This is a genomic window from Rhizobium sp. 268, assembly GCF_036571585.1.
Lineage (GTDB): Bacteria > Pseudomonadota > Alphaproteobacteria > Rhizobiales > Rhizobiaceae > Rhizobium > Rhizobium redzepovicii.
The window spans coordinates 1-110504 of sequence record NZ_JAPPSO010000001.1; the positions used below are offsets into that span (position 1 = coordinate 1).

123 protein-coding genes and 3 pseudogenes are annotated in these 110504 nt (G+C 62.0%); 55 read left to right on the forward strand and 71 right to left on the reverse strand.

The genetic code is table 11. The features are described 5' to 3' along the window. The 5 genes from ccmI to OS035_RS00025 all read right to left on the reverse strand — a co-directional run. Positions 1-969, reverse strand: a 969-nt coding sequence (gene ccmI, locus OS035_RS00005; RefSeq protein WP_331813207.1) for a c-type cytochrome biogenesis protein CcmI, incomplete at its 3' end; no start/stop codon positions are given. Positions 970-1059: 90 nt separating this feature from the next. Continuing rightward, on the reverse strand, positions 1060-1485 hold the full coding sequence (locus OS035_RS00010; protein ID WP_097627748.1) for a hypothetical protein: 426 nt from the start codon (positions 1483-1485) through the stop codon (positions 1060-1062). A gap of 118 nt (positions 1486-1603) precedes the next feature. After that, positions 1604-3007, reverse strand: coding sequence for a sensor histidine kinase (locus tag OS035_RS00015; protein WP_097627747.1), 1404 nt, complete (start codon positions 3005-3007; stop codon positions 1604-1606). Next, positions 2997-3668, reverse strand: coding sequence for a response regulator transcription factor (locus OS035_RS00020; protein ID WP_003569356.1), 672 nt, complete (start codon positions 3666-3668; stop codon positions 2997-2999). Before OS035_RS00020 ends, OS035_RS00015 begins: the two co-directional genes overlap by 11 nt. A 53-nt stretch (positions 3669-3721) precedes the next feature. Further along, positions 3722-3970, reverse strand: a complete 249-nt coding sequence (locus OS035_RS00025) for a hypothetical protein (protein ID WP_003587696.1) — start codon at positions 3968-3970, stop codon at positions 3722-3724. Positions 3971-4288: 318 nt separating this feature from the next. On the opposite strand from OS035_RS00025, the gene OS035_RS00030 reads away from it, so the two are divergent. Further along, positions 4289-5512 (forward strand): MFS transporter, encoded by a 1224-nt coding sequence (locus OS035_RS00030; protein WP_097627745.1) that lies wholly within the window; start codon positions 4289-4291, stop codon positions 5510-5512. Positions 5513-5799: 287 nt separating this feature from the next. Here OS035_RS00030 and OS035_RS00035 read toward each other — a convergent pair whose 3' ends face one another. Both OS035_RS00035 and OS035_RS00040 read right to left on the reverse strand, forming a co-directional pair. Beyond that, a complete protein-coding gene (locus tag OS035_RS00035) occupies positions 5800-6105 on the reverse strand; it encodes a Dabb family protein (RefSeq protein ID WP_097627741.1) in 306 nt (101 codons plus the stop codon). Between the two features lie 19 nt (positions 6106-6124). After that, positions 6125-6811, reverse strand: a complete 687-nt coding sequence (locus OS035_RS00040; RefSeq protein ID WP_097627739.1) for a hypothetical protein — start codon at positions 6809-6811, stop codon at positions 6125-6127. A gap of 157 nt (positions 6812-6968) precedes the next feature. On the opposite strand from OS035_RS00040, the gene OS035_RS00045 reads away from it, so the two are divergent. Then, a complete protein-coding gene (locus tag OS035_RS00045; protein ID WP_003587702.1) occupies positions 6969-7100 on the forward strand; it encodes a hypothetical protein in 132 nt (43 codons plus the stop codon). 38 nt (positions 7101-7138) lie between these two features. Here OS035_RS00045 and OS035_RS00050 read toward each other — a convergent pair whose 3' ends face one another. From OS035_RS00050 to OS035_RS00065, 4 genes are all read right to left on the reverse strand, one after another. Then, positions 7139-7699: a TetR/AcrR family transcriptional regulator gene (locus OS035_RS00050; RefSeq protein ID WP_097627774.1), complete on the reverse strand. Its 561-nt coding sequence runs from the start codon at positions 7697-7699 to the stop codon at positions 7139-7141. Positions 7700-7727: 28 nt separating this feature from the next. Beyond that, the gene (locus OS035_RS00055) at positions 7728-8189 is read right to left on the reverse strand and encodes a nuclear transport factor 2 family protein (protein ID WP_003587706.1); all 462 of its coding nucleotides are present in this window, start codon (positions 8187-8189) and stop codon (positions 7728-7730) included. A gap of 83 nt (positions 8190-8272) precedes the next feature. After that, positions 8273-9226, reverse strand: a complete 954-nt coding sequence (locus tag OS035_RS00060) for a pyridoxamine 5'-phosphate oxidase family protein (protein ID WP_097627737.1) — start codon at positions 9224-9226, stop codon at positions 8273-8275. A 60-nt stretch (positions 9227-9286) separates the two neighbouring features. Next, on the reverse strand, positions 9287-9898 hold the full coding sequence (locus OS035_RS00065) for a glutathione S-transferase family protein (protein WP_097627735.1): 612 nt from the start codon (positions 9896-9898) through the stop codon (positions 9287-9289). Positions 9899-10039: 141 nt separating this feature from the next. Between OS035_RS00065 and OS035_RS00070 the strand changes: the two genes are divergently transcribed. Then, positions 10040-10966 carry a LysR family transcriptional regulator gene (locus OS035_RS00070; protein WP_097627733.1) on the forward strand — a complete coding sequence of 309 codons (927 nt, stop codon included), beginning with the start codon at positions 10040-10042 and terminating at the stop codon, positions 10964-10966. Here OS035_RS00070 and OS035_RS00075 read toward each other — a convergent pair. Both OS035_RS00075 and OS035_RS00080 read right to left on the reverse strand, forming a co-directional pair. Further along, positions 10936-11304, reverse strand: a complete 369-nt coding sequence (locus OS035_RS00075; RefSeq protein WP_097627773.1) for a DUF983 domain-containing protein — start codon at positions 11302-11304, stop codon at positions 10936-10938. The genes OS035_RS00070 and OS035_RS00075 overlap by 31 nt on opposite strands. 173 nt (positions 11305-11477) lie before the next feature. Beyond that, positions 11478-12881: an aminotransferase-like domain-containing protein gene (locus tag OS035_RS00080; protein WP_183777470.1), complete on the reverse strand. Its 1404-nt coding sequence runs from the start codon at positions 12879-12881 to the stop codon at positions 11478-11480. A gap of 241 nt (positions 12882-13122) precedes the next feature. Here OS035_RS00080 and OS035_RS00085 point away from each other — a divergent pair, with 241 nt between their 5' ends. Next, the gene (locus OS035_RS00085; RefSeq protein WP_097627729.1) at positions 13123-14028 is read left to right on the forward strand and encodes a S1C family serine protease; all 906 of its coding nucleotides are present in this window, start codon (positions 13123-13125) and stop codon (positions 14026-14028) included. Between the two features lie 42 nt (positions 14029-14070). Here OS035_RS00085 and OS035_RS00090 read toward each other — a convergent pair whose 3' ends face one another. Continuing rightward, entirely contained in the window at positions 14071-14958 is an 888-nt protein-coding gene (locus tag OS035_RS00090; RefSeq protein WP_097627727.1) for a LysR family transcriptional regulator, read from the reverse strand. Positions 14959-15060: 102 nt separating this feature from the next. Here OS035_RS00090 and OS035_RS00095 point away from each other — a divergent pair, with 102 nt between their 5' ends. After that, a complete protein-coding gene (locus tag OS035_RS00095) occupies positions 15061-15678 on the forward strand; it encodes an NADPH-dependent F420 reductase (RefSeq protein WP_097627772.1) in 618 nt (205 codons plus the stop codon). A gap of 276 nt (positions 15679-15954) precedes the next feature. Here OS035_RS00095 and OS035_RS00100 read toward each other — a convergent pair whose 3' ends face one another. The 4 genes from OS035_RS00100 to OS035_RS00115 all read right to left on the reverse strand — a co-directional run bounded on the left by OS035_RS00100 (position 15955) and on the right by OS035_RS00115 (position 18659). Beyond that, a complete protein-coding gene (locus OS035_RS00100) occupies positions 15955-16140 on the reverse strand; it encodes a hypothetical protein (protein ID WP_239620401.1) in 186 nt (61 codons plus the stop codon). A 58-nt stretch (positions 16141-16198) separates the two neighbouring features. Beyond that, positions 16199-16591 (reverse strand): hypothetical protein, encoded by a 393-nt coding sequence (locus tag OS035_RS00105; protein WP_097627723.1) that lies wholly within the window; start codon positions 16589-16591, stop codon positions 16199-16201. Between the two features lie 66 nt (positions 16592-16657). Next, on the reverse strand, positions 16658-18292 hold the full coding sequence (groL, locus tag OS035_RS00110) for a chaperonin GroEL (protein WP_331813208.1): 1635 nt from the start codon (positions 18290-18292) through the stop codon (positions 16658-16660). Positions 18293-18341: 49 nt separating this feature from the next. Continuing rightward, positions 18342-18659 carry a co-chaperone GroES gene (locus OS035_RS00115; protein ID WP_097627719.1) on the reverse strand — a complete coding sequence of 106 codons (318 nt, stop codon included), beginning with the start codon at positions 18657-18659 and terminating at the stop codon, positions 18342-18344. Positions 18660-19170: 511 nt separating this feature from the next. Here OS035_RS00115 and OS035_RS00120 point away from each other — a divergent pair. The 6 genes from OS035_RS00120 (at position 19171) to OS035_RS00145 (ending at position 21806) form a co-directional block, all read left to right on the forward strand. Then, positions 19171-19434: a hypothetical protein gene (locus OS035_RS00120; RefSeq protein ID WP_097627771.1), complete on the forward strand. Its 264-nt coding sequence runs from the start codon at positions 19171-19173 to the stop codon at positions 19432-19434. Next, positions 19431-19766: a hypothetical protein gene (locus OS035_RS00125; RefSeq protein ID WP_097627717.1), complete on the forward strand. Its 336-nt coding sequence runs from the start codon at positions 19431-19433 to the stop codon at positions 19764-19766. Before OS035_RS00120 ends, OS035_RS00125 begins: the two co-directional genes overlap by 4 nt. Further along, positions 19763-20059 carry a hypothetical protein gene (locus OS035_RS00130; RefSeq protein ID WP_097627716.1) on the forward strand — a complete coding sequence of 99 codons (297 nt, stop codon included), beginning with the start codon at positions 19763-19765 and terminating at the stop codon, positions 20057-20059. Before OS035_RS00125 ends, OS035_RS00130 begins: the two co-directional genes overlap by 4 nt. Next, positions 20050-20325, forward strand: a complete 276-nt coding sequence (locus OS035_RS00135) for a DUF1488 domain-containing protein (protein WP_331813209.1) — start codon at positions 20050-20052, stop codon at positions 20323-20325. Before OS035_RS00130 ends, OS035_RS00135 begins: the two co-directional genes overlap by 10 nt. 27 nt (positions 20326-20352) lie before the next feature. After that, positions 20353-21195, forward strand: a complete 843-nt coding sequence (locus OS035_RS00140) for a transglutaminase-like domain-containing protein (RefSeq protein WP_097627712.1) — start codon at positions 20353-20355, stop codon at positions 21193-21195. Between the two features lie 230 nt (positions 21196-21425). Beyond that, complete coding sequence (locus OS035_RS00145) at positions 21426-21806, forward strand: VOC family protein (protein ID WP_097627710.1); 381 nt, start codon at positions 21426-21428, stop codon at positions 21804-21806. A gap of 62 nt (positions 21807-21868) precedes the next feature. On the opposite strand, the gene OS035_RS00150 is transcribed toward OS035_RS00145, so the two are convergent. Continuing rightward, entirely contained in the window at positions 21869-22831 is a 963-nt protein-coding gene (locus OS035_RS00150; protein ID WP_097627770.1) for a LysR family transcriptional regulator, read from the reverse strand. Positions 22832-22954: 123 nt separating this feature from the next. Here OS035_RS00150 and OS035_RS00155 point away from each other — a divergent pair. The 5 genes and pseudogenes from OS035_RS00155 to OS035_RS00175 all read left to right on the forward strand — a co-directional run bounded on the left by OS035_RS00155 (position 22955) and on the right by OS035_RS00175 (position 27115). Continuing rightward, positions 22955-24355 (forward strand): annotated as a pseudogene (locus OS035_RS00155) (MFS transporter). A 174-nt stretch (positions 24356-24529) separates the two neighbouring features. Then, positions 24530-24826, forward strand: a complete 297-nt coding sequence (locus OS035_RS00160) for a hypothetical protein (protein ID WP_097627706.1) — start codon at positions 24530-24532, stop codon at positions 24824-24826. Positions 24827-24874: 48 nt separating this feature from the next. Continuing rightward, a complete protein-coding gene (locus OS035_RS00165; protein ID WP_097627769.1) occupies positions 24875-25210 on the forward strand; it encodes a hypothetical protein in 336 nt (111 codons plus the stop codon). A gap of 371 nt (positions 25211-25581) precedes the next feature. Further along, on the forward strand, positions 25582-25725 hold the full coding sequence (locus OS035_RS00170; RefSeq protein WP_003587729.1) for a hypothetical protein: 144 nt from the start codon (positions 25582-25584) through the stop codon (positions 25723-25725). Between the two features lie 328 nt (positions 25726-26053). Further along, positions 26054-27115 (forward strand): fatty acid desaturase, encoded by a 1062-nt coding sequence (locus OS035_RS00175; RefSeq protein ID WP_183777468.1) that lies wholly within the window; start codon positions 26054-26056, stop codon positions 27113-27115. 93 nt (positions 27116-27208) lie between these two features. On the opposite strand, the gene OS035_RS00180 is transcribed toward OS035_RS00175, so the two are convergent. Then, positions 27209-28123 (reverse strand): SDR family oxidoreductase, encoded by a 915-nt coding sequence (locus OS035_RS00180; protein ID WP_331813210.1) that lies wholly within the window; start codon positions 28121-28123, stop codon positions 27209-27211. 90 nt (positions 28124-28213) lie between these two features. Between OS035_RS00180 and OS035_RS00185 the strand changes: the two genes are divergently transcribed. Continuing rightward, positions 28214-28774, forward strand: coding sequence for a TetR family transcriptional regulator (locus OS035_RS00185; RefSeq protein WP_097627700.1), 561 nt, complete (start codon positions 28214-28216; stop codon positions 28772-28774). A 5-nt stretch (positions 28775-28779) separates the two neighbouring features. On the opposite strand, the gene OS035_RS00190 is transcribed toward OS035_RS00185, so the two are convergent. After that, positions 28780-29262, reverse strand: coding sequence for a YcgN family cysteine cluster protein (locus tag OS035_RS00190; protein ID WP_012557045.1), 483 nt, complete (start codon positions 29260-29262; stop codon positions 28780-28782). 195 nt (positions 29263-29457) lie between these two features. Between OS035_RS00190 and OS035_RS00195 the strand changes: the two genes are divergently transcribed. The 3 genes from OS035_RS00195 to OS035_RS00205 all read left to right on the forward strand — a co-directional run bounded on the left by OS035_RS00195 (position 29458) and on the right by OS035_RS00205 (position 32967). After that, complete coding sequence (locus OS035_RS00195) at positions 29458-31644, forward strand: transglycosylase domain-containing protein (RefSeq protein ID WP_331813211.1); 2187 nt, start codon at positions 29458-29460, stop codon at positions 31642-31644. A gap of 194 nt (positions 31645-31838) precedes the next feature. Beyond that, positions 31839-32426 (forward strand): DUF1214 domain-containing protein, encoded by a 588-nt coding sequence (locus OS035_RS00200; protein ID WP_097627696.1) that lies wholly within the window; start codon positions 31839-31841, stop codon positions 32424-32426. Further along, entirely contained in the window at positions 32419-32967 is a 549-nt protein-coding gene (locus tag OS035_RS00205; protein WP_003587740.1) for a DUF1254 domain-containing protein, read from the forward strand. The genes OS035_RS00200 and OS035_RS00205 overlap by 8 nt, the downstream gene beginning before the upstream one ends. Before the next feature lie 13 nt (positions 32968-32980). Here OS035_RS00205 and OS035_RS00210 read toward each other — a convergent pair whose 3' ends face one another. Next, on the reverse strand, positions 32981-33148 hold the full coding sequence (locus OS035_RS00210; protein ID WP_165503950.1) for a hypothetical protein: 168 nt from the start codon (positions 33146-33148) through the stop codon (positions 32981-32983). Between the two features lie 539 nt (positions 33149-33687). On the opposite strand from OS035_RS00210, the gene OS035_RS00215 reads away from it, so the two are divergent. Both OS035_RS00215 and OS035_RS00220 read left to right on the forward strand, forming a co-directional pair. Then, a complete protein-coding gene (locus tag OS035_RS00215) occupies positions 33688-33894 on the forward strand; it encodes a hypothetical protein (protein WP_331813212.1) in 207 nt (68 codons plus the stop codon). A 247-nt stretch (positions 33895-34141) separates the two neighbouring features. Next, complete coding sequence (locus tag OS035_RS00220) at positions 34142-35191, forward strand: DUF2336 domain-containing protein (protein WP_097627692.1); 1050 nt, start codon at positions 34142-34144, stop codon at positions 35189-35191. Positions 35192-35212: 21 nt separating this feature from the next. On the opposite strand, the gene OS035_RS00225 is transcribed toward OS035_RS00220, so the two are convergent. The 3 genes from OS035_RS00225 to OS035_RS00235 form a co-directional block, all read right to left on the reverse strand. Beyond that, a complete protein-coding gene (locus OS035_RS00225) occupies positions 35213-35557 on the reverse strand; it encodes a DUF1491 family protein (RefSeq protein WP_097627690.1) in 345 nt (114 codons plus the stop codon). A gap of 176 nt (positions 35558-35733) precedes the next feature. Continuing rightward, positions 35734-36657: a peptidoglycan-binding domain-containing protein gene (locus OS035_RS00230; protein ID WP_331813213.1), complete on the reverse strand. Its 924-nt coding sequence runs from the start codon at positions 36655-36657 to the stop codon at positions 35734-35736. Then, the gene (locus tag OS035_RS00235; RefSeq protein WP_097627685.1) at positions 36629-38170 is read right to left on the reverse strand and encodes a sensor histidine kinase; all 1542 of its coding nucleotides are present in this window, start codon (positions 38168-38170) and stop codon (positions 36629-36631) included. The genes OS035_RS00230 and OS035_RS00235 overlap by 29 nt, the downstream gene beginning before the upstream one ends. A gap of 452 nt (positions 38171-38622) precedes the next feature. Between OS035_RS00235 and OS035_RS00240 the strand changes: the two genes are divergently transcribed. Together OS035_RS00240 and OS035_RS00245 are read left to right on the forward strand one after the other, a co-directional pair. After that, positions 38623-39117, forward strand: a complete 495-nt coding sequence (locus OS035_RS00240) for a DUF5330 domain-containing protein (protein WP_097627683.1) — start codon at positions 38623-38625, stop codon at positions 39115-39117. Positions 39118-39406: 289 nt separating this feature from the next. Further along, the gene (locus OS035_RS00245) at positions 39407-39829 is read left to right on the forward strand and encodes a SufE family protein (RefSeq protein ID WP_003587751.1); all 423 of its coding nucleotides are present in this window, start codon (positions 39407-39409) and stop codon (positions 39827-39829) included. 213 nt (positions 39830-40042) lie between these two features. Here OS035_RS00245 and OS035_RS00250 read toward each other — a convergent pair whose 3' ends face one another. From OS035_RS00250 to OS035_RS00290, 9 genes are all read right to left on the reverse strand, one after another. Then, positions 40043-40474 carry a MucR family transcriptional regulator gene (locus OS035_RS00250; RefSeq protein WP_003569414.1) on the reverse strand — a complete coding sequence of 144 codons (432 nt, stop codon included), beginning with the start codon at positions 40472-40474 and terminating at the stop codon, positions 40043-40045. A 440-nt stretch (positions 40475-40914) separates the two neighbouring features. Further along, a complete protein-coding gene (mnhG, locus tag OS035_RS00255) occupies positions 40915-41247 on the reverse strand; it encodes a monovalent cation/H(+) antiporter subunit G (protein WP_097627681.1) in 333 nt (110 codons plus the stop codon). Next, the gene (locus tag OS035_RS00260) at positions 41244-41594 is read right to left on the reverse strand and encodes a cation:proton antiporter (protein ID WP_097627679.1); all 351 of its coding nucleotides are present in this window, start codon (positions 41592-41594) and stop codon (positions 41244-41246) included. The genes mnhG and OS035_RS00260 overlap by 4 nt, the downstream gene beginning before the upstream one ends. Further along, entirely contained in the window at positions 41591-42064 is a 474-nt protein-coding gene (locus tag OS035_RS00265; RefSeq protein WP_131711496.1) for a Na+/H+ antiporter subunit E, read from the reverse strand. Before OS035_RS00265 ends, OS035_RS00260 begins: the two co-directional genes overlap by 4 nt. Beyond that, the gene (locus tag OS035_RS00270) at positions 42061-43614 is read right to left on the reverse strand and encodes a Na+/H+ antiporter subunit D (RefSeq protein WP_097627675.1); all 1554 of its coding nucleotides are present in this window, start codon (positions 43612-43614) and stop codon (positions 42061-42063) included. The genes OS035_RS00265 and OS035_RS00270 overlap by 4 nt, the downstream gene beginning before the upstream one ends. Before the next feature lie 250 nt (positions 43615-43864). Next, positions 43865-44242, reverse strand: coding sequence for a Na+/H+ antiporter subunit C (locus OS035_RS00275; RefSeq protein WP_097627671.1), 378 nt, complete (start codon positions 44240-44242; stop codon positions 43865-43867). After that, positions 44242-44661, reverse strand: a complete 420-nt coding sequence (locus OS035_RS00280) for a Na(+)/H(+) antiporter subunit B (protein ID WP_097627669.1) — start codon at positions 44659-44661, stop codon at positions 44242-44244. The genes OS035_RS00275 and OS035_RS00280 overlap by 1 nt, the downstream gene beginning before the upstream one ends. After that, the gene (locus tag OS035_RS00285) at positions 44661-47021 is read right to left on the reverse strand and encodes a putative monovalent cation/H+ antiporter subunit A (protein ID WP_331813214.1); all 2361 of its coding nucleotides are present in this window, start codon (positions 47019-47021) and stop codon (positions 44661-44663) included. Before OS035_RS00285 ends, OS035_RS00280 begins: the two co-directional genes overlap by 1 nt. A gap of 115 nt (positions 47022-47136) precedes the next feature. Next, positions 47137-47352 (reverse strand): hypothetical protein, encoded by a 216-nt coding sequence (locus OS035_RS00290; protein ID WP_097627665.1) that lies wholly within the window; start codon positions 47350-47352, stop codon positions 47137-47139. A gap of 189 nt (positions 47353-47541) precedes the next feature. Between OS035_RS00290 and msrB the strand changes: the two genes are divergently transcribed. After that, positions 47542-47955: a peptide-methionine (R)-S-oxide reductase MsrB gene (gene msrB, locus OS035_RS00295; protein ID WP_097627663.1), complete on the forward strand. Its 414-nt coding sequence runs from the start codon at positions 47542-47544 to the stop codon at positions 47953-47955. A gap of 184 nt (positions 47956-48139) precedes the next feature. On the opposite strand, the gene OS035_RS00300 is transcribed toward msrB, so the two are convergent. The 4 genes from OS035_RS00300 to OS035_RS00315 form a co-directional block, all read right to left on the reverse strand. Then, positions 48140-48841: a pentapeptide repeat-containing protein gene (locus tag OS035_RS00300; RefSeq protein ID WP_097627661.1), complete on the reverse strand. Its 702-nt coding sequence runs from the start codon at positions 48839-48841 to the stop codon at positions 48140-48142. A gap of 139 nt (positions 48842-48980) precedes the next feature. After that, positions 48981-49490 (reverse strand): GNAT family N-acetyltransferase, encoded by a 510-nt coding sequence (locus OS035_RS00305; RefSeq protein ID WP_097627659.1) that lies wholly within the window; start codon positions 49488-49490, stop codon positions 48981-48983. A gap of 99 nt (positions 49491-49589) precedes the next feature. Further along, a complete protein-coding gene (gene trhA / locus OS035_RS00310; RefSeq protein ID WP_097627657.1) occupies positions 49590-50258 on the reverse strand; it encodes a PAQR family membrane homeostasis protein TrhA in 669 nt (222 codons plus the stop codon). A gap of 126 nt (positions 50259-50384) precedes the next feature. Beyond that, positions 50385-50804, reverse strand: a complete 420-nt coding sequence (locus OS035_RS00315; RefSeq protein WP_097627655.1) for a universal stress protein — start codon at positions 50802-50804, stop codon at positions 50385-50387. 189 nt (positions 50805-50993) lie between these two features. Here OS035_RS00315 and OS035_RS00320 point away from each other — a divergent pair, with 189 nt between their 5' ends. The 3 genes from OS035_RS00320 to OS035_RS00330 all read left to right on the forward strand — a co-directional run bounded on the left by OS035_RS00320 (position 50994) and on the right by OS035_RS00330 (position 54612). After that, on the forward strand, positions 50994-51959 hold the full coding sequence (locus OS035_RS00320) for a VOC family protein (RefSeq protein ID WP_179867139.1): 966 nt from the start codon (positions 50994-50996) through the stop codon (positions 51957-51959). 175 nt (positions 51960-52134) lie between these two features. Beyond that, a complete protein-coding gene (locus OS035_RS00325; RefSeq protein ID WP_097627653.1) occupies positions 52135-53301 on the forward strand; it encodes an AI-2E family transporter in 1167 nt (388 codons plus the stop codon). 18 nt (positions 53302-53319) lie between these two features. Next, the gene (locus OS035_RS00330) at positions 53320-54612 is read left to right on the forward strand and encodes an NAD(P)/FAD-dependent oxidoreductase (protein WP_097627651.1); all 1293 of its coding nucleotides are present in this window, start codon (positions 53320-53322) and stop codon (positions 54610-54612) included. A gap of 27 nt (positions 54613-54639) precedes the next feature. Here the strand turns inward: OS035_RS00330 and OS035_RS00335 are convergent, their stop codons facing one another. Beyond that, complete coding sequence (locus OS035_RS00335) at positions 54640-55428, reverse strand: polysaccharide deacetylase family protein (RefSeq protein WP_097627649.1); 789 nt, start codon at positions 55426-55428, stop codon at positions 54640-54642. A 91-nt stretch (positions 55429-55519) separates the two neighbouring features. Further along, entirely contained in the window at positions 55520-55909 is a 390-nt protein-coding gene (locus OS035_RS00340) for a DUF930 domain-containing protein (protein ID WP_003587774.1), read from the reverse strand. 253 nt (positions 55910-56162) lie between these two features. Between OS035_RS00340 and OS035_RS00345 the strand changes: the two genes are divergently transcribed. Together OS035_RS00345 and OS035_RS00350 are read left to right on the forward strand one after the other, a co-directional pair. Further along, positions 56163-58271: a S9 family peptidase gene (locus tag OS035_RS00345; RefSeq protein WP_097627647.1), complete on the forward strand. Its 2109-nt coding sequence runs from the start codon at positions 56163-56165 to the stop codon at positions 58269-58271. Between the two features lie 31 nt (positions 58272-58302). Next, a complete protein-coding gene (locus tag OS035_RS00350) occupies positions 58303-58821 on the forward strand; it encodes a DUF1697 domain-containing protein (RefSeq protein ID WP_097627645.1) in 519 nt (172 codons plus the stop codon). Positions 58822-58879: 58 nt separating this feature from the next. Here OS035_RS00350 and OS035_RS00355 read toward each other — a convergent pair whose 3' ends face one another. Continuing rightward, positions 58880-60322, reverse strand: coding sequence for an MFS transporter (locus OS035_RS00355; protein ID WP_183777465.1), 1443 nt, complete (start codon positions 60320-60322; stop codon positions 58880-58882). Positions 60323-60582: 260 nt separating this feature from the next. Between OS035_RS00355 and OS035_RS00360 the strand changes: the two genes are divergently transcribed. Next, on the forward strand, positions 60583-62085 hold the full coding sequence (locus OS035_RS00360) for a protein adenylyltransferase SelO (protein WP_097627641.1): 1503 nt from the start codon (positions 60583-60585) through the stop codon (positions 62083-62085). Between the two features lie 142 nt (positions 62086-62227). Beyond that, on the forward strand, positions 62228-64567 hold the full coding sequence (locus tag OS035_RS00365; protein WP_097627639.1) for a glucose/quinate/shikimate family membrane-bound PQQ-dependent dehydrogenase: 2340 nt from the start codon (positions 62228-62230) through the stop codon (positions 64565-64567). A gap of 222 nt (positions 64568-64789) precedes the next feature. Here OS035_RS00365 and bla read toward each other — a convergent pair whose 3' ends face one another. From bla to dmeR, 3 genes are all read right to left on the reverse strand, one after another. Next, positions 64790-65680 carry a class A beta-lactamase gene (gene bla / locus OS035_RS00370; RefSeq protein WP_097627637.1) on the reverse strand — a complete coding sequence of 297 codons (891 nt, stop codon included), beginning with the start codon at positions 65678-65680 and terminating at the stop codon, positions 64790-64792. Positions 65681-65808: 128 nt separating this feature from the next. Further along, the gene (gene dmeF, locus OS035_RS00375; protein WP_097627635.1) at positions 65809-66828 is read right to left on the reverse strand and encodes a CDF family Co(II)/Ni(II) efflux transporter DmeF; all 1020 of its coding nucleotides are present in this window, start codon (positions 66826-66828) and stop codon (positions 65809-65811) included. 23 nt (positions 66829-66851) lie between these two features. Then, the gene (gene dmeR / locus OS035_RS00380; protein WP_331813215.1) at positions 66852-67124 is read right to left on the reverse strand and encodes a Ni(II)/Co(II)-sensing transcriptional repressor DmeR; all 273 of its coding nucleotides are present in this window, start codon (positions 67122-67124) and stop codon (positions 66852-66854) included. A gap of 260 nt (positions 67125-67384) precedes the next feature. Between dmeR and OS035_RS00385 the strand changes: the two genes are divergently transcribed. After that, entirely contained in the window at positions 67385-67879 is a 495-nt protein-coding gene (locus OS035_RS00385) for a GNAT family N-acetyltransferase (protein WP_097627633.1), read from the forward strand. Positions 67880-67891: 12 nt separating this feature from the next. Here OS035_RS00385 and OS035_RS00390 read toward each other — a convergent pair whose 3' ends face one another. From OS035_RS00390 to OS035_RS00400, 3 genes are all read right to left on the reverse strand, one after another. Next, a complete protein-coding gene (locus OS035_RS00390; protein WP_097627631.1) occupies positions 67892-68806 on the reverse strand; it encodes a cytochrome c in 915 nt (304 codons plus the stop codon). Positions 68807-68941: 135 nt separating this feature from the next. Then, positions 68942-69382: a c-type cytochrome gene (locus tag OS035_RS00395; protein ID WP_097627767.1), complete on the reverse strand. Its 441-nt coding sequence runs from the start codon at positions 69380-69382 to the stop codon at positions 68942-68944. Positions 69383-69526: 144 nt separating this feature from the next. After that, a complete protein-coding gene (locus tag OS035_RS00400) occupies positions 69527-70162 on the reverse strand; it encodes a LysE family translocator (RefSeq protein ID WP_097627629.1) in 636 nt (211 codons plus the stop codon). Between the two features lie 130 nt (positions 70163-70292). On the opposite strand from OS035_RS00400, the gene OS035_RS00405 reads away from it, so the two are divergent. Then, the gene (locus tag OS035_RS00405; RefSeq protein WP_097627627.1) at positions 70293-70985 is read left to right on the forward strand and encodes a helix-turn-helix transcriptional regulator; all 693 of its coding nucleotides are present in this window, start codon (positions 70293-70295) and stop codon (positions 70983-70985) included. A gap of 196 nt (positions 70986-71181) precedes the next feature. Here OS035_RS00405 and OS035_RS00410 read toward each other — a convergent pair whose 3' ends face one another. The 3 genes from OS035_RS00410 to OS035_RS00420 all read right to left on the reverse strand — a co-directional run bounded on the left by OS035_RS00410 (position 71182) and on the right by OS035_RS00420 (position 73522). After that, the gene (locus OS035_RS00410; protein WP_097627624.1) at positions 71182-72027 is read right to left on the reverse strand and encodes a metallophosphoesterase; all 846 of its coding nucleotides are present in this window, start codon (positions 72025-72027) and stop codon (positions 71182-71184) included. Between the two features lie 65 nt (positions 72028-72092). Then, the gene (locus tag OS035_RS00415; RefSeq protein ID WP_097627766.1) at positions 72093-72785 is read right to left on the reverse strand and encodes an HAD family hydrolase; all 693 of its coding nucleotides are present in this window, start codon (positions 72783-72785) and stop codon (positions 72093-72095) included. A gap of 134 nt (positions 72786-72919) precedes the next feature. Beyond that, on the reverse strand, positions 72920-73522 hold the full coding sequence (locus tag OS035_RS00420) for a superoxide dismutase (RefSeq protein WP_003569477.1): 603 nt from the start codon (positions 73520-73522) through the stop codon (positions 72920-72922). Between the two features lie 213 nt (positions 73523-73735). On the opposite strand from OS035_RS00420, the gene OS035_RS00425 reads away from it, so the two are divergent. From OS035_RS00425 to OS035_RS00435, 3 genes are all read left to right on the forward strand, one after another. Next, the gene (locus tag OS035_RS00425) at positions 73736-74062 is read left to right on the forward strand and encodes a hypothetical protein (RefSeq protein WP_097627765.1); all 327 of its coding nucleotides are present in this window, start codon (positions 73736-73738) and stop codon (positions 74060-74062) included. 109 nt (positions 74063-74171) lie between these two features. Then, positions 74172-74825 carry a class I SAM-dependent methyltransferase gene (locus OS035_RS00430; RefSeq protein ID WP_097627622.1) on the forward strand — a complete coding sequence of 218 codons (654 nt, stop codon included), beginning with the start codon at positions 74172-74174 and terminating at the stop codon, positions 74823-74825. Positions 74826-74882: 57 nt separating this feature from the next. Further along, positions 74883-75614: a sulfite exporter TauE/SafE family protein gene (locus tag OS035_RS00435; RefSeq protein WP_012557008.1), complete on the forward strand. Its 732-nt coding sequence runs from the start codon at positions 74883-74885 to the stop codon at positions 75612-75614. 97 nt (positions 75615-75711) lie between these two features. Here the strand turns inward: OS035_RS00435 and OS035_RS00440 are convergent, their stop codons facing one another. Then, positions 75712-76053: a nuclear transport factor 2 family protein gene (locus tag OS035_RS00440; RefSeq protein ID WP_097627620.1), complete on the reverse strand. Its 342-nt coding sequence runs from the start codon at positions 76051-76053 to the stop codon at positions 75712-75714. Between the two features lie 115 nt (positions 76054-76168). Between OS035_RS00440 and OS035_RS00445 the strand changes: the two genes are divergently transcribed. Further along, complete coding sequence (locus OS035_RS00445) at positions 76169-77443, forward strand: multidrug efflux MFS transporter (protein ID WP_097627618.1); 1275 nt, start codon at positions 76169-76171, stop codon at positions 77441-77443. Positions 77444-77519: 76 nt separating this feature from the next. Here the strand turns inward: OS035_RS00445 and OS035_RS00450 are convergent, their stop codons facing one another. Further along, positions 77520-78131 (reverse strand): TetR/AcrR family transcriptional regulator, encoded by a 612-nt coding sequence (locus OS035_RS00450; RefSeq protein WP_097627616.1) that lies wholly within the window; start codon positions 78129-78131, stop codon positions 77520-77522. A gap of 114 nt (positions 78132-78245) precedes the next feature. On the opposite strand from OS035_RS00450, the gene OS035_RS00455 reads away from it, so the two are divergent. Beyond that, complete coding sequence (locus OS035_RS00455) at positions 78246-78929, forward strand: glutathione S-transferase N-terminal domain-containing protein (RefSeq protein WP_097627614.1); 684 nt, start codon at positions 78246-78248, stop codon at positions 78927-78929. Positions 78930-78940: 11 nt separating this feature from the next. Here the strand turns inward: OS035_RS00455 and nadE are convergent, their stop codons facing one another. From nadE to OS035_RS00475, 4 genes are all read right to left on the reverse strand, one after another. Further along, positions 78941-79774, reverse strand: coding sequence for an ammonia-dependent NAD(+) synthetase (gene nadE / locus OS035_RS00460; protein ID WP_097627612.1), 834 nt, complete (start codon positions 79772-79774; stop codon positions 78941-78943). A 136-nt stretch (positions 79775-79910) separates the two neighbouring features. Next, positions 79911-81116 (reverse strand): adenylate/guanylate cyclase domain-containing protein, encoded by a 1206-nt coding sequence (locus OS035_RS00465; RefSeq protein WP_097627610.1) that lies wholly within the window; start codon positions 81114-81116, stop codon positions 79911-79913. A gap of 20 nt (positions 81117-81136) precedes the next feature. Then, the gene (locus OS035_RS00470) at positions 81137-82747 is read right to left on the reverse strand and encodes an MDR family MFS transporter (protein WP_183777464.1); all 1611 of its coding nucleotides are present in this window, start codon (positions 82745-82747) and stop codon (positions 81137-81139) included. A 76-nt stretch (positions 82748-82823) separates the two neighbouring features. Further along, entirely contained in the window at positions 82824-84014 is a 1191-nt protein-coding gene (locus tag OS035_RS00475) for an HlyD family secretion protein (RefSeq protein ID WP_183777463.1), read from the reverse strand. 135 nt (positions 84015-84149) lie between these two features. Between OS035_RS00475 and OS035_RS00480 the strand changes: the two genes are divergently transcribed. After that, positions 84150-85052: a LysR family transcriptional regulator gene (locus tag OS035_RS00480; protein ID WP_097627604.1), complete on the forward strand. Its 903-nt coding sequence runs from the start codon at positions 84150-84152 to the stop codon at positions 85050-85052. A 283-nt stretch (positions 85053-85335) separates the two neighbouring features. Here the strand turns inward: OS035_RS00480 and OS035_RS00485 are convergent, their stop codons facing one another. Then, complete coding sequence (locus OS035_RS00485) at positions 85336-86223, reverse strand: branched-chain amino acid aminotransferase (RefSeq protein WP_331813217.1); 888 nt, start codon at positions 86221-86223, stop codon at positions 85336-85338. A 249-nt stretch (positions 86224-86472) separates the two neighbouring features. Between OS035_RS00485 and OS035_RS00490 the strand changes: the two genes are divergently transcribed. After that, positions 86473-87516, forward strand: a complete 1044-nt coding sequence (locus OS035_RS00490; protein WP_097627600.1) for a zinc-dependent alcohol dehydrogenase family protein — start codon at positions 86473-86475, stop codon at positions 87514-87516. A 23-nt stretch (positions 87517-87539) separates the two neighbouring features. Here OS035_RS00490 and OS035_RS00495 read toward each other — a convergent pair. Further along, positions 87540-87707, reverse strand: a pseudogene (locus tag OS035_RS00495) (sugar phosphate isomerase/epimerase family protein); the annotation flags it as partial. A 192-nt stretch (positions 87708-87899) separates the two neighbouring features. Here OS035_RS00495 and OS035_RS00500 point away from each other — a divergent pair. The 4 genes from OS035_RS00500 to zwf all read left to right on the forward strand — a co-directional run bounded on the left by OS035_RS00500 (position 87900) and on the right by zwf (position 92868). Further along, positions 87900-88379, forward strand: coding sequence for a cupin domain-containing protein (locus tag OS035_RS00500; RefSeq protein WP_097627598.1), 480 nt, complete (start codon positions 87900-87902; stop codon positions 88377-88379). A gap of 463 nt (positions 88380-88842) precedes the next feature. Further along, positions 88843-90117 carry a hemolysin family protein gene (locus OS035_RS00505; RefSeq protein WP_097627596.1) on the forward strand — a complete coding sequence of 425 codons (1275 nt, stop codon included), beginning with the start codon at positions 88843-88845 and terminating at the stop codon, positions 90115-90117. Positions 90118-90227: 110 nt separating this feature from the next. After that, positions 90228-90998, forward strand: a complete 771-nt coding sequence (gene tam / locus OS035_RS00510; protein ID WP_097627594.1) for a trans-aconitate 2-methyltransferase — start codon at positions 90228-90230, stop codon at positions 90996-90998. Between the two features lie 352 nt (positions 90999-91350). Beyond that, positions 91351-92868 (forward strand): glucose-6-phosphate dehydrogenase, encoded by a 1518-nt coding sequence (gene zwf / locus OS035_RS00515; RefSeq protein ID WP_097627592.1) that lies wholly within the window; start codon positions 91351-91353, stop codon positions 92866-92868. Positions 92869-92883: 15 nt separating this feature from the next. On the opposite strand, the gene OS035_RS00520 is transcribed toward zwf, so the two are convergent. From OS035_RS00520 to OS035_RS00530, 3 genes are all read right to left on the reverse strand, one after another. Next, positions 92884-93207, reverse strand: a complete 324-nt coding sequence (locus OS035_RS00520; RefSeq protein WP_018241198.1) for a hypothetical protein — start codon at positions 93205-93207, stop codon at positions 92884-92886. Positions 93208-93397: 190 nt separating this feature from the next. After that, positions 93398-93853, reverse strand: coding sequence for an NUDIX hydrolase (locus OS035_RS00525; RefSeq protein WP_131711495.1), 456 nt, complete (start codon positions 93851-93853; stop codon positions 93398-93400). 102 nt (positions 93854-93955) lie between these two features. Continuing rightward, complete coding sequence (locus tag OS035_RS00530; RefSeq protein ID WP_003546502.1) at positions 93956-94348, reverse strand: hypothetical protein; 393 nt, start codon at positions 94346-94348, stop codon at positions 93956-93958. Between the two features lie 222 nt (positions 94349-94570). On the opposite strand from OS035_RS00530, the gene OS035_RS00535 reads away from it, so the two are divergent. The 8 genes and pseudogenes from OS035_RS00535 to OS035_RS00570 all read left to right on the forward strand — a co-directional run. Next, positions 94571-96136 (forward strand): helicase HerA-like C-terminal domain-containing protein, encoded by a 1566-nt coding sequence (locus OS035_RS00535; protein WP_097627588.1) that lies wholly within the window; start codon positions 94571-94573, stop codon positions 96134-96136. A gap of 139 nt (positions 96137-96275) precedes the next feature. After that, positions 96276-96623, forward strand: a complete 348-nt coding sequence (locus OS035_RS00540) for a type II toxin-antitoxin system RelE/ParE family toxin (RefSeq protein ID WP_097627586.1) — start codon at positions 96276-96278, stop codon at positions 96621-96623. A 1-nt stretch (position 96624) separates the two neighbouring features. Beyond that, on the forward strand, positions 96625-96954 hold the full coding sequence (locus OS035_RS00545; protein WP_097627584.1) for a helix-turn-helix domain-containing protein: 330 nt from the start codon (positions 96625-96627) through the stop codon (positions 96952-96954). A gap of 314 nt (positions 96955-97268) precedes the next feature. After that, positions 97269-98861, forward strand: coding sequence for an ABC-F family ATP-binding cassette domain-containing protein (locus tag OS035_RS00550; protein ID WP_331813218.1), 1593 nt, complete (start codon positions 97269-97271; stop codon positions 98859-98861). 377 nt (positions 98862-99238) lie between these two features. Continuing rightward, positions 99239-99841, forward strand: coding sequence for a hypothetical protein (locus OS035_RS00555; RefSeq protein WP_097627580.1), 603 nt, complete (start codon positions 99239-99241; stop codon positions 99839-99841). Next, positions 99838-99999, forward strand: coding sequence for a hypothetical protein (locus OS035_RS00560; RefSeq protein ID WP_165503949.1), 162 nt, complete (start codon positions 99838-99840; stop codon positions 99997-99999). The genes OS035_RS00555 and OS035_RS00560 overlap by 4 nt, the downstream gene beginning before the upstream one ends. 415 nt (positions 100000-100414) lie before the next feature. Then, positions 100415-101941, forward strand: coding sequence for an ABC-F family ATP-binding cassette domain-containing protein (locus tag OS035_RS00565; protein ID WP_097627576.1), 1527 nt, complete (start codon positions 100415-100417; stop codon positions 101939-101941). 87 nt (positions 101942-102028) lie between these two features. Next, a pseudogene (locus OS035_RS00570) lies at positions 102029-102532 on the forward strand (outer membrane protein); the annotation flags it as partial. 332 nt (positions 102533-102864) lie between these two features. Here the strand turns inward: OS035_RS00570 and OS035_RS00575 are convergent. The 3 genes from OS035_RS00575 to OS035_RS00585 all read right to left on the reverse strand — a co-directional run bounded on the left by OS035_RS00575 (position 102865) and on the right by OS035_RS00585 (position 105037). Further along, positions 102865-103644: a VOC family protein gene (locus OS035_RS00575; RefSeq protein ID WP_097627572.1), complete on the reverse strand. Its 780-nt coding sequence runs from the start codon at positions 103642-103644 to the stop codon at positions 102865-102867. A 53-nt stretch (positions 103645-103697) separates the two neighbouring features. Continuing rightward, the gene (locus OS035_RS00580) at positions 103698-104165 is read right to left on the reverse strand and encodes a DUF1579 domain-containing protein (RefSeq protein ID WP_331813219.1); all 468 of its coding nucleotides are present in this window, start codon (positions 104163-104165) and stop codon (positions 103698-103700) included. Positions 104166-104308: 143 nt separating this feature from the next. Next, the gene (locus OS035_RS00585; protein ID WP_310803861.1) at positions 104309-105037 is read right to left on the reverse strand and encodes a DUF899 domain-containing protein; all 729 of its coding nucleotides are present in this window, start codon (positions 105035-105037) and stop codon (positions 104309-104311) included. A gap of 86 nt (positions 105038-105123) precedes the next feature. Between OS035_RS00585 and OS035_RS00590 the strand changes: the two genes are divergently transcribed. Continuing rightward, positions 105124-105615 (forward strand): MarR family winged helix-turn-helix transcriptional regulator, encoded by a 492-nt coding sequence (locus tag OS035_RS00590; RefSeq protein ID WP_097627764.1) that lies wholly within the window; start codon positions 105124-105126, stop codon positions 105613-105615. 298 nt (positions 105616-105913) lie between these two features. Here OS035_RS00590 and OS035_RS00595 read toward each other — a convergent pair whose 3' ends face one another. Then, positions 105914-106336, reverse strand: a complete 423-nt coding sequence (locus tag OS035_RS00595) for an organic hydroperoxide resistance protein (protein ID WP_003580247.1) — start codon at positions 106334-106336, stop codon at positions 105914-105916. Positions 106337-106461: 125 nt separating this feature from the next. Here OS035_RS00595 and OS035_RS00600 point away from each other — a divergent pair, with 125 nt between their 5' ends. Further along, positions 106462-106950 carry a MarR family winged helix-turn-helix transcriptional regulator gene (locus OS035_RS00600; protein ID WP_097627566.1) on the forward strand — a complete coding sequence of 163 codons (489 nt, stop codon included), beginning with the start codon at positions 106462-106464 and terminating at the stop codon, positions 106948-106950. Positions 106951-106992: 42 nt separating this feature from the next. Here OS035_RS00600 and OS035_RS00605 read toward each other — a convergent pair whose 3' ends face one another. From OS035_RS00605 to OS035_RS00630, 6 genes are all read right to left on the reverse strand, one after another. Then, positions 106993-107226 carry a hypothetical protein gene (locus OS035_RS00605; RefSeq protein WP_003580252.1) on the reverse strand — a complete coding sequence of 78 codons (234 nt, stop codon included), beginning with the start codon at positions 107224-107226 and terminating at the stop codon, positions 106993-106995. Positions 107227-107333: 107 nt separating this feature from the next. Beyond that, entirely contained in the window at positions 107334-107570 is a 237-nt protein-coding gene (gene rpsU / locus OS035_RS00610) for a 30S ribosomal protein S21 (RefSeq protein ID WP_003569533.1), read from the reverse strand. A gap of 56 nt (positions 107571-107626) precedes the next feature. Beyond that, positions 107627-107911 (reverse strand): cold-shock protein, encoded by a 285-nt coding sequence (locus OS035_RS00615; protein WP_097627564.1) that lies wholly within the window; start codon positions 107909-107911, stop codon positions 107627-107629. 211 nt (positions 107912-108122) lie between these two features. Further along, positions 108123-108332: a cold-shock protein gene (locus OS035_RS00620; RefSeq protein ID WP_003546468.1), complete on the reverse strand. Its 210-nt coding sequence runs from the start codon at positions 108330-108332 to the stop codon at positions 108123-108125. 274 nt (positions 108333-108606) lie between these two features. Next, positions 108607-109341, reverse strand: a complete 735-nt coding sequence (locus OS035_RS00625; protein ID WP_097627562.1) for a L,D-transpeptidase family protein — start codon at positions 109339-109341, stop codon at positions 108607-108609. Positions 109342-109515: 174 nt separating this feature from the next. Further along, positions 109516-110322: a L,D-transpeptidase gene (locus tag OS035_RS00630; protein WP_331813222.1), complete on the reverse strand. Its 807-nt coding sequence runs from the start codon at positions 110320-110322 to the stop codon at positions 109516-109518. Positions 110323-110504: the final 182 nt, after the last annotated feature.

Below are 110504 nucleotides of genomic sequence, written 5' to 3' on the forward strand. Positions count from 1 at the left end.
GCTGAGCTTGGCGTCGAGGCTCGCGACCATGCCGCGGATCATCTGCTGACGGTCGCCGGCATTCATGTTTTCGGCCGCCGCCACATCCTGCTGCGTGGGATTGCCGGGGGCAGCCTGATTGGCGCCCGGGGGAGCCTGATCGGCGCCTCCCGGCGCACTGCCATTCATGGCGATATGCTGGTTGACCAGCGGCAGCCAGGGCGCATCGGCCGGAGATTGTTTCGCCAGCGCTTCGAAGGCCTGGCGCGCCTCGTCGCGTCGTCCTGCCTGCTCCATGCTGAGGGCGACGTAGAAGCGAGCGCGCGGATTGTCGGGTTCCAGCGTCAGCGACTGTTCCAGCACCTGCCGCGTCTCCTCCGTCACCACGCCGTCGGAGACCGCCATCAGCGTTTCGGCAAGGCCGTCGAGCCGAGCCGGGCTTGGGCCGAGCAGCCGGATGGCATTGCGGTAGGCCAGTTGCGCGTCGTTCACCCGCATGGTGCGCAGATAGATCGGCGCCAGCACGTCCCAGCCCTTGCCGTCATCGGGGCTCTCGGCCAGGTGCCGTTCCGCCTTGACGATCAGCACCGCCATGTCGTTGCCGGGATTTTCCAGCCGCGCTTCCAGCGGCTGCGAGGGCAGGTCCGGCCTGCCCGTCGTCAAGTAAAGACAGAGGCCGAGAAGCGGCAGCACCAGCAGCACGAAGGCCTCAGTGAAACGGTGATGCCGTGCAGGTTTCGGCGCCTCTTCCGGCCCGCCGGCGGAAACGGCGATCAGCCGACGGCCGATTTCGGCCCTGGCATAATCGGCTTCCTCAGGCGTGATCAGCCCGCCGTTGAGATCGCGGTCGAGTTCGCGCAGCTGGTCGCGATAGACCGCCGCCTCACCCGCACGGATATTCTCCGCCGCCTTCGCACCGCGCAGAAGGGGGTAGAGCAGGACGGCAGCGACGACTGCCGTCAGAACGGCAACGAGAATCCAGAACAGCATATCGGCCCAAATACGTGAAGCCGGCCGCCATTCCAACTGCCAAAGCCGGAATGACGAAGATTTGAGGCTATAAGCCGCAATTCACCTGATTTAGCCGAGCGGGGACCAGCTGCCATCCTCGTTGCGGCAGGCGGCACCCCGCACCACGGTGTCCTTGCCGTCGACGGTCAGTGTATGGGTATATTGCCGGCAGTTTTGCGAACCGACCTGATAGGGTGCGGCGGCGACCACCTTGCCGGTGACGTCCTTGCCGGTCCACAGCATCGGCTGCCCGACGGCAGCACCCTCCAGCGCCCGATATTCGGCCTCGAGTGCCCGCTGCTTGTCGCTATCACCAAGCGTCACGCCGCTGCGGCCGACAAGGCCGCCCTGCAGCGCGGTGAGGAAGGCGGCCGAGGCCGAGGGCTTGCTCGAAAAAATGCCGCGTGAAGCAGCACCCTTCGTCGTCGTGCAGCCGGTGAGGGCGACGGCGACGAGAAGAGCAGAAGCGATCATGCCTTGCGAGCGTAAAATCATTGCGTCGAACCACGATCAGGGGTCAATTTCAGCCGATCGAAGTGCAGCGTCCCCGTGTCAGCATTAAGGCAAAGCATGCTATACATTTGCCAGTATCTTTGTGACATCAAGCAGTTGCTCATGCAACATCCTTTGTGATGCCGGGCAGGATAAGCTTTGCCTTGAGCCCGCCCCATTCGCCGCGGGAAAGCTCGAGCCGTCCTTGATACTCACTTGATATCTCGGTGACGATCGACAGGCCAAGCCCGGTTCCGGGCTTGCTCTCATCGAGCCTGCGGCCGCGCTTCAGTGCCTCGCGGATCTGATCGGGCTCCAGGCCCGGCCCGTCATCCTCGACGGCGAGTTCCACCCAGTGGCGGCGGGCGCTTGCCTCGGCGCCCCTGACGTCCTCGCCGGCCTCGACGGCGGAAAGCCGGACCTTGCTCTTGGCAAAACGGGCCGCATTCTCCAGGAGGTTGCCGACGGTCTCCTCGAGATCCTGCTGCTCCATGGCGACGGCCAGATGCGGTGGCGAGACGACGAGATCGAATTCGGTATCGACGTTCAGCCGGCGCATGACGCGCACCAGCCGCTCCAGCGCCGGCTCGGCATCGGTGCGGGCGAGCACGGATTCGCGCTGCGCGGCGATGCGGGCCCGGTTGAGATAGGACTGCACCTGGCCCTGCATCGATTCCGCCTGGCTGCGCACCAGTTCGCCGTGGGATTTTTCGAGCACGCGCGCCTCATTGAGGAGAACGGCGATCGGCGTCTTCAGCGAATGGGCGAGATTGCCGACCTGCATGCGGGCCCGCTCGACGATGCGGCGGTTGCTGTCGATCAGCGCGTTGACCTCATTGGCAAGCGGCAGAATCTCGCGCGGGAAGTCGCCCTTCAGCTGCTCGCTCTCGCCGGCGCGGATGCGCTCCAAGGCGGCACGCGCCTTGTCGAGCGGCTTCAGGCCATAGAGAATCGCCAGCGCATTGACGATCAGGCTGCCGACGCCGAAGCCGGCAAGCGCCAGATAGAGACTGTGGGAAAAGGTACGCACGTCGTCCTCGACGACATCGACATTGCCGGTGACGCGGACGCGCGCCGCGCGCCCGTCGGTGTCGAGCACGACTTCGGTTTCGGCCACCTGCACGCGGTTCCCGGAGGCATCCGTCACCTGGTAGTAGCGTTCGTAATTCTTGTCGAAGGGCGCCTCGACGACCGAGGGCACCGGAATGAGCGCCGAGCCGAGCGAGGGCGACACCAGCGGCGCTGTCGTATAGGTGCCGAGCGGCTCCACCACCCAATACCAACCGGTCTTCGGCTGGGCAAAACGCAGGTCGCCGAGCTGCGGGCTGCCGCTGAGCGCGCCCTGATCGCCTATCGTCACCGAGTTGATGACGTTATAGAGCTGCGCCCGCAAGAGATCCTGGAAACCGCGCTCGGCGCTCTTGCGGTAAAGCGTGGAGATCAACAGGCCGATCACGACAAGCGCCACCGTCGACCAGACCGTGGTCAGCAGCAAGACACGTGCAGTGAGCGACTTAATTCGCATGTTTCGGCGCTTGAATGCGGTAACCGAGACCGCGCACCGTTTCGATCAGATCGACGCCCATCTTCTTGCGCAAACGGCCGACAAAGACCTCGATCGTGTTGGAATCGCGGTCGAAATCCTGGTCGTACATGTGCTCGACCAGTTCGGTGCGCGAGACGACCTCGCCCATGTGGTGCATGAGATAGGCAAGCAGGCGGTATTCGTGCGAGGTCAGCTTCAGCGTGGTACCGTTGACCGTCGCCTTCGAGGATTTTGTATCGAGCCGCACCGGGCCGCAGATGATCTCGGAAGAGGAATGCCCGGCCGCACGCCGGATCAGCGCCCGAATGCGCGCCAGCACTTCCTCGACATGGAAGGGTTTGGTGACGTAGTCGTCGGCGCCTGCGTCGATGCCGGCGACCTTGTCGCTCCAGCGGTCGCGCGCCGTCAGAATCAGCACCGGCACGCCGCGGCCGGCGCCGCGCCATTTTTCAAGAACGGTCACTCCATCCAACTCCGGCAGGCCGATATCGAGAATGATGGCGTCATAAGGTTCGGTATCGCCGAGGAAATGGCCTTCCTCGCCGTCGAACGCCTGGTCGACGACATAGCCCGCCTCCTTCAGCGTGTCGGCCAGCTGCCGGTTCAGATTGACGTCGTCTTCGACTACCAGAATACGCATCGGTCCGCCTTCGTCCGCTTCAAATCGATCTGTCCTGAATAGACCGATTCCGCCTACATCGGAACCTTTACCGTCACCTTGCGTGGACGCTGTCCGTTGCCCGATACCAGAACGGTGATGATGCAGGTATCGCCCACCGGCTGCACGGAGAGAAGCTGGCCGCCCGTCTGCTCGACGACCTGGGCTGCCGCGGCGCTGCAATCGCCTGCTACGCTATGAACGAGGGTGCCCGCGCCATCCGGTGAAGGCGCCGATACCACCAATCCGGCGGCCAATGCTGCGACGCTCAGAGGAAAGGCCATGTGCTATGCTTTCAAGGTAATGCCAACGTGGCCCGAATATGTACTCACGCGACCTGAATGGCAAATGAATGCGCTGTAATGCAGGGCGTTTAGAACCATTCTCGACTGCTGGCGGCAGCGGCTGAAACCCGCCGCCGCGCCTGCGTTCGGCGGCCATCTTCGCGTGGGAAAAGTCTGCAGCGCTAGGCACGCACGGAGTGCCGAGCGCGGACGAATAGCTGGGCGCCGCGGACCGCCGGGATTGCGATCGCAGCTTTTGCCGACCGGTCGAAGCTGTTATGTCCTTGCTGTTTCCGCATTCAGGTCATTTCAGCACCAATGCCAAATTATTTCCGCTTCCGCTCGGCGCAGACGGTCACCGTGCTTGCCATCACCCAGGTGATCGGCTGGGGCACGACGTTCGATATGCTCGGGGTGATGGGCCGCATCGTGGCGCCCGCTCTCGGCCTGCCGAACGAGGTGGTGTTTGCCGGCCTGACGATCATGATGATGATCAGCGCTTTCGTTGGTCCCGCGACCGGACGCTGGCTCGCCCGCTATGGCGCCGCCCGTGTGCTTTCGGCCTCATCGCTCATCTTTGCGCTCGGCTTGCTTCTGCTTTCAGCCGCAAACGGCATCATGCTTTATGCCGCCGCCTGGGTCGTCATCGGCATCGGCGGCGCCTGCGGCCTTTCGGCACCGGCCTATACGGCCGTCGTCGAGCGCGAAGGGGCGAACGGCAAACGCGTCATTGCCATCCTCATGCTGTTCACCGGGCTGTCGAGCACCGTCTTCTGGCCGATCCTCAGCCTGCTGAACGAAACCGTGGGATGGCGCATCACCTTCCTCCTCTGTGCCGGCCTGCAATTCTTCGTCTGCCTGCCGCTGCATCTTTTCGCCCTGCCGAAACCGATCGTAACGCATATCGAAAGCGGCGCGGCAGACATTGGCCCGGTTGCGCTGTCGAAGGCGGCACGGCGCAAAGCCTTCCTGCTGATTGCGGCGGCGACGACGATCTCGACCTTCATCACCTTCGGCATCTCGCCATCGCTGCTCGAAATCTTCCGCCAGTCCGGCGTTTCGCCGGCCTTCGCGCTGCAGCTCGGCGCGGCACGCGGCGTGCTCGGCATCTCGGCGCGTTTCCTCGACATGCTGCTCGGCCGGCGCGGCAACCCCATGCTGAGCGCGGTCATGGGCATCGGCTTGATGATGGTCAGTTTCCCGATCATGCTGGTCGCCGGTTCGTCGACACCGCTGCTCGTCACCTTCGTTCTGCTCTACGGCTTCGGCGCCGGCGTCATGACCGTCGCCCGCGCGCTTCTGCCGCTGGCCTTGTTTTCACCTGCCGAATACGGCCTGCAATCGGCCCGGCTGTCGCTGCCGCAAAACCTCGCCAACGCCATCGCTCCAGTCATCTTCACCGCCATCCTCGACCGCGCCGGCGCCGGGCCGGCCCTCATCGCCTGCGCCGTTCTCGCGGCCTTGTCGCTGACCTTCGTGCTGATATTGATGGCGATGGTGCGCGGCGCCCACGCATCGCAGCCGAGCCCTGTCGTTTCATAAGAGCCCGGCCAGCCTGCGGCGTTCTCTGTCAGCCATTCTTAAGGTGCCTTGATTATCATCTATCCTTAGAAGGGCACGCGTTCGCTACGCGCGCCGCCACCAAGGCCGGAAGACGATCAATGAGCAGCCGTTTTTGGCGAATCTTTTAAATCGCTTGCAGCTTCTTTTTCGAAGGTTGAGTCCGGCGGCTCAGAAGTTGAGTCAGCTTTCGCGCGATATCACCGCGGCAGATCACTTGTCCATTTGAAACTATGAAGAATGTGCTCGGCATCCCCAAGGCTTTAAGCTCACAGGGGCCGTTTCACTGCCGTGCGGCTGTCGTAGTCGGCGGCGATGCGCTTTTCACGAAGCGGCCGCACCCGCTCGATCGAGAGCTGATAATCCGGATGGGCCTTGTAAGCGGCAAGTGCTGCCTCGTCGTCAAATTCGCCGTAGACCACGAGGTCGATCTCGGTGCCCAGCTGATCGGTCTTCACATTGGTGCCGATTTCCAGGAGCCGCGCATGCGGAATGGCGGTCAGGATCGAAAGCCCGGCCCTCACCTCCTGCAAATGCTCCTCCTGCACTGTGAAGAAGACGATATGGCGGATCACGCGAAGCTCCTGTCAAGTTTCAGAGGGTCAGCCGCGCGATAACACGCGAGCCCCAGGCCTTCAACCGCGCGATCACGCCATGCGCAGCATTGGGACGCATCGCCGCATGGAAGGCCATGGCGTAACCCGCGAGCTTTTCCGCCCGGTCGGTGCCATTGACGATGCGCCGCGCGTTCACCCAGTCCTCGGTCGCCCCGTTCAGGTGATCGGCAAGCTTGTGGCCGGTAAAGCTGCCCTGCAGCATACCGTCGATCAGGATGGTCACCGCCGCATCCATCTCCATCGCCCGGTCGGGATCGGCAACGAGGTCGATACCCGTCAGCACGCTCATCGCCTCATAGTTCCGCTTGTGGGTGAGCTGCACCAGGCCGCGCCCGAGCCAGCTGCGGCCATCTTCATCGGGCCGCCAGTAGGGCGTCTTTACCCAGGAAAGCCGGCCTGCGGCAAAGGCCGTTTCCAGGATCTCGACGGCGCGGGCATCGCTTTGCGCCAGCGTCTCGCGAACCGGCTGCATCGTATAGGCGGTCTCATGATAGGCGGTGGCGAGGATATAGGCGAGCCACCGCCGGTCGGCATGCGGAAACCGCTCTTCCCAGGCGTCGAGAATCGCCGTGATGCCCACTACCTGAGGATGCGTCAGCTCTCCCTTGAAGAGTTCGCTCTTCACCGCATCGAAAAATAAACTTCGGTCCATGTGGACGACCATTCCGCGCTTCCCAGAAAACATCGTGGTTAAAACCGCCTTAATCGATTAAAATCCATTTAATCGTTTAAAGTCTTTAAGCCACTGATTTACACACCTTTTATCTTGTGCAATGCATCTTCTTGCCCTGAAGCCTTGCCGCGAATAGAGGAGACTTCCGATGCAGACGCCTGCCACTCCGCAAACCACCATTCCCCAGCACCTCGTAGACCAGATGGAAAACGAATGGCGCCAGATTCGCCTTGAACGGGAAAATCCGCGCCCGGCCCAGCAGCCTCAACAGCAACGCTGAGAGATACAGGCAAAGCGGCGCGGATGTAAGGCCAGCCCTCATCGCGTCGCAGCCTCAAACCGCTTCGCCAGCGTTTCCAGCGAGCGGATAAAGATCCTTTCGTCTCCCAGCGCCCGCGCCAACACCAGCGCGCCTTGAATGCCGGCGACGCCCTCCTCGGCGAGCGCTTGCGCCTCGTCGTCAGAATAGCCTGCCCGGCTCAACGCCGAACGCACGGCGCCGATCCAGCGGATGAAATAGTCGCCGATCGCCGCCGAAAACCGTTCCCTCGTGTCGTCAAGGGCGAAGGCGCCGACGAGGCAGATGCGGCGGCCGGATCTGAAGTAATCATTCACATTGACCCACATCGCCGCGATCGCCTGACGGGCGTCATCCTGTCTCAGCGGCCGATAGATCGCCTGCTCGAACCAGGCGTCGATTTCGGCAAGCACGGCGTTAGCCATCTCCTCCTTGCCGCCGGGAAAGAAGTGGTAAAGGCTCCCCTTGCCGAGGCCGGTGCGTTCGGTGATGCGGCTGAGAGACGTCCCCTCATAGCCGAGTTCGCGGAAGATTTCCGCCAGCAGCGGCACGATGTCGGCGCGTTCGTAGACGGTCTTCACCGGCGGAGTTTCCTTGGCCTCGCTTGCGTCAAAGGCCAAGCTCGGTCAGGCCGGGATGATCGTCCGGCCGCCGGCCGAGTGGCCAGTGGTACTTGCGCTCCGATTCTCGGATCGGCAGGTCGTTGATGCAGGCGAAGCGGCGCTGCATCAGGCCGGCGGCATCGAATTCCCAGTTCTCATTGCCATAGGAGCGGAACCAGTTGCCGCTGTCATCGTGCCATTCATAGGCGAAGCGCACGGCGATGCGATCGTCGGTGAAGGCCCAGATCTCCTTGATCAGCCGGTAATCCAACTCCTTCGCCCATTTGCGGGTGAGAAAGGCAACGATCTCGGCGCGGCCGTTGACGAATTCGGCGCGGTTCCGCCAGCGGCTGTCCGGCGTGTAAACGAGCGAGACGCGCTCGGGATCGCGGCTGTTCCAGCCGTCCTCAGCAAGGCGGACTTTCCGGGTGGCGGTCTCAAGGGTGAAAGGCGGGACGAGGCTGGACATAGGCGCTCCTGTACTGAACGGCAATGATTGTACCGATTGGTACAATGATATGCAAGACGGCCGGGGCAGCGTTTTGCAGCTCCTCACCCGCGGGCGCGCCGTAGCAGATCGGCGCTCTCCTTCTTCCATCGTAGCGGCAAGGCATCCGGGCGCAGCACGATCTGTTCCGGCGTGAACCGCCACAGCCGTTCCGCCCGTTCAATGCTGGCGACTTCGGGCGAATCCAGCAGCACCTCGACCTTTCCCGCCAGTTGCAGCATGTCGCCGGTTTCAAAATCGACGAAGACCAGCCCGGCCTTCGGGTTGACCAGAAAATTGCCGAGGGTGTTGAAGAACCGATTGCCGGAAAAATCGGGAACGGTCAGCACCCCATCGGCACCGACATGTACGAAGCCGACGTCGCCGCCGCGATGGGAAACGTCAACCTGCCGCTCGCCATTGTCGCGATCGACATAGGAGGCGACGAAGAAGGTATCGGCGCCCTCGATCATCCCGCGCATGCGATGGTCGAGTTGACCGGGATGCAGCGGCACCACCTCTGTCGGCCTATCGGGATCGCGGACAAAGACGGAAGAGCGAGGCTGGATATATTGCGGGCAATTGCCGAAGCTCTGGCCGACGCGCAGGCGGAAGGCTTCGGCATCCGTTCGGCGAATGACGCCGTTCAGCCGGTTGCGCCGCCGGGTCTCGAGCTGGATGCCGAGCATGGCGATCGCGTCGCCATCCTCCATGCCGGCATCGACCGGATCGGCCGGATCGCGCGGCAGGTCGACATCGAGGCTCTCCGGATCCGGAGAGGACATGAAACCCGGTCGCGCAGCCCGCACCGTTGCCCAGACATCGCCTTTGGCATCGACAGCGCCGAGCACTATGAAGGGCAGCATCGGAAAAAATGCGCGGTGCTGTTCGGGCATCGCCTTGCGGACGAAATTCCGGCCGGGTCCATCCATGCGTTCGACGACCCCGACGCTGCGCTGCATGGCGAGTTCGCCCCGATGCCAGGGTGACGTCGCGTCGTCTCTTGTCTGCTCCAGCATGACGGCCTCCTTGCGGGCATAATTTGGGAAACCGGGACGGTGATCCGTCCCGGCGCAGTCTCACGCGGCAAGGCCGATCTTCGTCTTGCGAAAGCCGACGAAACCGGGCAGCGCCTCGATGCGGGCAAGCCAAGCGCGAACGCTTGGATAGGCCGAGATGTCGACATTGCCTTCTGGCGCATTGGCGATGTAGCTGTAGAGCGCGACGTCGGCGATGACAGGATTGTCGCCAAGCAGGAAAGTGCGGGCGGCGAGCTCTGCCTCGATCAGCGCCAGAATGCGATGCGCCCGGGCGATCACTTCATCGGTGCGGAAATCGGCGCCGAAAACGGTCACCAGGCGGGCGGCGCACGGTCCATAGGCGATCTCACCCGCAGCAACCGAGAGCCATTTCTGTATTCGCGCCGCGGCCAATGCCTGTTCCGGCAACCAGTCGGTGCGGCCATATTTGCGCGCGAGATAGACGAGGATGGCAGAGGAGTCGGCAATGACCGCTCCATCGTCGTCGAGGACCGGCACCTGGCCAAAGGGATTGAGCTTCAGAAATTCGGGCGCCTTGTGGGCGCCCGCCGCCAAGTCGACCTCGACCAACTCATAGGGCACGCCAAGCAGCGACAGAAAAAGGTGAACCCGGTGCGAATGGCCGGAAAGCGGGTGGTGGTAGAGTTTCATGATGGTTTCCTTTGGTCTTCCCCATCGACGGGGATTGAGGATGGCCGCCTGCGAACCATCTGCGGGGAATGTATTGCCTTCCATTTGATTGCAGTAGAATGCTAATCTGGAAGGCATATTCCCATTTTTCGGAAGGATAAAATGGACCGCCTCGACGCCATGACCGTGCTTCTCGCCGTTGTTGAACAGGGCAGCCTATCCGCCGCCGCCCGGCATTTGCGGTCGCCGCTCGCCACCGTCAGCCGCAAAATTTCCGAGCTGGAAGCCCATCTGAACGCCCAGTTGCTGCAGAGAAGCAACCGGAAGATCACGCTAACGGAGGCCGGCCGCTCCTATGTGGAGGCGGCGCGGGAAATTCTCGATCGGGTGGAAGAGGCGGAACGGACGGCGGCGGGCGAATACAGCGTGCCGAAGGGCGAGTTGACGATGACCGCACCGATCGTCTTCGGGCGGCTGCATGTCCTGCCCGTGGTGGTGGACTTCCTCAAAGCCTATCCCGATATCAATCTGCGGCTGATGCTTGGCGACCGGCTGTCGAACCTCGTCGAGGATCACATCGATGTGGCGCTCCGGATCGGCAACCTGCCAGACAGCAACCTGATCGCCACTAGGCTCGGCGCGATGCGCCGGACGGTCTATGCCAGCCCGGATTATCTCGCACGGCAGGTCACACCTCGGCATCCGGGCGATCTCGCCGCGCATCACTGCATCACCTTCGACGGCATGGCCTCGACGCTGAACTGGACATTCACGGAGGGAAAACGCGATCTTACCGTGCCGATCCGCTCACGGCTTGCCGTCAACACCGCCGAGGCTGCGGTCGATGCGGCGGTCGCCGGCCTCGGGATCACCCGGGTCCTGTCCTATCAAGCCGCACGCGCTGAGACGGCCGGCCTGCTTACGCCACTGCTTGCCGATTTCGAACCGCCGCCGGCACCGGTGCATCTCGTCTATCCCGCGCAGGGATTGGTGCCCCTGAAATTGCGGGCGCTCATCGATTTCGCCACGCCGCGCCTGCGCGCCACGCTCAACAGATCTCAGGCTAGTTTACCCTCTTCCGCCTTGTAGAAATACTGGCTGGCGACCAGCCAGCCCTTCAGCGGCCGCAATGGCGGAATGCAGGTGGCGAGCATGAAGGGGCCGGTGACCAGAAGCTGCACCCAGATCGGCGCGGCAAACGCCACCTCCAGCCAGACGCCGAGCAGCACGCTCGGGATGCAGGCAAAGCAGATGACGAAAAAAGCCGGACCATCGGCCGGATCAGCAAAGGAATAATCGAGGCCGCAAGCCTCGCATTCCGGCTGCAGCGTCAGGAAGCCGTTGAACATATGGCCCTGGCCGCAGCGCGGGCAGCGCCCCCTGATGCCGGTCTGCAGCGGAGGAAGCGGGGGATATTCGGTTTCCATGACGATCACACCTTGTTCTGCGCCGGCATCAAGCCAATCAATGCCGATAAATGTATGCATTCAATATAAATACATTTTTCGGACATTGCCAGTCAACTCGTCAGAATGTCGCAGAGTTCCGCAGGCCGGGCCGACCGCGTTTGTCTGAAGGGCTTAGCTGCGGCGTTTGCGGCTCAGAAGAACGAAGCCGCCATTTCCGGCGGCCCCTCCAACGCATGGGCCATGAAATCCAGTGCGCCTTGCAGCTTCTCCCGGCTGATCGGGCCGCCGAGGCAGACACGCACGGCCTCGGGCGCGGCGCCCTCGACCGTAAAGGCGTCGCTTGCCACGACGCCGATGCCGGCGGAGCGCATGTGGCTGCCGAAGGTGGAGCGGGTCCAGCCGTTGGAGAGCGGCAGCCAGATGTTGAAACTGAGCGGATCGGCGCGGTAGCTGCCTTCAGGCAGGAGGGCGGCGACCATCTGCTGACGGGCGGCGGCTTCCGTGCGGATGAAGCGCAGGATCGCATCGGCCGTGCCGTCTTCGATCCAGCGGGTGGCGAGCGCCAAGGTCAGCGGCGAGGCCATGACATTGTTGGCGCGCATGGCGCTGACGAAGGGCCACACGGCCTTGCTATCAGGCGCCACGACATAGGCAAGACGCAGGCCGGCACCGATGCATTTCGCCAGCCCGCCGATATGCCAGGTGAGATCTGGCGCCGTTGCCGCAAGCGGCGACGGACCTTCCAGCGGAATGAAGCCGTAGGCATCGTCTTCGACGATCGGCACGTGATATTTGCGGGCAACCGTAGCGATTTCTTCGCGGCGCCTAGCGGGGATGGTCAGCGTCGTCGGGTTTTGCAGCGTCGGATTGAGATAAAGCGCCTTCGGCTGCGACCGCTCGCAGGCTCTCGCAAAGGCGTCCGGCAGGATGCCGTCCTCGTCCATCGGCAGGCCGGTCAGATTGAGCCGCAGCTGGGCGGCGATCGAGCGCATGCCGGGATAGGTGATGATTTCCGAGAGCACGGTCTCGCCCGGTTTTGCCAGCAGGCCGAAGATCGCCAACAGGGCCGGATGGGCGCCAGGCGTGACGAAGATGCGCTCCTGCGAGGGCACCAGCCCGCGACGGCTGAGCCAGGAGGCAGCAGCCTCCTTGTCCATGCCGGAGCCGCCGAAACCCTGGTAGCGCAGGAGCGGAATGAGGTTCGCCGTCACCGCCGACATGCCCTCGCGCATGCGGGCGATCAGCTCGGGATCATCCGGTTCCGGCGGCATGTTCATCGAGAAATCGACGATGGAGGCGCGGCGAGGATCGGGCGCGGCGTCGGGCGCGAATCCCTGGCGCTCCTTGTCCGCGCCACCGGTGACGAAGGTGCCTCGGCCGACATGCGAATCGACAAGCCCGCGCTTCTGCGCCTCGACATACCCTCTCGCCACCGTGGTGAAATCGACATTCAGCCGCTTGGCGAGTTCGCGTTGCGGCGGCAGCCGGTCGCCGGCCACAAGGTGGCCGCTGCGCAGATCCATTTCGATCACATCGGCGATCGCCATATAACGCGGGCTGCTGCTTCGCCCGAGATCGGGATGCCAGTCTTTCATGTCGTCATCCGTGCAGCTTGAGTCTTGATGGGATTGACTGTATATTGTTGCACGATGACGCTGTCACGAAAAATGTCGTATGCAAGACTTCGGTACGGCGATGAATGGCGTGGCGCAGTCCCCAGGGGTTGGAAATTCCATCGGCCATAGCCTTGCCTCCGCCCGCCCATCTTCTTACCTATTCAAGACAGAGTGCGCGAGATTTCGGCCTTTCGCGCCGGCGCTCTGTCAGGATGAAAGCATGAATATCGATCCAATTTTGCGGTCACTCGTGGCCGTTCGTTCTTCCATCCCGGAAGATGCCTTCACAGCAGAGACGCTGGGCACTGTCCGGGAGGGCAGTGGCGTGGTCATTCGCGACAATGGGCTGGTGCTGACCATCGGTTATCTCATCACCGAGGCCGAAGAGGTCTGGCTGACCACCAATGACGGGCGTGTCGTTCCCGCTCATGCACTTGCTTACGATCAGGAAACCGGCTTCGGCCTGGTGCAGGCTCTCGGGGCTCTCAATGCGCCGGCGGTGGATCTCGGCGACGCGGCAAACGCCAAGGCCGGCGATGCCGTCGTGCTTGCCGACGGCATCGGAGAATTCGTCGAGGCAAACATCGTCGCCCGGCAGGAATTCGCCGGCTACTGGGAATATCTGCTTGATGAGGCGATTTTCACGGCGCCGGCACATCCCTCATGGGGCGGTGCGGCGCTGATCGGTTCGGACGGCAAGCTTCTAGGCATCGGTTCGCTTCGCCTGCAAATGAGCCAGGGCGACGAGGTCGCCGATATCAACATGATCGTGCCGATCGACCTTTTGACTCCGATCCTCGACGATCTGTTGAACCGCGGAAGCGTCAACAAACCGCCGCGGCCCTGGCTCGGCGCATTCTCCGCCGAGAGCAATGGCGGCGTGGTGGTGATGAGCGTTGCCGAAGGCGGCCCGGCCGCCCAGGCGGGCCTGCGGCAAGGCGATATCATCTCGGAGATCCGCGACGAAGAGGTCGATGGCCTGGCCGATTTCTACCGCAAGGTCTGGAGCAGCGGCCCGGCCGGCGCCGAGATTCCGATGCGGATTCTCAGGAACGGCCGGGAAGCCTGGCTGCGCATCAAGTCCGCCGACCGCAACAATTTCCTCAAGAAGCCGCAGCTGCAGTAGGTCGCCGACCGCCGCCAAATGCGCTTTCCGCTTGCGCGAATTCTACCGGCGGAGATCTCCGGTGATCCAGCCGATCGCGGCCTTCACCCGTCGCGGCACGAATTGCCGCGACGGGTGAACCGCATGGATCGGCAGGCTGTATTTTTCCCAATCGGCAAGCACTTCGGTCAGCCGCCCGGCGGCGATGTCTTCCTCTACCAGGACCAGCGGCGCATAGACGAGGCCGGCGTCTTCCACCGCGGCAACGCGCATGGCTTCGCCATTGTCGATACCGATATTGCTGTTGATCTTTGCCGCCAGTACCCGTCCATTTTGATCTTCGAAATGCCATTGATCGCGCGGGACGAGGTTGAGGCTTAGGATGCAGCGGTGCTCTTGCAACTGCTCGGGATGGGTCGGGGTGCCGTTCTTGCCGAGATAACCTGGAGAGGCGCAGCAGACGAAGCGATAGGTGCCGATCCTTCTTGCGATCAACGAAGATGGCCGCAGATGCGCCACTCGAATGGCAAGGTCATAGCCTTCGGCGATCAGATCGACGTTCCGGTCGGTCAGATTAAGCTCCAGACTGACCGCGGCATGCTGATTGGCAAAGCGAGCAATGGACGATGCCAAGCGCTTCACGCCGAGCGTCGTCGGTCCGCTGATGCGGAGGTGGCCGGATATTTCATGGTTGTCGGGGCCGGCAATATCGTTCAGCTGCTCCAACTCATCGATGACCCTGCTTGCTCTCTCCAGAAATCTCAGGCCGATCTCGGTGAGCCTCTGGGTTCGCGTGGTGCGCTCGATCAGCTTGACACCATAATCTGTTTCCAAAGCCTGAATGCGCCGGCCCACCATGGCGGGCGAAAGGTTGAGCCTGGCGGCAGCTTTGGCGAAACTGCCAGCCGTCGCCACGGCTACAAAGGTCTTCAAATTGGTGAGATCTGTCATTCGATACTTTTATGCAATTATATTCCGCCATTCAATGCCATTTATGATGTGATCGCGGTCGGATATATCGACGTCATTCAACTCGATGAAGGAACCGACCATATGAAAACCGCTATTATCGGAACTGGAAACATGGGTGCCGGCTTGGCGCGTCGCCTGGCAGGCAAGCGCGAGCTCATCCTCGCATCGCGCAATGAGGCCGCGGCAAAGTCGCTTTCCGAGGAGATCGGCGCGACGAGCGCATCGATCTCTTCCGCCGTGGCCGAAGCCGATGTTCTGGTCGTCGCGCTGCCTTATGCCGCGGCGCTCGAATTTGCCGAAACCGCAGCATTGCAGGGCAAGATCGTCATCGACATTACCAATCCGCTCAAGCCTGATTTCTCCGGCCTGCTGTTCGGTCACGACACATCTGCAGCCGAAGAAATCCAGCACAGGGCCAAAGGCGCCAAGGTCGTGAAGGCCTTCAATACCATCTTTGCCGAGCTGTTTGCGGCTTCCCCAAAGCACAGCTCCACGATACCGGTCTTCCTGGCCGGGGACGACAATGCTGTCGAAACCGCCGCAGCGCTGGTGAAGGATGCCGACTTTGCTGTCGAGAAAACCGGCTCGCTCGATGCCGCTCGCCTGCTCGAACCCTTGGGGATGCTGAATATCCGCCTTGGTTACGGCCTGGGCCGCGGTACCGGGATCGCCCCGAAATGGGTCGCCATCGACGGCTGAGATCACGGCTGGTCTCCGCCCATGCGGGGCCAGTCATTCCTGCTTCCTGATTGAACGGCTGACCGAGTCGCTGAAAGGATCGCCTAAATCATTGAGCTGCCAAACCATATCGGCTAGACCCGTTCCTGACGTGAGACGGCGGTTGAAAGATGGTGGCGTCGTTCGAAGCCTGGGCAAACCTCTGTCGTCTGATTGGCTTCGCCATCGACAAACAGCGCGGCCTCGCCGCGGAAGATCGCGCCCTCTCCAGGCTGCGCCGGCGGCCTCTTTAGATCGTCAATGCACTGAGATAAGCGGATCGCCATCTGCCGCCTCCCGCGACGCGCGAGGACGCGTGCTGTCGTTGGCGACCTTCCTGTGCCCGTCGGCTGCAGCCTCGCGGATTTTCTGGAAGCGGTTGTCGCCAGCGTCTTCTGCGGCTGGCTGCGGGTCGCTCTTTTTTTGAAACGGATCATCGATCATTCCTGCGTCAACAGAGGGAGCGCCCCGCACAGGTGGCGGAGCGCTCTCGAAAACAGTGTCAGGCGGCAAGCGTGGTGGCGCAGGCTTGAACACTCCGACTGTCGGGTGAGGTCTGCCCAGGCATGGTGGCCCAGCCGCCGGCCTCAACGAACTGACGCTGCTTGTAGCCGTCGGTGATCGCCTTGAACTCGGTAAGCTTGGCGGCCGCATCCGGCGCTGCTTTGAACCGCTCGACGCAAATGGCCGACGCTAGATCTCCGCGTGCAACGTCGCCGGCGGCGGCTGCCGCTTTGCTTGACGTGCCGCCTGTTACCCAACCGCCCCAGCTGAAGCCGATAATCATCGTGGCGATCGCCGTGACGACGCAGGCCCAGACGAGAAGCGTCTTGGATGGCTGGTAACTGTCGAAACGCTGGGTGATCGATGTTTTACTGCTGCTCTGCACGGACATTGGAATTCTCCCTGTCTATTGTTCAAGTTGCGCCGTCCGACGACGCCGGACCGGTTCAGGCTGTTCTCAGTATCCCATATCGCCCATGCCGCCATTTCCGGCTGCAGGGGCGGAGTCTCTTGCGGGAATGTCGGCGATCATCACCTCGGCGGTGATCAGCAGCGCCGCAATCGAACCGGCGTCCTGCAGAGCAGTGCGCACGACCTTGGCAGGATCGACGATGCCGGCCTCGATCATATCGACATAGGTCTCCGTTTGGGCGTCGAAGCCCTGATTGTCATTATTACTGCCCGCGAGTTTGCCGACGACGATTGAGTCCTCGAACCCGGCATTGTCGGCGATCTGTCGGATCGGGGCTTCGAGCGCCCTGAGCACGATCGAGATGCCCGCCGTCACGTCGGCGTTCTCCCCGGTCAGGCCCGTCAGGGCCGACTTGGCGCGCAACAATGCCACGCCACCGCCGGGCACGATGCCCTCTTCGACCGCCGCACGGGTGGCGTTCAGCGCATCGTCGATGCGGTCCTTCTTTTCCTTGACCTCCGTCTCGGTCGCGCCGCCGACGCGGATGACCGCGACGCCGCCGGCGAGTTTCGCCAGGCGCTCCTGCAGCTTTTCCCTGTCGTAATCGGAAGTGGTCTCCTCGATCTGCGCCTTGATCTGCTGGATACGCGCATGGATGGCCGCTTTCTCGCCGGAGCCGTCGATGATCGTGGTGCTGTCTTTCTCGATCAGCACGCGCTTGGCGTGGCCGAGCATATCGAGCGTGACGTTGTCGAGCTTGATGCCGAGATCCTCGGAAATCATCTGGCCCGCCGTGAGCACGGCAATGTCTTCCAGCATTGCCTTACGGCGATCACCGAAACCCGGCGCCTTGACGGCTGCGACCTTCAGGCCGCCGCGCAGCTTGTTGACGACAAGCGTCGCCAGCGCTTCACCCTCGACGTCCTCCGAGATGAGGAGCAGCGGTTTGCCGGTCTGTACGACCGCTTCCAGGATCGGCAACATCGCCTGCAGGCTGCCGAGTTTCTTCTCGTGAATGAGGATATAGGGATCCTCCAGTTCCACGCGCATCTTCTCGGCATTGGTGACGAAATATGGCGAGAGATAGCCGCGGTCGAACTGCATACCCTCGACGACATCGATTTCGGTCTCGGCGGTTCGTGCCTCTTCGACCGTTATGACGCCCTCATTGCCGACCTTGTCCATCGCCTTGGCGATCATCTCGCCGATGGCGGCGTCGCCATTGGCGGCAATGGTGCCGACCTGGGCGATCTCGCCTGACGACTTGACCTTCATCGCCCGCGCCTTGATTTCCTTGACGACGGCGATAACGCCGAGATCGATGCCGCGCCTCAGATCCATCGGGTTCATCCCGGCAGCGACGAGCTTTGCGCCTTCGCGGAAAATGGAGGCGGCGAGAACAGTTGCCGTCGTCGTGCCGTCGCCGGCAAGATCATTGGTCTTCGAAGCCACCTCGCGCACCATTTGCGCGCCCATGTTCTCGAACTTGTCGGCGAGCTCGATCTCCTTGGCGACGCTAACGCCGTCTTTGGTGATGCGCGGTGCGCCATAGGCCTTGTCGATGACGACGTTGCGGCCCTTCGGGCCAAGCGTCACCTTGACGGCGTTGTTGAGCAATTCGACGCCGCGCAGCAGGCGGTCGCGCGCGTCGGTGGAGAACCTGATTTCCTTGGCAGACATGATATTTCTTCCCAGTTCGGTCTTGAGATGCTGGTCACAAATTCGACGCTCAGGCGGCTTTGTCGGCAGCCGCTTCGGTCTTTTCGACGATGCCCATGATGTCGGTCTCCTTCATGATCAGAAGGGTTTCGCCATCGATCGTGACCTCTGTCCCCGACCATTTTCCAAACAGGATGAGATCACCGACCTTGACATCAAGCGGGACCAGATTGCCGCTTTTGTCGCGGAGACCCGGGCCGACTGCGACCACTTCGCCTTGCTGGGGCTTCTCCTTGGCGGTGTCTGGAATGATGATCCCGCCCTTGGATTTGACATCGCCTTCCGCACGTCGGATGACGACGCGGTCGTGAAGTGAACGGAATTTCATAGAGGTCTTTCTGCTGCCGGCGCGTAGGGCGGCTGCAACTCATAAATAGCACTCGTGGCACTCGATTGATAGGAGTGCCAAGAAATATTATTCACGCAGGAATTTTTTTGAGATATTCAGGAAATCAATCCGACCGAGTATTTTGTAATAATCGGGAAGTGAATAGAATTTTTTGCGCCATCGCGTCCGATTTTATTTGAATGAACAAAGAGTTAATTTGGCGTTTTTCATAGATAAATCAGATTTTATCTTGATTTAAACGCAATCGAGGCGCAATGATAGGTCTCGTCGATTTAGCCGACCTGGCTTCGCGGTGTCAGAGACCTACGACCCGCCATCACCACTGAATTCTCGACAGCGATCCATAACGTCGTTCCGGCGTTGAGTTCGCCTGTTCCGATCCGGAATGAGCTTGGCGCTGACCGCGGATGTACCGGCAGCCTCGAGTTCGTCCGGTTCGGATCTCAATGATACAGGAAACATATCGGTGTATCCTGCGGAGGCCCGAGCCGTGACAAGTCGCACCACACAAACCGTCGTCCGCTTTTCATCCCCATTCCGCCTGCCCGGTTTCGACAGAGCGCAGCCAGCCGGAGAATACCGCGTCGATTATGACGAGGAATTGATCGATGGCGTCTCCAGGCTTGCCTGGCGACGGGTCGGCGCCTTCATCCACCTGCCGGCGATAGCCGCCCAGAGTTCGACGCAGCAAATGATGCCTATCCACTTGTCAGATCTCGAAACCGTGCTCGAAAAGGACCAAAAACCGTCATGACCGCTACGCGCATCCCGCAACGCAATGGACGCTCCATCCGGCGCGAGGCAGCAACACATATCTTCACGGTGGGGCAGACCGTCCGGGTGAAGGACGGGTTCTTCGTCGTTCCCTCCAAGCTCCCCGAAACATACCGTGTTACCGCCACGCTGCCTCTCAGAGGAAATGTGCTGCAATACCGCATCCGCAGTGACGATGAACGTCATGAGCGGGTCGTGACGGAAGATAGCCTGGAATCGGTAAACCTATCGCCCGCCGGCAGCGGCGCAACACTGATCGAGAGGACGTTTGGCCAAGGCCGCGGCCCGAATGACGAAAGGTTGACATCGTGAACAGCCATGGAGACGAAGCCGAACGAAGACGGAATGCCTTTGCCGTCCACACATGGGAAGCGCCCGGCCGCTACTCCATGGAGACCAAACACGACGGCCGGATCGAATCCGCCCGTTCGTGGACCGTCTATCGTGTTTCTGCAAGCGTTCCCGTGCACGCCGGCCATACGGAAGCCGGGGAAGACATGATGTCCTTCAATCTCCTCAACATAGGATATCGGAAGGAATGGCTCAGGCTGTCGGGCACCGCTCGGAGTGCTCGGAAGAGCCCGCCGGTCCAACCATGGCGCTAGCTTTTCTGAACCTAAGCCGTAGCTTCGATCCGGCGAGAAATGCTGTGCGCTTCGTGGGCCATGACGGCATGTTCCAGGTGTTGTTCTTCATCGAGGTTGGCGCGCTGGCGAAATCCGACGCCGCATTGCAAAGAACCGAGCCTTCGGTAACGAGGTGGCTATCCTCCTTCGACGCCCTGCGCAACTCCATTCAGGAGGTGGCGCACAAAGCCTACTCCTACCGCCGCCGCGCCTTGTATACTCTAACTGCGGCGGATTTCCGCTAGACGGATCCGGACGCGCGAGAACGCTCCATGTTGATCCGTTACGGCTATGAAATGACGCTGACCTGCCCGCAGCCGACCGCATTGGTATGTCTGTTGTCGGTGCATGAGGATCGTGCGGCCGACATCAGAGTTCCGGAAACGGTATTCACCACGCCCAATGTTCCCACTTCGACTTATCGCGACCTCTTCGGCAACCGCTGCCTTCGGCTGGTCGCCCCGACGGGCGACCTGACCATATGGGGCGATGCGACGATCGAAGACGACGGCAAACCGGACAGGTCGCTGCCAGGCGCCAGGGAACTCCCGGTTTCGGAGTTGCCAGACGATTGCCTCGTCTACCTGATGGGCAGCCGCTATTGCGAAACGGATCGTCTCAGTCAGATTGCGTGGGATATATTCGGCACCGTCGCACCCGGCTGGAGCCGCGTTCAGGCGATCTGCGACTTCGTTCACGGCCATATCCAATTCGACTACATGCAGGCGCGATCGACGCGGACAGCCTTCGAGGCGTTCCACGAACGCGTCGGCGTCTGTCGCGACTTTGCGCATCTGGCGGTGGCGTTGTGCCGTTGCCTCAACATTCCTGCCCGATATATCAATGGTCATCTCGGCGACATCGGCATTCCCGTCGTTGATCCAATGGACTTCAGCGCCTGGATCGAGGTCTTCCTTGACGGTGCATGGCATGCATTCGATCCGCGCAACAACACACCGCGGATCGGTCGCATCGTCGTCGCCCGCGGGCGCGACGCTGCCGACATACCGCTCATCAATTCCTTCGGACCGCATGTGCTGAAGGCGTTTCGAGTCTGGACCTATGAGATGACGGACCTGCAGCAGATGCAAAGCGTCTCCGAGGGCGCTGTTTAGAACGGATGCGGCAGCAGCCTCACCGCCCCCGAGCCGGACTCTGCCCTCCCCAAAACCACGTGACAGCGGCTGGGCTGAATCACCGGCCATGAATGAGCAGGCAAGCTGCGATGACGATGCAAGCCCATTCGTTGACTCGGGACGGCGGTTGAAAGATGTTGGCATCGTGCCATCTTGGGGATGAGCAATCCTTCGGGGATTGGCGAAAAAGGGAGGGAGTTTTGCGGCCCATGTTCGATCATGTCTCCATCGGCGTCAAAGACCTCGAAAGAGCCCGCCATTTCTATGATGCGGCGCTGGCGCCGCTCGGATATGAGCGCCTGTCCAATTCCGACACCATGATCGGCTATGGCCCGGAACGGGTCGGGCTCTGGGTGATGCAGGTCGAGCAGCCGGTTCTTGCCGATCTGCGATCCGGGCTGCATTTCTGCTTCGTCGCGCCTGATGAAGCCGCCGTCGATGCCTTTCACGCGGCAGCGGTCGCCTCCGGCGGCACTGATAATGGCGAACCCGGCATTCGGCCGGATTACGGGCAGTTCTATTATGCAGCCTTTATCATCGACCCGGACGGCTACCGTCTCGAAGCCTATTTCCATAAAGGCGAACTGTAATAGGCGCTAGCTCTGACGCAATTCCGGGCGGAAAATCGCTTCATACTTTTCCTGGAATTGCTCTACGCCGCAGCTCTCGATATCGAGACGCGGCAGCCGGAGGCGACGAGCGCCTCGCCGGCGACGTCGAGGAACAGGCGGCGGAACCAGCGCGCCCGGCCATCGGCCTGGTCGACGCGGCGATAGAGCATGGTTACCGGATCGGCCGGCAGCGAAAGCGGCGGCGCTGAGATCGTCAGTCCGTGCAATTGCGCCATGCAGCGTCCGATCGATTCCGGCACGATTGATATGGCCGGCATCGCCCGCAACGCCGTTGGCAGGGCGGAAAAGCGCGGCACCGTTGCCACCACACGCCTGACATGGCCGGTGCGGCTCAGCGCGGTGTCGATGCTGGTCGAGGCGTTGCCCTCGAACGAGACAGTGACATGGGCGACATCGGCGAAATCCTCAAGGCTCAGTGGCGCCTTCAGCTTGAGTTGAGCCTCATCGTAAATGCAGATCGATGCCTGATTGAACAGCGGCGCTCGGATGTGCCAGGAGGCTGGTTCGTCATGCACGGATACGCTGAAATCGAAGCCCCCCTCGTCCAGCCGGCGGGCGGCATCGCGCTTTTCGGAAGCGATGCCGATCAGCCGGGCGCCGGGTGAAAGCTGCAGCAGTCGGGCGGCAAGCGGGCCAAAAAAGGCCGATTCGAGATTGTCGCACATGCCGATGCGGAACTCGCCCTGCCAGCTTCCCGGATCGAAGTCGGCCTGCGGGCGAATAGCGCGCTCGATGCCCGAGAGCGCATCCTCGATTGCCGGAGCAATGGAAAGGGCGCGGGGCGTCGGCTGCAGGCCGCGACCGACACGCACGAACAGTTCGTCATCAAGTGTCTCGCGCAGCCGTCGCAAAGCGGCCGACAGGCCCGGCTGGCCGAGCAGCAACCGTTCGGCGGCGCGGCTGACATTGCGCTCCTGCATCAGCACCGAAAAGGCCAGCAGAAGGTTCAGGTCGATTTTGCGAAGCGTGGCATCATTCATCATCATGAGTAATACCTGGCATGGCTACTATCAATTTGCAATGAGGTAGGAAGATGTACATTTTTCCGTTCCCTGCCGTCCGCGCAACCTCCCTCGACGAGGCGGCAGCAAAAAAGGAACGTATCGATGACACTTTCCAAATCGAAAAGCGGAGCGGGGCTGGCATTGCTGCTGCTCTGCGCCGCCAATTTTCTCGACGCCATGGACGTCTCCACCATCGGTGTCGCGCTGCCCGCCATCCAGGCTGAACTGGGCATGGAAGCGACGTCGCTGCAATGGGCCGTCAGCGCTTATGTGCTCGGCTATGGCGGCTTTCTGCTGCTCGGCGGCCGGGTCGCCGACGTCTTCGGCCACCGCCGCGTCTTCCTCTGGTCGCTGGCGATTTTTGCTGCCGCCAGCATCGCCGGCGGCTTCGTCGACAGCGGCCCGACTCTGATCGCCGCCCGATTGATCAAGGGCATTGCGGCGGCCTTCACCGCGCCGGCAGCGCTTGCGCTGCTGCTCTCCGTCTTTGGCGAAGGAACTGCACGGGCAAAGGCGCTCGGCGTCTTCGCCTCGACCGGCGCGACAGGGTTCGTGCTCGGCATGGTGCTCGGCGGTGCTGCGACCATCCTCAGCTGGCGGGCAACGCTGGTCATGGGTGCGCCGGTCGCCATCCTGACGCTCTTTCTTGCGCCGCTGGCGCTGCCGGCAGACCCGAAAAGGACGGGGCCGCGGCCCGCTTTCGACTGGACCGGCGCGCTGACGATCACCCCCGGGCTGCTGCTCTTCGTCTTCGGCATCACCAATGCCGCGGCCGCCGGCTGGCAGGCTTTTGCGACCTGGGGCTCGCTGCTGGCATCGCTGGCGCTGATCCTGCTCTTCCTCGCAGTCGAAGCGCGCCACCCCGATCCAATGGTGCCGCTCGGCATGTTCCGCCGGGCGAAACTTCGGCACGCCAATGCGATTGCCGCCCTCTTCCAGGGCGCCTATGTCGGCTTCCAGTTCCTGGCGACGCTCTATTACCAAAACGTCCTCGGCTGGTCGGCCTTCACCACCGGCTTCTGCTTTGCGCTTGGCGGCGTCTTCGTGATGTTCCTGGCGCCCCGTTTTGCAAGCCTTGCACAAAATCGCGGCGCTACCAGGCTGATGGCGGCAGGTGTCGGCCTGCAGGCCTTCAGCTACGTCTTCTGGGTGACCGCACTCGGGCATGTCGACGCGATCCTGCTCGTGCTGTTTTCGCAGATCCCGCTCGGCCTCGGTTATGCACTGACCTACCCTTCGGTGCAGGTCGCAGCCCTTTCTGACGTCGAGGATGACAAATCGGGGCTCGCTTCCGGACTGCTCTTCGCCTCCTTCCAGATCGGCGGCGGCATTGTGCTCGCAGCCGCTTCGGCAGTATTCGGCGCCGCACCGCATTTCGGCTGAGATCCTTATGTCGCCGGTATCGCCTTCGTGGCGCTGCTTGCGGTCGCGATCACCCTGCTTGCCGCCGCCGGTCCGCGGACATCGGCCGCCCGGACTTCGGCCTATCAGGCCGCGGAATGACCGTTGCGCCCGCACCCTGACCGGTGCGGGCGCTTCATAAGATAAAGCGAATATTAGCAACAGAATCCCATTGCCTTGCCTCGGCGAAAGGCGCATGGTCTCGCCTTCGGCAGCCATTGTACGGGCGCTGCCGACTGAGGGTTTCATCCCCTCGCCCCGACGAAAGGAGGGCCTATGTCTTCCACTTCCGAAAAGCCGCATCTGACCTCGTCCGATCTCGACATGCTTCAAGGCGTGCTCGACGACGCCGGCTACGACGCCAGAATCCTGATCGATGACCAACGCGTGTTCAACGTCGCGGCCGTGTTGCTGATCAGGCTGTTCCAGGAGGGCGTCACCTCGCCTGCCATGCTCTCAAAGGCTCTCGAATACCATTTCGGCAAGCCGAAGGAACCGCCAAAACCGATCACCCCCATCTTCAACCGATATGCGATACAGGGATTGCCGCGCGAAAGACGGGCCGCTGGCTGATGCGCTGCGCATCTTTCAGATTCGCCAAAGGAGCCAATCACTTTGAAGCTGCGGAAAACCCTGTGTCTCTGTATCGGCGTCGCAGTGGCGGGTTATCTTGGATGGGTGCAGTTCGGCGCTTATCAGCAACGGCAGCATGCCAAGGATCTTGCTGCGATTGACAGGGAGCGCCGGGTGGCGCTCCTCGAAGCGGACGGCTGCCAGGCAAGGGTGGACCTGCTTCTCACGATGACCGACCGCCTGCTCAAGGCCGGAGGGATGCGGGTCCCGTTCGACATCGGGCGGGATATAGATCTTTGCCTGGCGCGCGGCATCATGTCGGCATCCGGGCGAGCGGAAATGGAAAGAACCAAACTGATCCGCCTGTTTCCCATCAATGATTAAGCCCCTCTGAAAATATGGCTTTGTTGCGGCAACGGCCTTAATGGCACCGCAATTTCATTGTAAGAGAAGGGCTCGCTGATTTGGCCGATGCGGCATCTGCGGTGACCGGAATCCGGCCCGCCATTTTCCCGATCGCGAAAACATGGTGACGTCCCGCCTCAACGTCGGGTTTGGCTTTTGGTGACCTCTGAGGTCATCCGCCTCCAGACTTCGATGCGGTTTCAGCAGGCATCATTTCATTCAATTCCTGCGGCCCGGCGTTGTCGGGTCGTCCTCACGACGATCCCGCGATCTCCGGTCGCGGTCGACAAGCGGGCGAACACCGCGCAGGCTACGGCTTTTCAGTTTTCGATCAAACGGGAGATTTATTCATGGCAAAAGGACAGGTTAGAAGCAATCGTGAGGTCCGGAAGCCGAAGAAGGACAAGCAGGCGGCGAAGGTGGAAAGCACGTTCGCCAATCAGATGAAGACGGCGACCACGACCGCCCCGCATGGCAGTGCTCCAAAGAAATAAAAGATCTTATCGAGCCCCCGCCTCTTCGCAGAGATAGCGCAATTCACGATCGATTTGCGCATAAGTATCATGTGTCAACTGAAGTGATTGCGCGTCCGGTCGGCCGCGCTACGCTCCTGCGTGACATTATCACCCATTGACATGTTTCCACAAAAACAGGAAGTGCTGCAGCCATGGTCTCTCTTCACACAATGTACCGTTTCGACTATCCGCTCTTTCTCATTCGCTCGGCTGTAGTGATCGCACTCGGCCTTTCGAGTATCGCGGCCTTTCATGGCGCTATTCTGTGATCGAATCCGCGCGCCGCAACGAGATTAAGGAAATCCAAGTGGTCCCTTTGGGCGAACCCGCCGCAAACTCGGAGTCTTCCGGGGGGCACAACGCGCTTTTCGCTGAGAAGCGCTGGTTGAAGATTCTTGCCGGATACCGTCAGCCGAGAGCGGGCCGAAGCGCTTTTGAGCTTGCCGTCACGGTCGTCCCGTTCGCTCTGTTCTGGGCTGCCGCATGGGCCGCGGTTCATTACAGCTTCTGGCCCGGCCTCATCCTCGTCGTTCCCGCCGCCGCTTTCCTGTTACGGCTGTTCATGATCCAACACGATTGCGGCCATGGCTCGTTTTTCGCACGCCGCGGCGTCGACGACTGGGTTGGGCGAACGATCGGCATCCTGACGCTGACGCCATACGACTATTGGCGCCGGGCACACGCGGAGCACCACGCCTCGGCAGGGAACCTGGACGAACGCGGCGTCGGCGACATCGAAACGCTGACGATCGCCGAATACAATGCGCTGTCGCGCTGGGGCCGGCTTGGTTACCGGCTCTACCGGCACCCGGCCGTGATGTTCGGGATCGGGCCGGCATGGCTGTTCATCTTCAAGCAGCGCCTGCCCTTCGGCATGATGCGCTCCGGCGCCTTGCCCTGGATCTCCACAATGGCGACCAATCTTGCCATCGCGGCGGTCGCGGCACTGCTGATCTGGGCAGTCGGGATCGTCCCCTTCCTGCTGGTGCATCTGCCGACCGTGCTTCTGGCCGGTGCTGCCGGTGTCTGGCTGTTTTACGTCCAGCACCAGTTTGAGGAAACGCATTGGTCGAAGGAGCCGGACTGGCAGTTCCAGCATGCAGCCCTTCACGGCGCTTCGCATTACGACCTGCCGCCGGTGCTGCGCTGGATCACCGGCAATATCGGCATCCACCATGTCCATCATCTGTCGAGCCGGGTGCCCTATTACCGGCTGCCGGAGGTGCTGCGAGACCATCCTGAGCTTGCCGACCTCGGCCGCATCACGCTCATGGAAAGCCTGCGCTGCGTCAAGCTGGTGCTGTGGGACGAACAGACGAAACGGCTGGTGTCGTTTCGCGATGCGGCGCGGCTCGCAGCCGCGCAGTAAGCAGAGGCCTCAAAGCGCGTCGCCCCGATCTGATTGATGCGGCGCGCTTCGCCCTTTGTTTGGGCTGTGCCACCCCGCCCCCAGCGACGCGCTTTAGCGGTATCCCGTCACATCCGCCGGTTTGCCCGGCTCCTGCACTTCCACCATGTAGCGCCAGCAATCCGGCCGCGAACCGTCGATGTCATCGAACCCGTAGACCTTGGCAAGCCCACCGCTCGACAGCGACTGGCCGTTCCAGCGGGCGCGGTCGGGATCGGCGGCAATCGCAGCGACGGCGCGGCCGACGAAGTGCGGGGTTTCGGAAATGGCGAAGTGCGGCTGCACCTTGGTTGCCTCGCGCCAATTGTCTTCGTTGACACCATAGGCATCCAGCATCATTTCGGAGCGCAGCCAGCCGGGCGTGATCGAAACGGCCGTGGCGCCATGTTTTACCAGATCCTGCGCATGCGCCCAGGCCATGCGGGTGACGCCGGTTTTGACGAGGTCGTAGAAGGGCGACAGCCGATAATGGGTGGCATTGTAGTCGGCCGTGCCGTCGGTCACCTCGACAAGCAGCCCGCCCGGTCGCTCGATCAACAGCGGCAGCGCATAATGGGCGGTGATCAGATGCGTCTCGATGCCGAGCCGCAGCAGGCGCAGGCCCTTGTCCAGCGAATGCTCCCAGACGGCCTTATCCCATTCGAACAGCTTTTCGCCGCCCCAGATGTCGTTGACGAGAATATCGAGCCGGCCAGCCTCTGCCCGGATGCGGGCGACCAGCGCCTCGACCTCAGCCTCGACGAGATGGTCTACCCTCACGGCAATACCCCTCCCGCCCGCAGCCGTGACACGTTCGGCCGTTTCCTCGATCGTTTCCGGCCTGGCATATTCGGATTGCTGTGCGCGCGTCGAGCGCCCCGTCACATAGACGGTGGCGCCGGCAGAGCCGAGTTCCACTGCAATGCCGCGGCCGGCGCCCCGCGTTGCACCCGCCACCAAAGCCACTTTCTTCCGCAGGTCCGTTGTCACTTCTCCATCCTCCACGTTAGAAAAGAAAAAACTGACATTGCATATAAACGAATGTTCGTTCATAAATAAGGCGGATACGCGAGGAAATTCATGCCGCGCCGCCGTACGCTTTCCGATGAACAGCTTCTCGCCATGGTTTTGGCGCTGATCCATGCCGAGGGGCCGGATGCGGCGACCTTTGCGGCGGTGGCCAAAGTCAGCGGCCTTTCCGGTTCGACGCTGGTGCAGCGTTTTACCACGAAGGCGGCGATGCTGCGCGCAGCGCTGCTATACGCCTGGGACAGGCTGGATGCGGAAACGGCAAGGCTTGCAGGCAGCGTGGCGATCACACCGGACGGCGCCGTCGCGCTGCTTGTCGGACTGTCGCAGGATTACGGCGACAATGCCGCCGCCTATGGCGAGGGACTGCGGGTGCTGCGCGAGGACTTCCGCGATCCGGTGTTGCGCGCCCGGGGGGCTGCCTGGGGAACGGCGCTGACCGCGGCGATCGCACGCTGTTTCGCATCGGCAGGCGCGCCGGAGACCATCGCCCGGCTGATGCTGTCGCAATGGCAGGGCTCGCTCACCTGGTGGGGCTTTGGCGCGGAAGGGCCGGTGGACAAATATGTGGAGGTGGAATTGCGCCGCTTCCTCGCTGCGGTAAAAAGCTGAGCCGATTACGCCTCTTCCTCTTCCTCGTCCTTCTCTTCACCCACAGTCAGCGGCCAGTCGACGACGTAGTCTTCGAGGTCGTCGATATCGATCTCGTTTTCGTTGATCGTGCGGCCGCGCGCGGAAATGCCGGCGGCATGAACGGTTTCCGGATCGCCGGAGATTAGCGGATGCCACCAGTAGAGATCACGGCCTTCATTGACCAGCCGGTAGCCGCAGGTCGGCGGCAGCCAGGCGATATCGGGCACATTCTCCTTGGTCAGCTGCACGCAATCCGGAACGAAATCCCAGCGGTTCTCATAGCTAGAGCAGCGACAGCTTTCGCCGTCGAGCAGCTTGCAGCTGACCGAGGTGAAATAGATATCGCCGCTATCCCATTCCTCGATTTTGTTGAGGCAACAGAGACCGCAGCCGTCGCAGAGGCTTTCCCATTCGGCGACGGTCATTTCGGCAAGCGTCTTGCGCTTCCAGAAGGGCAGATCGTTCATCGTCATTTCTTGCAACAGCGGCCCGCAAATTGACGTGACAGCCATCTATCTCTCTTGTTATCAGCCGCAAAATCAATCAATTCTTCAGCATGCTCCTGGTATCGGAGGGCTTTGCGGCCATATGGCGGCCTCGCGCTTTCGTCGCTTTCCGACGGCCGGAGATAAGCGAAGCGCGATCAGGCGGGAATACAGGACGTGCAGGATCCGGACAACCCCGAAAGAGGTCCCGAAGCGGGACCCAAAGAAACGGCGAATAACGCGGCGGACAAGCGGCCGGCGAAGAGCCGCCACATCCTGCTGCGCATCGATTCGTGGATCGACTCAACCGTCTGGAACGCCGGCTTCCGCGCCGCCGAGATCTGGGAAGACATCACCATCTTTTTTCGCCGCTTCCGCGTGCGCGGCTGGAAGCGCATGGTCTTCGAATTGGCCGGCGAAGGGCTGACGCTCGGGGCGGCCGGCTCGGTGCTGATGCTGCTGCTTGCCCAGCCGGCCTTCGAGGCGACCAAGGAGGACTGGCGCAACCGCGGCGATTTCGCCGTCACCTTTACTGATCGTTACGGCAACGTCATCGGCCATCGCGGCGTCATTCACCAGAACTCCGTGCCGATCGACGAGCTGCCGGATTCCCTGATCAAGTCGGTGCTCGCTACCGAAGACCGGCGCTTCTTCGACCATTTCGGCATCGACGTGATCGGCCTCTTCCGCGCCGTGGTGACTAACGCCCAGGCCGGCGAAGTCGTGCAGGGCGGCTCGACGCTGACCCAGCAGCTCGCCAAGAACCTGTTTCTCTCCAACGAGCGTTCGATCGACCGCAAGATCACCGAAGCGTTCCTCGCCTTGTGGCTCGAGTCGAACCTTTCCAAGAAGGAAATCCTCTCTACCTACCTCGACCGCGCCTATATGGGCGGCGGCACGTTTGGCGCAGCCGCGGCGGCGCAGTTCTATTTCGGCAAGAATATCACCGATGTGAACCTTGCCGAATCCGCCATGCTGGCCGGCCTGTTCAAGGCGCCGGCTAAATATGCGCCGCATGTGAATCTGCCGGCGGCACGTGCGCGCGCAAATGAGGTGCTGACCAATCTCGTGCAGAGCGGGCTGATGACCGAGGGACAGGTGATCGCCGCCCGGCGCAATCCGGCAACCGTCGTCGACCGCAACGAGGTAGAATCGCCCGACTTTTTCCTCGATTGGGCTTTCGACGAGGTGCAGCGGCTGTCGCCGCGATTCCACCAGCATTCGCTGATCGTGCGCACGACAATCGACATGGGTATCCAGCAGGCGGCTGAGGAATCGGTCGAAACGTCGCTGCGCGAATATGGCGAGGCCTATCACGCCAAGCAGGGTGCCATGGTGATGATCGAGAACGGCGGCGCGGTACGCGCCATGGTCGGCGGGCGGGACTACGGCGAAAGCCAGTTCAACCGCGCCACCAGGGCGCTGCGCCAGCCGGGATCCTCCTTCAAGGTCTATACCTATTCGGTGGCCATGGAGAGCGGGATGACGCCGCAGACGACGATCGTCGACGCACCGATCTCTTGGGGCAATTGGAGCCCGCACAATTATGCGAACCACTATGCTGGCCGCATAACCCTTGAGACGGCGATCGCCCAATCGATCAACACGGTGCCGGTGCGGCTTGCCAAGGAGAAGCTCGGCATTCAGCCGATCCGGGCCATGGCGAAGAACCTCGGCGTCGAAACGCCGATCCGCGACGACGTCACCATCCCGATCGGCACGTCCGAGGTGACGGTGCTCGATCAGGCGACGGCCTATGCCACCTTCCCGGCCGGCGGCTATCAGTCGCGCCGCCACGGCATCACCCAGGTTCTCGATTACGACGGCGACGTGCTCTATGATTTCGACCGCGACGAGCCGGCGCCTAAACGCGTACTCTCGGAACAGGCCGATGCCTATATGAACCAGATGTTGTCGCGCGTTCCCTATGTCGGCACGGCGCGCAAGGCAGCCCTTGACAACGGCATCGTGACAGCTGGCAAGACCGGCACGACCCAGGCCTACCGCGACGCCTGGTTCGTGGGTTTCACCGGCAACTACACCTGCGCCGTCTGGTTCGGCAATGACGACTATACCTCGACCAACAACATGACCGGCGGCTCGCTGCCGGCGATGACCTTCAAGCGCGCCATGGACTACGCCCATCAGGGTGTGACGCTGCGCGCCATTCCCGGCATCGAAAATCCCTTGCCCTCGGAAAAGGATCTCGCCAAGACCGTCGCCGCCAAGCCGCAGGACGGATTGCCGCAGCTCATCCGGCCGCGCATGCTCTCGGTGCCATCGACGAATATTCTCAAAGCCCTCGGCGCAAAGCTGAAAAATGCCGCCCCGCTCGCGCCGGCGAAGGTGGCGAGCGCCGAATAGACGCCGCGTGGATGCGACGAACGATTTCCGGGAGATCTGCGAGAGCGTGGCCCCTCATCCGGCTAGGTGAGGGCAAATCATAGGCGCGCACGCCCGCACCTCTGGATAGATCGCGTACATGTCGTCGCATGGCATTCCACCCCACCAGAATCAGTGGTAACCCTTTAACTCGATATGGTTTCCAAGGTCTTGACGTGTTTCGATTCCCCCTCTTCATCCTGGTCACGCTGATCGTCGCCTTCGGCGGCGGGATCATGATTTCGCTGTATGCGCTGGATGCGACACAGGGTTTCGGGGCGATCAAGCTCGGGGCGTGGGAGGCCTTTCCGGCGCTTCAGACGGTCGATGCCGATCCTTATGCCAAGTCGCATCGGGCTCGCGCCGGCAAGCTGCTCTACGGCAGCGCCGAGGGGCTGACCTTCACGGCGAGCGTCGACGACGACGGTGCGCGGCTGAATGCCGGCTGCCGCTACCGCATCAGCGGGCAAACGCCGCCTGCCCGGATCTGGACACTCTTTACCGCCGACAATGGCGGCAACCCGGCGGCAGTCAAGACCGGGCATCCCTCAGCGCTCAATTCCTGGACGGTGCTGCGCCAGCCGGACAGCAGCTTCTCGATCGACATCTCAGCCGCGGCGCAGCCCGGCAACTGGCTGGCCTTGCCGGAGGCCGGCACCTTCCGGCTGGTGCTGACGCTGTTCGACACGCCGACCGCCGGCAGCTCCGGCGTGATCGACCTCGCCATGCCGAAGCTCACCAAGACCGGATGCGGCAATGCTTAGGATCTTCTTCGCCATTCTGACCGGCCTTTTCGGCGCAGCCCTGCTGCACCTCGTCATCATCCTGTCGCTGCCGCATTTCACCGGCAAGGATGCGGCGACCCGCGTGGAGGCGGAGGGCGACCTCAACAATTTCACGTTGCTCGGCGGCCAGTATGACGAAGCAGGCCTTGCCAATGGCGACCCCTTCGTGCGCACCGCCGTCTGCTCCTTCGACGTCGAGGATGCGCCGGTGCATTTCACCGCCAAGGGCAATGTGCCCTTCTGGTCGATCGCCATCTACGACAGCGCCTCCAACGAGGTCTTCAGCATGAACGACAGAACCTCGGTCGGCGGTGCGCTCGATGTGCTGGCCGGCGGCCCGATCCAGCTGACCGACCTGCGCAAGAACCTGCCGCAGGAATTGCAGCAGGCGATCCTGGTGGAAATGGCGCGGCCGGACGGCTATGCCGTGCTGCGGACGCTGGCGCCGCAGGCAAGTTTTAATGAGGCGGCGCGGAACTTCCTGACGGAAGCCGGCTGTGAGCAATTTAGCGCCCGCTAAAGTTGACCGGACGTTACTTCTTGTTGACGCGCGGCGCGGGCGCCGGACCATGTCTAGGGCTCTCGGTCAGCCGCTCGTAGCGGACGCCCGTGAACCAGAGGATCTTAGCTTCGCGGGGCTCTTTGTCCGGGCGGCGGGGCGCCCGCGGCTGCCGATCCGCCAATGCGACTACTATTGCCATTCTCGTCTCCATGCACTGCCCGAGACGGATGAACTTACGATGGATTTCACCCTGCCCGCCAATGTGCGAGCCGGCGCGTCCTGCGGTGGCGGAGTGACCGAACCGAGGGCATTCGCGCCTTTCCCACGGCACCTGGTTGAAATACCGTGATCAGGAGTCTCAACGATCCAAACACTCAAATCGCGTCGTTCCCATCCGAATTGAGACATATGACAGTTAACAGTTTACTAATATTCGGCGGAAGCCAAACACAGTTCACGTTACCTGCTCTGTAACGCGCGAAGAGTTGATTTGGTTTCACGCCGCCCGCCCAAGGCTCCGGCCCGAACTCGAAGTATAAAACAAGAAGTAAATCATATAGTTGAGAAGAGCGGAGCACGCCTACCCCGGCAGCAAAAGAGCAATGTTGCAGAAATGCTTCATGAAAATATTTAATTGCAGACGAATCCGATACGCGTATGTTTGCTCCAGTCGATCAGCATTTCCGGCCCCGATCGATCGCGGATATTCACGCTCTTGCCGGAATGCGGAGGCTAGCGATGTCTTTGCTGGTGAATTCACATTTCTCGCCTGACGATCTCGACATTCTGCGCGGTGCGCTCGATGCCTGGTGCGCGGAACGGCGCGTCGACATCAAAAGCGTCGAGGCGCAGTATGCGGCATCGGCGGCACTCGACCTTTATCAGGCCGGCCACAACAGCCGCGAAAAATTGCTGGACGCGCTGCGCGATCGCAAAGCCGCCTGACCTTTTCCCTTGTGATGCCAGCGGTGCAGTCGTTGCAGCGGCCTCTTCCAACAGACTTTTATGTTGCCGGCCAATCACGCCGCGACACGCGCCGCGTGTATATTTCTGGCGCATTTTCACAAAATCTTCAGCATGCATTAACCCTACCGGTGTAGGATTTGTTCATAACCCATGTGGCCCGGCATGCGTTCCGCCAGCGCATATCGGCCCGTGGTTCCCCTTGGTTCGGCGTTTTCGGGGTGTTCTTGTGCGTGACCGGTTTCGAGACCTAGAGGGCCCATTGGCCGTCAGGAAAAAGGACGTGGTATTGATGGCGACCGTCAGCAGTTTCGAGAACCTGTCTCATCCGACACGTTCCGAACTGCGCCAATTTGCCGAGCTTTTCATGCCGCTGTTCCAGGCCTCCTCCGACGAGGCCAAACGCCAGGCCGTCGCGGCACTCTCTCAATGCGAAAACATGCCGGCGGCCGTGGCGCTGTTCATCGGCAACCAGCCGATCGAGATCGCCGCCCCTTTTCTTGCCGCCTCCAAGGCAATTGCCGACGATACCCTGATTACCATCGCGCGCATGCAGGGTGCAGCGCATGTAAAGGCGATCGTCAGTCGCGATTCCCTCTCGCCGAAGGTCATCGATGCGCTGGTGGCGCTACGCCAGAGCCAGCCGCGGTCGGCCGCCGCATCGGCGCCCATCACAGAATCCCAGACGGTGCCGCTGTCGCCGGCGCCTGGAGAAACCTACGAGGCGGATGCGCTGCAGGAACAGCGGGTTGCCAATGAAGAGGCGCTGCGCGAGCGTATTCTCGGTCTTGCTGGCCATCTCGGCCGGGCCGACGAGGACAGGCTTGGCCTGCGCACGCTTACCGATATTCAGGAGGCGCTGCTGGTACGTTTTGCCCGCTCACGCGAGGCAATGCATTTCGCAACCGCGCTGGCCGATGCGCTGTCGGCCAGCCGCTGGCTTGCAGAACGCATCATGCTCGATCTTTCCGGCCAGCAGCTCGCGACGACGCTGACGAGCCTTGGCATGGGCTTTCTCGACGCCGTCTTCGTGCTGGAAAAGCTTTATCCGCATCTTGCCGAACAGCAGCACAATGTCACGCGCGGCTGGATGGTGCTCGATGCGCTCGATCCGGAAGAATGCCACGAACGGGTGGAAGCTTGGCGCCGCGCCGATCGCTACACCTACAAACCCGAAGCGGCCAATGCGCCTGCACCTCAGGAAACGCCGAGCCACCGCTTCCTCAATCAGGCGCCGGCGCAGCGCGACATGCGTGTCCTGGGGCGGCGATCCCGCTGAGATCGGCAGACCCGCCAGCCCTCAGCCATCCCGTGCAAGCGGGATCATGTCGCCCAATTCCTCCGCCTCGAGCTCTACGATCCACAGATCGGGGTCGAACCGGCGTTCCCGCTCCAGCATGGCGCGCACCGCCTCCGGCTCGCTGCGCGACAGGCGGATCTCGAACAGACGGGCGCCCGCCTCATCTTCGCCGAAGGCGGTCTGCGGCGCAGGCGCATAGAGCGTTTCCAGGCCGTCGCGAAAATGCTGGCGGATGAAGATCGCACCCGCCTCCTCCGCACCCTTCTTTTCGACGGCGGCAAAATCGCCGCTGGCGAAGACGCGGCGCAGGAGGGCGGAAACGAAGATGTCGGCGCGTAATCTCATCGGCGCGGTATAGACCGGGCGGCCAGCGGCGGCAATGCGGCGATTGGCGGTGTTCCAGACGACATGGCCAGGCCGCTTGGGCTGCGAGGGTTTCCGGTTATGGTAGGGGTGTTTCTAAGGCGTTTCGCGCTGTGCGCGGGAAAAGCGCTACGCACTTTTGCGCGACAGGCTTCGGGCTAAATTGCGCCGATCTCCTTGAGTTTTTTCAGCACCGCCTGGGTCGGCTCGCCGTTTTCGGGCAGGTTGTAGTGCTTCTGGAAATGGCGGATGGCCGCGCGGGTCTGCTCGCCGGCAACACCGTCGACGCCGACATTGGCATAGGCCATGTTGGAAAGGCCCTTCTGGATCTTCAGCACCAGATCGACATTGGTGATTTCGCTTGAGGGAACCTGCTTTGCGGATGACGGAGCGGTTTTGACCGTCTTTTCGGCGCTGCGGATCGCCGCTGCGACCGGGTCTTCCGCCGCTGCCTTCGAGCTGACATCCTCGGGCGGCTTTTCCATGGGAACGGTCGAGGGGCCGGCTGAATCAGTCTTCAGCGCCGCCAGCACCTGCGGCGTCGGATCGCCGGTCTGGGCCATGCCGACGGTTTCCTCGAAGAAGAGGATGGCCGCGCTGGTACGTGGGCCGATGACGCCGTCGGGTATGCCGTTATAGAGGCCACGGCGCACCAGTTGTTGCTGGATGTCCATGACGAGCTGGCTCGGCTGCTGGCCGGGCGCGGCCGGCGCCGGCGTTGCGTTGGTGGTGGTCGCGGCATCCTCCGGCCGCTCGATGCGGAAGGTGGTGACGTCGCCCTGCTGCTCCTCGGCCGGGCGGCGGGCGCCGAGCACGTTGGAAGACTGCGGATCGCGGGTGCGGAAAATCGGGTGGGGATGCAGGCCCGGCTGATACCAGAGCGCATTGGCGGCGACGAAGGAGAAGATGACGACAAAGGTGATCGTGCCGCCGGCAACCGAGGGATTGCGGCCGATGACGCCGCCGAGCACCGAGGCGCCCTGCAGGCTGAGGCCGCCCAGGGCGGCTGCACCCGACATCAAGAGGCCCGGCTGCTGCCGTCCCCTTTTTCCCTTAGGCGATTTTCGCTTGTGCGCGGCCATCCAAACGCCCCTCCCCCAATTCTACACCTGCATTGAGCGCGCCCTTCAGCCGCGGCGGGAACTCGACAGTCGCGCCATGACCGGCGTCTTCGGCGCATATGGCGCCCGAGCCGTCCACCGCGATCTCTATGGTGATGATCGTGCCTTCGCCGGGCTGGCTGGCGATGGCGAAATGCCCGCCATGCAGCGCCACCAGCCCCTTGACCAGGGAAAGACCAAGGCCGGTGCCTTCGAAGCGACGGGTATAGTCGTTCTGGATCTGGACGAAGGGCTGACCGAGCAAGGCCAGCTTGTCGGCCGCAATACCGATGCCGGTGTCGCTGACCGTCAGCTTGAGGATGCCGTCGCGTGCCGCCGCGTCGACCGAGACGACGCCGCCGGCCTCGGTGAACTTTATGGCATTGCCGACGAGATTGATGAGGATCTGCTGGATGGCGCGCTGATCGGCGACGATCTCGCCGAGGCCGCGCTGGATCCGGCTCGTCAGCGTCAGGCCTTTGGTCTTGGCCTGCAATGCCAGCATCGATTCGCAGGATTTGACCGAACTCGCTATATCGAAAGGTTCAAGGATAAGCTCGTAGCGGCCGGCTTCGATCTTGCTCATGTCGAGCATGGTGTTGACGACGGACAGGAGATGGGCGCCGGATTCGCGCACGAGGCCGACATATTCGCGCTGACGGTCGTTTTCGAACTTGCCGAAATATTCGCCGATCAGGATATCGGAAAAACCGAGAATGGCGTTCAGCGGCGTGCGCAGTTCGTGGCTGACGGCGGCGAGGAAGCGCGACTTGGCGTCGTTTGCCGATTCGGCATCGGCAACACGGTTCTGGGCTTCGGCCCGCAGCTGCTGCTCGACGGAGACATCGCGCAGCTGAGCGATGACGGCGGCAAGTTCGCCGTCGGCGTCGCGCCGGGCCGTCATGTCCATTCTAAGATAGGCGAACTGGCGTTGATCGCGCGCGACCGAGGGGCGGTCGATGCGCAGATCGACGCACTCGGCATCCTCGCCCCGGCGCAGGCTATCGAGCGCCTGCAGGAAAAGGATGCGGTCGGAGACGTGCACCTGCTCCAGGAAGCCCCTGCCCTTGGGATCGCGCATCCAGGCGAGGAAATCGCGCCGGTCGCGGCCGCCGATCGTGGCCACACTGCCGTGCGGATCGAGGAAGAAGACGAGCCCGGGGGTGGCGTCAAGGAAGAAGTCCTCGGCCGACTGTGTCGCGATCCCGGCGGACGAGCCCTGACGGGCAAGCGCGATGCTGCCGACGGCGGAGAACAGAAAGGCGGCGCAAACCATGGCGACCCCTGCCGGCAAGGCGACGGCCGGACTGGTGACCGCCGAGAGGCCGATCGGAGCGGCAATAAGCGCAGCCGACGAGAACAGCACGAGGCGGCGCAGGATCGCAAGCTCGCGCTGGCGCACGGCTTCACCGCCGCCCGTCCGGGAGAGCCAGCTTGTCGCCGCCCGGTCTACGAGCGCCGTCACCCAGCCGCCAATGTTACTCAATACTCGCACGCAATACCCGCCCAAAAAGGCTGTCTATCGATCCGGACAATAGGCCCCGGCGGCTTAAAGAAAGGATAAGGCAAAAGCGCTGTTCACAGCCCAAAAGGCCCGAAAATCCCGTTTTGAAGCATCTGAAAGGCTCTTTGCCTTTTGTGGTTAATGGCAGGTAAGCGACGGATTTTCCTCATATTTCAGCATTGCGTTAACTCCTGTGGCAAGGCGAGCCGGCAAAAGCCCTGCAATTGCAGCGAGGTGCTGCCCTGATGCTTAACGGCGATCGCTCGCATTCGACTAAAATGTCCGTCAAATACCGTTCGCTAAAATTTGAACTAAATTTGCCGCAAATGCGCGTGAGTTTCGAAAAGCGGCATTCGCAACTTGGCGGTAGGGTGAAATCACACCGGACAACCGGCCTGATTCGGCGACAAGAACCGGACGGGAAAACAGGATGGGCAACGACAATGTGGTTTCTAATCAAAGGATCCTTCTGGTTTGGCCTTGTGCTCGTGCTCCTTTCCGTCTTTAGCACGGAGGGTTCCGACAAGTTCGCCAGCGGCCCGCAATTGCAGCTTTCCGACGCCTTTACGGCGGCAAGCGGCGCCTATGACTATCTCACCGGCATGTGCTCAGAAAAACCCGAGGTCTGCGCCAAGGGCGCCGAAACGCTCACCGCACTCGGCTACCGGGCGCGTGAAGGCGCCCACGTCGCCTATGAACTGCTCGACAGCCAGTTCAAGGACGAGACGCCGGCGACAGCAAAACATGCCGAAACGCAAATGCCGGTGGCTCTCACCATGCCTTCGCTTACGGCACCCGCCATCCAGGAAAAGGTACGCGAGGCAAAGGCCGCGCTGAACCAGCCGATGCCCTACCGCCCGCCGGTCGAAGATGACGCCTCCGCCGAGACGGTTGTCACCGGCGCGATCCCGCTGCCGACGCCGAAGCCGGCGATCTAGATTTTCCAAGCTTGCATCGGTGGCCCGCACGACGCGGAAATGCCCCATGCCTGACGTGCCTGCCCTGTTTAATTCAGCATGTTGCTGCGCCGTGAGGATGCCCATCCCTCACGGCGTTTCTTTTTCATGCATGTCACCAGGACGCGTGCCGCGGTTTAGAGATCACGACACGCATGAAAACGAGGAATTGAAGCGTGTCGCATGAATCCTGTTCGACGCGGCGCGCTTTAACGGTTCAAATCCGCCGGTCTTTCACCTATATGCAGTTTTAAGATTGAAAGGCTTTCCCATGGCATCCCTCGACCAGATCATCGACGACTTCGCCTTCCTGGACGATTGGGAAGACCGCTACCGCTATGTCATCGAACTCGGCAAGGCGCTGCCGGACCTCGCCGAGGAGAAGCGTACCTCCGAAAATAAGGTAATGGGCTGTGCCAGCCAGGTCTGGCTGGTGACGCATACAACAGGTGATCCCGACAACCCGGTCATGAGTTTCGAAGGGGATTCCGACGCCCATATCGTCCGCGGCCTCGTCGCCATCGTGCTTGCCACCTATTCCGGCAAGACGGCGTCGGAGATCGCCGGCCTTGATGCCTTCGAGATCTTCTCGAAGATCGGTCTGGTGGAGAACCTGTCATCGCAGCGTTCGAATGGACTGCGATCGATGGTCAACAGGATCCGTGAGGAAGCAAAGCTTCGCGCCGCGGCCTGAACGCGCTTGCGATAAGGGGTTCTGAGAGACGCCGCGCCCCAAGCGATTCAGGAAGCGCTACGATCAACGAATCAGTACATTAACACTTGCTGATAGTATAGGAATACATTCTACGGCTGCTCGCAAAGCATAGGTCAGAGGCGCCGCCGCAAGCACAGACAGAAAAGCCGGGCACAAGACCCGGCTTTTGTCGTTGATGGCTTTCGAAAAAGCTCAGCCGCGGCCGCGCTTGCGGCGCTGACCCAGGCCCATTTCCTTTGCCAGGCGCGAACGCGCTTCGGCATAGGCGGGCGCTACCATCGGGTAGTCGGTCGGCAGGTCCCACTTCTCGCGGTATTCTTCCGGCGAGAGGCTGTGATGCGTCATCAGGTGACGCTTGAGGGACTTGAAGTTGCCGCCGCATTCCAGACACGTGATCTGCTCGTCCTGTACGGACTTGCGGACAGAGACTGCAGGCTTCTGTTTTTCGACGATGGCCGCAGCAGGCTGCGGTACGGACGTGTTGCTCAGTGCCGAATGCACGTCGGAAATCAGATTTGCCAGGTCGCTGACCGGGACAACATGGTTGCTGACATAAGCCGCGACGATGTCGGCTGTCAGTTCCACAAGCAGCTCCGGCGCATTGCCGGTCGCCATTTCCGTCATATTTTTTCTCCTGTTAGCATGCTCAAACGGCCTTTGACTGTTACGTCAAAGACCCGCCTCGTAGAAGCGAACAGCAAAAGCACGGGAAGCGACCTTCTGTTTCGAAAAACGCGAAATCCACCCCTAGATTCCGAAGAGCGAGACCTGTTCTAATACTGCCTGGCTGCAAATCACTACGTCATGCCCCAGGCGATGGCCCCAGTTTAGACATAAAAAATCAAAACTGAGAGACTTGGAAGCAGTACGATTGCGATTCACAATCAGAACTCTACTTGCATTTTCAAATACCATCGTTTGGTCGAAAGGCCAATTATTATTTGTCGTTTTTCTTGAGAAAAAATGACAGATGAAGAATTAAGGCGCGTTCTGGCAAGCTTTACTCACAGCTTCCTGTGCATAAGTTTTGCATAAATCTGGTAAAGCGGCGAAACAGCACAGGCTCAGCGCTTTCGCATATCGTCGCGGACCGAGACGGCGCCGAGCGCATATCCCGAAAGGTGGGCGGCTCTGGCCAGCAGATGGGCGGAGACCGGCGCCGTCAGCAGCAGGAAGACGAAGCCGGCAATGGCGCGGGCGAGAATCGACAGTTCCTGCGAATAGAGGCCGGCGGCAAGAAGCAGCAGACCGGAACCGACCGTCCCGACCTTCGAGGCCGCGTGCATACGCGTATAGAGGTCCGGCAGCCGGACCAGTCCGATCGCTGCCGAAAGAGCAAAGAGCGCACCCGATATCAGCAGCAAGGCAGTGGTGCCGGCCAGGATATAATCCATCATCGTTTCTTCCCTCCCGCACGCCGTTTGGCGCCGGCCTTTGCCGGAGATGCGGACGCCGGCGATTTGATGTTGCCGCGCGACAGCACGAATCGGGCGAAGGCAACCGTTGCCAGGAAACCGACGAGGCCGAGCGAAATGGCGATATCGATATAGAGCGAAAAGCCGGTTTTGACCGCGATGACGGCGATCAAACCGATGGCGATGCCGGTCAGCATATCGAGGGCGAGGATGCGATCCGGCAATGTCGGGCCGGCAACGACGCGCCAGACCGTCAGAATCAGTGCCAGGCCGAGGATGATGAGTGCAGCCGAGGATGCGGCCGCGACGATGGCGGCAGGTGTGATCACCGGAAAGCCTCCATGATCTTGCGCTCGAAACCATTGGCGATATCGCGCTTGGCTGTCTCGGGATCGGAACAATCGAGCGCATGGACATAGAGCGTGCGGCGATCTGTGGAGACATCGACCGAAAGCGTGCCGGGTGTCAGGGTGATGAGGTTTGCCAGCAGAGTGATCTCGAAATCGCTCGTCACCGTCAGGGGGAAGGCGAAGATGCCGGGCTTCAGCTTCATATCGGGCGAAAGAATGGTGAGTGTGACCCTCCAGGCCGACAGCGACAATTCCTTCAGGAACAAGAGGGCGAGCGAGAACACCAGGCTGGCGCGGCGCAGATATCCCTTGCCGCCGAAGGGTTCGCGGATGATGGCGAGCGAAAGGGCGGCAAGCAGGAAGCCAAGAACGAGATTGTGCAGCGAGGCGCTGCCGGTGACGGCGACCCAGGCAATGGCGAGCAGAAGATTGAAGAGAAAGGCGATCACCTGATGCCTCCGGGAAAGACCGAATGAACATAGGCTTCCGGATCGGCAAGACCGGCGGCGGCCGATTGCGACAGCGCCAGCAGCTGGTCCGGCAGGATGCCGAAGCCGACGACCAGCGCCGTCAGCGCGGCAAGCGGCAGGCCGGTGCCCCAGAGGGCTGCGGCCGGTTTCGCGGCCATCGGCGCCGGGCGCCAATAGGCGAGCAGAAAGAGGCGGCCAAAGGCGATCGTCGTCAGAAAACCGCCGGCGAGGATCACGGCCGCCAGCCACCAGGCGCCACTATCGAGCGCGGCCTTGACGAGAATGACCTTCGGCCAGAAGCCGGAAAAGGGCGGCAGGCCGCAGGCGGCAAGGAAGAGCACCAGGGAGAGCGCGGTGAAGCCGCCGCTTTGGCGGTAGAGGCCGCCGAGCGTCGACAATAGAAAGCCGCCGCCGCGCCGGGCGATTTCACCAGCGGCAAGATAAAGCGCCGTCATCAGCACCATGGAATGAAGCGCGTAAAAGACTGCGCCGCTGATGCCGCCGCCCGTACCGCCAAGTGCGACGCCGGCAAGCATATTGCCGATGCCCGATATGACGACATAGCCGAACAGCCTGCGGATATCGTTTTCGGCAAGCGCGCCGAGCGCGCCGACGAGGATGGTCGCCGCGGCGATAAGCGCAATCAGCAGGCTCAATTCCTGGCGCTCCACCGGCAGCAGCATGACGACCACCCGGATCAATGCGTAAATGCCGACCTTGGTGAGCAGGCCGGCAAACAGCGCCGAGACCACGATGCGCGGTGTATGATAGGCTGCTGGGAGCCAGAAATTGACCGGAAAGGCGGCCGCCTTCATGGCGAAGGCGAGCAGGAAGAGACTTGCCAGCGTCATCAGCGGCGCCGTGGCGCGCAAATCCCTCGCCTTTACTGCGATATCGGCCATGTTGAGGGTGCCGAAGACGGCATAAAGGATGCCGACGCCGATCAGGAACAGCGTCGTGGCGATGAGGTTCAGCACCGCATATTTCAGCGCACCGTCGATCTGCCGACGTTCGGAGCCGAGAATGATCAGCCCGAAGGAGGAGATCAGCAGCACCTCGAACCAGACATAGAGATTGAAGATATCGCCGGTGAGAAAGGCGCCGCTGACACCGGCCATCAGCAGCATGAGCAGCGGGAAAAACCCGTATCGCCGGCCGCTGTCACCGATATCGGTCAGCGCATAGATGCCGGCGGCGAGCGCAGCAAGGGCTGAAGTGAAGGCCATCAGCGCCCCGAAGAGGTCGACCGTGAAGGCGATGCCGAAGGGCGGCAGCCAGCGGCCCATCACCATGGTGAGCGGCCCTTCGGCCACGACCTTGGCCAGCAGCGCCGCATCGATCAGCGCCAGCAACACAAGGCCCAAAATGGCCAGCCAGGCCTGCAGGCGGGGGTAGGCGCGCAGCATCAGCAGGACGGCGCCGAGCGTGATGCAATGGGCGACCGGCAGAATGGCAAGCCAATGGCCGATCGGCACCGGGGCGGTGATCAGGGCGGCGGAGAGATCGACGGCGGAGGTGGGAGCGGCCATCAGGCGTGGCCTTTGGGAACGCGAGGGGCGTGCCGTGGGATGCCCCCCTCTGCCCTGCCGGGTATCTCCCCCACAGGGGGGGAGATCGGCAAGACGCGCGCCCTTGCCGATATATCAATTGCACCCCCAGCCGCTTCGTCTATCTCAGGCATCTGACGAGGGTGAGACTTCGCCCCCAGCCGATCTCCCCCCTTGTGGGGGAGATGCCCGGCAGGGCAGAGGGGTGTAACCGCCAGCACCAACATCTGCATCAATACCCCAATGGCGGCAGCGGCCGGTCGTCGGGCTCGGCGGCGCGCATTTCGCTGGTGTCGTCGGTGCCGAGATCCTGGTAGGCGCGGTAGGTCAGCACCAGCAGAAAGGCGAGGAAGGAGAAGGAGATGACGATCGCCGTCAGGATCAGTGCCTGCGGCAGCGGATTGGCGGTGCCGGCGGGCAAGGCGTCGAGACCCGCCGGGATGATTGGCGGCACCTCGCGCGTCAGCCGGCCTGAAGTAAAGAGCAGGAGGTTGACGGCATTGCCGAGGATGGCGATGCCGAGCATGATGTGGATCGTGAATTTCGACAGCATCAGATAGATGGCGGCAGCGAAAAACAGGCCGACGAGGATCGCCAGAAGCGGCTCCATCATTCCACCTCCTTTTCTTCCAATGTCAGCGCGATCGAGGTGATAGCGCCGAAGACGACGAGATAGACGCCGACGTCGAAGAGCATGACGCTCGACAGTGGCACTTCGAGACCGAAAAGGTTCGGATAGACCCAGAGGCCGGTCATGAAGGGAACGGCAAAAAGGATGGAGAGAAGGCCTGATAGCGTCGACAGCAGCAGGCCGAAGCCGGCGATCGACAGCGGATGGAAGAAAAGCGCGCGGCGAACGGCGGCAACACCAAGAGCAATGCCATAGATCGCCAGTCCCGAAGCGGCAATCAACCCGCCGATGAAGCCACCGCCCGGCTCGTTATGGCCGCGCAGCAGCACGAAGACGGAGAAAAGCAGCATCAGCGCGGTGAGGAACGGGGCAATGGTGCGGAAGATCAGGGTATGCATCAGCCCTCGGCCTCCACTGGATCATTGGCGGCAAGCTTGCGCTCCGTGCCGGCGCGGATGCGGATCAGCGCCAGGATGGCAAGGCCGGTGACCGCGACGACGGCGATTTCGCCGAGCGTATCAGTGCCGCGGAAGTCGACGATGATGACGTTGACGACATTGGCGCCATGGGCAATCGTTTTCGAATAGGCGTTGAAGAACACCGTCAGCGCATCGTTGAACGGCACCTGTGTTGCCCGCATCAGCATAAGCGTGAAGCCGAGGCCGCAGACGAGCGCAAGCGCGCCGTCGAAGAGCCTTCGGCCAAGCGGGCGCCGATCGTCCGGGGAGAGGCGGAGCCTGGTCATGACCAGGGCGAGGATGACCACCGACAGGGTTTCGACCATGAACTGGGTGAAGGAGAGATCCGGCGCCCCGAACAGCAGGAAGATGATAGCGACGGCAAGACCCTGAATGCCAAGCGAGACGATTGCCGTCAGCCGGTCGCGGGCGACGAGCACGGCGGCAAGGCCGACCGCAGCGATCAGCAAAACCGCCCATTCATAGAGCCGGACATCCGCCGGCCAGGCTGGAAGCTGCGGCAATTCACCAAAGACGACGGGGGGGATGATGAGGATGGCGGCGACCGAGAGGAAGGTGCAGGCGATATAGATTTGCAGCCGCCCCGGCTGCAGAATACGCATGGTGCGGGCGGCGAAGCGGACAAGGCCCGATATGGCAAGATCGAATCCGTGATCCGGCCCGCGCCCGGCGGCGCGCAGGAAGATCGCCATCGCCACGCGGGCGCGGGCGAGCTGCCAATAGACGCCGATGCCGAGAAGCACTGTCAAAGCGGAGACCGCCAAGGGCACGCCTGGATGCAGCGCCAGCGAAATGTCGATCTCAGCAGGGGTCTGGCGGATCGCGGCTGATATCGGCGACGACAGGGCAGCGTGCGTGAAGCTCGAAAAGATCGCGGCAAGCAGGCCGAGGGCAGCGAGAACGGCCGGGCCGAGCCAGAGCAGGACGGGCGCTTCGTGCGGATGTTTCTCCGTCTCCACCGGCCGGCCGAGAAAGGGTTTCAGCGCCACGGCGAAGGCGACGGCAAACATCAGCGCATTGCCGAAGACGGTGATGGTAGTGAAGGTAAGCGCGCGGACATCGCCGCCGGTGAGTGCCGTATAGATCTCCTCCTTGGCGAGGAAGCCGAAGAAGGGCGGCAGGCCGGCCATGGAGAGGGCCGCCGCAAGTGCGATGACCCACGTCAGCGGCATCGCCCGCCCGAGGCCGCCGAGCCTGGTGACATCGCGCGTGCCGGTCTCGTGATCGATGATCCCGGCGACCATGAACAGCGCACCCTTGAAAAGGCAATGCGCCACCAGATAGAGCGCTGCCGCCTCCACCGCATGCTCGGAGCCGAAGCCGATCAGCATGACGAGCAGGCCGAGCGAGGAGACGGTGGTATAGGCGAGCTTGAGCTTCAGGTCGGCCTCGCCGATGGCGAGCGTGGCGCCGACCACCAGCGTCAACCCGCCGAAGAAGGGCAGAAGGATTTCCCAGGCGGGGGTCGCCCCCATGACGGGATTGAGCCGCATCAGCAGATAGACACCCGCCTTCACCATCGTGGCCGAATGCAGGTAGGCCGACACCGGCGTCGGCGCCTCCATGGCGTTCGGTAGCCAGAAATGAAAGGGAAACTGCGCCGACTTGGTGAAGGCGCCGGCAAGAACCAGGATAAGGGCAGCGAGATAGAACGGGCTTTCGCGCACGGCATCGCCAAATGCCATGAGCTGCGACAGCTGCGTGACGCCCGATATGTTCCAGAGCAGCAGCAGGCCGGCCAGCAGGCAGAGCCCTCCCCCGCCGGTGACGACAAGCGCCTGCAGGGCGGCGCGGCGCGCCGCCTCGCGCTCGTGATCGAAGCCGATCAGCAGGAAGGAGGTGATCGACGTCAGCTCCCAGAAGATGAAGAGCATCAGGAAACTGTCGGAAACGACGAGGCCGAGCATCGCCCCCATGAAGAGGAAGATAAACGAGAAGAAGCGGCCCTGATCCTTGTGTCCCTTGAGATAGCCGCCGGCATACAGCACGATCAGGGTGCCGATGCCGGTGATCAGCAGTGCAAAAGCCAGCGACAAGCCATCGAGAAACCAGGAGAAGGACAGATTGTAGCTCGGTACCCAGGCATAACCGCCGGCGACGACCTCACCGCGCGCGATCGCGGGCACGAAACGCAGGAAATGCAGAAAGGCGAGCAAGGGCGCGAGCGCCAGAAACCAGGCACCGTTGGCGCCGAAGATGCGGATGACGAGAGGAGCGGCAAGAGCGCCGACAAGCGGCAGACACAGGGCCAGAAATGTCAAAGCCGTGACATCGGCCATATCTCCTCCCCAACAGCGATAAACGACGCACCAGCGAAAACCGGCCTGTCTTCTGACTTAGGCGAAACGGGAGGGCGTCTCAAGCGATTTCGGCCGCAGGAGCTATTCGACGTAATCAGGCGGCCGATCGGGAAAGACGGGTCAGCAACCGGACAACGCAGCCGTGCAGGATAAAGACCAGAAGCGTCAGCGGCCACAGCAGGCAGGCGAAAAGCCCCGCCAGACGATGGAGCGTCAAGCCGTCATGGTTGGCCCAGCCCTCCAGGAGCGTGACCGCCATGGCGGCTGCGGCTACGAAGCCGTAGAGCAGGACGATTGCTGCTTCAAACACCAGTGATTCCCCTATACACGTAACATTAACCCTAACAGAAAACCCCTAACGGATGTAAGAGCAGGCGCCCTCCCCAAAAAGCGGTACATGGTCAATGGGGCGGGATGGTGCCCAAGTCTTGATGAACTGTCGACGGCGCACCACATTTTCTGGCAAAACGGAACCGCCCCTCGGCGAAAGGAGCATGGCATGTCCGAAACCGCAACCACCGCCAAGATCCACAAGACCGATGCGGAATGGAAGGAGCAGCTCACCCCCGAGCAATACCGCATCACCCGCCAGCACGGCACCGAGCGCGCCTTCACCGGCCCCTATTGGGATTCCTTCGAGACAGGGCTTTACCGCTGTGTCGGCTGCAACGCCCCGCTGTTCCGCTCCGACACGAAGTTCGACGCCGGCTGCGGCTGGCCGAGCTATTTCGAAGCCGTCTCGCCCGATGCGGTGACCGAGCATCGCGACACCGCCTTTGGCATGGTGCGCACCGAAATCCGCTGCGGCAGCTGCGAAGCCCATCTCGGCCACGTCTTCCCCGACGGCCCGCCGCCGACCGGCCTGCGCTACTGCATCAACGGCCATTCCATGGTGTTTGAGCCGGGGCAATAGACGTTCGGCGCAGGAGGCAACCTGCCCTTCATTCGCCTGTCGGCAACTTCTCCGTTCCACGATACGTCTCGTATCGCACGTCCCCTCGCCCCGTTTCTACGGGGAGAGGGAGAGGGTGAGGGGCAAGCTTTCGGCGCAAAACCGGGCCTACAGCGCGACGGTCCGGCTGGCGAGTCTTGACCGATCACTCATGCTCGGCAGGGCATGGCCAGGTCGTCGGCGCAGAGAGGCCGGCGGGGAGCTTGGTCGAGGTGTCGCCGCAAGCAAGGTCGATCTGGGCTTGTTCGAGGCCGGATGCCGCCGAGAGGTCGAGGCCTTCGATGCGGGTGAGGAACATGAAGGCGCGCTCGAAGATCGCCGGGCCTTCCAAACTTGCGCCGGAGAGATCGGCACGGGAGAGATTGGCGAAAGAGAATTTCGTGCCGGTCAGCACCGCCTTGTCGAAATCGGCGCGACCGAGTTCGGCTTTTTCGAAGCTCGCGCCGGCAAGCCTGGCGCCGGCGAAATTGGCTCGCTGCAGCTCGGCGCCGGCGAAGGAAGCGCCTTCGGCGATGATATTGGCGAAGCTGGCGCGATAGGCTTCGATTTTGGCGAAGCTGGCGCCTTCGGCGTGTGCGCCCTCGAGCGAGGCGCGCACCAAAGTCGCCTTTTCGAGATTGGCGGATTTGACGTTGGCGCCGGCGAGATCAGTCAGCGAGAAATCCGTGCCGACGAGGTTGGCACCTTCGAGATCACTGCCCTGCAGCATCAGGTTCTTCTTGGTGCATTCCTGCCAGTCGAGCTTCGGCGAGGCCAGGCTGCCGCAATCGGCGGCCCGGGCGGCGACCGGCGGAAATGCCAGAAGAGCGAGGGCAAGGAGACCGAGCGACGATCCGTGCTTTGCCATTGAACTGTTCACCTCCATACCATTCTAAGGCCACCCTCGAAGCCGGTCGCCTCTACTTTCTTACACAGCTCTGACTACAATAAAAAGATGGAGAGCGCCGTTGACAATGGCAATGCCCGGGGGCCCGAGGGATGCCGGATTAGGCCGAAGGCAGGCGAAGCTCCATGCAGGTGAGGTCCAGCCAGCGGCCGAATTTGGTGCCGACCTCGGAAAATCTACCGGCGATGCGAAAACCGAGCTTTTCGTGCAGCCGGATCGAGGCGGTGTTCTCGGCCTCGATGCCGGCGATCATCACATGAATATTGCCCGCCGCGGCGCGGACGATCAATTCGCGCATCAGCCGCTCGCCGATGCCGGCGCCGCGGCAATCCTTGTCGACATAGACGGAATGCTCGACGGTGTGGCGGTAACCGTCGAAGGCGCGCCAGTCGCCATAGGAGGCATAGCCGGCGACCTTGCCCGACAGCTCGGCGACAATGACGGGAAAGCCGCGGGCCTTGCGCGCCTTCATCCATTCCCGCCGGTTTTCGAGATCGACTAGCGTCTCGTTCCAGATCGCCGTCGTGTGTTCGACGGCGTGATTGTAGATATCACGGATGGCGGGAAGATCGGTTTCGGTGGCGTCGCGGAGGAGGACGGTGTCTTTCATAATTGCCTGTTCGTTTTGTCTGCGACAGGCGGCATACGCCCTGCCCCAAAAGATGTAAACGGCGGATCCACCTGCGAGAGACGCCGGGCGCGATCTTTATCAGACGCCCGGCGCCGACAGGCTGAAACAGGTGAAGACGGCCGAATAGTGCACGGCCGCGGCGGTGACGACGAAACCGTGCCAGATGGCATTCTGGAAGCGCAGCTTCTCCCAGACATGAAAGATGACGCCGAGCGAATAAATGACCCCGCCGATGACGATCAGCAGCATCGAGGCGGAGGGAATGCGCGAGGCGACAGGTTCGGCCACCAGCACGCCGCTCCAGCCCATGGCGAGATAGAGCAGGATGGCGACACGGTCGTAACGGCCGGGAAAGACGCATTTCAGAATAATGCCGGCAGCAGCAAACAGCCAGATCGCCACCAGCATGAACAGAAGCAGCGGGTCGTCTGCGCCGCGTTCGAGGAAGGGCGTGTAGGTGGCGGCGATCAACAGGAAGATCGCCGAATGATCGAAGCGGCGCAGATACCATTTGGTGCGCGAGACCGGCCACGCATTATAGGAAAAGGAAATGGCTAGCGTCAGCACCAGCCCGACGCCATAGATCCAGGCGGCGGCGAGCGCGCCGTAGGAACTCCAGAGCGTGGCGTAGAAGATCAACACCGTGGCGCCGATCAGCGCCAGCACGAGACCGACGCCATGGACGATGCCATCGGCGATCAGTTCGTATCTGTCGTAAGCCCAGCGAATGCCGTTGAACTCGGCCATGCACGCCAATCCGTTTCAGACCCAATGGCAATCGTCGCATCGAACGAACGGGTGCGCAACTGCGGCGAAGTGCACAAGCGGTCAATCTTCGTAACAGGCTGTCTGGCGCCGAGACGGCTCGCGCAATCAGACCTTTTGCCGGTCGACGAGCACAGAGCATTTCGCGTGGCGCACGACCCGGTCGGCGGTAGCGCCGATGAAGTAGTTGGAAAAATCCGGAACATGCGAGGCGACAATTATGAGGTCGGCGCCGTAGCTTTCGGCGGTCGAGATGATGGCTTTGGCGGGCGGACCGTTACGGATCTCGACGGTTGCCGCGATGCCGGTTTCTGTTATTAGCGCCTTCAGCTGGTCGCGGCTGTCCTGCATGGCATCCTCGACCATATTGGCCGGCAGTTCGATCGCGACATAGGTCGGGACATCCTCGATGACGTTGAGTGCGACGATCTCGCCGCCGTCGTCGAGCAGCGATGCGGCCTTGCGAAGGATTTTTTCTCCCTTTTCGATGCCCCCGAGCGCGATCGCTACGATGATCTTCCTGTACATGGCTCCCTCCATGACTGAGATGTATAAGTATCCTCTAAAGAAGATATGGATGCATTCACCGCGATCAAGTGGGCGCAAGTCATCGTCAACACCCGCTCAACACTTCATCATCAAAAACGGGTCTTCTGTGAACAATCGCGATCCGCCATATAGAGATCAGGTACGGCGGCTGAGAGGAGACAGAGGCGAATGAACCGGCGAAACTTCCTCGGCCTTGCTGCAGGCGGCACATTTGCCGCCACCGCCGGCACGCCTTCCTTTCAACAGGACAGATCACAGGCAGGAGACCAATCCATGACGACCGAAACTTCCTACGCGCTGACGCGGCCCGCCTATATCGACCAGTCGCATCTCGTCGTGAAGGACCTTGCTCTCGTGTCCGGCTTCTATCAATCGATGCTCGGCCTGAAGGTCATCGAGGAGACGGCGAGCGGCCAAGTGCTGGGTGTCGGCGATCTGCCGCTGCTGACGCTAACGACGGCCAAGGATGCCGCGATCGCGCCGCGCAACGCGGCCGGCCTTTTCCACACCGCCTTCCTAATGCCGGATCGCGCCGAACTGGCGCGCTGGCTGCGCCATGCGGCCCAGAACAATGTCGTGCTCGACGGCGCCTCGGACCATCTCGTCAGCGAGGCGATCTATCTGTCCGACCCGGAAGGCAACGGCATCGAAATCTATGCCGACCGGCCGCACGAGCAATGGAAATTCCAGCAGGACGGCATGGTGGAGATGGCGACGCTGCGCCTCGACCTGCAGGCGCTCTACGACAGCGCACCGGACGAACGCTGGGGCGGCATGGCGGCGGGAACGGCGATCGGCCACCTGCATCTGCAGGTCGGCGACATCCCGCAGGCCGACGCCTTTTATCGCGACGTGCTCGGCCTCAAGCTGATGGCGAGCCGTCCCGGTGCCAGTTTCTTTGCGACCGGCGGCTACCATCACCATCTCGCCGCCAATATCTGGAACAGCCGGGGTGCCGCCGCCCGCGCCGACAATATGACCGGACTTTCGGACTACAAGGTCCGGTTCAACGACAATGCGACGCTGGATGCGGCGATCTCCAAGCTCGATGCGCTGGAGATCAAGAGCGAGAAGCGCGATGGCGGCACCTTCCTCAAGGATCCCTGGGGTATCGGCCTGACGCTTTCGGCGTAATTTCCCAAGCGCGAATCAGCCCGAAACGGCCGAAAACATTCGCGCCATGCGGGCAAAACAATGCGTATGAAGAGGTGCCGCGTGCGGTTTGCCGGCTAGCCCTTTGCCTCAGGGAACCGGAACCGCGTCGGCGCGTTTCGGTCACGAAGCAATGAGCTTCGGGGGACCTCACCGCATGGGCATCGCCAATGGCATCCGCAAACAAGCCAAGAAGATTGCGATCGGCGAACGCCGCACCAGCGCCTGGGCGCAGACACTGAAGGAGGCAGCCGAAGAGCTGCCGCCGGCACCGCTGCACCGGCTTGAGAAAGACGGCCTGGATATAAGCATGGCCTGGGCGATCATCGGCATCTTCGGAATTCTCTTCCTTGCCGCGGTCTATCTGATGTCGCTGATCCTCATCCCGATCACACTTGCCGTCGTCGTCGGCATGATCCTCGGCATGGCGGCAGAAAAGCTCAGCAAGATGGGAGTGCCGCGGCTTGCCAACGCCTTTATCCTGTCAAGCAGCGTGGCGCTGGTGATCTTCCTGCTCATCAACTCGCTCGCCGATCCGCTGATGACGTTTGCCAATGAGGGCCCGGCCTTCGCCGAGCGAATGATAAACCGCGTCATGCCTTATCTGGAGCGAATCCGATGGCTGCATATCACGCCGGCGACATTTGAAAGCGGGTCGATGTCGATCGGTGCGCTGCTCGAAAACACCGGCAACGTCCTGCACGTGGTGACGAGCAGCCTGACGCCGGCACTGGTGCAGGGGATGATCTTCTTTGCGGCGCTGCTGTTCTTCCTCGCGGGTCGGGTCAACCTCCGCAAGACGATCATCATGACCTTCCGCACTCGCACGCAGCGCCTGGCCGCCATCCGTGTCATCAACGCCGTCGAGCAAGTGCTCGGCTTTTATTTCGCGACGGCCTCGCTGATCTATGTCGGACTCGGCGTTGTCATGACTGTCATCGCCTATGCCGGCGGGTTGTCGGCGCCGGTGCTCTGGGGCTTCTTCGCCTTCCTGTCGAGCTTCATCCCCTATCTCGGCATCACGCTGATGACGCTGGCCGTCGCCGTCGCCGGCATCCTGACCCATGATGGCCTCCTCGTCGGCCTGATGCCGGCCGCAGCCTTCTTCACCGTGCATCTCCTGATGGAAAACCTGATCTTCCCGGCGGTGATGGGACGGCGGTTGGAAATCAATCCTTTCGTCGTCTTCCTCGCCATCCTGTTCTGGACATGGATGTGGGGTGCCGTCGGTGCCATGCTGGCGCTTCCGCTTTCGCTAATCGTCATGACTGTCATCGACGAAATACTGATCGAGGAAAAGCCGCAGCCGCAATTGCCGAAATGATCAACCGGGGAGATAGTGGTGGCGTCTGATCTCACTCTCAACGAATCCGATCACGACCAGATGGTCAGCGGTCGATCGCTCTGGGGGAAAAGCGGCATTCGGCCGGAATGGCGGCCGATCGAGCAGAGCTTTTCCACCGACATCGCCGTGATCGGCGGCGGCATCACCGGCGCCCTGGTTGGCGAACATCTGACGGCGCGCGGTTTTTCCGTTGTTATCATCGACCGGGAGGAGCCCGGTTTCGGCAGCACTGCGGCGAGCACCGCGATGTTGCAATGGGAAATCGACAGCACGCTCACCGAACTTGAGGATTATTACGGCTTCGAACGCGCCGCCGGCATTTACCGCCGCAGCGGAGCAGCGGTCGCCGGCCTTTCCAAACTGATCGCCGCACACGGGATTGCCTGCGGTTTCCGGCCGCGCAACACGCTCTATCTCGCCGCCAACCAGGAAGGCGCGCGCGAGTTGCTGGAGGAGCGCCAACTTCGCCGCCGGGCCGGCCTGCCCGGCGTCTATCTCGAACATCCCGACCTCTTCACCCAGTTCGAACTCGATCGGGATGGGGCAATCTATTCGCCGGGTTCGGCCGAGGCCGATCCGCTGCTTCTGACCTGGGCATTGATCGAAATGTCCGTCCGGCGCAGCGCGCGGCTGGTCAATGCTTCCGTCACCGCGCTTCACAGTGAAGGCGATCACGTCACGGCCGAGACGGACGGAGGCCACGTCATCGAGGCGCGGCATGCCGTGCTTGCCACCGGCTATTCGATGCCGGGCCTCTACATGCCGAAGCTGCACCGCACCAGTTCGAGCTGGGCGCTCGCCACCGTACCCCAGGACCCGGCAAATTTCTGGCGCGAGAGGGCGCTGATATGGGAGGACAGCCACCCCTATCTCTACATGCGCACGACAGAGGACAATCGCATCGTCGCCGGCGGCGAGGATGACGGCACGGCCGATCCCGAAGCCCGCGACCTCAAGCTGCCGGCCAAGATCATGGCGATTCGCGAGAAGATAAATCGGCTATGGCCGAAAGCGGATACGCGGGTGGAGCACGCCTGGTGCGGAACCTTCGGCGAAACCGCCGACGGCCTGCCGCTGATCGGCCCGGTGCCCCATATGCCGCATGTGTTCGCAGCCTACGGCTACGGCGGCAACGGCATCACCTTTTCCTATCTCGCCGCCCAGATGATCGGCGCGATGCTGGCCGGCATGCATCGCGACTGGTTCGAGGATTTCGCGCTCGACAGGGATGGGCCGGGGCTGCGACGGTTTGGAGAGGATAGGCTGGGGGCTGGGCATGAGTTGCGGTAGAGGCCACGGCCACCGTTAGCCACAAAACTACTCCGTCGTCTTGTCGTCACCCATATCCTCGACATCCTCCAGACGAACGAACTCCGTCCCCTTCATCTTGAGATCGACCAGAGCCTTCGCCACCCCCTCGCCCGCCGCATGGGTCGGCTGGTTGATGTGCGAGATGACGACGTCGCCGTCCTTGGCCGAGGCGATGCGTTTTTCGGTGATGACGGCCCCGAGCAGCGAGCCGCCGTCGCCGTTTACCGAATAACCGGCGATGCGATAGCCCATGGCGCGGATCTCGCCGATGGCGGACAAGTCATATTTGGCGGTCGAGCCGCGGAACCAATGTGGCGCGGGAATGCCCGCCGCGGTCATTGCCGCGGCGCCGCCCTCGACCTCCTGCTTCACCGCCTGCGGCGAGCCGGCCGAGGCGATGCCATAGACTAGCGTCGGCGTGTCGATGGCCGGGATATGGTTCTCTCCGTGATTTTCGAGTTCGAAGAGATCAGGGTTCTGCAGGAACACGGCAAGGGCTGCGGGGTTGTGCTTCAGCCAGCGGGCGGTGACGAAGATCGTCGCCGGGATGCGCGCACGCACCAGCGTCGACAGGATGCGCTCGTCCGCCTGGCCCATGCAGGCATCGAAGGTCAGCGCAATGCGGGCATGGCCTGATATGTTGGAGCGGGCAATATGCAGATGCGGCTCGACGAGCTTTACCGCTGGGCTCTTCATGAGCGGAGCGGCGGCGGCCGGCAGCGGCGGCGCTTCGGCCGCGCACAGCGTAGACAGGCCGGCCAGAAGAAACGCCGAAGCAAGCAAGATGCGGTTCATGAAAGGACTTCTACGATTCGATCGGCCAAGTTTAGCGACTGCATTCGTCCAAAACCATGTGGCCTGTTAGCGCAGTCAATGGGACAGGCGATCAATCGTAGAGATAATACTTGTCCCACTTCTCGCGCGGCACCTTGTCGCCGATCTGGTAATTCAGTTCGCGCACGTTGATATGCTGCGGGCCGGTGATGCAATTGTAGGAGAGATGGTACCAGTCGCCCTTGCTGCGGAAAACGGCGCCCGGCGCCTGCAGCGAATTGTCGCCGGGGATCGGGTCCTTGAAGGTATAGGCAATCACCTTGTCGGGCTTGAAGCCGGCGCTGTCCTGGTTGATGCGGCTCATTGCCTCAGTGTCGCAGCTCTGTTCCAGGCGGGTGGAGGGATCGAGTTTTTCAAGCTGCTTCTTGATGGCGGGATCGACGGCAAAGGCAGGGGCAGCAAGGCTGACGAGGGATACAAACAGGAGCAGATGTTTCGGCATTGCGGAGAAATCCCTTGCTGTTGTCCATTCTTCACCCTGCCACAGGCAGCTTGCCGGGGGCTTGGCACGTGTAAATTTCGCTCTGCGATAGCGGACATTCTTAAATATTGTGGTGACATCAAGGCAAGGCCGGCAGGGTGACCTCCAAGCCTGTGGAAGCCTATCCACCGCCTTGACGCAGCCTTGCCGCTTGATCCGGGACCAGTGCGCCTCTATCTCTTGCCAACCCGATATCCCGATCCGGAGCCATTCCTTGTCCGTTTTCAACAGCCTGCCGACACCGCCTGCCGCACCGAAGAAGCCCGTCTCCGATACGCGCCACGGCATTACCCGCACGGACAATTATGCCTGGCTGCGTGCCGACAACTGGCAGGCGATGTTCAAGGATCCATCGATCCTCGACCCGGAGATCCGCCGGCATCTCGAAGCCGAAAACGCCTATATGAACGCCGCGATGGAAGACACCAAACCGCTGCAGAAGCTGCTGTTTTCGGAAATGCGCGCCCGCATCAAGGAAGACGACAGCTCGGTGCCGGTGAAGGACGGCGCCTATGCCTATGGCACCTCCTACGTGACCGGCGGCGAACAGCCGCGCTATTTCCGCATCGCCCGCGACGGCGACGTCACTGATGAGACGATCCGCACGGTGCTGCTCGACGGCGACAAGGAGGCATCGGGCAAGGCCTATTTCCGCCTCGCCGGCCTCGACCATACAACCGATCACAGCCACGGCATCTGGGGCTATGACGACAAGGGCTCGGAATTCTACACGCTGAAGGTCCGCGATCTCGCAACCGGCGAGGACCTTGCCGACCGGATCGAGAACACCGGCGGCGGCGGCGTCTGGGCGCCCGACGGCAAGAGCTTCTTCTATTCGGCTCTCGACGAGAACCACCGGCCTTCCAAGGTGTTCCACCATATTGTCGGCCGGCCGCAATCGGAAGACCGGCTGGTCTATGAGGAGGCCGATGCCGGCTTCTTCATGGGCGTCGGCGGGTCGCTGCTCGACGATGTCATCTATATCGACATTCACGATCACGAAACCAGCGAATACCGGCTGCTGTCGACCAAGGACCTCACCGCTGAGCCGAAGCTGGTGGCGGCGCGCGAGGAAGGCATCGAATATTCCCTGACCGAGGGCGGCGATATCTTCTACATCCTAACCAATGACGACGGCGCCAAGGATTTCAAGATCATGGAAGCGCCTGTCGACAATCCAGGCAAGGAGAGCTGGCGCGAAGTCGTTGCCCACAAGCCCGGCACATTGATCATCAGCCACATGGCCTATGCCCGCCATCTTCTCTGGCTGGAGCGCAAGGACGGGCTGCCGCAGATCATGATCCGCGATCGGGCGACCGGCGGGGAACATGCGATCGCCTTCGCCGAGGAAGCCTATTCGCTGGGGCTTTCGGGTGCGGCGGAATACGACACGGATGTCATCCGCTTCTCCTATTCCTCGATGACGACGCCGTCGCAGCTCTACGACTACAACATGGTGACGCGCGAGCGCACTCTGTTGAAGACGCAGGAAGTGCCGTCCGGCCACAATCCCGACGACTACGTCACGCGCCGCGTCTTTGCCCCGGCGTGGGATGGCGAGAAGGTGCCGGTCACCCTGCTCTATCGCAAGGACACGCCGCTCGACGGCACCGCGCCTTGCCTGCTCTACGGATACGGCGCCTACGGCATCACCATTCCGGCCGGCTTCAACACCAATTGCCTGTCGCTTGCCGATCGCGGCTTCGTCTATGCCATCGCCCATATCCGCGGCGGGAAGGACAAGGGATTTTCCTGGTACGAAGACGGCAAGATGGACAAGAAGACGAATACCTTCAAGGACTTCGTCGCTGCTGCCGATTATCTGAATCAACAGAAGTTCACCTCTTACGCGAGGATCATCGCCGAGGGCGGCTCGGCCGGCGGCATGCTGATGGGCGCCGTCGCCAACATGGCGCCGGAGAAATTCGCCGGCATCATCGCAGCCGTCCCCTTCGTCGACGTGCTGAACACCATGCTCGACGACACGTTGCCGCTCACCCCGCCGGAATGGCCGGAATGGGGCAACCCGATCGACAGCCAGGAAGAATACGAGCAGATCGCCGCCTACTCGCCCTATGACAATGTCGGCGCCAAAGCCTACCCGCCGATCCTGGCGCTCGGCGGCCTGACCGACCCGCGCGTCACCTATTGGGAACCGGCCAAATGGGTGGCGAAGCTGCGCGACCAGACGACCGGCGCAGCACCCATCCTGCTCAAGACCAACATGGACGCCGGCCATGGCGGCGCCTCCGGGCGCTTCCAGCGGCTGGAGGAGATTGCGTTCGAGTATGCGTTTGCGATCAAGGTGGCGGGGAAGATGTGAAATCTTTAGAGGTGTGCCGAGGAAGAAGCAAATGCCGGTCTATATCGCCCTCCTCCGCGCCGTGAACGTCGGCGGCACCGGCGCCTTGCCGATGGCTGAACTCAAGACCATCTGCGAAGGCCTCGGCTTCTCAGACGTGAAAACATACATCCAGAGCGGCAATGTGCTCTTCCGCTCGGATGCATCCGAAACGGCCGTGGAGGAAAAGCTCGACGCGGCGCTCGGGCAGAAGTTGGGCAAGCGGCCGGGCGTCATGGTGCGGACCAGCAAGGCGCTCGAGGCGATTGCCGCCGACGCGCCCTTCCCTGATGCCAAGCCGAACTTCCTGCTCGTCTATTTCCTGCCGGAAAAGCCGCCCGGAAATGCGCTCGATAAAATGGTGGCGCCCGATGGCGAGGAAGCGAAGCTCGCCGCCCGCGAAATCTATGTGCATTATCCCAAGGGGTCCGGCCGCTCGAAGCTGAAGTTCCCCGCGCTGAAGTCCGGCACCTCGCGTAATCTCAACACCGTGCGCAAGCTTGCGGACATGGCGGCCGCGATGGAAGGCTGAGTGTCCAACGCAGAATTTGATTCAAGCGAGGCACCTCAAGCCTTTGTTTTATACATGGTCAATCCCTTGTCGTCCGTTTCGCCTTGTAGCCGCTGATCTCCTCGCCGGCGGTCTTGGAGAAGCGCAGGTTCCAGATGGTGGCGGTGATCGAGATGAGCGTGACGACGATGAAGGCTATGGAGAAATCGCCAAGCGACGGCGTTTCGACATTGTTGAAAGCCATCGAGCCGTGCAGCGCCAAGGCGCCGATGCAGATGCCGAGCGACAGCATGAGCTGCTGGAAGGTGGTGTAGAAGCTCGTGGCCGAGCTCATCCGTTCTTTCTCGATCTCGTCATAGGCGATGGTGTTATAGGCGGTGAACTGGAAGGACAGGAAGAAGGCGCTGAGCACCAGGACGATGAAGATCAGCGGCATCGGCCAGTCCGGCCGGAAGGCGGCGCAGAGACCATAACCGACGGTGCCGAAGATGCCGTTGAGGACGAGGCTGCGGCGGAAGCCCAGCCGGCTGAAGACGAACTTCGCCATCGGCTTCATGGCGAGCGCGCCAAGGGCGGTGGCGATGACGATCTGGCCGGCGGCGGCTGCCGACAGGCCAAAGCCGATCTGGAAAAGCAGCGGCAGCAGGAAGGGCTGGGCACCCTGGGTGATGCGCGTCAGCGAACCGGCGATCACCGAAGTGCCGAAGCTCGGCACCTTCATCAGCGAAAAATCCATGATCGGCGAGGGATGCCTGCGGGCATGCCTGAGATAGCCGATGCCGAAGATGAGGCCGACGGCGATCAGGAAGATCGAGAAGGCGCCCTCGCCCTCGTGGCTCGACATTTCGAAGCCGAAAAGCAGTGAGCCGAGCGAGAGGCCGGAGAGCACGAAGCCGATCGTATCGAAGGGACCGCTCGCCTTGCCCTTCACCTCGTCGATATAGATCGAGACGAAGATCATGCCGATGATGCCGACCGGCACGTTGATATAAAAAATCCAGCGCCAGTCGAGATAGGTGACGAAGAAGCCCCCGAGCGGCGGGCCGACGATCGGGCCGATCAGCGCCGGCACCAGCAACCAGGACATAGCGCTGACCATATCCTTGCGGGCAACGCTGCGCATCAGCACCAAGCGCCCGACCGGCATCATCATCGCCCCGCCTATACCCTGTAGCAGCCGCGCCAAGACCAGGAAGGACAGGGTCGGCGCCAGCGCACAGAGGATCGAGCCAATCACGAAGACGGCGATCGCCGCGCGGAACACGGTGCGGGAGCCGAAACTGTCGGCCATCCGGCCGCTCGCCGGAATGAAGATCGCCAGACTGAGCAGATAGGAGGTCAGCGCGATCGACATGGCCGGGGCGCTGACGGCGAAATCGCGCGCCATGGTGGGCAACGCGGTCGCCAGCACGGTCGCATCGATGTTTTCCATCAGCATAGCACTCGCGACGATCATCGCGATCACCCGGAAATTGGGCGCGGCGCGCCGAACCATCGGCGCCTGGTAAATCTGATCCGACATCTTCCGGGATCACTCACGGTGGCGCGGCGGAGCACACGAGGCTGCAGGGCCGCGGGGGATGACATGGCGTAACGCCAAGGGGAGACGATTTTCTATACGCCCGCGATCATGGCGGCGCTATGTCCTTTATGGCAAAGCTGCTTTGCCGAGAGGTAAAGGCAGATCACGATTCCTTGCATCGGCCCGCTCTTCGTGAAGGGCTGCGGGGTACTCATCCGAACCGGCTTGCGCCGCAGCCACCCCGGCCCTACCTATGAAGCATGACCTCCACGCTGCAGAAAAACCGGGCCGGCGCGCCCTTTCCATTCGACAACAGCTATGCCGGCTTGCCCGCCCGCTTCTTTGCGGCGCAGACGCCGACAGCGGTGGCCCAACCCTGGCTGATCAAGCTCAACGAGCCGCTGGCCGTCGAACTCGGCCTCGATGTCGAGGCGCTGCGCCGCGATGGGGCGGCGATCTTCTCCGGCAACCTCGTTCCCGAAGGCGCCGAACCGCTGGCGATGGCCTATGCCGGCCATCAGTTCGGCGGCTTCTCGCCGCAGCTCGGCGACGGGCGGGCGATCCTGCTGGGCGAGGTGATCGACCTGAGCGGCAGGCGCTACGACATCCAGCTGAAGGGAGCAGGCCCTACGCCTTTTTCGCGCCGCGGCGACGGGCGGGCGGCAATCGGGCCGGTGTTGCGGGAATATATCATCAGCGAAGCAATGTTTGCGCTCGGCATTCCGGCTACCCGGGCGCTAGCGGCAGTGACGACGGGCGAGCCGGTCTATCGCGAAGAAGTGCTGCCGGGCGCCGTTTTTACCCGGGTGGCGGCCAGCCACATCAGGGTCGGCACCTTCCAGTTTTTCGCCGCCAGAGGCGATACCGAGGGCGTGCGGGCGCTCGCCGATTATGTCATCGACCGGCACTATCCCGACCTGAAAGACGCCGACAATCCATATCTTTCACTGTTTTCGGCTGTCTCCGAGCGCCAGGCGGCGCTGATTGCCCGCTGGCTGCATGTCGGCTTCATCCATGGGGTGATGAACACCGACAATATGACCGTCTCCGGCGAGACGATCGATTTCGGCCCCTGCGCCTTCATGGACAACTACGATCCGGCAACGGTGTTCTCGTCGATCGACCAGCACGGCCGCTATGCCTATGCCAACCAGCCCGGCATCGGCCAATGGAACCTTGCAAGGCTCGGCGAAACGCTGCTGCCGCTGATCGACGAAGAGCCGGACGGGGCCGTCGACAAGGCAAATGCGGTGATCCGGGCATATGGCGAACGCTTCCAGGCGCATTGGCTGGCCGGCATGCGGGGAAAGATCGGCCTTGCCGGCGAAGAGGACGGCGATCTCGAACTGGTGCAGGCGCTGCTGTCGCTGATGCAGACGCAAAGTGCCGATTTCACCCTGACCTTCCGGCGGCTGTCGGATCTTGCCGGCGATATCGCCGGAGAGCCTGCTTTTGCCGCAAGTTTCCGGGAGCCGGAGGCCTGCGGATCCTGGCTTGCGCAATGGCGCGAGAGATTGTCGCGCGATCCGCAGACGGCCGCTGAGCGCGCCACGGCCATGCGCAGCGTCAATCCGGCCTTTATCCCGCGCAATCATCGAGTTGAACAGGCGATCGAGGCGGCGGTCGAGAACAGCGATTTCTCGCTATTCGAGGCGCTGCTGACAGTGCTGGCGAAACCCTATGACGACCAGCCCGGCTTTGCCGCTTATATGGAGCCGCCGAAGCCGAGCGAACGGGTGCTTGCGACCTTCTGCGGGACGTGAGCGGGTTTCCTACAACCATACCGTGACGTCTGCCTGCGGCAAATGCGGCCGTTGAAAGGCATCTCCTTCGCGCTATCTGGCTGATCGGCGGAGCTTTTCCGCCGCATCTTCACCCGGCTAACCTCAGCGGGAGACAGCCCTTATGGCGATCGTCATCACCTCCATCCTCTTCATCATCATCGGGCTTACGCTCGGCGGCGGCGGGCTGTGGCTCGTCACGCTCGGCGGCAGCGTCTTCTATCTCTTCGCCGGGCTTATGTTCCTGATCACCGCCGGTCTGCTTCTGATGCGCAAGGCGGTGGCGCTCTGGGTCTATGCTGTGCTCGTCGTCGCAGCACTCGCCTGGGCGATCTGGGAGGTGGGTTTCGACTGGTGGCAGCTTGGGCCCCGTGGCGGCATGATCATCCTACTCGGGCTCTGGCTGCTGACGCCGTGGATCCGCCGGCCGCTCGGCTTTCGCAGCCCGACGGGCATCATCTACGGCGCCAATCCCTGGCCGCTCGCCTTGCCGGTCATTCTCGCCATCGTCGTCGCGTTCTATTCGATGACGACGGATCCGCACGATCTTGCCGGCGAACTGCCGAAGGATGCGGTCGCCGCCAACCCCGCCTTCGGCGGCAACGTGCCGGATGGGGAATGGCACCAATATGGCCGCACGCCGTTCGGCCAGCGCTATTCGCCGCTCGACCAGATCACAACGGCGAATGTCTCCACCCTCAAGGAGGCCTGGCGATACCAGACCGGCGACGTCAAGCGACCGGACGATGTCGGCGAGACGACCTATCAGGTGACGCCGCTCAAGGTGAAGGACACGCTCTATCTCTGCACGCCCCACAACTGGGCGATCGCTCTCGACGCCAAAACCGGCAAGGAGAAATGGAAATATGACGCCAACTCCGGCATGAACCCCGACCGGCAGCATCAGACCTGCCGTGGCGTCACCTATTATGCCGATCCTGCCGTTGCCGCCGGCGAGCCCTGCGCCGAGCGCGTCTACCTGCCGACCTCCGATGCGCGGCTGATCGCGCTCGATGCCGCGGACGGCAAGGTCTGCACCGGTTTTGCCGACCAAGGCGTACTGCATCTGGAAACCGGCATGCGCTACAATCCGGCCGGCTATTATTATTCCACCTCGCCGCCGGTCGCGGTGGCGGGCAAGATCATCGTCGGCGGGGCGGTGAACGACAATTATTCGACCGAGGAGCAATCCGGTGTCATCCGCGCCTTCGACATCAAGACCGGTGCGCTGATCTGGAACTGGGATTCCGGCAATCCCGACGTGACAACGCCGCTGGCGGCAGGCCAGACCTATACGACCAACTCGCCGAACAGCTGGTCGGTCTTCAGCGTCGACGAGGCGCTCGGCATGGTCTACATCCCGCTCGGTAACCAGGTGCCCGACCAGCTCGGCATCAACCGCAGCGACAATGTCGAGAAATTCTCCTCCTCGATCGTCGCGCTCGACATCGCCAGCGGCCAGCTGCGCTGGGTGCGCCAGACCGTGCATCACGATCTTTGGGATATGGATGTACCGGCCCAGCCGGCGCTGATCGATCTGACCAAGCCGGACGGTACGGTGGTTCCCGCCCTCGTCGGCCCGACCAAGCAGGGCGATCTCTATGTGCTCGACCGGCGCAGCGGCGAGCCGATCATCCCGGTCAAGGAAATCGCAGCGCCCGGCGGCGCGGTCTCCGGCGATCACACCTCGCCGACGCAGCCGATCTCCGACCTCACCTTCTCGCCTGAGCCGCTGAAGGAAAAGGACATGTGGGGCGTGTCGCTGTTCGACCAGCTTGCCTGCCGCATCGATTTCCACCGATACCGCTACGAGGGCCGCTACACGCCGCCATCGCTTGTCGGCACGATCGTCTACCCCGGCAATTTCGGCACCTTCAACTGGGGTAGCGTGGCTGTCGATCCCGAGCGGCAGATCATGTTCGGCATGCCGACCTATCTCGCCTTCACCTCGCGCCTGGTGCCGGCCGCCGACATTCCGCCGAGAGGCCAGGACGAGAAGGGCAGCGAACAGGGGCTCAACCGCAATGACGGCGCGCCCTACGGCGTCTTCATGGGGCCGTTCCTCGGGCTTTTGAAAATCCCCTGCCAGGCGCCGCCATGGGGCTATGTCGCCGGCGTCGACCTGCGCACCGGCAAGATCGCCTATATGCACAAGAACGGCACCGTGCACGACATGACGCCGCTGCCCCTGCCTTTCAAAGTCGGCGTGCCCGGCATCGGCGGACCGATGCTGACCAAGGGCGGGGTCGCCTTCCTCGGTGCTGCGGTCGACAACTATCTCAGGGCCTATGACGTGACGAACGGGCAAGAACTCTGGCAGGCCCGGCTTCCGGCCGGCGGCCAGGCGACGCCGATGACTTATACGACAAGCGACAATAAACAATATGTCGTCATGGTCGCCGGCGGCCACGGCTCGGTCGGGACGAAGCCCGGTGATTATGTGATTGCTTATACGCTGCCGTGATGGAGGAGCGCGGGCTCCTTGCGGAAGCAAGACCCCTCCCCAACCCCTCGCCATAGGGAGGGACTAACCCGCGGTGGGGTCCTTGCGACCAGAATACGGTGTCACAAGCTGCATCGGCAGAAATGAAAATGCGACGGGCATCCCAGGGGTAGCCCCTCCCCTTGTGGGGAGGGGTTTTCCCGCGAACCTGACAGCTGTCGATCATGCCCTTTGCATTTGCACTCAAACCATCTCCACAATCATCCGCCCAACCTCGGCAAAGACCGGATTGAGCTCCTTCACCGGTACGGACGCTTCGGCGATATAGACGGTGGCGACGATCGGGCCGCGGTCGGGGGGCCAGATGACGGCGATGTCGCCGAGGGAGCCGTTCGGGCCGGTGCCGGTCTTGTCGCCGACTTTCCACTCCGCCGGCAGGCCGGCCCGCAGCCGCTCGCCGCCGGTCGTGCTGGCCACCAGCCAGGCGATCAGCCTATCTGCGGAGGATTCGCTCAAGACCGAGCCAAGTGTCAGGTTGCCGAGCGTGTCGAGCATCGCATCCGGTGTCGTCGTGTCGCGCGGATCGTCCTTCCTTCCCTCGTTCAGTGTCGGTTCGGTGCGGTCGAGACGGGTGGTGCCGTCGCCGATCGAACGCAGCCAGTCGGTCAGCCCAGCCGGGCCACCAAAACTTTCGAGCAGCAGGTTGCCGGCCGTATTGTCGCTGACCGTCACCGCCGCCTCGCAGAGCTCGGCGACGGTCATGCCGTCGGCACCGGCATGTTTTTCGCTGAGCGGCGAATAGTCGACCAGCTTATCCTTGCCGTAAGTCACCCGCCGGTCGAGGCTCTCCTCGCCCTTGTCAGCGCGGGCAAGCACGAAGCCGGCGGCCAGCGCCTTGAAGGTGCTGCACATCGGAAAGGCCTCGCTGCCGCGATAGTTGAAGGAAATGCTCGTGTCAGTGTCGAGCACCGAGACGCCGAGACGGCCGCCAGTGCGTTTTTCCAGGGCCGCAAGACGCTTCTGGATGTTGTCGTCGTCCTCCCCGGCCTTGTCCTCGGCAATGGCGGGCAGGCCCAAAACAGGCAGGCAGAGCGCCGAGCCGATCAGCATGCGGCGGGTAAGACTGAGATCCATGACATCCTCCGGCGGTGAGGAGGACAGAGCTAAGGCGCGATTGCGGCGGCATCTCGTCCCCGCGGCAACCTTGTTGCCGCCGAGCGAGTAATTCGGCCGCCGAGCAACCTTGTCGTCCGCCGCGGCGATTACGCCGCGCGCGTGACCTCGACGGTCACATGCGACAATTCCGTCAGCGCCGTAAGCCTGCCCTTGTAGAAGGCCGGCTCTCTCGGCGCCGGGGTGACAACGGCGACGATGGCGGCGTGATGGCCGGGGCCGACCTGCCAGACATGCAGATCGGTGATCCGGTCTTCCTCCGTCTCGATCGCATGGCGGATTTCTGCCGGCAACGTCTCGCCGTGCGGCACGACGTCGAGAAGAACGCCGCCCGAGGATCTCATCAGGCTCCAGGACCAGTTGGCGATGACAAGGCCGCCGACGATGCCCATGATCGGGTCCAGCCAGAGCCAGCTATAGAGGCTGCCGAGCGTCAGCGCCGCGATTGCAAACACGGAGGTCATGGCATCGGCAATGACATGCAGATAGGCGGCGCGGATATTGTTGTCGCCTGGCTTTGCGTGATGATCGTGGGCGTGATGATCGTGGACGTGATCACCATGACCGTGATGGGCATGATCGCCGTGATGGCGCGCATGGTGACCATGCGCGTGATGACCGTGGTGATGCCCATGCGCGTGGCCGCCGCCAAGCAGCCAGGCACTGACGAGATTGACAGCAAGGCCGATCACCGCGACGGCGATCGCCTGGGCAAAACCGATCGGCACCGGATTTGCAAGGCGCAGCCAGCTTTCCCAGGCCATCAGCAAGGCGATCAGCGCAAGGATGATGGCGCTGGCGAAGCCGGCGAGATCCCCGAGCTTGCCGGTGCCAAAGGTGAAACGCGGATTGCGTGCCTGCTTGCGGGCAAAGAGATAGGCGAGCGCCGAAATCAAAAGCGCACTGGCATGGGTCGACATGTGCCAGCCATCGGCGACCAGCGCCATCGAGCCATAGGCGGTGCCGGCGGCAATTTCCGCCACCATCATCACCGCCGTCAGCGCGATTACCAGCCAGATGCGCCGCTCGTTCACCGCATGGTCGGCGCCGAGGAAGATATGATCATGTTCCAGCGCGTTCACTCCGGCATTCTCGATCCCGGTACTCATTACAGGCTCCTTCGTCACGGCACTCAGCGGATATAGGTTCGCAAGACTTCCGATATTTCCTCGACCGCTTCGGCCCTTGCGGCGTCGTCCTCGGCATTCAGCACATGTTCGCGCAGATGATCGTCCAACACCTCACCGGTCAGCCCGGTCAGGGCGCCACGGACGGAAGCGAGCAGCTGCAGGATTTCGCCGCAGGGGCGCTCGGCCTCCAGCGCCCGCTCGACGGCCTCCATCTGCCCCTTCAGACGGCTGACGCGGGCGATGAGTTTCTTTTTATGCAGCGTGGTGTGAGACATGGGCGCCTATATAGCATAGGGGGGTATACTATCAAAGACAAAAACGGGATCATTGCCGACGCGTGGCGATCGGCCTTGACAAACACGGCATTTCCGACGATTGATGCGCCATGATCAAAAACTCGCACCAGAGCCGCTCGTATTTTTGGCTGTACCTGTAAAGGGCGGCTGGACAGATCATATTGTCAACAAGCCGCCGTCAGGCGGCTTTGTTGTATCGGCAGCGTCCTGACGGCAGACTATCAAAGGACGCGAAGACCATGACCGAAATCGAAGACAGCGAAATTTCACTGATGCGCCCGTCTGTGGTGACGATCCGCGCCGCCAAGCCCCGCGACCTGCCCGAACTCAATTCGATGATCGCCCTCTTGGCAGCCCATCACGGCGATGCCGCGGCAACGACGCCGGAGCAGTTGGAGCGCGACCTCTTCGGCCCACTGCCGTGGATCCATGCACTGGTCGCCGAAACCGGCGACGGGCTGATCGGCTACGCCATTCTCGTGCCGCTCTATAGGGCGCAAGAGGGAAAACGCGGCATGGACCTGCACCATCTCTTCGTGCGCGACGGCCATCGCGGCCACGGCACCGGCCAGTTGCTCGTCGACCGAGCCCGTGAGACCGCGCGCAAGGCCGGCTGCGGCTACCTTTCCGTCAGCGCCGCCACCGGAAACGTGCTGGCGCACCGCTTCTACGAACAGCTGGATTTCACCCCGCGGCCGGTCACCGGCATGCGCTACATGCAGTCGATCGCTTGAGGCAGGTCTGTCCTACCGTCCCGGCACCGCCTTCAGATAGCCGGCGATCGCTTCGCGGTCGGCGGCCGGAAGATGAGCGATGTTCTGCTGCACATCGACCATCGAGCCGCCGACGCTATCGAAATCAGGCGTGAAGCCGGTTTCGAGATAGCTGGCGATATCGGCCTCGCTCCAGCCGCCGATGCTTTTGGAGGCCGGCGTGATATCGGGTATGCGGCCCTTGCCTTCCGGATTGGGGGCGCCGGCGAGCCACTGGCCTGCCTGGAAGCCGCCGAGCGCGTCCCTCGGTGTGTGGCATTCGCCGCAATGGCCGGGGCCTTCGACCAGATATTGGCCGCGCTTGATCTTGTCATCGCTCTTGGCGAGCGCAACACGCGGCTGATCGTTGAAATAGAGAAATTTCCAGCCGCCGAGCGCCAGCCGGATATTGTAAGGGAACGGCAGCTCGTGCGGGGGCGCGACATTTGCGCTCTTCGGCAGCGTCTTCAGGAAAGCGAAGAGATCGTTGACGTCCTTGTCGCTCATGCGGGAATAGGAAGCATAGGGAAAGGATGGGTAGAGGTGCTCGCCGCCTGGACCGACGCCGCGCTTCATCGCATTGCCGAACTCCGCCAGCGACCAGCCGCCGATACCGGCCTTTTCATCGGGCGAAATGTTCGGCACGTGGAAGGTGCCGAAAGGGCTCTTCAGCGCCAGGCCGCCTGATAGCGTCAGCTTGGCATCGCCTTCGGAACCGGGGGCGGAATGACAGCTGACACAGCCGCCCGCCCAGAACACCATCTGGCCGTTTGCCGGATCCGGCGCGCCGAGACCGGCCCAATGGCTTTCCGGCAGCGGATCGGGCGCGGTAACGAGATAGAAGGCGCCTCCGCCCAGCACGGCGACGCCGATCAGACAGAGCAGTAACCGGATGAACCTGCGGATCATGCCCCGCCTCCCCTTTTTCCGAGATTTTCCTATAGGGACCGATTCTGCGACTAGCCCCGCACGGGCGGAGAATAAGGCGATCCGCGCCGGCGGCAAGGCGGCGCAGATCGGTGTCGGATGGGAATGGCCTATCGCTCACTCCTTGATGCGATAGGCCTTATGACAGCCGCCGCAGCTGGCGCCGAGCGTGTTGACCGTGGCGCCGACAGCCGCGGCATCGGCCGGAAGCTGGGCAAGCGCGGTTTCGGCATCGGCGGAGAGCTTCGCGGCGCGCGCCTTGAAGTCGTCCATGTTTTCCCAGATTTTCGGGCTCGCTTCTTGGTCGCCCGTTTCCGTGCCCGGCTTGAACTGATCGGGGAACACCTTGGCCGTTGCGGCGATCGTCGTCAGCGCCGTTTTTACCGCTTCGGCATCATAGGGCTTGGTGCCCTTGGCGATGGCTCCCAAGGCGCCGGCCGCACCGCCGATCTGCTTCATCAGGGCAATGCGCGAATCATGCGTGCCGTCGGCGGCGGTCACCGAACCGAAGGCTATTCCTGCCATCGCTGCGGCGGCAGCTACTGCTTTCCAATTCATATTCCTCTCCATTTCTTTTCTGCATTTTCCCGAGCCAAGGCGGCCGATGGCCAATCTGCACCGGGAGCATGACAAAATCCATGCCTGCCGGGCAGTCACGTTTTGCCGGATCATCATAAAAACAATGTGATAAGCCTTCGCAATTCAGGCGCTTTTCCAACCCTGCCAGAGGCTGAAAGCGGAGACCGCAACCAGGAGCAGCCCGGCGAAACGGCCGACGAATGCCGTGACGTCAGGATTGGCGACGAGCAGATCGCGGCTGCGGCCGGCCGTCATCGCCAGCGTACCGTAGATGGCGAACTGGGTGACTACCGTCATGGCGCCCATGATCAGGCCCTGCATCCAGACCGGGCCGTATTCCGGCTTGAGGAACTGCGGATAGACGGCGAACATGAATATATAGGCCTTCGGATTGACGAGACAGGTGACGGCGCCCTGGCGGAAGGCGCGCCAGCCGGAGCGCGCCGTTCCCGGCCCGACCGCCTCGACGGTGATCGAACTGCGGATCAGCGAAATGCCGATCCAGACCATGTAGGCGACGCCGGCAAAGAGCAGAACGTTGAAAAGCTGCGGCAGCATGGTGACGAGCAGACCGACGCCGGCCGCGCCATAGGCCGAATGTACGGCGCCGCCGGCCATGATGCCGCCTGTCGCCGCGAGCCCTCGCCTGACGCCGCCGGTCAGCGAATTGGCGAGCACGAAGAGCATGTCCATGCCCGGCACGATGATGATGCCGAAGAGAAGGGTGAAGAAGAGCCAGAGGTTTTCGTGGTAGTTCATGTCAGTTACCGCCTTGTCTGTGCATGGGCCGTTTTGAAAGACCATGATTGATTTCAATCTGATAGGCGGCTCTATACGCAAACCCAACTGACAGTGTATTGTCAGGAGCCTAAGGGATGGGAGAGGCAAAATGCGCAAGGCCTCGCGGCTTTTCGAGATCATTCAGATCCTGAGGCTCGCCAGAAAGCCGATGACGGCGGCTGTCATGGCCGAGACGCTCGAGGTGACGGTGCGCTCGATCTATCGCGATATCGCCGCCCTTCAGGCGATGCGGGTGCCGATCGAGGGCGGGCGCGGCATCGGCTACATCATGCGGCCGGGCTTCGACCTGCCGCCGCTGATGTTCTCGATCGAGGAGATGGAGGCGATCGTGCTGTCGCTGGCGCTGCTCGAACGCACCGCCGATGAGGAGCTGAAGCAGGCGGCGCGCCGGGTCAACCGGAAGATATCAGGCGCCGTGCCGGCGCCGCTCCGCCAGGCGATGGACACGAAGGCGCTTTACGCCTGGGGCTCGACCGCGCAGCCGGCAGGCTTCGATCTCGCGATCGTGCGCCGGGCGATCCGCGACGAATGCAAGCTCATGCTCGGCTACCGCGACGAACTTGGCCGCGCCACCGAGCGGACGATCCAACCGATCGCGCTGATCTATTATTCGCAGACCGCCAATATCGTCGCCTGGTGCGAACTGCGCCAGGCCATCCGCAATTTCCGCAGCGACCGGGTGGAGCGCTGTGCGGCAAGCAACGATTTCTTCAAAGGCGACGGCGACAGGCTGCGGGAATTGTGGACGAGCGGGTGGACGGAGAAGGCTAGGCCGGTGTGAAAATGTGAGACTTGAGATTGCTGCTTTCCCCTCCCCAAGGGGGAGGGACTACCGTGCCGCGCCCGTCACGCTTCAATTCTGACGATACCGCATGTGGCATCGCGTTTTGGTGGCGGGAGCGTGGCGCAGATTAGTCCCTCCCCTTGTGGGGAGGGGTTGGGGAGTGGTCTTGGATTTGCAAGAAGTCCCTTGCAGCCTAATAAACCAGCGTCCGGCTCTCCTCGCGGCCGAAACCGCGGATTTCGATGCGGTCGGGGTGGAGTTCGACAATGGCGAAGGCATTTTCGCTCTCGGTATCGACCACGCCCTTGAAATTGACGAAGTGGCAGGCGCCGGCCTTGCCGTAACTGCCGGCATGGTTATGGCCGTTCAAATAGGCGATGACATTGTCGTGCGCGGCGAGCAACGCGACAATGTGGTCGCAGTCCCACATGTCGTGCTCGCCGGCGGGATAGACCGGATAGTGGTTCATGACGATCACCTTCTCGCCGGCCGCGGCAGCGCTTGCGATCTCATCGCCGAGCCAGGCGAACTGCTCGTCGCTCAGCGCGCCGTTCCACGGATGGGCGTTTCTTTCGCCCCTCGCCTGCAGGTCCGCCAGCATCTTTGTCGCCAAAGCCCGATGCGGATGGCCTTCGGGCGGCGCGAAGGTGCTGATCTCGTTGCCGTCAAGCACGACGAAGCGCCAGCCGTGGCGGCGGAAGCTGTAATAGGGCGACGGCATGCCGAGGCGTGCGGGGATTTCGGAGAGATGGCCCGAGGAGACCGAGAAGTCGTGATTGCCGAGCAGGAAGAGCGCTTCGTGCCTCAGTTTCTCATAGACCGGCAGGATGTCGTCGAAGCTTTTGAAGCTGCGGTCGATGACATCGCCGAGTGTCATGACGAAGCTCAATTCCTCGCCGTTGAAGAGCTCGATCGCCTCGGCGAGTTTGGCGAGGCTGTTGGCGTAATAGCGGTCCATGGCCGCATGCGGCGGGATTGCCGCATATTGCGGGTCGGCGATGATGCCGAAGCGGAACAGGGGAAGAGCGGAGGAAGACATGGAACGTGATTAGGAGCGGCGGGTGACAGGGATGTGACGATGTCCTAAACCATGATCGAACTGCGTCAACTGTCGAAATCTCCGAGTGTGCGGAGCCTATGGATCAAAACAGCAAGAACGTCGTGTAGATCTGGTGCGATATAGGCACATAGATTTTGAGTATCCGGCGTTGGCTGCACGAGGTCAGGCACCATTATGGTCATCAGACCGGCACGAGATGCCGAAAGCACACCATTGTGAGAATCCTCGAGTGCAACACAACGGCTCGGGTTCACCCCTAACCGGCTTGTGGCTTTCAGATACGGCTCTGGATGAGGTTTCGCCGCGGCATAATCTTCACGGGCAATGATGTGCGCAAAGCGATCCTTCAGATTCGCCGCGATCAGATGGCTAAGCACTGTGGCGTGGTCCGAGGAGGTGACGATGGCCCACGGAAGTTGGATTTCCTCCAGCCAGTCCAGTATTTCAATGACCCCCGGTTTGAGGCGCAGCGCTGTTGCAACCATCGTCTGGAACCGGTCCGAGGCTTGTTTCCACAAGTCCTCGATCGGAAATTCGCTGCCAAGATGCATCCCCAGAAGCGCTCTGGCCGACATGCTGGGTAATCCAACCGTTTCCAGATAGACGGAGACCGGGATATTAAACCCGTTTTCCTCAGCGGCCTTGATAACGGCGTCCCGATACAAAGCCTCGGTATCGAAAATTAGGCCGTCCATGTCGAACAGGACGGCTTCGGGCTTGAAGGGAAGCTGCTTCATCATCGATCTCTAGGCGCTCAAAACTTCAAGGTTTCGCGACGGGCGCATAAAACAAAACACCCGACGTTTGTGGCGCCGGGTGCTGAATTAGAAAGCAGAGACATTGCCGCCCATCGCGGCGGGTCTGGTGCCGCTTACTTCGTGGCTTCTTCGTAGCGCTCCAGGACGTAATCCCAGTTGATCAGGCTATCGACGAAGGCCTCGAGGTATTTTGGGCGGGCGTTGCGATAGTCGATGTAATACGAGTGTTCCCAGACGTCGACGCCAAGGATCGGGGTGGCGCCGTGGACGAGCGGGTTTTCGCCGTTCGGGGTCTTGGAGATTTCGAGCTTGCCGTTCTTAACGGAAACCCAGGCCCAGCCGGAGCCGAACTGGGTGGCGCCGGCGTTGGCGAAATCGGCCTTGAACTTGTCGTAGCCGCCGAGATCGGAGGCGAAAGCCGCTTCGAGCTTGCCGGGCAGCTTGTTGCCGCCGCCGCCCTTCTTCATCCACTTCCAGAAATGGATGTGGTTGTAGTGCTGGGCAGCGTTGTTGAAGAGGCCGGCATTGGTGCCGAAGGACTTCTTCACGACGTCTTCGAGCGACAGATCCGAAAGACCGGCTTCGGCGGCGAGCTTGTTGCCGTTGTCGACATAGGCCTTATGGTGCTTGTCGTGGTGAAACTCCAGCGTTTCCTTCGACATGAAGGGAGCAAGCGCTTCGTAATCATAGGGAAGTTCAGGCAATTCGAAAGCCATGTCAGATCTCCTCTTGGCGATAGATTGCGTCATCGGCAGGTGTGGCGGAACATAGGAGGGGAACGGGGGAGAGGCAACCAGCGAAATGTCAAAAAACGATCCGTCGAAGGAAAATTTGCCTCAGTTGCAGAGTTGGAATCAGTCGTGCAAATCGCCTGGGATGCCCGCCTCGAAAACCGTTTCCCCGGCGATTCACTGCAACGGAGACCCGATATGAACAGGAATATAATCCCGCTTCTGGCCATGGCAGCACTTCCGCTGCTTTCCGGTACGGTGCATGCCTCTTCGGACGATGCCTGGAAACAGCTGGCAGCCGATGTCGAGGTCAAGTGCAAGGAAGCGGCGGTCACGCTCGAAAGACCTGCCGCCAGCGTCGATCCCTTCGGCACCAGCCGCTACGGGCTGGCTTTGGTGACGGGCAAGCCGAAAGGCGCCAAGGGGCTTGTTGCCCAGATCTGCGTCTACGACAAGCAGAAGAAAACCGTGGAGATCGGTAGCGAACTGGACGCCAAACAGCTTGGCCTCACGCCGCCAAAATAGGCTGCGTCGGCACCGCGCTGTCTCCGCGAATCTGTGCCTTCGGTCACATTTCGTGGGGAACCGGACGCTACCCTTAGGAGTTGAAGTCTGGGCGTCAGGGAGGTGCGGTATGTCGGAGCTTCGCAGCAGGCCGGAAGATCAGCAGAAAATCTATCAGCGCTGGGCGCCGGTTTATGACCGTGTCTATCGCGGCCTCCTTGCCGACGGCCACCGCAAACTGGCGGCGCTTGCAGCCGCGGCCGGCACCGATATTCTGGAAGTCGGCGTCGGCACCGGCCTGACCCTCAGACACTATCCCAGCCGCTGCCGGGTGACCGGCATCGACATTTCCGAACACATGATCGCTCGGGCGCGCGAAAAGGTGCGTCGCGAGAAGCTGCAGCATATCAGCGCGCTCGAGGTGATGGATGCGCATGCGCTCGCCTTTGCCGACCGGTCTTTCGATGCGGTTTGCCTGCCCTTCGTCATCACGCTGATCCCCGAGCCCGAGCGGGCTCTCGACGAATGTGCCCGGGTGCTGCGGCCGGGCGGCGAGATCATCCTGGCCAGCAAGCTCGGCGACGGCGCCGGCCTGCAGGGCGCGATCGAGGCGGCGGTGGCGCCGCTGGTGCGTCACATCGGCTGGTCCTCCGCTTTCCGCATCCACCGCATCCTCGCCTGGGCCGAGCGGCGCGGCGATTTTTCCGCTGCCGAGATTCTGCCGGTCTTTCCGAACGGCTTCTTCAAGATCGTCCGGCTGAAACAGCGCGGACTTTCCGCCTGAATTAAAAATTTTCCCGCATCGCGGATTCTGATGCTACCGTTCGTCTGAGGGGACCGCATGACATCGGATATCTTCTTCTTCATCGTGGTGGGCTTCTGTGCGCAGATTGTCGATGGCGCACTCGGCATGGCCTTCGGCGTGCTGTCGACGACGAGCCTTCTGGCCTTCGGGGTGCCGGCGGCCAATGCCAGCGCCATGACGCATGTGGCTGAGATGTTCACCACGGCAGCGTCCGGCATTTCGCATGCCTATCACCGCAATGTCGACTGGCGTCTGGTGGCGCGGCTGGCACCGGCCGGCATGATCGGCGGCGCGATCGGCGCCTATCTGCTGGCCAATATCGACGGCAAGGTGATCGCGCCCTTCGTGTCGGCCTATCTGATCGCGATCGGCCTGTTGATTTTCTACAAAGCCTTTCGGCCGCCGGCCAAGCGCGAGGTTCGCGACTGGGCGGTGCCGCCCGTCGGCTTTTGCGGCGGCGTTCTCGATGCGATCGGCGGCGGCGGATGGGGGCCGGTCGTCACCAGCACGCTGGTCGGCCGCGGCCACGACCTGAAGCGGGTGATCGGCTCCACCAATTTCACCGAATTTGCGGTGACACTGACGATTTCGCTGACTTTCATCCTCACGCTCGGCTGGTCGGAACTCAATTCGGCGATCGGCCTGATCATCGGCGGCGTTATCGCCGCCCCTTTCGGCGCGATCCTCGTCAAGCGCCTGCCGGTGCGGGCGCTGATGGTGGCTGTCTCGATGGTCATCATCGTGACATCGGCAATACGGCTCCTCTAAAGCTCTTTGTTTTGATGCATGCCGTTGCGGCAAAAGCGCTTCGCGCTTTGCCTGGGAAATCGCTGCACACGTCCGGGCGACATGCATTAGGACCGGACTACAGATTTCGGCCGAAATAGACCTCCACGGAGGCGATCTTGTCGCCACGGAAGCGCAAACTCTCCATGTTGGCGAAGCTTCCGCCGTCGAGTTTTTCGGCGCGGTAACGCACGGCTGTCTCGTCGCCGTCGACCGCCAGGAATTCGATGTGGATGGCGCGGAAGAACGGTTCCTTCGGCCAGCAGCGCTCGAAATAGGTCGCCCGGTCGATATGGTCGTCACGCGGGCTGGAGAAGGTGAAATCTTCCGTCAGCATGGCGACGACTTTATCCTTGCGGTCTTCCAGATAGGCGGCGTAGAGATCGCGGACGGTCTGCTGCCGCGTGTGCATATCGTTCATGGCAATATCCTCCGATTAACCGATTGCATCTCGCAATCAGTATATCTAGCACTTTTATCCGAGATGATCCAGTTTCGGCGCAATCGCGCCCTAACGATCGATGCCGAGGCACGGAATGACCGATAAGCAATTGGACGCTGCAAGCGTTAGCGCAGGCTCGATCTACTGGAAGCGCAACCTGGCAATCTCGCTGCTCGGCTCCTTCACCACCATCGTGGCGATGACGCTGCTGCTGCCCTTCCTGCCGCTTTATGTCGAGGAACTCGGCGTCAGCGACCATGCGGCGATCGTGCAATGGTCTGGCATCGCCTATGGCGCCACCTTTCTGGCTGCGGCTCTGGTCGCGCCGCTCTGGGGGCGGCTCGGTGATATTTACGGGCGCAAGCTGATGCTGGTGCGCGCGAGCCTTGGCATGACGCTGGCGATCTCGCTGATGGGCATGGCCGGCAATGTCTGGCAACTGGTGGCGCTGCGCCTCTTTGTCGGGCTTGCCGGCGGTTATTCCTCCGGCTCGATGGTGCTGGTGGCGACGCAGACGCCGAAAGACCGCTCGGCCTGGGCGCTCGGCCTCCTCTCCTCCGGCATCATGGCCGGCAATCTCGTCGGCCCGCTGATCGGCGGGGCACTGCCGCCGATGATCGGCATCCGCGGCACGTTTCTCGCCGCCGGGGCGATGATCTTTCTCGCCTTTCTCGCCACGACCTTCTTGATCAAAGAGGAAAAATCGCCGGCCCGCAAACAGGCGGCCAAGGCGAGCGGCGGCTGGAAATCCATCGGCGACAAACGGCCTGTCATCGCCATGCTGGCGACTGGCATGCTGTTGATGTTCGCCAATATGTCGATCGAGCCGATCATCACCGTCTATGTCGCGCAGATCGTGCCGGCCGCCGATGAGGTGACGATGATCTCGGGCATCGTCATGTCGGCGGCCGCCCTCGGCAGCATTCTTTCGGCCTCATGGCTCGGCAAGCTTGCCGACAGGATCGGTCATTGGCCGGTGATCTCAGGGGCGCTCGCCGTCGCCGGGCTGCTGCTGATCCCGCAGGCCTTCGTCACCAGCTCCTGGCAGCTGATCATCCTGCGTTTCCTGATGGGCGCGGCCCTCGGCGGGCTGCTGCCCTGCATCGCCGCCGTCATCCGTCACAGCGTGCCGGACAGTGCGGCCGGCGGCATTCTCGGGTTTTCCATCTCCTCGCAATATGTCGGCCAGGTGGCCGGCCCGATCCTCGGCGGCTTCGTCGGCGGGCATATCGGCATGCGGGCGGTTTTCCTCGGCACCTCGGTGCTGCTTGTGGCGGGTGCTGCCTATGCCTGGCTGGTACGGCCAAGAGATACGCAGACATCGGACCTAGAACTGGATGATTTTAGGCCGGATCGGCCAAAAATCTGAATCCTGTTCTAAATTAACGAGTTAGAGCATGATGTCTTGAGAAAGCCGCTTACACTTTTCGGCATCATGCTCCAGCTTAGCGCCGTCCGCAGATCAGCTCGACTCCGGAGCGGGCAATCGCTTCCAGCGTCTCGCGGCTGTCGCCGGCGCGAGACCGCACGGCAAGCGAATGCATGACGGCGGAGGCGAGCCTCGCCATCGCCTGCGGATCGGCGCCCTCGGGAAGCTCGCCGCTTTCGACGGCAAGGCGCATGCGCTTTTCGATCTCGCCGTCGAAATCGCTGAGGCTGCGGCCGAGCACCTCGCGGACGCGCTCATGCTGGATCGCCTCGGCCGTTGCCGTGCCGATCAGGAAACAGCCGCGGGCGGCAGTTTCACCATGCAAATAGATCGAAAGCGCGCTCTCATAGACGCGGGCGAGATTGTCGCGCAGCTGAAGTGACGGGTCGAGCGCCTCAGACAGCGCATCCATGCCGTCCTGCCGATAGCCTTCCAGCGTATCGAGATAAAGATTCTCCTTATCGCCGAAGGCACCGTAAAGGCTCGGGCGGTTGAGGTTGGTCGCAGCACTCAGATTGTCGAGCGAGGCAGCCGCAAAGCCCCTGTCCCAGAAAACGTCGCGCGCCTTGCCGAGTGCCGCCTTGGCGTCGAAGGCTCTGGGGCGGCCGCGTTTCTTCTCGTCTTTCATATTCTGTACCGTTTCGCATTAAATTCTTGACGAAGGTTATTTTATGCGAAACAGTACAGAAGTTCAACGCCATTAACGGGCGGCATCGCCCGCCTCATCAGAAGGAAGCCAGTCATGAAACTCTATATGCACGCCGCGGCATGCTCGCTTTCGCCGCATATCGTCTGCCGGGAGCTGGGGCTCGACATCGAACTCGTCCAGGTCGACCGGCAGACCCACAGAACAAGCGACGGCAAGGATTATCTCGCCATCAACGGCAACGGTTACGTGCCGGCATTAATGCTCGACGATGGCAAGGTGTTGACCGAAGGGCCGGCGATCGTGCAGTTCCTCGCCGACAGTGTGCCGCAAGGATCGGCCATGCTGCCGGCGGTCGGCGACCTCAAGCGCAATGAGGTGCAATCCTATCTGAATTTCATCACTGCCGAGCTGCACAAGCCGATGGTGCTGTTGTTCAACCCGCTTTATGCGAGCGTGCACGAGCAAATCCGGGCGCTGATATCGAAGCGGCTTGCCTGGCTGGACGGCCGCCTTGCCGGTCCCTATCTCACCGGCGAGGCCTTCACGGTGGCGGATGCCTACCTCTTCGTCTGCCTGAACTGGTCGCCTTGGACCGGCATCGATCTCCAGCAATGGCCGGGCTTGCACGGGTTCATGGCCCGCGTGGCGGCACGCACGAAAGTGCGTGAAGCGCTGCAGGCCGAAGAGCTCGAGGCCTTCGACGCGGACGGCATCTATTTCGCGCCGCAGGCCTATCTCGCCTCATCAGGCCGGACCGGCTCGCCGGTGCGGCCGTAAGATCAGGCCTGTCAGAGGGCGTTGACGGCCACCGGCAAAGCGCGCTTGTGGGCGGTGGAGCGATAGGCGGCAAGGATGCGGCGGCGGGCGATCTCGCCGACCGGCTTGCCTTCGAGAAAATCGTCGATCTCGTCATAGGAGACGCCATAGGCCTCCTCGTCGGGGCGCAGCGGCCGCTGATCCTCGAGATCGGCGGTCGGCACCTTGAAGACCAGTTCGTCCGGGGCACCGAGCCGCTTTGCCAGCAAGCGGACGCGGCGCTTGTTGAGACCGGCGAGCGGCAGAATATCGGCGGCGCCATCACCGAATTTGGTGAAGAAGCCCATGACTGCTTCGGCCGCATGATCGGTGCCGATGACGAGGCCGCCAACCGCGCCGGCCAAAGCGAATTGAGCGATCATCCGCTGGCGGGCCTTGATGTTGCCGAGGATGAAATCCTGCCGGCCGGCATCGGCGAAGGCAAGGCCGCCGTCCTGAGCGGCGGCCAGCATCGCATCCGCCGCGGCCTTGATATTGACCACCATCGAGCGGTCGGCGCCGATGGTTTCCAGCGCTCGGCTCGCGTCGGCCTCATCGGCCTGGACGCCGTAGGGAAGGCGAACGGCGATGAATTCGGCCGCATGGCCGCCGTCACGCAGCTCGCGCACGGCCTTCTGAGCCAACAGCGCCGCCGTCAGCGAATCGACGCCGCCGCTGATGCCGAGGACGTAGCCGCGCATACCCGAAGCGACCAGATAATCCTTGAGGAAATTGGTTCGCCGCGCGATCTCCCGCTCAGGGTCGATCTCGGCGGCGACACCCAATTCGCGGATGATCTCGCCTTGTTCGTCGAACAGCACAGTCATAAGCTCTTCCTCCCCGCTTACGGAATTCCGGCGCCACTATGGCGAAAAGATGAGGAAAGACGAAGCCGTTTCGGGCAGACCTGCCATGCATTTTATGCAAGTGAGCGTCGGATTTCGGATCACTGGATTGGGCGGCCTACCGTACGATCGTAAAGAGCTCCGCCGGCTCGGCAAACCCCTTCAGCCCATGCGCTCCGACGGAGACGGCATCCCCTGCCCCGGCCTCCCTGCGAAACGGCGCCGACATCAGCAAGGCCTCTCCCAGTTCGCTGCAGGCGGTCTGGATGCGGCTGACCAGATTGACGTCGCCGCCGATCAGGGTGAAGTCGAGGCGGCGGCCGGAGCCGACATTGCCGTAGCTGACTTCGCCGTAGTGGAGGGCGATACCGGCCTTCACGCCGATGCCTTCATATTGGAAATGGTCGATCTCATCGAGCATGGCGCGGGCTGCGGCAAGAGCCGCACCGCAGGAATGGGCGGCATCATAGCCCGGGAAGAAGGCAAGCACGGCGTCACCCATGAATTTCAGCAGTTCGCCGCCTTCGCGGGTGATCGCCGGCACGATCCTGTCGAAATAGGCATTGAGCAGGCCGAGCACGGTGCTGCCGGGCAACCGGTTCGACAGCTCGGTAAAGCCGCGCAGATCGCAAAGCAGCAGGGCCGCCTGCATGGATTCGATCTCGCCGCGGCGGATGCGGCCCGCCAATATCCGGCTTGCCGTCAGCGGGCCGATATAGGTGTCGAGCAGGCTGAGCTCGACCTGGCGAAGAACGCGCAGCTCGCTGGTATTGCGCAGCGCCGGCAGGATGCGTTCGATCAGCTGCTGCTCGGAGGCGGTGAAGCCGCCCGGCCGCCTGGTGCCAAAGACGGCGGCGCTGACCGGGCCGTCGCCATTGCAGAGCGGGGCGATGACGAGCTGCATCAGGCCGCGATCAGCAAAGACATCGATATGCTGCCAGCGGCCATGCATGCTTTCGCCGGCACCGACCACCAGCGGTTCGCGGGTGTCCATGACCTTGCGCAGCGGCGTATTGGCAATCGCAACCCGGGCGCCGTGTTCGCGGTCGTGGATCTCGACCGGCTCGCCCGGCGCCCAGGCGATGGTGCGGCCGATGAACTCGGGATGCAGCGTCATCAGATGCAGGGTCACCCGGTCGACGGGCAGGCCAAGCGCCTGAAGCCTGCGGCCGAGGCCGGAGACGAGGCCCGCCTCGTCGAGGGCGTGGCATTCGTCGCCGGAGAGCCATTCGATGATCGAGAGCAGCGCGCCGGCGCTGACGGCACTGCCGGCCGCCCTTGGCAGAAACCGGCTGGTATCGGGGGCATGGATCGTTGATGTCATGGTGTTCTCTCCATCAAACTCTAGTGAGCGCCACCGCCGGAGAGTTGACCGGGTTTGCTGAGAAGCAGGCTTGCCAGCAGGGCGACGACAAGGGCGACGCCGAGCAGGAAGAAGGTGTCGCTGAAGGCCATGATATTGGCCTGCTTGCGTATTTTGAGCGCGATGGCGACAACGGCCTTGTGGCTGGCCAGCGCCTGATCGCTGACGCCGTGGCTCATGAAGTAGCCGGTGAGCCTCGCAATGCGATCGCGCGTGGCTTCCTCGAAGACGGAGACCGAGTTGGTCAGGATGTTCGAGTGGAACTGTTCGCGCTTCGACAGGAAGGTCTGCAGCGAGGCGATGCCGACCGCGCCGCCGAGATTGCGCATCATGTTGAAGAGCGAGGACGCCGAACCGGCATTCTCCGGCTCGATGCCTGATGTGGCGATGGCCGAAAGCGGGGTGAAGACAAGCGCCTGGCCGATGGCGCGCACGATGTTCGGCCAGAACAGCTGGTCGGTGGCATAATCGCCGGTCATGTGCACGTTCATGAAGTTCGAGGCGGCAAAAAGGGCAAAGCCGACGACGATCAGCAACCGGATGTCGAAACGCTTCATCAGCCGCGGCACCAGCGGGATCAGCAGCAGCTGCGGGATGCCAGTCCATGCGAGCACCATGCCGATCTGCTCGGAGTTATAACCCTGGATACGGGTGAGATAGATCGGCAGCACGAAAACCGAACCATAAAGCGCGATGCCGAGCAGGAAGTTGGCGACGATGCCGAAGCCGAAGTTGCGGCGCACCAGCAGACGCAGGTTCAGAAGCGGATGGGCCGTCTTCAGCTCGATGATGATGAACAGCGTCAACGAGACGGCGGCGATAACAGTCAGGCGCAGGATGAAATCGGAGCCGAACCAGTCCTCCTTGTTGCCCTCTTCCAGCACCGTCTGCAGAGCTGCCAGGCCGATCGCCATGGTGACGATGCCAGGCCAATCGCCCTTGGCGAGCAGCTTCAGGTTCATCGGCGCCCGGTCGAGCGAGGCAAAGAGCAGGCCGATCATCAGCGCGCCGGGCACCAGGTTGACGTAGAAGATATATTCCCAGCCCCAGTTCTCGGTCAGATAACCGCCGATGGTCGGGCCGATGGCCGGTGCGAAGGTGGCCGAAAGGGCAAAGAGTGCCAGGCCGATCGGCTGCCTCGCCTTGGGCAGCAGCGTGATGATTATGGTGAAGGCCATCGGGATCAGCACGCCGCCGGAAAAGCCCTGAATGGCGCGCAGGACGATCATCTGCTGCAGATTGGCCGCAAAGGCGCAGGCGACGGAAAAGATCAGGAAGAGGATGGCGTTGACAAGCAGGTAATTGCGCAGCGAGAAGACCCGTGTCAGCCAGCCGCTCAAGGGAATGACGACGATCTCGGCGATCAGATAGGAGGTCGAGATCCAGCCGCCGTCATCCGTGCCGGCGCCGATGGCGCCCTGGATATCGGCAAGCGAAGCATTGACGATCTGGATGTTCAAGACCGCCATGAAGGCGCCGAGCGTAGAGCCGACGACGGCCATCCACATGCGGACCGGGCTGATGGTGGCGGGCTCCCTAGCGGCGGGGCGCGTGAGCGAATTGCTGTTTGCGGCGATCTGAAGAGTGGCCATGGCTGATCTCTTTCCGGTTCTCACGGAAAACCTTCTCATGACGGGGTTCGGGCGAATTTGGGAAACGGCGGAAGGATTATCCGGCGTGGCGGGATAGTCCCTCCTCGGCGACCGAGGTCTCTGCAGCCTTGGTATCGATTTCGGGCTCGACCGACATGCCCGAGCGCAACAGACCGCTCAGCGCCTCGTCGTCGATGACGATCTTGACCGGGATGCGCTGGACGATCTTGGTGAAATTGCCGGTGGCGTTGTCAGGCGGCAGCAGCGAGAATTCGAGGCCGCTCGCCGGCGAAACGCTGTCGACATGGCCTTTGATCGCCATGTCGGGAAAGCTGTCGATCTTGATTTCGACCGGCTGGCCGGGGCGGACATGGGTCAGCTGCGTCTCCTTGAAATTGGCGACGACATAGACGGCATGCAGCGGCACGACGGCCATCAGCTGCGTGCCCGAGGTGACATATTGGCCGACGCGGATCGAACGGGCGCCGACCGTGCCGTCGACGGCGGCGACGATATCAGTGTAGGACAGGTTGAGTTCGGCCTGTTGGGCGGCAGCAGCCGCCCGATCGCGCTCGGCAATTGCCTGCTGACGCTGCGTTTCAAGGACCGGCACCTTGTTCTCGGCCGCGACGAGGGCTGCCCGGTCGCGCTCGACGGCGGCGGCCGCCTGGTCGCGGGCCGACTGGCTCTGTTCGGCGCGCGATTGCGTGCCGGCACCGCTGGTGATCAGCCGGGCCGAGCGGGCGGCATCGGAAACGGCAAAATCCAGCGACGCCTGCGATGCATCGATCGTCGCCTTGGCCTGGCCGATGACCGACTGCTGCAAAGCGATCTGGGCGTCGATATTGGCGACGGCGGCTTCGGCTGCCTTCACGGCTGCCTTCGCCTGCGACAATGCCGCCTGGAAGTCGCGGTCGTCGATGCGGGCGAGAACCTGGCCTGACTTGACCGGGTCGTTGTCATTGACCAGCACCTGCCTGATATAGCCGGCGACCTTCGGGGCGACGGTGGTGTAATCGGCTTTCACATAGGCATCGTCGGTGGATTCGATGAAGCGGCCGACCGTCCAGTAGCGGTAACCGAAATCGCCGGCAAAACCGACGCCAGCAAGCAATGCTGCGGCGATGACCGCGCGCTTGACGGTCCTGCGGCCGGTTTTCTTCGGCGTCTCCTTAGCAGCGGCTTCGCCGACAGGCGCTTCGGCCGCAGGCGTGGCATCGGCCTGCCGGGCAGTGTCGAAAACGTCCTTGCGGGGCAACTCAACCATCATGTTTCTCCTTCAATGCCGGCCCCGTTGAGAGGCCCTGTTCGATCGAAGGGACAATGCACCCTGCCGTTCATTGTGATAATCTGCTTAAATCGGGAAGGATCATCAACTCTCAGCGGATAATCCGAGGGCGATATGGATCGGCTGACAAGCCTCACAGTCTTTGGCCGCGTGGTGGAATGCGGCGGTTTTTCCGCCGCCGCGCGCCGGCTCAACATGTCGGTCACCATGGTCGGCAATCACGTGCAATCGCTGGAGGATCGGCTCGGCGTCAGGCTCCTCAACCGCACGACGCGCAAGGTCAGCCTGACGGAAACCGGCAAATATTACTATGAACGCTCCTCGCAGATCCTTGCAGAACTCGACGAGGCCGACCGGACGGCGGGCGCACTCAGCACCACGCCGCGCGGCACGCTGAAGGTCTATACCAGCAGCGCCATCGTGCGTTTCCTGCTGCCCGTCGTCAGCGAATATATGGAACTCTATCCGTCGATCGCGCTCGATTTCAGCATCGGCGAGCGGATGGTCGACATGATCGAGGACGGCTATGATCTGGTGATCCGCACCGTGCCGCCGCCGGATTCATCGCTCGTCGCGCGCAAGCTGACGCCCTGGCGCCATGTGCTCGTCTGCTCGCCGGACTATTTCGAAAGCCATCCGATGCCGCAAAAACCGGCCGAGGTTGCCGATCACAATTGCCTGCAATATGCCTATTACCCCTATGGCGAGGAATGGCGCTTCGAGGATGGCGAAGGCCGGCAGGAAAGCGTCAAGGTCGGCGGTAACGCCGTCTCCAACAGCGCCGAGATGCTGCGTTTCCTGACGCTGAACGGAAAAGGCATCTTCCTGGCGCCGAGCTTCGTGGTCTTCGACGACATCGCCGAAGGACGGCTGGTGAAGATCATGCCGGACTACCGCCCGGTCGAATTCAGCATCAACGCCGTCTATCCCAACCGCAGCCATCTGGCGACCAAGGTAAGGCTGTTCATCGACCTCCTGGCGGAGAGATTTGCGGAGCATCGGAAGTGGATGACGTGAGGCGTGAGGCGGCAGACCTCAGCGCGAGAGGCTGCCCCTCACCCTAGCCCTCTCCCCGTTCTGACGGGGAGAGGGGACGTGCCCCGCGAGACGTTGGGGAGGGACGGAGAGGTTCACGGCATACCCCCTTCGCCCCGTTCACGGGGAGAAGGTGGCGGCAGCCGGATGAGGGGCGGGCCTTGCTCTGCGTCTCCGAACAACCCTGCCCTTCACTTGCGCTTCGGGCGTTCGTCATTGCAATCGATTCACTGGATCGATTGCTTCGGCTGCGCCGAACCGCTGCTCACTCCTCGCTCTCGCTTCTTCCATGGGCCCAGTCCATGTAGAGGTCGAGCGCCTTGCGGGTGACCGGGCCTTCCTGGAGGTTGCGGTCGTCGAGGCGGATGACGCCGACGACTTTGGAGTAGTTGCCGGTGGTGAAGATTTCGTCGGCGGCGAGGAAATCCTCGACGGACAGCGTTGTTTCCAAGACGTCGAAGCCGGCCTTGCGCAAGAGGTCCATGACGCGGGCGCGGGTGATGCCGGCAAGGAAGGTGCGGTTGGCGGCCGGCGTCATCACCACGCCGTCGCGCACCAGGAAGACGTTCGAAGAAGCGGTCTCGACGACATTGCCGTTGAGATCGCGCACCAGCGCATTGTCGAAGCCGCGGCTGCGGGCTTCGGCGATCATGCGGCCGCTGTTCGGATAAAGCGAGCCGGTCTTCGCCTCGGTCATCGCCGTCTCCGGCGATGGGCGCCGGTAGGGCGAGACGGTGAGGCTGGTGCCGCCATGGCCGCCCATCGGCGCCTCGAACAGGCAGAGCGCGAAGCGGGTCGATTCCGCATCGACGGAGACGATGCTGCCGGGCGAACCATGTTCGCCCCAATACATCGGCTTGATGTAGATCGGCGTGGCGCCGTCGAATTTCCCGACGCCCTCCCAGGCGAGTGCGGCGATTTCATCAGCCGATTTCACTGGCTTCAGCCCCATGGCGAGCGCGGAGCGGTTGATGCGCTGGCAATGCAGGTCAAGATCCGGCGCGATGCCGTCGAACCAGCGGGCACCGTCGAAAACCGTGGAGCCGAGCCACATGGCATGCGAGGTCGGCCCGATCAGCGGCGGATTGCCGGAAAGCCACCCCCCGTCGACATGAGTCCAGGTGGTTGAACGCGGTGATGTATCGACGGCCATATTGCCCTCCCCTCTGAAGTCGGGACAGCAAAAACCCCTGCGGTGAACCGGGTCAAGGACAAATCCGGGCGGCAAATGCGGAAGCAAGAAAATGCCGGAGGATGGCGCCGGGCCGCAATATTCGTGCGCGGTGCCCGCGGCGAAGCGATGGGTGCATCAGCAAAAATGATGGAACTGGATGTTGGAATGGCGGCCTGCTGCATGCGATCATGGGGAGAAATCGCGAGATAGCCGCAAGGGAAGACGCCGATGAAAGCCATGTATTATGAAGCCTTCGAAGAGGCGCCCGAGATCCGCACCCTGCCCGATCCCACGCCTTCCGAAGACGGCGTCGTCATATCGGTTGGCGCCAGCGGGCTCTGCCGCAGCGACTGGCACGGCTGGATGGGACACGACCCCGATATCCGCCTGCCGCATGTGCCGGGACACGAGCTTGCCGGGCGGGTGGTCGCCACCGGCCGCGGCGTGATGCGTTTCAAGGTCGGCGACCGGGTGACCGTGCCCTTCGTTTCCGGCTGCGGCCATTGCGCCGAGTGCCATTCCGGCAACCAGCAGGTCTGCCCGAACCAGTTCCAGCCGGGCTTCACCCATTGGGGATCTTTCGCCGAATATGTGGCGATCGATTATGCCGACACCAATCTGGTGCATCTGCCCGATACGATCGACGATGCGACGGCGGCAAGCCTCGGCTGCCGCTTCGCCACCTCGTTCCGCGCCGTCGCCGACCAGGCGCGCACCCGCCCCGGCGAATGGATCGCCGTGCATGGCTGCGGCGGCGTCGGCCTGTCGGCGATCATGATCGCCACGGCACTCGGCGCCAATGCGATCGGCATCGACATATCCGAGGAGAAGCTTGCCTTCGCCAGAGAATGCGGAGCGGTAGCGACCGTCAACGCCTCCGGCGTCGCCGACGTGGCGGAGGCGGTGCGCGAGATCACCAAGGGCGGCGCGCATGTCTCGATCGACGCGCTCGGCCATCCCGCCACCTGCTTCAATTCGATCAAGAATCTGCGCCGGCGCGGGCGGCATGTGCAGGTGGGGCTGATGCTTGGCGAATATGCCACGCCGCAAATCCCGATGGCGCAGGTGATCGGCCACGAACTAGAGATCTACGGCAGCCACGGCATGCAGGCCTGGCGCTACGACGCCATGCTGTCGATGCTGGCGGCCGGCAAGATCGCCCCGCAGAAGCTGATCGGCCGCCGCATCAGCCTCGAGGAAGCCGTGCCGGCGCTGATGGCGCTCGACAAGGCGGAGGCGACGGGGATCAGCGTGATCACGCGGTTTTCATGAGGCAGGCGGATGGCCAACTGCCCCTATTCGGCCACCCCAATCGAAGCGAGATAGGCAGCCGAAGCCCGGATCTTCGACTTATCCTTGATCTCGATGATCAGGCGCGGATTGCCTTCGAGCTTGGCAAGGGTAGCGAAGACGGCGTGCCAGTGGATCGAGCCGTCGCCGAGGTTCCAGTGGCGATCGGGATAGAAACCCGCACCGATCCGGCCCATTTGCCGCAGCCCGGCAGGTCTTGCGAAAACGCCCCGCCGCACCGATATCGGGGCCGTCGGTTTCCTGGCGCATATATTGTGATGGTTGCCAAAGCCGGCGCAAAGGGCTAACGGCTGCGCCCGCAAGAAAGGGCCAGCAACAAAAGCCCGCAAGAAAAAGAAAGAGACATGATGTCCAACTCATTTGTGAACGTGCACGCCGCTGAAGAGACCGGGGATGAGGCGAAGCGCTACTTCGTCCTCGGCGAGCGGATCGAGCGGCGGCTTCGCATCCGCGGAAACTGGCTCAATCTCTTCGACGTCACCGTACCATCAGGCAGCCGGACGCCGAGACATGCGCATGCGAGCCCAGAGGTGTTCCGCGTCCTTGAGGGATGCCTGACGATCTGGCGGCTGACGGACAACGGCCCCGAAGAAATCGAGGCCGGCGCCGGCGACATCGTCGCCATTCCCCCCTTCATGGTGCACGGCTATTCCAATCGCGGAACCGCCCCGGCAATCTTTTCCGCCGTCGTCGATCGTGACATGGCCGAATTCATCGAAGCGGAAGGCGTAACAGAGCCTCCGAAGGCCAGCCCTTCGGCAGAGACCATCGCCCGCATGACGGCAGCCGCCAATGCTTACGGGATTACGATTCTGGCGGCTTGACGGCGCGAACGCATGATGTTGGAACGTTCGAGCTGTTTTGGCATCATGCAGAAATGCGAAAAATTCTCCGGAAAGCCCAGCCGGGAACACGGCTCCGCCGTCCTTTTCGAAACTGTCACATCGCTGCGGTGAGATGATTTTGCCCGGCGCCTCTTGCGCCGATAGCATTTCACCGCCAAAATTGCGACATGCCCGACAGCGACCCATCCAGTACAAGCTCCGCCCGTTCCAGCCGGGATTTCCCGACCGAGGAAGGTGGCGACCGCTGTAGACGCGATGGCCTCCGCCTCGCCTCGGTTGATCCCGCAGAGCGCTGGTATCTTCCGGATGATTGCGAATGACGGGCCGCCTCGATGTTAACACGACAATGGAAAGACGAAGGGCGATGCTGATATAGCGTCTCTTCGAACGCCTCGCCGCATCGCTAGGGATGCGGCATAAAACCTCAACGAATAGGCTCCCTGTGTTTCTGGAAATTGGAATTGTGGCGTTTCTCACCATCCTCAATGGTGTACTCGCCATGTCGGAGTTGGCCGTTGTGTCTTCTCGAACGGCCCGCCTCAAGGTTCTCTCCGACAATGGCAGCAAGGGTGCGGCGCAAGCCATCAAACTTGCCGAAAACCCCGGCCGATTTCTTTCCACGGTTCAGATCGGCATCACGCTGGTCGGTGTTCTCTCGGGCGCCTTCTCAGGGGCGACGCTCGGGGGCCGCTTAGCAGGATGGCTGCAGGCGCAGGGGATGTCGTCAACGGCCTCCGACGCAATCGGCGTCGGTTCAGTCGTCGTCGCCATCACCTATCTCTCCTTGATCGTCGGCGAACTTGTTCCAAAGCAGATCGCATTGCGGGAGCCCGAAGCCGTTGCGGCGAGAATGGCGCCCGCCATGGCGTTGCTTTCAAAGATCGCGCTGCCGCTCGTGTGGCTGCTGAACGCCTCCGGAAATCTTGTACTGAAGCTCCTGGGCCAAACAGGAAAAGGCGGCGACAACGTCTCCGACGAGGAGATCAAAACCGTTTTGGCCGAGGCGCAGTCGGCCGGCGTGATCGAAAGCGAAGAGTCGGCGATGATATCCGGCGTCATGCGGCTGGCGGACCGCACCGCCCGAGCGCTGATGACGCCCCGGCGCGACGTCGAAATTATCGATATCGACGACAGCCTTGATGAAATTCGAGCTCAGCTGCATCGGACGAAACGGTCCCGGCTGCCGGTTCGGAAGGGCAGTTCGGACGAGGTGATCGGCATCCTTCCGGTCAAGGATTTTTACGACTCGGTGTCGCAATACGGCAGTGCCGATATCAAGGCCTTGACGCAGGACGTGCCGGTGGTTTCCGACCTTTCAACCGCCATCCATGTGATCGAAGCGATCCGGAAATCGCCAGTCCACATGGTGCTGGTTTTTGACGAGTACGGCCATTTCGAGGGGATTGTTTCGTCAGGCGACATTCTGGAAGCGATCATGGGGGCTCTGCAGGAGGGACCTGTGGACGAGCAAGCCATCGCTCGCCGCGACGACGGTTCCTACCTGGTGTCCGGTTGGACGCCGATCGACGAATTCGCCGAGTTCCTGAATCTCAAGCTCGATGACGATCTCGAATATCAGACTGTGGCCGGCCTGGTGCTGGAAGAGCTGAAACATCTGCCCGAGTTGGGTGAGAGCTTCACCAGAGGTGGATGGCGCTTCGAAGTCATCGATCTCGACGGCAGGCGCGTCGACAAGATACTTGTGTCTGCGGAGTGAAGCTCGGCGGGGCCTGCTTCGCTTGAGATCATCGGGTCCGACGGCCGCAGCATCGACAAAATCCGCATCCGCCGCATGGAAAGTGTGGCCTGATATCAGGAGTAAACGCGATGGCATGGTCTGCCAGCCAATATGTGAAATTCGAGGACGAACGCACGCGACCGGCGCGCGACCTTCTGGCGCAGGTGCCGCTCCAGAGCATCCGCCGCGCCGTCGACCTCGGTTGCGGGCCGGGCAATTCGACCGAGCTCATCATCGAGCGTTATGGGGCGGAAGGCGTTTCAGGCCTCGACAGCGATCTCAACATGCTGGAGGCCGCCCGCAAGCGGCTTCCCGGCACCGCCTTCGTCGAAGCCGATCTCGGCAGCTGGCAGCCGACTGAAACCGCCGACCTACTGTTTGCCAATGCCGTCTTCCAATGGCTGCCCGATCATCTCGATATTTTCGACCGGCTGATGGACGGGCTTTCCCCCGGCGGCGTGCTGGCGGTGCAGATGCCCGACAATCTCGGCGAACCCACCCACCTGTTGATGGAGGAGAGCGCGCATGCGGGGCCCTGGAAGGCCGCCTTCGAGGGAAAGAGCGTGCGACGCAAGGGGCTGCCGGCGCCATCAGCCTATTACTCCAGGCTGATCGCCAAGGCCTCCCGCGTCGATATCTGGCACACCATCTACAATCACCCAATGGCGGATGCGGCAGATATCGTCGAATGGGTGAAGGGAACCGGGCTGATGCCCTATCTCGCCCAGGCCGGCGAGCAGTATCGCGAGGCCTTTCTGGCGGATTATCTCGGCCGGGTGGCAAGGGCTTATCCGAAGATGTCGGATGGGCGGGTGCTGCTGCGGTTTCCGCGGATTTTTATGGTGGCGGTGAAGGGGTAGTCGGCTGCTGATCAGTGCTTTCCAGTTAGGACGAAGCCAAATCCCTCCCCAACCCCTCCCCACGAGGGGGAGGGGCTAAGATGCCGCATGGGTTCACTTAATCCTCAATCGTAACCATCCGTCGAACGGTAACAGCCTGCAAGCCCCCTCCTTTTGGTCACTGCCCGATACCACAGCTTAGTCCCTCCCCCTTGTGGGGAGGGGTTGGGAAGGGGTCTTGGGCAGCCGGACTGAGGAGCTGCGTCCCCAGCACGCCCCAGATAATGTCAAATGCGTGTTATCCCCCGCCCTCATATGTTGCGGCCAAACCGGCGCGCATTATAGTCGGCCGGAAAAACTCGGAGATGACATCATGGACGCTACCCCTACCCCGCCGGTCACCCTCGTCATCTTCGGCGCCACGGGAGACCTGACGCGCCGGCTGCTGGTACCGGCGATCATCAATCTGACGCGCGGCCGCCTCGTCGGCGAGGATCTCCACATTCTCGGCATCGGCATCGAGCCGGGTGACGATGAATTCCTGCGCGGGCGGCTCGACGACTTCCTCAGCCATCTGAGCGGCGAGGAGCAGACGCAAAAGGACGAAGCCTGGGAAAGCCTGCGCCGGCGTATTTCCTATACGTCAGGCGATTTCACCAAGGACGATATTTTCATCGAGATCGGCAAGCGGCTGGGGCCGAATGCCAATGCCGCCTTCTATCTCGCGGTGCCGCCATCCTTCTTCGGGACGATCGTCGAGAAGCTCGCCGCCCATGGGCTGACCGATGAAAGCGATGGCGTCTTCCGCCGTGTCGCGATCGAAAAACCGTTCGGCACCGATCTCGCCTCGGCGCAGGCGCTCAATGCGCAGATTCTCGCCCAGGTCGGGGAAAGCCAAGTCTACCGGCTCGACCATTTCCTCGGCAAGGAGACGGTGCAGAACCTGATGACGGCGCGTTTCGCCAACATGATGATCGAGTCCTTGTGGAACAGCCGCTACATCGACCATGTGCAGATCACCGCCGCCGAGATCGTCGATGTCGGCAGCCGCGGCAAATTCTACGATGCGACAGGTGCGCTGCGCGACATGGTGCCGAACCATCTTTTCCAGTTGCTGGCGATGATCGCCATGGAGCCGCCGAACAGCTTCGATGCCGAGGCAATCCGCAACGAGAAGAGCAAGGTGCTGAAGGCGTTGCGCATCTATACGCCTGATGAGGCCAAGACGCACGGCGTGCGCGGCGCCTATGGCGCAGGCCCGCTCAATGGGGCTCAGCTTCCCGCCTATCGCGACACCAAGGACGTTTCGCCCGACAGCAGGACTGAGACTTTCGTGGCGCTGAAGCTCTATGCCGATACCTGGCGCTGGGCCGGCGTGCCCTTCTATCTCAGAACTGGCAAGGCGCTGACGGCGCGCGACACCGAGATCGTCATCACCTTCCAGCCGGTGCCCTTCGCACAGTTTCGCGAGACGGATGTCAAGAGCCGCCTGCCGCCGAACCGGCTGGTGATCCAGGTGCAGCCGGACGAGGGCATGAGCATGGAAATCTCGATCAAATCGCCTGGGCTTTCCGTCGATACCGTGCCGGTCTCGCTCGATTTCCGCTATGCCGACAAATTCGATATCGCCAAGACGACCGGCTATGAATCGCTGCTCTACGATCTCTTTATCGGCGACCAGACGCTGTTCCAGCGCGCCGACGGCATCGAGGCCGGCTGGGCGGCGGTGCAGCCCTTCCTCGACATCTGGGCTGGGGATCAGAGTGTGCCTGACGCTTACGCTCCGGGCAGCATGGGACCGGCCTCAGCCGACGAACTGATCCAGCGCGACAGGCGGCAGTGGCATGAACTCGGCGTCATCCTGCATCACGACAAGAAGAACGGCAAATAGCGCCCTCCCCTGGTGTTACTGGTTTCCGTTATCACGGCATGCGGCGCTGACCGAGGCGCCGCTCTTGCCGCCCTCGGTGGCAAGCGCTCCGCGTGCCTTGCGCGGCGGGCAGCGCGCCCAGTCGACCGGACCGCTTAGAGGCTCGTTGTCGATGCTGCCGGTTTCGATCGAGTCGAGCGGGATTATCAGCCCGCTTTGCGTTTCAACTCCCGGCGCGGTGCCGAGTGGCGGCGTGCCGTCGATCCGGCCGCTGGCATCCATGCCCATGTTCGACTGGGCAAGAACCGGGGCGGAGAGGCTGAGGAGAGCGATCGAAGTTGCTGCAATAAACCTGCGCATGATGCTATTCCTTCTGGTTTCAGCGATCGTTTTTGTTTCACGCAATTCCGGACGCAAAACCGCTGCACACTTTTGCTGGAATTCCTCTAGCAACAGGCGATGCCAGCTCATTGTTCCCCCGGAAGCGGGCCGCAGACGATCAAAGTTTGGCGATCGGCCGAAGCCACATCAAAGCAGGGTGATATCAGGCTCAATCGCGCCAGCGCGCCAGGAGTTTGTCGAGACCTGTCGGATAGAGATCGATGCCGGCGTCGCGCAGCCTGTCGCGGCCGAACCAGCGCGCCGTCGCCGCCGTCTCGTCGAGTTCGGAATAGTGGATTTCATCACGCTCATAGAGCGACGCATCGGCCAGCTCGATATCGGCAGCAAAGATGTATTCGTGACCGGTCGCGCCGTGATGTTCGTAGATGTTTTCAAGCAGATGCCAGGGGCCGACGATGCGAATATCGGTCTCGAGTTCCTCCTGGAATTCGCGCTGCAGGGCCTCTTCGCGGCTTTCGCCGAATTCAATGGCGCCGCCTAGCGGGCGAACGCCCTTGATGCGACCCCTGTCATCCTCCACTTCGGCGGCGAGCAGTTGGTCTTTCCGCCAGGCGAGGCCGATCACCTTCACCCTGATCTGCTGCGATGGGCGCCAGATGGTCATGGGCTCTCCTTCCATTCAAGGGACAGCGCATGCTCTTCACTCCGGTGCTTCCGAAGCGAGAACAATGAGCCCCGCAAAATGCGGGGCTCCTGATCTCTCGTCTCAGACGAACTGGCTGAGACCCGGGACGGAAGCGACGACCTCGTCGACGACTTCCTCGCCAGCATATTGCTTGGCGATCGCGATGGTTTCCTTGGCAAGCGAGGTGATTTCGCCCATGCCGAGGCCTTCGCCCATCAGCTGCTGGCCGAGCCCCATGATGCCGCCGCCGCCGAGCGAGCTCATCAGCCCGCCGAGCAGACCGCCGCCGCCGGCACCTGCGCCGTTGAACTGGGCGACGAGATCGGCGCCACCGGGGATCGCTTCGATCATCTTGGCAACCGGGCCATCGGCGGCCTCGCGCTGCAGGAAGCCGAGCATCATGCCGAGCGCCTTTTCGGCCAAATCTGGCGCAATACCCACACGATCGGCGATCTGGGTCACAATTTCATTCATCGTCAGCCTCCTGTTTTTTTGACGTTAACGTCAACGTTATTCGAAATTCCACAGCAACTCAAGCCGGCCCTCCCCGGGCGGCACTTTGTCCAGTTTTGCTTTCAATGCAAACAGTTGTCCGCATGCGCCTGCCTGCTTATAACAGGGAAACGATGGTTCGATGAAGGCAGCGGAAGCAAGCCTTCTCATAAATGGCGGCAGAGCCCCAAGGGAGCATTCCGAATGATCGAGGAAGGCAAGATTTTCATCGGCGCGAGCCGCAATCCCGATGACAGCATCAACAAGCCGGAATATCTCGACCTGAAATTCGGCAATCGCCACGGCCTCGTCACCGGTGCTACCGGCACCGGCAAGACGGTGACGCTGCAGGTGCTGGCCGAAGGTTTCTCCCGCGCCGGCGTTCCGGTGTTTGCGGCCGATATCAAGGGCGACCTTTCCGGCATCGCCGCCAAGGGCGAGCCCAGGGATTTCCTGACGAAGCGCGCCGAGCAGATCGGCTTCACCGATTACGAATTCGACCAGTTTCCGGTGATCTTCTGGGATCTGTTCGGCGAGAAGGGCCACCGGGTGCGCACCACCATCGCCGAGATGGGACCGCTGCTGCTTGCCCGACTGATGGATGCCTCCGAACCGCAGGAAGGCGTCATCAACATCGCCTTCAAGATCGCCGACCAGGGCGGGCTGCCGCTGCTCGACCTCAAGGATTTCAGCTCGCTCTTAAACTATATGGGCGAGAACGCCAGCGAGCTTTCCAATCAGTACGGGCTGATCTCCAAAGCCTCGGTCGGCTCGATCCAGCGGGCGCTGCTCGTTCTCGAACAGCAGGGTGCGGAACATTTCTTCGGCGAGCCGGCGCTGAAGATTTCCGACATCATGCGCACCAGCAATAACGGCTACGGCCAGATCTCGGTGCTTGCCGCCGACAAGCTGATGATGAACCCGCGGCTTTACGCCACTTTCCTGCTCTGGCTGCTCTCCGAGCTGTTCGAGGAACTGCCCGAGGTGGGCGACCCCGACAAGCCGAAGCTCGTCTTCTTCTTCGACGAGGCGCACCTGCTCTTCAACGATGCGCCAAAGGTGCTGACCGAACGCGTCGAGCAGGTGGTGCGGCTGATCCGCTCCAAGGGCGTCGGTGTTTATTTCGTGACTCAGAACCCGCTCGACGTGCCGGAAACGGTGCTCGCCCAGCTCGGCAACCGGGCACAGCATGCGCTTCGCGCCTATTCGCCGCGTGAACAGAAGGCGGTGAGGACGGCGGCCGATACATTCCGTGCGAATCCGGCCTTCGATTGCGCCACGGTCATCACCAATCTCGGCACCGGCGAGGCATTGGTCTCGACGCTGGAGGCCAAAGGCGCGCCTTCGATCGTCGAGCGCACGCTGATCCGCCCGCCATCCGGCCGCGTCGGCCCGGTGACGGATGACGAGCGCCGGCAGATCATGGACAGGAGCCCGGTTCTCGGCATCTATGACGAGGATATCGACCGCGAATCCGCCTTCGAACTGCTGGCCGCACGGGCGAAGAAGGCGGCCGATGCCGAAGCCGCCAAGCGAGCCCAGGAAGAAGCGCCTCAGCAACAGGGCGGCACGACCTCCGGCTGGAACCTGCCGGGCTTCGGCGGCGGCAATGACGACAACCAGCAGGGCCGCGGCCAATCAGGCGGCCGGTCTTCCGGCTACCAACGCGAAACGGTGGTGGAAGCGGCGATGAAGAGCGTCGCCCGCACAGTGGCGACCCAGGTCGGCCGGGCGCTGGTGCGCGGGATATTGGGGAGCCTGAAGCGGTAGGCTTGCCTCCCTGGGGATACGAAGGAGGGATCGAGAGCTGCGGCGCGACCCTGCTCGGGGCTCTTGAGCAGGGCGCAAGCTCGTAACTAAATCTGGCCTTGATTTTATATCTTTTAGTATATATTTTTTAGGGCGGCCAATGATCTATAAGGTGCAGTTCCATCCTGATTTCGTCCCCGAATGGAAGCAGCTGGAGATGGGGTTGAAGGAACTGGTTGGCGAAGTGTTGGACCACCTCGAAGACGATGGTCCCTTCCTAGGTCGTCCTGAGGTCGATACGCTTTCCGGTTCCGATTATGCAAATATGAAGGAGATCAGAGTCAGGTTTGGAAGACAGGTCTGGCGTTTTGCATTCGCCTTCGACCCTGCCCAAAGAGCCATTGTCCTTTGTGGAGGGGACAAGCAAGGGATAAATGAAATGCTCTTTTACAAACAACTGATCAACAAGGCTGACGCCCGGTTCGCTGCATGGCTGAAGGAGAGTTAAAATGAGCGCTGAGTGGAAGACGTTACGCGCCGAACTTCCAGAAGATGTTCGCACTCGGCTCGACATGAAACGTCAGGAGCGCCGTCTGGGCAAGGCCTTGGCGGAAGTGCGCAAGGCGATGCAGGCAACGCAGCAGGATGTCGCTGCGCGTGCCGCCATGACGCAGAACACTGTTTCGAAAATCGAAAGCGCCGACGATGTCCTACTGTCGTCCGTCGTGCGGTACATGCATTCTCTCGGAGGCGGAGTCGAGCTTGTTTTGAAAACACCCGACGGGAAAGCAAGGCGCGTTGACTTTGATCCGGAAATTTATGTGAAGCAGATCGTCTAAGGCGCGTCGCGTCAAATTTGATTGATGCTACGCGTTTTAGCTCTTTGTTTTTACGCATGTCGTTGCCACAAAACCGCTGCACGCTTTTGCGCGATATGCTTTAGCTGCAAAGCACTCGGATTGCGGCAGCCCTGCCTTTGGTGCGCGGGGTATTGAGGGCGCGAAACGTTAGCACAGATCGTTCCCCGCCTTGAACCGCAAGCCGTCATCCCCTAAATTACCCGCCATCGACCATTTCAACAGGATGTGTGCCGCAATGGATTTCAACCCGATCGCAATGCCAGTTCGCCTTGCCAACGGGGAAATCCATATCCATGCCTGCATCTATCACTCTCTCCAAAATTTCATGGGCCACGCCTGACGGGCGGCCGCTTTTTTCCGATTTCGACTTAAGTTTCGGGGCGGAGCGTATCGGTCTGGTCGGGCGCAACGGCGTCGGCAAGACGACGCTGCTGAAGCTCGTCTCCGGTGACGCCAAGCCGCATTCGGGAACAGTATCGGTCGGCGGCAGCCTCGGCATCCTGCGCCAGAATGTGCAGGTGGCATCTCACGAAACCATTGCCGATCTCTTCGGAGTCGCCGGGCCGCTTGCGGTTCTCCAGCGCGCCGAAGCCGGCGAGGCGACGGCGGACGAGCTTGCATCGGCGGACTGGATGCTGCCGGCGCGGATCACAACAGCACTCAGCCGGACGAGGCTCGACGCACTGCCGCAGACACGGCTGGCCGAACTTTCCGGCGGGCAGCGCACCCGGGCCGGGCTTGCCGCGCTTGTTTTCAACGAACCGGATTTTCTGCTGCTCGACGAACCCACCAACAATCTCGACCGCGATGGCCGCGAGGCAGTGATCGCGCTGATATCGGGCTGGCGAGCCGGCGCGATCATCATCAGCCATGACCGGGAACTGCTCGAAAACATGGATGCGATCGTCGAACTGACGTCGCTCGGCGGGACGCGTTATGGCGGCAATTGGAGCCATTATCGCCAGCGCAAGGCGCTTGAGCTTGCGGCGGCAGAGCACGATCTTGCCGATGCCGATAAGCGTATGGCCGAGGTCGCCAGGAAGGCACAGGCGACGGTGGAGCGTCAGGCGCACAGGGACAGCGCCGGGCGGAAGATGGCGGCCAAGGGCGGCATCCCGCGCATCATGCTCGGCGGCATGAAGGAGCGCAGCGAAACGACGGGCGGCGACAATGCCCGGTTGGCCGAACGCCGGCGCGCCCAGGCACTGGACGAAGCAAAGACCGCGCGCGAAAAAATCGAGATCCTGCAGCCCTTGTCGGTGCGCCTGCCGCCGACCGGGCTTTCTGCCGGCAAAGCCGTGCTGAAAATGGAGGGCGTCACCGTGGGCTATCGGCCGGGCGATGCCGTCATCGAAAATCTCTCCTTCGACGTGACGGGACCGGAGCGCATTGCCGTCACCGGCCGCAACGGCGCGGGCAAGACGACGCTGCTGGCGCTTGTAACCGGCGCGTTGAAACCCTGGGCCGGCACAATCGCCATGATGACCGGCTTTGCAATGCTCGACCAGAAGGTCAGCCTTCTCGATCCGTCGGCCTCAATCCGCGATAATTTTCGCCGGATCAATCCGCCTTCCGATGAAAACACCTGCCGCGCCGCGCTTGCCCGTTTCATGTTCCGGGCCGATGCGGCGCTGCAGACCGTCTCGACGCTGAGCGGCGGGCAATTGCTGCGCGCCGGCCTTGCCTGCACCCTCGGCTCCGCGCCGCCGCCGCTCCTGATTCTCGACGAGCCGACCAACCATCTCGACATCGATTCGATATCAGCGGTCGAGGCGGGTCTCAGCGCCTATGACGGAGCGCTCATCGTCGTCAGCCACGACGAGACGTTTCTCGAAAATATCGGCATCAGGCGGCGGCTGGAATTGCCGGGCGATGCGGGTGGGTGATTTCAGGAGTGCAGCAGCGCCCTCCACCACCGGCACCTACCATTCCCTAACTGCCTATAAGAGCGCGGCTCAACCGAAGCCCGAGAGGGCGTAGCCTCGAAGCACGCCGCAACATTGCTTCCTGCATCCCTCTGACGCCGCCTCCCTTGCCTCATTTTTCCGGCAACGGTATTTCCATCCTGCAACCCTTTCGAGAAAGGCCCCGGTGTATTTGCCTTTCGGCCTGCCATTAAGTCTTCGCTCAATCTCGATTGCTCCACTAGCCCGTTTCGCCGTGAAAAGGCTTGAGGTCGCTAGTTCGAAAGCGATGCCATACTTGCAAGATATAACGCATTCAACCTATTGATAACCACCGCGGCGGCTTGGAGGAGAAGGGCATGACTATGGAAGAGGCGATCGGGCATCGTGCAGCCCAAAAGTGGAGCCTCTGGAGAAGCGCCAATATTGGCATTAGCGTTAGCGCTGCCATCTTGTTGCTTCAGGTCGCGAACGGTCGAGGCTTTGAACTAGCAAACTACGCCCACACTCGGAGTGCGGAAACGATTAGCGCTTTAGGTGGGCAGGTTCTCGCCGCACCACTATTATTTGTGGTGATTGCAGCCATACGAAACGTTTTCAGAAGGGGTCAAGCTAAGTCGAACGCAAGTGCCATTCGGGGAGCAATCACGTTTGCGGCGCTCTTTGTCACAATTTTCGTCGGCCTTCTTGCCTACGGAGAGTTTGTGTTCTCTCGCGACGAAGCAATCGGTGGCGAAGCTCGAAAATCATTCATAGCCGACACCCAGTTTGCTTGCGTTCGAAAGCAGGCCTCACTCAACCAAGCTATTACCCAGCAGCAAATCCAAACCTATTGCACCTGTTTCACCGAGAAGATGGCCGACATCACGACGTACAAACAATTGGGCACTGAACTGGCTGCCAAAGACCTCGCGGACCTGCAGCAAAAGGTTGGAGAAATAGGCAACCTTTGCCGCCAATGAGTTCTGAACGGCGCATCGACTCGATATCAGCGGTCGAGGCCGGGCTGCGTGCTTATGACGAGGCGCTCATCGTCGTCAGCCATGACGAGACGTTTCTCGAGAGCATCGGTATAGAGGGGCGGCTGGAATTGGCTGGCGGTGTGCGGCGGGTTGATTGATGGATGCTCCTTGCATCCATCAACCACCAACGCACCTGCCTCGCCCTTCGAGGCCCCTGCGGGGCACCTCAGGATGAGGCTCTCTTGGGCGCCGGGCAACGGCGCCTCCCTTGCCTCCTAGTACAGGCAATGGTATTTCAATCCTGAAACCCGTTCGAGAAAGGAGGATCACGCTATGCAATATTATTTCCGGCATCATCGCCAGCGTGGTCCCGTCAACGCCCTGCAAATGCGTTTGCAGGGCTGACCAGAGACCGTTTCTCGACATCTCTTCCTGGTCTGCCCTCGTGGCCAATGCGGCGCCGTGCGAAATACCGCGCCCATTCCTGTCATTTTCCCGGGCCCGATAGGCGCAATCCCGTGATGGCTGAACGCCCCGGATCGCGTCGACACCCGGTCAGACCAGAGAACGATCATGACCCTCATCAATATCCGCAATCTCGGCGTGACGCTGGGCAATCCTTTATTTTCGAAACTCAATCTTGTCGTCAATTCAGCCGACCGCATCGGCCTCGTCGCCGCCAACGGGCGGGGGAAATCGACGCTGCTTGCCTGCATCACCGGTGCGCTGGAGCCGAGCGAGGGCGAGATCACCAAGGCGCGCGGGCTGACCGTCGGGCATGTCGCGCAGAATGTGCCGCCTGCCCTTTTCGACACGGTGTTTTACGATGCGGTGCTGCAGGCGCTGCCGGCCGATCAGGCCGAAAGCGAGAGCTGGCGGGTCGACGTCGTGCTGGAATCGCTCGACGTGCCGGAGGCCATGCGGAGCCGGCCGCTGAAGCAATTGAGCGGCGGATGGCAGCGGCTTGCCATGCTTGCCCGCACCTGGGTGAGCGAGCCCGACGTGCTTCTGCTCGACGAGCCGACCAACCATCTTGACCTCGAAAAGATCGGGCAAGTGGAGAGCTGGCTGAACGCGCTGCCGCGCGACGTGCCGGTTATCCTGTCCAGCCACGATCGCGCCTTCCTCGATGCGACGACCAACCGGACGCTGTTCCTGCGGCCGGAGCAATCGCCGGTCTTCTCCCTGCCCTATACCAGGGCGCGCGCCGCGCTCGACGAGGCCGACGCTTCCGAAGCCCGGCGCTACGAGCGCGACATGAAGGTGGCGGAGCAATTGCGCAAGCAGGCGGCGAAGCTCAACAATATCGGCATCAATTCCGGCAGCGACCTGCTCGTCGTCAAGACGAAGCAGCTCAGGCAACGGGCGGAGAAGCTGGAGGACGCGGCAAAACCGGCGCATCTGGAGCGCTCGGCCGGGGCGATCCGGCTCGCCAACCGCGGCACCCATGCCAAGGTGCTGGTGACGTTGGAGGATGCGGTGGTGACGACGCCCGATGGAACGCCGCTGTTCAAGACCGGCCGGCAGTTCATCTGCCAGGGCGACCGCATCGTGCTGCTCGGCCTCAACGGCGCCGGCAAGTCGCGGCTGGTGTCGATGCTGAAACAGGCGATCGAAAGACCGGAGACAGCGCGCGACAGCATCAAGGCGACGCCCTCGCTCGTGCTCGGCTACGGCGACCAAGCGCTTGCCGATCTTGCCGACAGCGATACGCCGATCGGCACGATCATCCGCCGCTTCGATGTCGGCGACCAGCGGGCGCGGGCCTTGCTGGCAGGCGCCGGCTTGACGATCGACATGCAGGCAAAACCGATCGGCCAGCTTTCCGGCGGCCAGAAGGCGCGGCTCGGCATGCTGGTGCTCAGGCTGACCGAGCCGAATTTTTACCTGCTCGACGAGCCGACCAACCACCTCGACATTGAGGGACAGGAAGCGCTGGAGAGCGAGTTGATGGCGCAGGAGGCGAGCTGCCTGCTGGTCTCGCACGACCGCAGTTTCGTGCGGGCGGTGGGAAACCGGTTCTGGCTGATCGAAAAGAACAAGTTGGTGGAAGCGGAGAGCCCGGAAAGGTTTTTCGCTTCGGTGGGATCAGATCGGTGATGGGGGCGGCGCCGCCGCCCCCTCCGCCGCGATCGGCCCGCAACAAATCTCAACGTTAAAAGACACTCCGCAACATCGGGGCGGGGCATGTTCCTGAGAGTCGGGCGGTGTCGCCACTGCCCTCTTTTTGCTCCCAATGAACACGAGGCATCTTCATGCATATCAGATTTATCGCCTGCGCCGCTGGCGCTTTCGGCCGCCGTTCCGGCCGTTGCCGCCGACCTCACTTACGAGACACCTGCTCCCGCCGCCGAGCAGATATCTGTGGCCTATGATTGGTCGGGCTTCTATCTCGGCGGCCAGGGCGGATATTCCTGGAGCCAGACGAAGATCCTCGGCTCGGATGAGAATATCGACGGCGGCACGGCAGGGCTGCATGCCGGCTATAATTTCCAATCCGGAAATATCGTCTACGGCATCGAGAACGACATCAACTACAACTTCGAGAAAAACGACGATGCCAACCTCGAATGGGATGCATCCGGCCGGGCGCGGGTTGGTTACGCCTTGGATCGAACCCTGTTCTTCGCAACGGCGGGTGTGGCGGCCGGCGGTGGCAAGGTCGACATTCCCACCGCCGGAAAGAAGGACGGCATCCTGATCGGCTGGACGGCCGGCGGCGGCATCGAACACGCGGTCACCGACCATATCCTTGGTGCGCGGCGAGTATCGCCATTCCGATTTCGGCAACAAGGACTTCGGCTCCGCCATCGGCGATGTCGGCGCCACGCAGGACAAGGTTCTCTTCGGGAGCAGCTACAAGTTCTGAGGGGAAGAGTGGCGGGCGGTTGTCAGTCCGGCTGCCGCAAAGGGTGTGACGGGTGGCCCCTCATCCGCCCTACGAGCACCTTCTCCCGTTTGGGGAGAAGGTGGCAGCAGCCAGATGAGGGGGGCTCACGGCACGACGCTAAAGGGGCCAAAACCTACCGCTTCGGCGCCACCAGGCAGAAGAAGGCACCCTGCGGGTCGGTGGCCTGGATGATCCAGCTGCCGCCGGGGACTTCCATGGGACCGTGGACGACCTTGCCGCCGCCGGAGTTGACGCGTTCGATCGCGGCATCAAGCGCCGGCACGATGAAATAATAGCTCCAGAACGGCATCGGGATGTTTTCCGGCTTGGTCATCATGCCACCGATCTGCTTGCCGTTACGGGCGAAGAGGTAGTAGACGCCCATCGGGCCCATGTCCATTTCGCTGTCCTTGGTCCAGCCGAACAGCTTGGAATAGAAGGCGACGGCGTCTTTGCCGTTGCCGGCATAGAGTTCGTGCCAGCCGATATTGCCAGGCGCATCGGGGGCCAGTTCCGGCCAGGTTTTGTCCATCGGCGCCGGCGTCATGATGCAGAGCACCGCGCCATGCGGATCGGCGACAACGGCGAAGCGGCCGATACCCGGGATATCGTCCGGCGGACGACGGACCGATCCGCCATTGGCGACGAAATCCTTGGCCGACTGATCGACGTCGTCGACATCGACATAACCCGTCCAGTTCGGCGGAATGCCCTTACCCTCAAGTTCGGCTGGAAATTCCATCAGGCCGGCGACACCGATGCCGTTCGCCTCGAAGATCGTATAGGTCGGCATGCCCTCCACCTTCATCTCGGAGGTGGTCCAGCCGACGACCGAGCTGTAGAATTTCGCGGCAGCCGATGTGTCGGGGGTCATCAACTCGCACCAGATGAACTTTCCATGCGTCTCAGACATCGTACTCTCCCTTTAGAGGCGCCCCTTTTTTCAAGGTTCGAGCGCCGTGATTGTCAGATCTGCCGGGCGTAATGCGCTTCCATGAACTGTTTCCAGGCGCCGTCCGGCTGCCTGGCGCTGGAGATGAAGGTGCGGTGATCGGCGTCGACGAAAGTGATCCGCTCGCGGTAATCGGCAAGACCTTCGCCGTTGAAGTCAGGCCCTGTCGTATAGAGGTCAAGCACATTGCCCGAAGCGTCGAGCTCGCCTTCGTAGATCCACATGAAGTCCATCATGCTGCCGATCCAGCTGCCGACATACTTGGCCTTTGCGGCGTTATAGCCGAGCGTCAGGATGCTGGTGGCCTGTTTGCCATCCGGCATGCGGCCGGTGCCCTCGGCGACGAACCAGATGCCGTGCAGCGAGCGGACGGTCTCCGTCCAGAGCTCGCCGCCGGACATTTCGGGTGCGGTGACGGTCCAGTCGCCCACCAGTCTCTCCAGGAAGGAATGTTCCTTCAGCACTTCTGCGGTCTTCATCATCCTTCTCCCTTGCGTGATGTTGGCCAATGCCTTTATCGGCGCAACTCCCAGGAGGTCGCTTTGTGACGTCTGCTCGAATTTGCGCTGGCCAGCCAGGGCATGATGCCGAAAACCGCTGACAGTTTTCGGCATCATGCTTTGGCTCAGTGACAGCAGGATGGCGCCTTGGGGGCCTCCTCATATTCGTCGTGACGGCGCACGAAATTCATCGTGCTGTCCTCGTTGCGGCCTTTCGGGGCGCGGTCGAGGATCATCAGGGTGCCGATCAGTTCCTCGGGCCCGCGGGCGTAGCTCGAATAGGTGTGGAAGACCTCGCCCTTGTCGTTTCGGTAGAAAGCGCTCAGACCCGGCAGTTCGTCATTGGCGTCAGCCGGCTGCATGGGAGTGAAATTGTAAAAGACCTTGTCTTTGGCAAGGTCCTCCGGGCTGAAAGAGACGTGATAATCGAAATTGAAATCGCTGCCGAAGGAAGAGACCCAGGGGAATTTCCAGCCCATGCGGCTTTTGTAGGCGGCGATCTTGTCGAGCGGCGCGCGCGAGACGGCGACCCAGGTGACGTCGTGATGGTTCAGATGCGGCAGGGCGCCATCGATATGATCGGACAGGAAGGAGCAGCCGGGGCAGCCGGCATCCCAATCCGGGCCGAGCATGAAATGATAGATCAAAAGCTGGCTGCGGCCATCGAAGAGTTCGGCGAGCGACTTCTTTCCCTCGGGCGTGTCGAAAACGTAATCTTTATCGACCTTCACCCAGGGCAGCGCCAACCGCTCGGCGTTGATGCTGTCGCGCAGCTTCGTCGCCTCCTTTTCCTTCAAGAGCAGGGCACGGCGGGCCTCGAGCCATAGCTCGCGGGAAACAACTTCGTTCTGCATTGGATGCGCCCTCCTCCGGCGCTGCCGGCGAGCCGGCCCCTCTCCTTCTCCTTGACTAGAAAGATTGATATCAATATAAAATGGCCATGTCAAATTCGGTTGAAATTCCTTTCTCTACAACGCTGCTGGTGCGCGACACCTGCCTCTGCCTGCATGCGCAGCGAGCGGCGCGGGCACTCGCTCGCCTGTTCGATGACGCATTGCGGCCCGCGGGGCTGACCAACGGGCAGTTTTCGCTGATGATGTCGCTGAACCGGCCGGAGCCGCCGCCGATGGGGCCGGTCGCCTCCCTGCTTGCCATGGACCAGACGACACTGACGGCGGCGCTGAAACCGCTGCAGCGCAAGGGCTGGGTGAGCGTGATGGAAAATCCGAAGGACAGGCGCGGCCGGCTGCTTGCCCTCACCGGCGAAGGCAAGGCGGTGCTAGCAACAGCGCTGCCGATCTGGAAAGAGACGCATGCGGCGCTCGACCAAAAGCTCCCGGATGGAAGTTCCGCGCGGCTGCGGCAGGATCTGCAGACGGTGTCAGGGATGACGGATGAGACGCCGAAGCCGGCCGGGCGCCGACTACGTTAAGGCGCACGGGTAGTCGGCGAATAGGGCGAGCCGAACGTCACTCCGCCACTGTTCGAGTATGTTTGCAGCTGTTCGATCAGCGTCAAACGGCTGCCCCTCACCCTAGCCCTTGCCGGGGTCGAACCACGGGTCTCGACCCGTCCTGCGGACCCCCGTTTTGACGGGGAGAGGGGACGTGCCCCGCGCAAGGTCTGGGGATCGGAGAGTGTCCGGCTTGCCCCCTTCGCCCGTTTAGGGGGAGAAGGTGCCGGCAGGCGGATAAGGGGCCACCTCGCCGATCTTCCGGCTGTTACTGCAATCAGGCAACCGTGACCGGAACTTCGGTCGAGGTGCGCATGGCGTGGCTGTAGGGGCAGACGATGTGGGCGGCGGCGGCGAGCTTTTCGGCGGTTTCGCGGTCGAGGCCGGGGATGTTGACCGTCAGCGCCACTTCGATGCCGAAGCCGGTGCCATCTTCACGCGGGCCGATACCGACTTTGGCGGAGACCGTCGTGTCTTCCGGAATCTTGACCTTCTGCTGGCCCGCGACAAATTTCAAGGCACCGAGGAAGCAGGCGGAGTAGCCGGCGGCGAAGAGCTGCTCGGGATTGGTGCCGGTTGCGCCGTCGCCGCCGAGTTCCTTCGGAACGGTCAGCGTCACGTCCAGAACACCGTTTTCGGAAACGGCGCGGCCGGCGCGGCCGCCGGTGGCAGAGGCTTTGGTCGTATAGAGAATAGGCATGACGATCTCCTTTGGTTGGCCCTTCGATCGGGTTGGATTTTTACTATCGTACAATTAAATTGTACGCAAGTGAATTTTGCAAATTGCATTTTGGCATGGAAAAGAAGACAATCACGACCTTAAGGATGATGGATATGAAAGCGCAGACGATAAAAACGATGGAGATACCGCAGGAGGAGAAACGGCTGGAAAAGCAGTTGTGCTTCGCGGTCTACGCAACGGCGCATGCTTTCACCCGCGCCTACAAGCCGATCCTCGACAGGGTGGGCCTGACCTATCCGCAATATCTGGTGATGTTGGTGCTATGGGAACGCGGCGAGTTGCCGGTGAAGACGATCGGCGAGCAACTCGATCTCGATTCCGGCACGCTGTCGCCGCTGTTGAAGCGGCTGGAGCAAAGCGGGCTGATCAAGCGGCTGCGCGACCTGCGCGACGAGCGCCAGGTGATCGTGTCGCTGACCGCTGGAGGTGAGGCGATGAAAGGGGAAATCGATACGATCATGACAGCGATCGGCCAAGCCGCAGGCTGCACGCTGAAGGAAATGGCTGAGATGCGCGACATGCTGCATCGGCTGCGCGGCAATCTCGGCCGGGCCGGCACAAACGGCGGCTGACCACATCCGCCCGGTTAGCTTAAAACGGTGTAAGCCTGAGGATCAGGGCCGCTTCACAGCCGCCTTGGCCGGCGACCGGCGTTTCTTTGCAGGCGCCGCTTCAGGTGCTGCCTCGGCCTCCTGCTGCAGACGCAGGGCCTTCAGCTTTTCCGTCTTCTTGTCTCGGGCCGACGCCTCGGCCGCGATGATGGCGCGCGCCGTGTGATCGGTCGCTTCCGCCTTGTCGCGAGACGAAAGCTTGGCGGGATTGAAGAATTCTCCCTTGGTGGCGGTCATGTGCCCCTTTCTCAGGTGATGACGGAGGCTTTAGCCATGGCTAAGAGCCGTGATTCCGCGGCCGGGCCGGCTGGCCGCGATGCCGCGGTTGGGCCGCGATGCCGGGATTAGCGGGCGCGGAGAACCTTTTTCGGCGCCGGCAGCAGGCCTTCGCGCTGCAGCTTCTTGCGGGCAAGCTTGCGCTGGCGGCGAATGGCTTCGGCCTTTTCGCGGGCGCGCTTCTCGGACGGCTTTTCGAAAGCGCTGCGCGCCTTCATTTCCCGGAACAGGCCTTCCCGCTGCATCTTCTTCTTGAGCACGCGGAGCGCCTGATCGACGTTGTTATCCCTGACGAGAACCTGCAAAACGATATCCTTCCTGTCGGCGGCCGGGCCGCGCTGTGATGGTAAAAACGGCGGGACTACTTGCCCGTCCGAATGCTCGAAAACTTCAGCCAAGGCTCGGCGCCATCAGACTTGGCCACTGCCTCGGGGGAAGCCCTGGAGGGCGATTCCCCGGTATCGATGTCGGCCTCGGTGATGCGGCGCTCGAAATTCTCCGCGTCGAACCGGACGCGATATTGCACATGCCCGTGGTCGTTGGGGAGAATGCTGGCGATCCGGCACCGCTTATCGGCTTTCGCCGTACGAGTGAGGCCCGATTTCAGCACGATCATATCGCCGATTTGATAGTTTAGTCTGCCCATTTCAGCGTCCCTTGAACTCTTCGGCTGCTCGCCGGTCAATCAGAATAACCGCGGTCAATTCGGACATGCCGGCGATCAAAGCAAAAAGGCCGGGTTGGCACCCGACCTCTTCCAGTCACTCAGCCATTTCTCCGCCAGTCGGTCAGCTCGCTGCCAGTACATCCGTGGTCAGCGCGCCGCCAGCATCTGGACAGCATAGGCGAATGACAAATCATGCGGCCTGAAGGTTGTCAGCCGAATTCTTGCCCGACTTCTTGTCGCGGACGAGATCATAGCGGATCTTCTGGCCTTCAACGAGTTCGCGCATGCCGGCGCGTTCGACCGCTGAAATGTGGACAAAAACATCCGTAGAACCATCATCGGGCTGAATGAAGCCAAAACCCTTGGTGCCATTGAACCATTTGACGACGCCTGAATTCATAACGATCTCCTTTTCAACCGTTGTGTTCGCCTGCGGAAGAATGTCCGACAAGCCGTATCGATGTTGAGAGGATATCTGACGGAGCGCTTCAGCGCGTGGACAAAGGTCGCAAGCAATTCGATACGCACCATGTAGGTTATTTACCGAATTAAGCAATGGTTTTCTGAAAATAAAACTTTTCCGGGCGTGGGAAACGAGGGCATTTACCCACGGAATGCCGCTCGGCCGGGCAAGATCGAACCGGGGCGGCCGGATCGCGGCCGCCCCGCTGACATCACTGCCAGACGACGATCGGCGCCTTTGTCGGCACGCGGTCGTAGAGATCGATGATATCCTGGTTCATCAATCTGACGCAGCCCGAGGAGACGGCCTTGCCGATCGAGCGCCAGTCGGGATTGCCGTGCAGGCGGTAGAGCGTGTCTTCGCCGTTCGAGAAGATATAGAGCGCGCGGGCGCCGAGCGGGTTCTTCAGGCCCGGCTCCATACCGCCGTTCTCGATCGAATATTTGACGAGTTCCGGCTGGCGGGCGACCATCTCGTTCGGCGGCTTCCAGCGCGGCCATTTCTGACGCCACTGGATGACGCCGGAACCCTGCCAGGCGAAACCCTCGCGGCCGATGCCGACGCCGTAGCGCATCGCCATGCCGTCACCCTGGACGAGATAGAGAAAGCGCGACGGCGTATCGACGACGATGGTGCCGGGCGGCTGGCCGGTGGGATCGAGAACGCGCTGGCGATAATAGCGCGGGTCGATCTGCTCATAGGGAATGGCGGGGATGAGAAAGCCACCATCCTCGACGGGACCATACATGACGGCAAGCTCGGCCCCACTCGGCACGCTCGACGCCCCAGGCGATTGGAAGAGGCGCATGGGCGAACGGTAGATGATCGTCGTATCGCCCGATGTGACCGTATTGGCCGAAGAGGCGCAGCCGGTGAGCGCGGAGGCTGCGGTCAATGCCGAAAAGGAAAGAAAGCTGCGGCGGGAAAGATGTCTATCGAAGCTCATGACGCGGGACTGATTTCCTCTGATGCGGGAGCCGGACAAAACCCTGCGTGAGCGGCGATTCGTCCGATGCCGAGAACAACATCAGAAGATCTATCGGCTTGCGCCAAATAAACCATAGCTTCACGCAGACGTGTCCGGCCTTGGGCAGACGATATCAGCGGCGCTGTTGCAGCGCTACATCACAACGATCTCCGCCTTGGCAGGAAGGCGGTCATAGAGATCGACGACGTCCTGGTTCAGCATGCGCACGCAGCCGGACGAGGTGGCCTTGCCGATCGACTGCCAGTCGGGTGTGCCGTGGATGCGATAGAGCGTATCTTGCCCGTCCTTGAAGATATACATGGCGCGGGCGCCGAGCGGGTTCTGGAGCCCCGGATTCATGCCGCCGTTTTCGGCCGAAAAGGCGCGAACCTCGGGCTGGCGCGAGATCATCTCGACCGGCGGCGTCCAGCGCGGCCATTTCTGCTTCCACTGAATGACGCCGCGGCCCGACCAGGCGTAACCATCGCGGCCGAGGCCGACACCGTAGCGCATCGCCTTGCCGTTTTCCTCGACGAAATAGAGGAAATGCGCCCTGGTATCGACGATGACCGTGCCGGGGCGCTCGGTCGTCTGGTAATCGACTTCCTGGCGGAGGAACTGCGGCTGCACGCGGCTGACCGGGATCGCCGGCAGGGTGAAATCCTCGTCGCGGACCGCGCCATACATTGCCATATGCACCGGATTGCTGACCGGCAGGCCGTAGGTCTGATGGAATTGGGTCTTGTAGAGTTCTCGCGTCTGCGGCACCGGCTGATCGGGTATCGGCCGCACCCGGCGCGGATCGACGCCGGGCGGCTGATAGAAGACCGGCGAGGTCTCCTGAACGAAGCGGGCGGGCGAATCGGCGGCGACATCGGGAATGAGGATGTTGCAGCCGCTCAGCGACCCGGCTGCGATGACGAGCCCGGCAATCGGGAAGACCCGGCGCAGAAAATTCATGGAACCACCCTTATCAACGATCGGCGAGACAGCGATATCTACCGCGACGATGGCATCCGCGGCTGGCGCGAGGCTGGTGTTGAGGGCGGGAAAGCCGGAAGCTAATGCATGCGACCCGAAGTGCAGAGCAAAAAGCGCTGTGCCTCAGGGCCATCCCCACTGCCCAGCTAAACTTCCTGCAA

Coding starts and splice junctions, on each gene's coding strand:
- OS035_RS00030 (WP_097627745.1), top strand. CDS start 4,289: ATGCCAAATTATTTCCGCTTCCGCTCGGCGCAGACGGTCACCGTGCTT.
- OS035_RS00055 (WP_003587706.1), bottom strand. CDS start 8,189: ATGTCCAGCCTCGTCCCGCCTTTCACCCTTGAGACCGCCACCCGGAAA.
- bla (WP_097627637.1), bottom strand. CDS start 65,680: ATGGATCTCAGTCTTACCCGCCGCATGCTGATCGGCTCGGCGCTCTGC.
- OS035_RS00565 (WP_097627576.1), top strand. CDS start 100,415: ATGACCCTCATCAATATCCGCAATCTCGGCGTGACGCTGGGCAATCCT.
- OS035_RS00190 (WP_012557045.1), bottom strand. CDS start 29,262: ATGAACGATCTGCCCTTCTGGAAGCGCAAGACGCTTGCCGAAATGACC.
- OS035_RS00415 (WP_097627766.1), bottom strand. CDS start 72,785: ATGAAGCAGCTTCCCTTCAAGCCCGAAGCCGTCCTGTTCGACATGGAC.
- OS035_RS00090 (WP_097627727.1), bottom strand. CDS start 14,958: ATGACAGATCTCACCAATTTGAAGACCTTTGTAGCCGTGGCGACGGCT.
- OS035_RS00535 (WP_097627588.1), top strand. CDS start 94,571: ATGATCGAGGAAGGCAAGATTTTCATCGGCGCGAGCCGCAATCCCGAT.
- OS035_RS00600 (WP_097627566.1), top strand. CDS start 106,462: ATGATGGATATGAAAGCGCAGACGATAAAAACGATGGAGATACCGCAG.
- OS035_RS00590 (WP_097627764.1), top strand. CDS start 105,124: ATGTCAAATTCGGTTGAAATTCCTTTCTCTACAACGCTGCTGGTGCGC.
- OS035_RS00580 (WP_331813219.1), bottom strand. CDS start 104,165: ATGATGAAGACCGCAGAAGTGCTGAAGGAACATTCCTTCCTGGAGAGA.
- OS035_RS00395 (WP_097627767.1), bottom strand. CDS start 69,382: ATGAATTGGAAAGCAGTAGCTGCCGCCGCAGCGATGGCAGGAATAGCC.
- OS035_RS00125 (WP_097627717.1), top strand. CDS start 19,431: ATGACCGCTACGCGCATCCCGCAACGCAATGGACGCTCCATCCGGCGC.
- OS035_RS00250 (WP_003569414.1), bottom strand. CDS start 40,474: ATGACGGAAATGGCGACCGGCAATGCGCCGGAGCTGCTTGTGGAACTG.
- OS035_RS00080 (WP_183777470.1), bottom strand. CDS start 12,881: ATGAAAGACTGGCATCCCGATCTCGGGCGAAGCAGCAGCCCGCGTTAT.
- OS035_RS00305 (WP_097627659.1), bottom strand. CDS start 49,490: ATGAAAGACACCGTCCTCCTCCGCGACGCCACCGAAACCGATCTTCCC.
- OS035_RS00185 (WP_097627700.1), top strand. CDS start 28,214: ATGCCGCGCCGCCGTACGCTTTCCGATGAACAGCTTCTCGCCATGGTT.
- OS035_RS00605 (WP_003580252.1), bottom strand. CDS start 107,226: ATGACCGCCACCAAGGGAGAATTCTTCAATCCCGCCAAGCTTTCGTCT.
- OS035_RS00615 (WP_097627564.1), bottom strand. CDS start 107,911: ATGGGCAGACTAAACTATCAAATCGGCGATATGATCGTGCTGAAATCG.
- trhA (WP_097627657.1), bottom strand. CDS start 50,258: ATGGCCGAGTTCAACGGCATTCGCTGGGCTTACGACAGATACGAACTG.
- OS035_RS00530 (WP_003546502.1), bottom strand. CDS start 94,348: ATGAATGAAATTGTGACCCAGATCGCCGATCGTGTGGGTATTGCGCCA.
- OS035_RS00045 (WP_003587702.1), top strand. CDS start 6,969: ATGCAGACGCCTGCCACTCCGCAAACCACCATTCCCCAGCACCTCGTA.
- OS035_RS00025 (WP_003587696.1), bottom strand. CDS start 3,970: ATGGCCTTTCCTCTGAGCGTCGCAGCATTGGCCGCCGGATTGGTGGTA.
- nadE (WP_097627612.1), bottom strand. CDS start 79,774: ATGACTGTGCTGTTCGACGAACAAGGCGAGATCATCCGCGAATTGGGT.
- OS035_RS00435 (WP_012557008.1), top strand. CDS start 74,883: ATGACATCGGATATCTTCTTCTTCATCGTGGTGGGCTTCTGTGCGCAG.
- OS035_RS00625 (WP_097627562.1), bottom strand. CDS start 109,341: ATGAGCTTCGATAGACATCTTTCCCGCCGCAGCTTTCTTTCCTTTTCG.
- OS035_RS00315 (WP_097627655.1), bottom strand. CDS start 50,804: ATGTACAGGAAGATCATCGTAGCGATCGCGCTCGGGGGCATCGAAAAG.
- OS035_RS00115 (WP_097627719.1), bottom strand. CDS start 18,659: ATGAAATTCCGTTCACTTCACGACCGCGTCGTCATCCGACGTGCGGAA.
- OS035_RS00040 (WP_097627739.1), bottom strand. CDS start 6,811: ATGGTCGTCCACATGGACCGAAGTTTATTTTTCGATGCGGTGAAGAGC.
- OS035_RS00545 (WP_097627584.1), top strand. CDS start 96,625: ATGAGCGCTGAGTGGAAGACGTTACGCGCCGAACTTCCAGAAGATGTT.
- OS035_RS00620 (WP_003546468.1), bottom strand. CDS start 108,332: ATGAATTCAGGCGTCGTCAAATGGTTCAATGGCACCAAGGGTTTTGGC.
- OS035_RS00490 (WP_097627600.1), top strand. CDS start 86,473: ATGAAAGCCATGTATTATGAAGCCTTCGAAGAGGCGCCCGAGATCCGC.
- OS035_RS00425 (WP_097627765.1), top strand. CDS start 73,736: ATGAACAGGAATATAATCCCGCTTCTGGCCATGGCAGCACTTCCGCTG.
- OS035_RS00480 (WP_097627604.1), top strand. CDS start 84,150: ATGGATCGGCTGACAAGCCTCACAGTCTTTGGCCGCGTGGTGGAATGC.
- mnhG (WP_097627681.1), bottom strand. CDS start 41,247: ATGATGGATTATATCCTGGCCGGCACCACTGCCTTGCTGCTGATATCG.
- OS035_RS00160 (WP_097627706.1), top strand. CDS start 24,530: ATGTCTTCCACTTCCGAAAAGCCGCATCTGACCTCGTCCGATCTCGAC.
- OS035_RS00470 (WP_183777464.1), bottom strand. CDS start 82,747: ATGGCCACTCTTCAGATCGCCGCAAACAGCAATTCGCTCACGCGCCCC.
- OS035_RS00445 (WP_097627618.1), top strand. CDS start 76,169: ATGACCGATAAGCAATTGGACGCTGCAAGCGTTAGCGCAGGCTCGATC.
- OS035_RS00085 (WP_097627729.1), top strand. CDS start 13,123: ATGAATATCGATCCAATTTTGCGGTCACTCGTGGCCGTTCGTTCTTCC.
- OS035_RS00485 (WP_331813217.1), bottom strand. CDS start 86,223: ATGGCCGTCGATACATCACCGCGTTCAACCACCTGGACTCATGTCGAC.
- OS035_RS00450 (WP_097627616.1), bottom strand. CDS start 78,131: ATGAAAGACGAGAAGAAACGCGGCCGCCCCAGAGCCTTCGACGCCAAG.
- OS035_RS00210 (WP_165503950.1), bottom strand. CDS start 33,148: ATGGCAATAGTAGTCGCATTGGCGGATCGGCAGCCGCGGGCGCCCCGC.
- OS035_RS00095 (WP_097627772.1), top strand. CDS start 15,061: ATGAAAACCGCTATTATCGGAACTGGAAACATGGGTGCCGGCTTGGCG.
- OS035_RS00205 (WP_003587740.1), top strand. CDS start 32,419: ATGCTTAGGATCTTCTTCGCCATTCTGACCGGCCTTTTCGGCGCAGCC.
- OS035_RS00350 (WP_097627645.1), top strand. CDS start 58,303: ATGCCGGTCTATATCGCCCTCCTCCGCGCCGTGAACGTCGGCGGCACC.
- OS035_RS00465 (WP_097627610.1), bottom strand. CDS start 81,116: ATGACATCAACGATCCATGCCCCCGATACCAGCCGGTTTCTGCCAAGG.
- OS035_RS00390 (WP_097627631.1), bottom strand. CDS start 68,806: ATGATCCGCAGGTTCATCCGGTTACTGCTCTGTCTGATCGGCGTCGCC.
- OS035_RS00335 (WP_097627649.1), bottom strand. CDS start 55,428: ATGAACCGCATCTTGCTTGCTTCGGCGTTTCTTCTGGCCGGCCTGTCT.
- OS035_RS00230 (WP_331813213.1), bottom strand. CDS start 36,657: ATGGCCGCGCACAAGCGAAAATCGCCTAAGGGAAAAAGGGGACGGCAG.
- OS035_RS00455 (WP_097627614.1), top strand. CDS start 78,246: ATGAAACTCTATATGCACGCCGCGGCATGCTCGCTTTCGCCGCATATC.
- OS035_RS00630 (WP_331813222.1), bottom strand. CDS start 110,322: ATGAATTTTCTGCGCCGGGTCTTCCCGATTGCCGGGCTCGTCATCGCA.
- OS035_RS00060 (WP_097627737.1), bottom strand. CDS start 9,226: ATGCTGGAGCAGACAAGAGACGACGCGACGTCACCCTGGCATCGGGGC.
- OS035_RS00065 (WP_097627735.1), bottom strand. CDS start 9,898: ATGAAACTCTACCACCACCCGCTTTCCGGCCATTCGCACCGGGTTCAC.
- OS035_RS00075 (WP_097627773.1), bottom strand. CDS start 11,304: ATGGAAACCGAATATCCCCCGCTTCCTCCGCTGCAGACCGGCATCAGG.
- dmeF (WP_097627635.1), bottom strand. CDS start 66,828: ATGAGTACCGGGATCGAGAATGCCGGAGTGAACGCGCTGGAACATGAT.
- OS035_RS00475 (WP_183777463.1), bottom strand. CDS start 84,014: ATGGTTGAGTTGCCCCGCAAGGACGTTTTCGACACTGCCCGGCAGGCC.
- OS035_RS00280 (WP_097627669.1), bottom strand. CDS start 44,661: ATGCATACCCTGATCTTCCGCACCATTGCCCCGTTCCTCACCGCGCTG.
- OS035_RS00440 (WP_097627620.1), bottom strand. CDS start 76,053: ATGAACGATATGCACACGCGGCAGCAGACCGTCCGCGATCTCTACGCC.
- OS035_RS00405 (WP_097627627.1), top strand. CDS start 70,293: ATGCGCAAGGCCTCGCGGCTTTTCGAGATCATTCAGATCCTGAGGCTC.
- OS035_RS00525 (WP_131711495.1), bottom strand. CDS start 93,853: ATGACCATCTGGCGCCCATCGCAGCAGATCAGGGTGAAGGTGATCGGC.
- OS035_RS00500 (WP_097627598.1), top strand. CDS start 87,900: ATGATGTCCAACTCATTTGTGAACGTGCACGCCGCTGAAGAGACCGGG.
- groL (WP_331813208.1), bottom strand. CDS start 18,292: ATGTCTGCCAAGGAAATCAGGTTCTCCACCGACGCGCGCGACCGCCTG.
- OS035_RS00560 (WP_165503949.1), top strand. CDS start 99,838: ATGAGTTCTGAACGGCGCATCGACTCGATATCAGCGGTCGAGGCCGGG.
- OS035_RS00520 (WP_018241198.1), bottom strand. CDS start 93,207: ATGCGCAGGTTTATTGCAGCAACTTCGATCGCTCTCCTCAGCCTCTCC.
- OS035_RS00360 (WP_097627641.1), top strand. CDS start 60,583: ATGACCTCCACGCTGCAGAAAAACCGGGCCGGCGCGCCCTTTCCATTC.
- OS035_RS00285 (WP_331813214.1), bottom strand. CDS start 47,021: ATGGCCGATGTCACGGCTTTGACATTTCTGGCCCTGTGTCTGCCGCTT.
- OS035_RS00100 (WP_239620401.1), bottom strand. CDS start 16,140: ATGATCGATGATCCGTTTCAAAAAAAGAGCGACCCGCAGCCAGCCGCA.
- OS035_RS00105 (WP_097627723.1), bottom strand. CDS start 16,591: ATGTCCGTGCAGAGCAGCAGTAAAACATCGATCACCCAGCGTTTCGAC.
- OS035_RS00300 (WP_097627661.1), bottom strand. CDS start 48,841: ATGGCAAAGCACGGATCGTCGCTCGGTCTCCTTGCCCTCGCTCTTCTG.
- OS035_RS00410 (WP_097627624.1), bottom strand. CDS start 72,027: ATGTCTTCCTCCGCTCTTCCCCTGTTCCGCTTCGGCATCATCGCCGAC.
- OS035_RS00550 (WP_331813218.1), top strand. CDS start 97,269: ATGCCTGCATCTATCACTCTCTCCAAAATTTCATGGGCCACGCCTGAC.
- OS035_RS00145 (WP_097627710.1), top strand. CDS start 21,426: ATGTTCGATCATGTCTCCATCGGCGTCAAAGACCTCGAAAGAGCCCGC.
- OS035_RS00385 (WP_097627633.1), top strand. CDS start 67,385: ATGACCGAAATCGAAGACAGCGAAATTTCACTGATGCGCCCGTCTGTG.
- OS035_RS00150 (WP_097627770.1), bottom strand. CDS start 22,831: ATGATGAATGATGCCACGCTTCGCAAAATCGACCTGAACCTTCTGCTG.
- OS035_RS00400 (WP_097627629.1), bottom strand. CDS start 70,162: ATGAACTACCACGAAAACCTCTGGCTCTTCTTCACCCTTCTCTTCGGC.
- OS035_RS00170 (WP_003587729.1), top strand. CDS start 25,582: ATGGCAAAAGGACAGGTTAGAAGCAATCGTGAGGTCCGGAAGCCGAAG.
- OS035_RS00555 (WP_097627580.1), top strand. CDS start 99,239: ATGACTATGGAAGAGGCGATCGGGCATCGTGCAGCCCAAAAGTGGAGC.
- OS035_RS00015 (WP_097627747.1), bottom strand. CDS start 3,007: ATGCGAATTAAGTCGCTCACTGCACGTGTCTTGCTGCTGACCACGGTC.
- OS035_RS00325 (WP_097627653.1), top strand. CDS start 52,135: ATGGGCATCGCCAATGGCATCCGCAAACAAGCCAAGAAGATTGCGATC.
- OS035_RS00275 (WP_097627671.1), bottom strand. CDS start 44,242: ATGGAGCCGCTTCTGGCGATCCTCGTCGGCCTGTTTTTCGCTGCCGCC.
- OS035_RS00020 (WP_003569356.1), bottom strand. CDS start 3,668: ATGCGTATTCTGGTAGTCGAAGACGACGTCAATCTGAACCGGCAGCTG.
- tam (WP_097627594.1), top strand. CDS start 90,228: ATGGCATGGTCTGCCAGCCAATATGTGAAATTCGAGGACGAACGCACG.
- OS035_RS00540 (WP_097627586.1), top strand. CDS start 96,276: ATGATCTATAAGGTGCAGTTCCATCCTGATTTCGTCCCCGAATGGAAG.
- OS035_RS00340 (WP_003587774.1), bottom strand. CDS start 55,909: ATGCCGAAACATCTGCTCCTGTTTGTATCCCTCGTCAGCCTTGCTGCC.
- OS035_RS00355 (WP_183777465.1), bottom strand. CDS start 60,322: ATGTCGGATCAGATTTACCAGGCGCCGATGGTTCGGCGCGCCGCGCCC.
- OS035_RS00575 (WP_097627572.1), bottom strand. CDS start 103,644: ATGTCTGAGACGCATGGAAAGTTCATCTGGTGCGAGTTGATGACCCCC.
- dmeR (WP_331813215.1), bottom strand. CDS start 67,124: ATGTCTCACACCACGCTGCATAAAAAGAAACTCATCGCCCGCGTCAGC.
- OS035_RS00010 (WP_097627748.1), bottom strand. CDS start 1,485: ATGATTTTACGCTCGCAAGGCATGATCGCTTCTGCTCTTCTCGTCGCC.
- OS035_RS00245 (WP_003587751.1), top strand. CDS start 39,407: ATGGCATCCCTCGACCAGATCATCGACGACTTCGCCTTCCTGGACGAT.
- OS035_RS00135 (WP_331813209.1), top strand. CDS start 20,050: ATGGCGCTAGCTTTTCTGAACCTAAGCCGTAGCTTCGATCCGGCGAGA.
- OS035_RS00420 (WP_003569477.1), bottom strand. CDS start 73,522: ATGGCTTTCGAATTGCCTGAACTTCCCTATGATTACGAAGCGCTTGCT.
- OS035_RS00430 (WP_097627622.1), top strand. CDS start 74,172: ATGTCGGAGCTTCGCAGCAGGCCGGAAGATCAGCAGAAAATCTATCAG.
- zwf (WP_097627592.1), top strand. CDS start 91,351: ATGGACGCTACCCCTACCCCGCCGGTCACCCTCGTCATCTTCGGCGCC.
- OS035_RS00585 (WP_310803861.1), bottom strand. CDS start 105,037: ATGCAGAACGAAGTTGTTTCCCGCGAGCTATGGCTCGAGGCCCGCCGT.
- OS035_RS00270 (WP_097627675.1), bottom strand. CDS start 43,614: ATGGCCGCTCCCACCTCCGCCGTCGATCTCTCCGCCGCCCTGATCACC.
- OS035_RS00070 (WP_097627733.1), top strand. CDS start 10,040: ATGGACCGCCTCGACGCCATGACCGTGCTTCTCGCCGTTGTTGAACAG.
- OS035_RS00240 (WP_097627683.1), top strand. CDS start 38,623: ATGTGGTTTCTAATCAAAGGATCCTTCTGGTTTGGCCTTGTGCTCGTG.
- OS035_RS00365 (WP_097627639.1), top strand. CDS start 62,228: ATGGCGATCGTCATCACCTCCATCCTCTTCATCATCATCGGGCTTACG.
- OS035_RS00215 (WP_331813212.1), top strand. CDS start 33,688: ATGTCTTTGCTGGTGAATTCACATTTCTCGCCTGACGATCTCGACATT.
- OS035_RS00140 (WP_097627712.1), top strand. CDS start 20,353: ATGTTGATCCGTTACGGCTATGAAATGACGCTGACCTGCCCGCAGCCG.
- OS035_RS00595 (WP_003580247.1), bottom strand. CDS start 106,336: ATGCCTATTCTCTATACGACCAAAGCCTCTGCCACCGGCGGCCGCGCC.
- OS035_RS00320 (WP_179867139.1), top strand. CDS start 50,994: ATGAACCGGCGAAACTTCCTCGGCCTTGCTGCAGGCGGCACATTTGCC.
- OS035_RS00225 (WP_097627690.1), bottom strand. CDS start 35,557: ATGAGATTACGCGCCGACATCTTCGTTTCCGCCCTCCTGCGCCGCGTC.
- msrB (WP_097627663.1), top strand. CDS start 47,542: ATGTCCGAAACCGCAACCACCGCCAAGATCCACAAGACCGATGCGGAA.